General features: G+C 37.4%; 114 protein-coding genes (2 of these 114 running past the window's edge). 93 read left to right on the plus strand and 21 right to left on the minus strand.

The annotated features are described in order from the left end of the window. The 17 genes from IGK27_RS04885 to IGK27_RS04965 all read left to right on the plus strand — a co-directional run. Nucleotides 1-610 carry the 3' portion of an aspartate-semialdehyde dehydrogenase gene (locus IGK27_RS04885; protein WP_002381968.1) on the plus strand. 458 nt of this gene lie to the left of the window's left edge, so 610 of the gene's 1068 nt are visible here — the last part of the coding sequence; its start codon lies beyond the left edge, outside the window; the stop codon is at nucleotides 608-610. 33 nt (nucleotides 611-643) lie between these two features. Beyond that, on the plus strand, nucleotides 644-1516 hold the full coding sequence (gene dapA / locus IGK27_RS04890) for a 4-hydroxy-tetrahydrodipicolinate synthase (protein ID WP_033626336.1): 873 nt from the start codon (nucleotides 644-646) through the stop codon (nucleotides 1514-1516). Between the two features lie 30 nt (nucleotides 1517-1546). Then, nucleotides 1547-3235: a ribonuclease J gene (locus IGK27_RS04895; RefSeq protein ID WP_002357956.1), complete on the plus strand. Its 1689-nt coding sequence runs from the start codon at nucleotides 1547-1549 to the stop codon at nucleotides 3233-3235. A gap of 124 nt (nucleotides 3236-3359) precedes the next feature. Then, the gene (locus IGK27_RS04900; RefSeq protein WP_033626337.1) at nucleotides 3360-4742 is read left to right on the plus strand and encodes a bifunctional metallophosphatase/5'-nucleotidase; all 1383 of its coding nucleotides are present in this window, start codon (nucleotides 3360-3362) and stop codon (nucleotides 4740-4742) included. A 34-nt stretch (nucleotides 4743-4776) separates the two neighbouring features. Further along, entirely contained in the window at nucleotides 4777-5406 is a 630-nt protein-coding gene (locus IGK27_RS04905) for a YutD family protein (protein ID WP_002377795.1), read from the plus strand. 5 nt (nucleotides 5407-5411) lie between these two features. Further along, the gene (locus IGK27_RS04910) at nucleotides 5412-6182 is read left to right on the plus strand and encodes a TIGR01457 family HAD-type hydrolase (protein ID WP_010818339.1); all 771 of its coding nucleotides are present in this window, start codon (nucleotides 5412-5414) and stop codon (nucleotides 6180-6182) included. Next, entirely contained in the window at nucleotides 6170-6823 is a 654-nt protein-coding gene (locus tag IGK27_RS04915) for a TIGR01906 family membrane protein (protein WP_002396099.1), read from the plus strand. The genes IGK27_RS04910 and IGK27_RS04915 overlap by 13 nt, the downstream gene beginning before the upstream one ends. Nucleotides 6824-6949: 126 nt before the next feature. After that, on the plus strand, nucleotides 6950-7519 hold the full coding sequence (locus tag IGK27_RS04920; protein ID WP_002361647.1) for a DUF1836 domain-containing protein: 570 nt from the start codon (nucleotides 6950-6952) through the stop codon (nucleotides 7517-7519). Then, the gene (locus tag IGK27_RS04925; RefSeq protein ID WP_033626338.1) at nucleotides 7512-8372 is read left to right on the plus strand and encodes a DegV family protein; all 861 of its coding nucleotides are present in this window, start codon (nucleotides 7512-7514) and stop codon (nucleotides 8370-8372) included. The genes IGK27_RS04920 and IGK27_RS04925 overlap by 8 nt, the downstream gene beginning before the upstream one ends. Nucleotides 8373-8489: 117 nt before the next feature. Then, nucleotides 8490-9191 carry an MIP/aquaporin family protein gene (locus IGK27_RS04930; RefSeq protein WP_430596433.1) on the plus strand — a complete coding sequence of 234 codons (702 nt, stop codon included), beginning with the start codon at nucleotides 8490-8492 and terminating at the stop codon, nucleotides 9189-9191. A 173-nt stretch (nucleotides 9192-9364) separates the two neighbouring features. Next, a complete protein-coding gene (gene yycF / locus IGK27_RS04935; RefSeq protein ID WP_002357947.1) occupies nucleotides 9365-10069 on the plus strand; it encodes a response regulator YycF in 705 nt (234 codons plus the stop codon). A gap of 6 nt (nucleotides 10070-10075) precedes the next feature. Next, nucleotides 10076-11905: a cell wall metabolism sensor histidine kinase WalK gene (gene walK, locus IGK27_RS04940; protein WP_002357946.1), complete on the plus strand. Its 1830-nt coding sequence runs from the start codon at nucleotides 10076-10078 to the stop codon at nucleotides 11903-11905. Next, a complete protein-coding gene (locus tag IGK27_RS04945; RefSeq protein ID WP_002397184.1) occupies nucleotides 11902-13212 on the plus strand; it encodes a YycH family regulatory protein in 1311 nt (436 codons plus the stop codon). Before walK ends, IGK27_RS04945 begins: the two co-directional genes overlap by 4 nt. After that, the gene (locus tag IGK27_RS04950) at nucleotides 13212-14066 is read left to right on the plus strand and encodes a two-component system regulatory protein YycI (RefSeq protein WP_033626339.1); all 855 of its coding nucleotides are present in this window, start codon (nucleotides 13212-13214) and stop codon (nucleotides 14064-14066) included. The genes IGK27_RS04945 and IGK27_RS04950 overlap by 1 nt, the downstream gene beginning before the upstream one ends. Before the next feature lie 56 nt (nucleotides 14067-14122). Further along, entirely contained in the window at nucleotides 14123-14929 is an 807-nt protein-coding gene (locus tag IGK27_RS04955; protein ID WP_033626340.1) for an MBL fold metallo-hydrolase, read from the plus strand. A gap of 210 nt (nucleotides 14930-15139) precedes the next feature. Then, nucleotides 15140-16054, plus strand: a complete 915-nt coding sequence (locus IGK27_RS04960) for a permease (RefSeq protein WP_002357942.1) — start codon at nucleotides 15140-15142, stop codon at nucleotides 16052-16054. An 18-nt stretch (nucleotides 16055-16072) separates the two neighbouring features. After that, nucleotides 16073-16939 carry a TIGR03943 family putative permease subunit gene (locus tag IGK27_RS04965; RefSeq protein ID WP_033626341.1) on the plus strand — a complete coding sequence of 289 codons (867 nt, stop codon included), beginning with the start codon at nucleotides 16073-16075 and terminating at the stop codon, nucleotides 16937-16939. A 52-nt stretch (nucleotides 16940-16991) separates the two neighbouring features. Here the strand turns inward: IGK27_RS04965 and IGK27_RS04970 are convergent, their stop codons facing one another. Both IGK27_RS04970 and IGK27_RS04975 read right to left on the minus strand, forming a co-directional pair. Beyond that, the gene (locus tag IGK27_RS04970) at nucleotides 16992-17492 is read right to left on the minus strand and encodes a threonine/serine exporter family protein (RefSeq protein WP_002382172.1); all 501 of its coding nucleotides are present in this window, start codon (nucleotides 17490-17492) and stop codon (nucleotides 16992-16994) included. Between the two features lie 5 nt (nucleotides 17493-17497). Then, on the minus strand, nucleotides 17498-18250 hold the full coding sequence (locus IGK27_RS04975; protein WP_002357938.1) for a threonine/serine exporter family protein: 753 nt from the start codon (nucleotides 18248-18250) through the stop codon (nucleotides 17498-17500). Nucleotides 18251-18685: 435 nt separating this feature from the next. Here IGK27_RS04975 and ireB point away from each other — a divergent pair, with 435 nt between their 5' ends. The 4 genes from ireB to IGK27_RS04995 all read left to right on the plus strand — a co-directional run bounded on the left by ireB (nucleotide 18686) and on the right by IGK27_RS04995 (nucleotide 21066). Next, nucleotides 18686-18955, plus strand: a complete 270-nt coding sequence (gene ireB, locus IGK27_RS04980) for a regulatory phosphoprotein IreB (protein ID WP_002357937.1) — start codon at nucleotides 18686-18688, stop codon at nucleotides 18953-18955. Then, the gene (gene ruvX / locus IGK27_RS04985; protein WP_002357936.1) at nucleotides 18952-19374 is read left to right on the plus strand and encodes a Holliday junction resolvase RuvX; all 423 of its coding nucleotides are present in this window, start codon (nucleotides 18952-18954) and stop codon (nucleotides 19372-19374) included. The genes ireB and ruvX overlap by 4 nt, the downstream gene beginning before the upstream one ends. Nucleotides 19375-19411: 37 nt before the next feature. After that, the gene (locus IGK27_RS04990) at nucleotides 19412-19717 is read left to right on the plus strand and encodes a DUF1292 domain-containing protein (protein WP_002357933.1); all 306 of its coding nucleotides are present in this window, start codon (nucleotides 19412-19414) and stop codon (nucleotides 19715-19717) included. A gap of 500 nt (nucleotides 19718-20217) precedes the next feature. Further along, nucleotides 20218-21066: a helix-turn-helix domain-containing protein gene (locus IGK27_RS04995; RefSeq protein WP_002385984.1), complete on the plus strand. Its 849-nt coding sequence runs from the start codon at nucleotides 20218-20220 to the stop codon at nucleotides 21064-21066. A 71-nt stretch (nucleotides 21067-21137) separates the two neighbouring features. Here IGK27_RS04995 and IGK27_RS05000 read toward each other — a convergent pair whose 3' ends face one another. Further along, nucleotides 21138-22307, minus strand: a complete 1170-nt coding sequence (locus IGK27_RS05000) for an NAD(P)-dependent malic enzyme (protein WP_002361648.1) — start codon at nucleotides 22305-22307, stop codon at nucleotides 21138-21140. 31 nt (nucleotides 22308-22338) lie between these two features. Next, nucleotides 22339-23664, minus strand: a complete 1326-nt coding sequence (locus IGK27_RS05005; protein ID WP_002357930.1) for a 2-hydroxycarboxylate transporter family protein — start codon at nucleotides 23662-23664, stop codon at nucleotides 22339-22341. 147 nt (nucleotides 23665-23811) lie between these two features. Between IGK27_RS05005 and IGK27_RS05010 the strand changes: the two genes are divergently transcribed. From IGK27_RS05010 to IGK27_RS05020, 3 genes are all read left to right on the plus strand, one after another. After that, complete coding sequence (locus IGK27_RS05010; protein ID WP_033626343.1) at nucleotides 23812-25362, plus strand: Spo0B domain-containing protein; 1551 nt, start codon at nucleotides 23812-23814, stop codon at nucleotides 25360-25362. Beyond that, on the plus strand, nucleotides 25343-26035 hold the full coding sequence (locus IGK27_RS05015) for a response regulator (protein ID WP_010818343.1): 693 nt from the start codon (nucleotides 25343-25345) through the stop codon (nucleotides 26033-26035). The genes IGK27_RS05010 and IGK27_RS05015 overlap by 20 nt, the downstream gene beginning before the upstream one ends. A 186-nt stretch (nucleotides 26036-26221) precedes the next feature. Next, a complete protein-coding gene (locus IGK27_RS05020) occupies nucleotides 26222-27565 on the plus strand; it encodes an NADH peroxidase (protein WP_010818344.1) in 1344 nt (447 codons plus the stop codon). 52 nt (nucleotides 27566-27617) lie between these two features. Here IGK27_RS05020 and IGK27_RS05025 read toward each other — a convergent pair whose 3' ends face one another. After that, nucleotides 27618-28529, minus strand: coding sequence for an LCP family protein (locus tag IGK27_RS05025; protein WP_002397190.1), 912 nt, complete (start codon nucleotides 28527-28529; stop codon nucleotides 27618-27620). Nucleotides 28530-28806: 277 nt separating this feature from the next. Between IGK27_RS05025 and alsS the strand changes: the two genes are divergently transcribed. The 3 genes from alsS (at nucleotide 28807) to IGK27_RS05040 (ending at nucleotide 32415) form a co-directional block, all read left to right on the plus strand. Further along, nucleotides 28807-30459: an acetolactate synthase AlsS gene (gene alsS, locus IGK27_RS05030; protein ID WP_002357923.1), complete on the plus strand. Its 1653-nt coding sequence runs from the start codon at nucleotides 28807-28809 to the stop codon at nucleotides 30457-30459. Between the two features lie 11 nt (nucleotides 30460-30470). After that, nucleotides 30471-31175, plus strand: coding sequence for an acetolactate decarboxylase (budA, locus tag IGK27_RS05035; protein ID WP_002357922.1), 705 nt, complete (start codon nucleotides 30471-30473; stop codon nucleotides 31173-31175). Nucleotides 31176-31332: 157 nt separating this feature from the next. Beyond that, entirely contained in the window at nucleotides 31333-32415 is a 1083-nt protein-coding gene (locus tag IGK27_RS05040) for a PA2928 family protein (RefSeq protein ID WP_002357921.1), read from the plus strand. A 113-nt stretch (nucleotides 32416-32528) separates the two neighbouring features. Here the strand turns inward: IGK27_RS05040 and IGK27_RS05045 are convergent, their stop codons facing one another. Continuing rightward, nucleotides 32529-33293, minus strand: a complete 765-nt coding sequence (locus tag IGK27_RS05045) for a WxL domain-containing protein (protein ID WP_025189709.1) — start codon at nucleotides 33291-33293, stop codon at nucleotides 32529-32531. Between the two features lie 230 nt (nucleotides 33294-33523). Here IGK27_RS05045 and IGK27_RS05050 point away from each other — a divergent pair, with 230 nt between their 5' ends. The 23 genes from IGK27_RS05050 (at nucleotide 33524) to IGK27_RS05160 (ending at nucleotide 61227) form a co-directional block, all read left to right on the plus strand. Next, the gene (locus tag IGK27_RS05050; protein ID WP_002392180.1) at nucleotides 33524-33904 is read left to right on the plus strand and encodes a hypothetical protein; all 381 of its coding nucleotides are present in this window, start codon (nucleotides 33524-33526) and stop codon (nucleotides 33902-33904) included. Between the two features lie 208 nt (nucleotides 33905-34112). Continuing rightward, on the plus strand, nucleotides 34113-34949 hold the full coding sequence (locus IGK27_RS05055; protein ID WP_002382189.1) for an ABC transporter permease: 837 nt from the start codon (nucleotides 34113-34115) through the stop codon (nucleotides 34947-34949). Beyond that, nucleotides 34942-35721, plus strand: a complete 780-nt coding sequence (locus tag IGK27_RS05060; protein WP_002357916.1) for an ABC transporter permease — start codon at nucleotides 34942-34944, stop codon at nucleotides 35719-35721. The genes IGK27_RS05055 and IGK27_RS05060 overlap by 8 nt, the downstream gene beginning before the upstream one ends. A 38-nt stretch (nucleotides 35722-35759) precedes the next feature. Next, entirely contained in the window at nucleotides 35760-36800 is a 1041-nt protein-coding gene (locus IGK27_RS05065; RefSeq protein WP_002384674.1) for an ABC transporter ATP-binding protein, read from the plus strand. A gap of 26 nt (nucleotides 36801-36826) precedes the next feature. Then, complete coding sequence (locus IGK27_RS05070) at nucleotides 36827-37891, plus strand: ABC transporter substrate-binding protein (RefSeq protein WP_002357914.1); 1065 nt, start codon at nucleotides 36827-36829, stop codon at nucleotides 37889-37891. Then, nucleotides 37867-39651, plus strand: a complete 1785-nt coding sequence (locus IGK27_RS05075; protein ID WP_002409413.1) for an adenine deaminase — start codon at nucleotides 37867-37869, stop codon at nucleotides 39649-39651. The genes IGK27_RS05070 and IGK27_RS05075 overlap by 25 nt, the downstream gene beginning before the upstream one ends. Then, entirely contained in the window at nucleotides 39635-40963 is a 1329-nt protein-coding gene (locus IGK27_RS05080; RefSeq protein WP_010707668.1) for an amidohydrolase, read from the plus strand. Before IGK27_RS05075 ends, IGK27_RS05080 begins: the two co-directional genes overlap by 17 nt. A gap of 184 nt (nucleotides 40964-41147) precedes the next feature. After that, nucleotides 41148-42038, plus strand: coding sequence for a helix-turn-helix domain-containing protein (locus IGK27_RS05085; protein WP_002399965.1), 891 nt, complete (start codon nucleotides 41148-41150; stop codon nucleotides 42036-42038). A gap of 219 nt (nucleotides 42039-42257) precedes the next feature. Beyond that, nucleotides 42258-43193: an FAD:protein FMN transferase gene (locus IGK27_RS05090; protein WP_010706583.1), complete on the plus strand. Its 936-nt coding sequence runs from the start codon at nucleotides 42258-42260 to the stop codon at nucleotides 43191-43193. A 26-nt stretch (nucleotides 43194-43219) separates the two neighbouring features. After that, entirely contained in the window at nucleotides 43220-43828 is a 609-nt protein-coding gene (locus tag IGK27_RS05095; protein ID WP_002357907.1) for an NADPH-dependent FMN reductase, read from the plus strand. An 18-nt stretch (nucleotides 43829-43846) separates the two neighbouring features. Then, complete coding sequence (locus tag IGK27_RS05100) at nucleotides 43847-45103, plus strand: NADPH-dependent oxidoreductase (RefSeq protein WP_010820773.1); 1257 nt, start codon at nucleotides 43847-43849, stop codon at nucleotides 45101-45103. A gap of 411 nt (nucleotides 45104-45514) precedes the next feature. After that, the gene (locus tag IGK27_RS05105) at nucleotides 45515-47005 is read left to right on the plus strand and encodes a helix-turn-helix domain-containing protein (protein ID WP_002380194.1); all 1491 of its coding nucleotides are present in this window, start codon (nucleotides 45515-45517) and stop codon (nucleotides 47003-47005) included. Next, nucleotides 46956-47630, plus strand: coding sequence for an AP2 domain-containing protein (locus IGK27_RS05110; protein ID WP_002386651.1), 675 nt, complete (start codon nucleotides 46956-46958; stop codon nucleotides 47628-47630). Before IGK27_RS05105 ends, IGK27_RS05110 begins: the two co-directional genes overlap by 50 nt. 257 nt (nucleotides 47631-47887) lie before the next feature. Continuing rightward, nucleotides 47888-48778, plus strand: a complete 891-nt coding sequence (locus IGK27_RS05115) for a metallophosphoesterase (RefSeq protein ID WP_002384670.1) — start codon at nucleotides 47888-47890, stop codon at nucleotides 48776-48778. Nucleotides 48779-49069: 291 nt separating this feature from the next. Then, a complete protein-coding gene (locus IGK27_RS05120; protein ID WP_002382199.1) occupies nucleotides 49070-49981 on the plus strand; it encodes an ABC transporter permease in 912 nt (303 codons plus the stop codon). A gap of 14 nt (nucleotides 49982-49995) precedes the next feature. Continuing rightward, the gene (locus IGK27_RS05125; protein ID WP_002357901.1) at nucleotides 49996-50877 is read left to right on the plus strand and encodes a carbohydrate ABC transporter permease; all 882 of its coding nucleotides are present in this window, start codon (nucleotides 49996-49998) and stop codon (nucleotides 50875-50877) included. A 17-nt stretch (nucleotides 50878-50894) separates the two neighbouring features. Beyond that, nucleotides 50895-52493, plus strand: coding sequence for an ABC transporter substrate-binding protein (locus IGK27_RS05130; RefSeq protein ID WP_002357899.1), 1599 nt, complete (start codon nucleotides 50895-50897; stop codon nucleotides 52491-52493). 56 nt (nucleotides 52494-52549) lie between these two features. Continuing rightward, nucleotides 52550-53143 carry a DUF624 domain-containing protein gene (locus tag IGK27_RS05135; protein ID WP_033626346.1) on the plus strand — a complete coding sequence of 198 codons (594 nt, stop codon included), beginning with the start codon at nucleotides 52550-52552 and terminating at the stop codon, nucleotides 53141-53143. Beyond that, nucleotides 53136-54053, plus strand: a complete 918-nt coding sequence (locus IGK27_RS05140; RefSeq protein WP_002385975.1) for an acetylxylan esterase — start codon at nucleotides 53136-53138, stop codon at nucleotides 54051-54053. Before IGK27_RS05135 ends, IGK27_RS05140 begins: the two co-directional genes overlap by 8 nt. Beyond that, nucleotides 54034-54798: an endonuclease/exonuclease/phosphatase family protein gene (locus tag IGK27_RS05145; RefSeq protein WP_430596434.1), complete on the plus strand. Its 765-nt coding sequence runs from the start codon at nucleotides 54034-54036 to the stop codon at nucleotides 54796-54798. The genes IGK27_RS05140 and IGK27_RS05145 overlap by 20 nt, the downstream gene beginning before the upstream one ends. Before the next feature lie 4 nt (nucleotides 54799-54802). Beyond that, on the plus strand, nucleotides 54803-56953 hold the full coding sequence (locus IGK27_RS05150; protein WP_010818353.1) for a glycoside hydrolase family 3 N-terminal domain-containing protein: 2151 nt from the start codon (nucleotides 54803-54805) through the stop codon (nucleotides 56951-56953). Between the two features lie 17 nt (nucleotides 56954-56970). Continuing rightward, nucleotides 56971-60246: a GH36-type glycosyl hydrolase domain-containing protein gene (locus IGK27_RS05155; protein ID WP_033626347.1), complete on the plus strand. Its 3276-nt coding sequence runs from the start codon at nucleotides 56971-56973 to the stop codon at nucleotides 60244-60246. A gap of 15 nt (nucleotides 60247-60261) precedes the next feature. After that, nucleotides 60262-61227 (plus strand): LacI family DNA-binding transcriptional regulator, encoded by a 966-nt coding sequence (locus IGK27_RS05160; protein WP_002360522.1) that lies wholly within the window; start codon nucleotides 60262-60264, stop codon nucleotides 61225-61227. A gap of 32 nt (nucleotides 61228-61259) precedes the next feature. Here IGK27_RS05160 and IGK27_RS05165 read toward each other — a convergent pair whose 3' ends face one another. Both IGK27_RS05165 and IGK27_RS05170 read right to left on the minus strand, forming a co-directional pair. Then, nucleotides 61260-61790, minus strand: coding sequence for a DUF5067 domain-containing protein (locus IGK27_RS05165; protein ID WP_002395822.1), 531 nt, complete (start codon nucleotides 61788-61790; stop codon nucleotides 61260-61262). A gap of 270 nt (nucleotides 61791-62060) precedes the next feature. Further along, the gene (locus IGK27_RS05170; RefSeq protein WP_002366529.1) at nucleotides 62061-62774 is read right to left on the minus strand and encodes a GntR family transcriptional regulator; all 714 of its coding nucleotides are present in this window, start codon (nucleotides 62772-62774) and stop codon (nucleotides 62061-62063) included. Between the two features lie 242 nt (nucleotides 62775-63016). On the opposite strand from IGK27_RS05170, the gene IGK27_RS05175 reads away from it, so the two are divergent. The 3 genes from IGK27_RS05175 to IGK27_RS05185 all read left to right on the plus strand — a co-directional run bounded on the left by IGK27_RS05175 (nucleotide 63017) and on the right by IGK27_RS05185 (nucleotide 66456). Further along, a complete protein-coding gene (locus tag IGK27_RS05175; protein WP_002366531.1) occupies nucleotides 63017-64450 on the plus strand; it encodes a glycoside hydrolase family 1 protein in 1434 nt (477 codons plus the stop codon). A gap of 24 nt (nucleotides 64451-64474) precedes the next feature. Next, nucleotides 64475-65524, plus strand: a complete 1050-nt coding sequence (locus IGK27_RS05180; RefSeq protein ID WP_002386658.1) for an oxidoreductase — start codon at nucleotides 64475-64477, stop codon at nucleotides 65522-65524. 473 nt (nucleotides 65525-65997) lie between these two features. Next, nucleotides 65998-66456 carry a DUF441 domain-containing protein gene (locus IGK27_RS05185; RefSeq protein WP_002363780.1) on the plus strand — a complete coding sequence of 153 codons (459 nt, stop codon included), beginning with the start codon at nucleotides 65998-66000 and terminating at the stop codon, nucleotides 66454-66456. A 38-nt stretch (nucleotides 66457-66494) separates the two neighbouring features. Here IGK27_RS05185 and IGK27_RS05190 read toward each other — a convergent pair whose 3' ends face one another. From IGK27_RS05190 to efbA, 3 genes are all read right to left on the minus strand, one after another. Beyond that, nucleotides 66495-66836, minus strand: coding sequence for an iron-sulfur cluster biosynthesis family protein (locus tag IGK27_RS05190; RefSeq protein ID WP_002391631.1), 342 nt, complete (start codon nucleotides 66834-66836; stop codon nucleotides 66495-66497). 73 nt (nucleotides 66837-66909) lie between these two features. Continuing rightward, nucleotides 66910-67173 (minus strand): hypothetical protein, encoded by a 264-nt coding sequence (locus IGK27_RS05195; protein WP_002381957.1) that lies wholly within the window; start codon nucleotides 67171-67173, stop codon nucleotides 66910-66912. Between the two features lie 155 nt (nucleotides 67174-67328). Next, the gene (gene efbA / locus IGK27_RS05200) at nucleotides 67329-69041 is read right to left on the minus strand and encodes a fibronectin-binding protein EfbA (RefSeq protein WP_016627161.1); all 1713 of its coding nucleotides are present in this window, start codon (nucleotides 69039-69041) and stop codon (nucleotides 67329-67331) included. Between the two features lie 219 nt (nucleotides 69042-69260). Between efbA and IGK27_RS05205 the strand changes: the two genes are divergently transcribed. Beyond that, a complete protein-coding gene (locus IGK27_RS05205; protein WP_025190369.1) occupies nucleotides 69261-69920 on the plus strand; it encodes a hypothetical protein in 660 nt (219 codons plus the stop codon). Nucleotides 69921-70353: 433 nt separating this feature from the next. Here IGK27_RS05205 and IGK27_RS05210 read toward each other — a convergent pair whose 3' ends face one another. Beyond that, nucleotides 70354-70731, minus strand: coding sequence for a hypothetical protein (locus IGK27_RS05210; protein WP_236722040.1), 378 nt, complete (start codon nucleotides 70729-70731; stop codon nucleotides 70354-70356). 88 nt (nucleotides 70732-70819) lie between these two features. Here IGK27_RS05210 and trpX point away from each other — a divergent pair, with 88 nt between their 5' ends. From trpX to IGK27_RS05225, 3 genes are read left to right on the plus strand one after another with little or no spacing between them, the layout of a single operon-like run. Beyond that, nucleotides 70820-71809, plus strand: coding sequence for a tryptophan ABC transporter substrate-binding protein (trpX, locus tag IGK27_RS05215; RefSeq protein ID WP_002391629.1), 990 nt, complete (start codon nucleotides 70820-70822; stop codon nucleotides 71807-71809). 24 nt (nucleotides 71810-71833) lie between these two features. Then, on the plus strand, nucleotides 71834-72721 hold the full coding sequence (locus IGK27_RS05220) for an ABC transporter permease (protein ID WP_002357879.1): 888 nt from the start codon (nucleotides 71834-71836) through the stop codon (nucleotides 72719-72721). Next, nucleotides 72718-73485: an ABC transporter ATP-binding protein gene (locus IGK27_RS05225; RefSeq protein ID WP_002357878.1), complete on the plus strand. Its 768-nt coding sequence runs from the start codon at nucleotides 72718-72720 to the stop codon at nucleotides 73483-73485. The genes IGK27_RS05220 and IGK27_RS05225 overlap by 4 nt, the downstream gene beginning before the upstream one ends. A gap of 32 nt (nucleotides 73486-73517) precedes the next feature. Here the strand turns inward: IGK27_RS05225 and IGK27_RS05230 are convergent, their stop codons facing one another. Together IGK27_RS05230 and IGK27_RS05235 are read right to left on the minus strand one after the other, a co-directional pair. Continuing rightward, entirely contained in the window at nucleotides 73518-73979 is a 462-nt protein-coding gene (locus IGK27_RS05230) for a threonine/serine exporter family protein (protein ID WP_002357877.1), read from the minus strand. A gap of 11 nt (nucleotides 73980-73990) precedes the next feature. Continuing rightward, on the minus strand, nucleotides 73991-74767 hold the full coding sequence (locus tag IGK27_RS05235) for a threonine/serine exporter family protein (RefSeq protein WP_002378231.1): 777 nt from the start codon (nucleotides 74765-74767) through the stop codon (nucleotides 73991-73993). Between the two features lie 231 nt (nucleotides 74768-74998). Here IGK27_RS05235 and IGK27_RS05240 point away from each other — a divergent pair, with 231 nt between their 5' ends. Continuing rightward, complete coding sequence (locus tag IGK27_RS05240) at nucleotides 74999-75205, plus strand: hypothetical protein (RefSeq protein ID WP_002357875.1); 207 nt, start codon at nucleotides 74999-75001, stop codon at nucleotides 75203-75205. 17 nt (nucleotides 75206-75222) lie between these two features. Here the strand turns inward: IGK27_RS05240 and IGK27_RS05245 are convergent, their stop codons facing one another. Continuing rightward, the gene (locus IGK27_RS05245; RefSeq protein WP_025186293.1) at nucleotides 75223-76002 is read right to left on the minus strand and encodes a Cof-type HAD-IIB family hydrolase; all 780 of its coding nucleotides are present in this window, start codon (nucleotides 76000-76002) and stop codon (nucleotides 75223-75225) included. 214 nt (nucleotides 76003-76216) lie between these two features. Here IGK27_RS05245 and IGK27_RS05250 point away from each other — a divergent pair, with 214 nt between their 5' ends. Together IGK27_RS05250 and IGK27_RS05255 are read left to right on the plus strand one after the other, a co-directional pair. Continuing rightward, nucleotides 76217-76936, plus strand: coding sequence for a response regulator transcription factor (locus IGK27_RS05250; protein WP_010709366.1), 720 nt, complete (start codon nucleotides 76217-76219; stop codon nucleotides 76934-76936). Further along, nucleotides 76936-78405, plus strand: coding sequence for a sensor histidine kinase (locus IGK27_RS05255; protein WP_002357872.1), 1470 nt, complete (start codon nucleotides 76936-76938; stop codon nucleotides 78403-78405). Before IGK27_RS05250 ends, IGK27_RS05255 begins: the two co-directional genes overlap by 1 nt. A 38-nt stretch (nucleotides 78406-78443) precedes the next feature. Here the strand turns inward: IGK27_RS05255 and IGK27_RS05260 are convergent, their stop codons facing one another. From IGK27_RS05260 to IGK27_RS05270, 3 genes are all read right to left on the minus strand, one after another. After that, nucleotides 78444-78995: a hypothetical protein gene (locus tag IGK27_RS05260; protein WP_002361678.1), complete on the minus strand. Its 552-nt coding sequence runs from the start codon at nucleotides 78993-78995 to the stop codon at nucleotides 78444-78446. 14 nt (nucleotides 78996-79009) lie between these two features. Continuing rightward, complete coding sequence (locus tag IGK27_RS05265; protein WP_002360505.1) at nucleotides 79010-79711, minus strand: hypothetical protein; 702 nt, start codon at nucleotides 79709-79711, stop codon at nucleotides 79010-79012. Nucleotides 79712-79816: 105 nt separating this feature from the next. Beyond that, nucleotides 79817-81925: an LTA synthase family protein gene (locus tag IGK27_RS05270; RefSeq protein ID WP_002357869.1), complete on the minus strand. Its 2109-nt coding sequence runs from the start codon at nucleotides 81923-81925 to the stop codon at nucleotides 79817-79819. Between the two features lie 257 nt (nucleotides 81926-82182). Here IGK27_RS05270 and IGK27_RS05275 point away from each other — a divergent pair, with 257 nt between their 5' ends. After that, complete coding sequence (locus IGK27_RS05275) at nucleotides 82183-83355, plus strand: class I SAM-dependent rRNA methyltransferase (RefSeq protein WP_033626358.1); 1173 nt, start codon at nucleotides 82183-82185, stop codon at nucleotides 83353-83355. A gap of 66 nt (nucleotides 83356-83421) precedes the next feature. Here IGK27_RS05275 and rnhC read toward each other — a convergent pair whose 3' ends face one another. Further along, a complete protein-coding gene (rnhC, locus tag IGK27_RS05280; RefSeq protein WP_002390139.1) occupies nucleotides 83422-84339 on the minus strand; it encodes a ribonuclease HIII in 918 nt (305 codons plus the stop codon). 218 nt (nucleotides 84340-84557) lie between these two features. Between rnhC and IGK27_RS05285 the strand changes: the two genes are divergently transcribed. From IGK27_RS05285 to IGK27_RS05325, 9 genes are all read left to right on the plus strand, one after another. Next, complete coding sequence (locus tag IGK27_RS05285; RefSeq protein ID WP_002384650.1) at nucleotides 84558-86978, plus strand: cation-translocating P-type ATPase; 2421 nt, start codon at nucleotides 84558-84560, stop codon at nucleotides 86976-86978. Between the two features lie 141 nt (nucleotides 86979-87119). Beyond that, nucleotides 87120-89006, plus strand: coding sequence for an Ig-like domain-containing protein (locus IGK27_RS05290; protein WP_010818356.1), 1887 nt, complete (start codon nucleotides 87120-87122; stop codon nucleotides 89004-89006). A gap of 205 nt (nucleotides 89007-89211) precedes the next feature. After that, nucleotides 89212-89685, plus strand: coding sequence for a ribosome maturation factor RimP (gene rimP, locus IGK27_RS05295; RefSeq protein WP_002357863.1), 474 nt, complete (start codon nucleotides 89212-89214; stop codon nucleotides 89683-89685). Nucleotides 89686-89828: 143 nt separating this feature from the next. Further along, on the plus strand, nucleotides 89829-91028 hold the full coding sequence (gene nusA / locus IGK27_RS05300) for a transcription termination factor NusA (protein ID WP_010818357.1): 1200 nt from the start codon (nucleotides 89829-89831) through the stop codon (nucleotides 91026-91028). 20 nt (nucleotides 91029-91048) lie between these two features. Further along, complete coding sequence (gene rnpM, locus IGK27_RS05305; RefSeq protein ID WP_002363794.1) at nucleotides 91049-91348, plus strand: RNase P modulator RnpM; 300 nt, start codon at nucleotides 91049-91051, stop codon at nucleotides 91346-91348. Continuing rightward, a complete protein-coding gene (locus IGK27_RS05310) occupies nucleotides 91338-91643 on the plus strand; it encodes a YlxQ-related RNA-binding protein (RefSeq protein ID WP_002357860.1) in 306 nt (101 codons plus the stop codon). Before rnpM ends, IGK27_RS05310 begins: the two co-directional genes overlap by 11 nt. Nucleotides 91644-91655: 12 nt before the next feature. Further along, on the plus strand, nucleotides 91656-94052 hold the full coding sequence (infB, locus tag IGK27_RS05315) for a translation initiation factor IF-2 (protein ID WP_002357859.1): 2397 nt from the start codon (nucleotides 91656-91658) through the stop codon (nucleotides 94050-94052). Between the two features lie 24 nt (nucleotides 94053-94076). Next, nucleotides 94077-94427: a 30S ribosome-binding factor RbfA gene (gene rbfA / locus IGK27_RS05320; RefSeq protein WP_002360497.1), complete on the plus strand. Its 351-nt coding sequence runs from the start codon at nucleotides 94077-94079 to the stop codon at nucleotides 94425-94427. Nucleotides 94428-94509: 82 nt separating this feature from the next. Further along, the gene (locus IGK27_RS05325) at nucleotides 94510-94740 is read left to right on the plus strand and encodes a hypothetical protein (protein ID WP_010715121.1); all 231 of its coding nucleotides are present in this window, start codon (nucleotides 94510-94512) and stop codon (nucleotides 94738-94740) included. Between the two features lie 59 nt (nucleotides 94741-94799). Here the strand turns inward: IGK27_RS05325 and IGK27_RS05330 are convergent, their stop codons facing one another. Continuing rightward, nucleotides 94800-95285, minus strand: a complete 486-nt coding sequence (locus IGK27_RS05330; protein WP_002382232.1) for a toxin — start codon at nucleotides 95283-95285, stop codon at nucleotides 94800-94802. Nucleotides 95286-95319: 34 nt separating this feature from the next. Then, the gene (locus IGK27_RS05335) at nucleotides 95320-95802 is read right to left on the minus strand and encodes a helix-turn-helix domain-containing protein (RefSeq protein ID WP_002360496.1); all 483 of its coding nucleotides are present in this window, start codon (nucleotides 95800-95802) and stop codon (nucleotides 95320-95322) included. Between the two features lie 169 nt (nucleotides 95803-95971). On the opposite strand from IGK27_RS05335, the gene IGK27_RS05340 reads away from it, so the two are divergent. From IGK27_RS05340 to IGK27_RS05450, 23 genes are all read left to right on the plus strand, one after another. Then, nucleotides 95972-96154, plus strand: a complete 183-nt coding sequence (locus IGK27_RS05340; RefSeq protein WP_002410734.1) for a hypothetical protein — start codon at nucleotides 95972-95974, stop codon at nucleotides 96152-96154. 45 nt (nucleotides 96155-96199) lie between these two features. Beyond that, complete coding sequence (locus IGK27_RS05345) at nucleotides 96200-96955, plus strand: DnaD domain protein (protein WP_025191725.1); 756 nt, start codon at nucleotides 96200-96202, stop codon at nucleotides 96953-96955. A gap of 18 nt (nucleotides 96956-96973) precedes the next feature. Further along, entirely contained in the window at nucleotides 96974-97816 is an 843-nt protein-coding gene (locus IGK27_RS05350) for an ATP-binding protein (RefSeq protein WP_002365547.1), read from the plus strand. Nucleotides 97817-97882: 66 nt separating this feature from the next. After that, complete coding sequence (locus IGK27_RS05355) at nucleotides 97883-98275, plus strand: hypothetical protein (RefSeq protein WP_002360492.1); 393 nt, start codon at nucleotides 97883-97885, stop codon at nucleotides 98273-98275. A 19-nt stretch (nucleotides 98276-98294) separates the two neighbouring features. Then, nucleotides 98295-98702 (plus strand): RinA family phage transcriptional activator, encoded by a 408-nt coding sequence (locus IGK27_RS05360; RefSeq protein ID WP_002360491.1) that lies wholly within the window; start codon nucleotides 98295-98297, stop codon nucleotides 98700-98702. Between the two features lie 220 nt (nucleotides 98703-98922). Further along, the gene (locus IGK27_RS05365; RefSeq protein ID WP_002382237.1) at nucleotides 98923-99339 is read left to right on the plus strand and encodes a hypothetical protein; all 417 of its coding nucleotides are present in this window, start codon (nucleotides 98923-98925) and stop codon (nucleotides 99337-99339) included. A gap of 12 nt (nucleotides 99340-99351) precedes the next feature. Continuing rightward, nucleotides 99352-99864, plus strand: coding sequence for a phage major tail protein, TP901-1 family (locus tag IGK27_RS05370; protein ID WP_002365550.1), 513 nt, complete (start codon nucleotides 99352-99354; stop codon nucleotides 99862-99864). 32 nt (nucleotides 99865-99896) lie between these two features. Next, on the plus strand, nucleotides 99897-100256 hold the full coding sequence (locus IGK27_RS05375; protein WP_002357848.1) for a tail assembly chaperone: 360 nt from the start codon (nucleotides 99897-99899) through the stop codon (nucleotides 100254-100256). 17 nt (nucleotides 100257-100273) lie between these two features. Continuing rightward, entirely contained in the window at nucleotides 100274-100642 is a 369-nt protein-coding gene (locus IGK27_RS05380) for a hypothetical protein (RefSeq protein WP_002365551.1), read from the plus strand. Then, complete coding sequence (locus IGK27_RS05385) at nucleotides 100632-103565, plus strand: phage tail protein (protein WP_010822746.1); 2934 nt, start codon at nucleotides 100632-100634, stop codon at nucleotides 103563-103565. Before IGK27_RS05380 ends, IGK27_RS05385 begins: the two co-directional genes overlap by 11 nt. Nucleotide 103566: 1 nt before the next feature. Beyond that, the gene (locus IGK27_RS05390) at nucleotides 103567-104493 is read left to right on the plus strand and encodes a distal tail protein Dit (protein WP_002371249.1); all 927 of its coding nucleotides are present in this window, start codon (nucleotides 103567-103569) and stop codon (nucleotides 104491-104493) included. A 12-nt stretch (nucleotides 104494-104505) separates the two neighbouring features. Then, entirely contained in the window at nucleotides 104506-105963 is a 1458-nt protein-coding gene (locus IGK27_RS05395; protein ID WP_033626357.1) for a phage tail protein, read from the plus strand. A gap of 32 nt (nucleotides 105964-105995) precedes the next feature. Then, nucleotides 105996-107765: a hypothetical protein gene (locus IGK27_RS05400; protein WP_033626356.1), complete on the plus strand. Its 1770-nt coding sequence runs from the start codon at nucleotides 105996-105998 to the stop codon at nucleotides 107763-107765. A 23-nt stretch (nucleotides 107766-107788) separates the two neighbouring features. Next, nucleotides 107789-108184: a phage holin family protein gene (locus IGK27_RS05405; RefSeq protein ID WP_002357842.1), complete on the plus strand. Its 396-nt coding sequence runs from the start codon at nucleotides 107789-107791 to the stop codon at nucleotides 108182-108184. 118 nt (nucleotides 108185-108302) lie between these two features. Next, complete coding sequence (locus IGK27_RS05410) at nucleotides 108303-109427, plus strand: SH3 domain-containing protein (protein ID WP_002392536.1); 1125 nt, start codon at nucleotides 108303-108305, stop codon at nucleotides 109425-109427. 152 nt (nucleotides 109428-109579) lie between these two features. Continuing rightward, nucleotides 109580-110500 carry a tRNA pseudouridine(55) synthase TruB gene (gene truB / locus IGK27_RS05415; RefSeq protein ID WP_002357840.1) on the plus strand — a complete coding sequence of 307 codons (921 nt, stop codon included), beginning with the start codon at nucleotides 109580-109582 and terminating at the stop codon, nucleotides 110498-110500. 25 nt (nucleotides 110501-110525) lie between these two features. Beyond that, entirely contained in the window at nucleotides 110526-111476 is a 951-nt protein-coding gene (gene ribF, locus IGK27_RS05420) for a riboflavin biosynthesis protein RibF (RefSeq protein WP_267589412.1), read from the plus strand. After that, on the plus strand, nucleotides 111476-112072 hold the full coding sequence (locus tag IGK27_RS05425; protein WP_033626355.1) for a GNAT family N-acetyltransferase: 597 nt from the start codon (nucleotides 111476-111478) through the stop codon (nucleotides 112070-112072). Before ribF ends, IGK27_RS05425 begins: the two co-directional genes overlap by 1 nt. 149 nt (nucleotides 112073-112221) lie before the next feature. After that, nucleotides 112222-112545 (plus strand): PadR family transcriptional regulator, encoded by a 324-nt coding sequence (locus IGK27_RS05430; RefSeq protein WP_002357837.1) that lies wholly within the window; start codon nucleotides 112222-112224, stop codon nucleotides 112543-112545. 3 nt (nucleotides 112546-112548) lie between these two features. Next, the gene (locus IGK27_RS05435; RefSeq protein ID WP_002357836.1) at nucleotides 112549-112890 is read left to right on the plus strand and encodes a DUF1048 domain-containing protein; all 342 of its coding nucleotides are present in this window, start codon (nucleotides 112549-112551) and stop codon (nucleotides 112888-112890) included. Between the two features lie 25 nt (nucleotides 112891-112915). Next, nucleotides 112916-113176: a DUF2087 domain-containing protein gene (locus IGK27_RS05440; RefSeq protein WP_002360471.1), complete on the plus strand. Its 261-nt coding sequence runs from the start codon at nucleotides 112916-112918 to the stop codon at nucleotides 113174-113176. 158 nt (nucleotides 113177-113334) lie between these two features. Continuing rightward, nucleotides 113335-114510: an FtsW/RodA/SpoVE family cell cycle protein gene (locus tag IGK27_RS05445; protein WP_002357834.1), complete on the plus strand. Its 1176-nt coding sequence runs from the start codon at nucleotides 113335-113337 to the stop codon at nucleotides 114508-114510. Further along, nucleotides 114476-115343, plus strand: the 5' portion of a protein-coding gene (locus IGK27_RS05450) for an FtsW/RodA/SpoVE family cell cycle protein (RefSeq protein ID WP_002357833.1). It continues 281 nt past the right edge of the window; the window shows 868 of its 1149 coding nt (coding positions 1-868); it begins with the start codon at nucleotides 114476-114478; the stop codon falls past the right edge of the window. Before IGK27_RS05445 ends, IGK27_RS05450 begins: the two co-directional genes overlap by 35 nt.

Raw genomic sequence — 115343 nt, forward strand, 5'->3', positions numbered from 1 at the left:
TTCAACGTATCAAGCTGTGAGTGGCGCAGGTATCCGTGCAATTAATGAGCTAAAAGAACAAGCCGAAGATTTTTTAGAGGGAAAACCTGTCAGCGAATGGTCAGCTGAAATTTTACCAGCTGGCAGTGACGAAAAACATTATCCAATTGCTTTTAATGCGTTGCCTCAAATTGATGTTTTTTCAGAAGCAGGGTATACCTACGAAGAATGGAAAATGATGAATGAAACAAAAAAAATCATGGGAGACAACAAGCTAAAAGTCGTTGCCACCTGTGTCCGTATTCCGGTAATTTCAGGACATTCTGAATCTGTTTATATAGAAGTGAAACAAGCAGATGCATCGGTCTCAGCCATCCAAGAATTAATGGCGCAAGCTCCAGGTGTAATTTTGCAAGATGAGCCAAGTGAACAACTATATCCACAAGCGCTAAATAGCGTCAACCAGAAAGAAACATTTGTCGGCCGTATTCGTCAAGACGTTGACGTGAAGAACGGTTTCCATTTATGGATTGTGTCAGACAACCTATTAAAAGGAGCTGCTTGGAACTCGGTCCAAATTGCTGAAACGCTACACGAAATGAATTTGCTTCGTGTACCTGAAAACGACTAGAAGGTTTGTATTGTATACTCGGGAGGGAATAGGATGGATTTAACGAATGCAACAATTATTACGGCAATGGTTACGCCGTTTCAAGAATCGGGAGAAATAGATTTTGATAAACTACCGCAATTGGTAGACTATTTATTGGCCAATCATACAGAAGGCGTTATTTTAGCAGGAACAACTGGTGAATCACCCACGTTAACTCATGAAGAAGAATTACAATTATTCCAGCGAATTATTGAACTGATCGATGGACGTATTCCGATTATTTGTGGTGTAGGTACGAATGATACACGTGACTCAGTCGCTTTTGTGAAAAAGTTAGCGACAATCGCTGGTATCGATGCTGTTTTGGCGGTTGTTCCTTATTATAATAAACCAAATCAAGAAGGTATGTATCAACATTTTAAAACCATCGCAGAAGCAAGTGAACTGCCAATTATTTTGTACAATGTTCCTGGTAGAACGGCTGCATGTCTAGAAGTGGAAACTACTTTGCGCTTAGCACAATTGGAAAAAATTGTGGCAATTAAAGAATGTGCAGGGTTAGATGCAATTACTGAGTTGATTGAAAGAGCGCCAAAAGACTTTCTAGTGTATACTGGAGAAGACGGGTTGGCTTTTGCCACCAAGGCACTTGGCGGACAAGGGGTTATTTCGGTAGCCAGTCATGTCTTCGGTTCGTCAATGTATGAGATGTATCAAGCGCTGGAGCAGGGGAACTTGCCGGAAGCGGCTAAAATTCAACGACAGTTATTACCAAAAATGAACGCCTTGTTTTCAGTGCCTTCGCCGGCACCCGTGAAAGCGGCCTTAAATCATTTAGGTATTCCTGTTGGAAATTTACGTTTACCTCTAGTTGCTTGTACACCAGAAGAAGAGCAAAGAATTATTCGCACGTTAGAGATTTAAAGAACGTGTAATCATAGAGAGGTGAAAAGAGTGAGTACAATAAAAATCGTTCCATTAGGCGGCGTTCGTGAAAATGGAAAAAATATGTACGTTGCTGAAGTGGAAGATGAAATTTTTGTACTGGATTGTGGATTACAATATCCAGAGAACGAACTTTTAGGAATTGACGTTGTCATTCCGGATTTTACGTATTTAGAAGAAAATAGTGAACGAATTGCAGGGGTCTTTTTAACACATGGCCATGCAGATGCAATTGGGGCCTTACCGTATTTGCTTTCAAAAATTCAAGTGCCTGTTTTTGGGACAGAATTAACGATTGAACTAGCAAAACTAAGTGTCAACAGTCATGCGGAAACGAAGAAATTTAAAGATTTCCATGTGATTGACCCGCATACAGAAATTGATTTTGGTCAAGCAACGGTGAGCTTCTTTAAAACAACGCACACCATTCCAGATTCGATTGGCGTTAGCATCAAAACAAAAGAAGGCAACATTGTTTATACTGGTGATTTTAAATTTGATCAAAGTGCGATTGAGATGTATCAAACCGATTATGGCCGCTTGGCTGAAATTGGGAAAGAAGGCGTCTTGGCGTTACTTAGTGATTCATCAAATGCTGAAAACCCAGCCCAAGTTGCATCGGAAGCCCAAATCGCTGATGAAGTGTTCGACACGATTCGCTATTGGGAAGGACGAATCATCGTGGCATGTGTGGCAAGTAATTTGCAACGGGTCCAACAAGTATTGAATGCAGCGGATCGTTCTGGTCGTAAAGTCGTTTTGACAGGCCAAGATTTTGAACGGATTATTCGGACGGCGATGAAATTGGAAAAATTACAATTGCCAAGCGAAGATCTATTAGTGAAACCAAAAGAAATGAAAAAATATGCACCCGAACAGTTATTAATTTTAGAAACAGGCCGGATGGGAGAACCGATTAAGTCACTTCAAAAAATGGCTAATAATACACATGGTGTCGTTCGAATTGAAGAAGGCGATTTAGTTTATATTACGACAACGCCAACAACGGCCATGGAAACAACGGTTGCCAAAACAGAGGATATTGTCTATCGGGCCGGTGCTACGGTGAAGCAAATTTCCGACAATTTACGTGTGTCTGGTCACGCTAATCCGAATGACTTGCAATTGATGCTGAACTTAATGAAACCAAAATATTTCATTCCTGTCCAAGGTGAATACCGCCAGTTAGCTGCGCATGCGGACTTAGCACATGAAATTGGCATGCCTTATAAAGATATCTTTATTACAGGTCGTGGGGACATTCTAGAGTATACAAAAGGTAGAATGTCGGTAGCTGGCAGCACAACGGCCGAAAATATTATGATTGACGGGATTGGTGTCGGCGATATTGGTAATATCGTTTTACGGGATCGTCGTATTCTTTCCGAAGATGGTATTTTTGTGGCTGTCGTTACAATTAATCGCCGAGAAAAACGAATTGTTTCCCCAGCTAAAATTACTTCTAGAGGTTTTGTTTACGTTAAAACAAGTAAAGACCTAATGAAAGAAAGTAGCAATATTGTCACAGAAATTGTTGAAAAGCATTTAGAAAGTGACGATTTTGAATGGAGCAAACTGAAACAAGAAATCCGCGAAAACTTAAGCCGTTATTTATTTGAACAAACCAAACGTCGTCCTGTGATCTTACCAGTTATCATGGAAGCGACGCAACGCAAGCGTCCCAAAAATAACGCATAGTTCGTCCTGATAAAAGCAGGTGATTTTAGGAGAAATTCTTCTAAAGTCATCTGTTCTTTTTTGTAACTTTCTTCTATAAATATGGTACTATTAATCAGAGCGCTGAATAAAGGAGGCGATTTTAGTGGAAGAGATTGTGTTGTTCCATACCAATGATCTTCATTCTCACTTTGAAAATTGGCCCAAAATACGGCGTCTGGTTAAAGCCAAACGTTCGCTGTACCAAAAAGAGGGCAAAACAGTCGTAACCATTGATTTAGGTGACTTTTCAGATCGGTGTCATCCTTTGACCGAAGCAACAGATGGTCGAGCAAATGTAGCTATAATGAATACATTAGCGTATGATCTGGTTACAATTGGAAATAATGAAGGAATCGGCAATTCAAAGAAACAATTAGAGCATTTATATGATCAGGCAACATTTGAAGTGGTCTTAGCTAATTTAGAAGATCCAAAAACCCAAACGTTACCAGGTTTTTGTCAAGCATATAAAATTATGACAACTAAAGAAGGCACAAAGTTAGGGTTTATTGGCTTAACCGCACCATTTCCTTTAACGTATAATCCCAATGGCTGGACAATCAAACAAGTGGAAGCAGTCCTTCCTCAACTGATTACAGAAGTTGCGCCTCAATGTGATGTTCTCATTTTGCTTAGTCACTTGGGGATAGATACTGATTTTATGATTGCGGCGAATTATCCTGAAATTCAAGTGATTTTAGGTTCCCATACACATCATTTATTTAAAGATGGTGAAAAAATTAATCATGTGCAACTAGCAGCTGCTGGCAAATATGGACAGTATATTGGTGAAGTGCATCTGTTTGTGGATGCCGACACGAAGCAAGTCACAAGTTATGCAAAAACCATTGAAACAGCAAGTTTAGAAGAGCAAGCAACTGATGCCAAGGAAATTGCGGGTTACTTAACGGAAGGTCATCGACTATTGCAAGCGCAGCAAATTGCACAAATCCCTGAAACTTTGTCAACGGACTTACGGCAACCGCATGCCTTTATAACTGTTGCCTTGAAGGCGTTAAAAGAAGCGGGGCAGACCGAAGCGGCTGTGTTAAACAACGGGTTATTTTTAGCAGATTTACCAGAAGGAATAATCAATGCAGACCAATTACATGAAGCCTTGCCTCATCCAATGCATTTAATCAAGGTTACCTTGAAAGGGTCAGACATGAGCCGTTTGATTCGTGAAATGGAAAAAAGTCGTCAATTTCTGCGGAAATTTCCGATTCGCGGGATGGGCTTCCGCGGGAAAATTTTTGGCGAATTATGTTATGATGGGATTCGTTTTGAGCGAAATAGCCAGACCGTTTTTTGGCAAGGGAAACCTATTCAGCCAGAGCAGAAATATACGCTGACAACAGTGGATCACTTTCAATTTGTTCCGTTTTTCCCAACGATTGAGTTAGTTGGAGAAGTCGAATTTTTATTTCCAGACGTTTTAAGAACTGTCGTGGCGAACTATCTGCATGCCCACTATCCAATCAAATAAAAACAAGGTATAATAAAAACTAGGTGGTGAAAAAATGACAGACAAAAAGACAACCGAAAAAAAAGAAACAGAAACTGCTGCAACCTTTACAGAAGAACTAACAGCAGTTCTTGAAGAAATAAAAGAAGAACCTGTAAAAGAAAAGAAAAAAGGGGAAATTGTCACCATTGTGAATGAAACAGATATTCAAATTGGTGAAAGAGAGTACCGAATTGTTAAAAATCATCGTGATGCCTTTGATCCTGAACGCTTAGGTGAACGGTTTAGTGAAGTATTAGCGCGTTATGATTATATCGTAGGAGACTGGGGCTATGAACAGTTACGCTTGCGTGGCTTTTTTGATACTTCTAATCGTCGGGCAGCGCCGGATCAACGCATTGATACACTAGAAGACTATTTGTATGAATATTGTAATTTTGGCTGTGCCTATTTTGTAATTGAACGAACAGGGGAACGTAAAGAAAAAACAACGCATCGTCGTCGTCGCCATAAAAAGAATAATCGTTCTAACGCGTTTGTCGAGGAAAAGAGTGCGCCCGCTAATAAAAATAGCAAGCCAGTGATTCGTACGCGAAAAGAAGAAAATAAAAAAACGACTACACCCAAACAGCCTAGTTCCAAAAAATCTGGCAAAGGCTTTACGATTCGTCAACGTGAGGAGTAAACAGAGTGAAAAAAGACTATCAAGGATATTTAATTGATTTAGATGGAACGATTTATTTAGGAAAAGAACCAATTCCAGCCGGAAAACGTTTTGTCGAGCAGTTACAGGAAAAAGATTTGCCTTTTTTATTTGTAACGAATAATACCACTAAATCTCCTGAAACAGTGGCACAACGTTTAGCAAATGAATTTGATATTCATGTCCCAACATCCCTTGTTTATACAGCGACTTTAGCGACGATTGATTACATGAAAGAAACCAATCGAGGCAAGAAAGTCTTTGTCATCGGCGAGGCTGGTTTAATTGACTTAATTTTAGAAGCAGGTTTTGAATGGGATGAAACAAATCCTGATTATGTTGTCGTGGGACTTGATACAGAATTATCTTACGAAAAAGTGGTTTTAGCTACCTTAGCCATTCAAAAAGGGGCGTTGTTTATTGGGACCAATCCAGATAAGAACATTCCGACAGAAAGAGGCTTATTACCTGGTGCAGGTTCAGTTGTGACGTTTGTGGAGACAGCTACTCAAACAAAACCAGTTTATATTGGCAAACCAAAAGCGATTATCATGGAACGAGCGATTGCGCATTTAGGCGTGGAAAAAGAGCAAGTAATTATGGTTGGAGATAATTATGAAACCGATATTCAATCAGGGATTCAAAATGGTATTGATAGCTTGTTAGTTACATCAGGTTTTACCCCTAAGTCCGCTGTTCCAACTTTGCCAACGCCGCCAACCTATGTTGTTGATTCCTTAGATGAATGGACTTTTTGAGTATGATGAGGTCGAAATTGCGTTTAAGGGAAACACTTGGACTCATTTGTTTGTTTTTAACGATTGTGGCTTTAAGTATCACGATCACGATTAATTTTCGTCCATTGTATCTTTTTGATATCCAACACTTAAATATTTTAAAAGACGTAGAGGTTGATCGTGTGACCTTGATTAAAAATTACGATCATTTAATGATGTACTTAAACAATCCTTTTGAAAAAACATTAGTATTTCCTGATTTTCCAATGTCTGATAGCGCGGCTTTTCATTTTTATGAAGTGAAAAAATTGTTTTTATTGTGCTATGGCGTATTACTAGTTACGTTGATGCCTAGTGTCCTTTATTTAAAATATTTGGTAAAAAATCAGCGTTTATGGACATTGATACGGCCATTTCAGTGGGGAATGTTTTTGCCTGTGCTTTTTGGCTTTTTCATGCTGATTGGCTTTGATCAATTTTTTATTGCGTTTCATGGATTATTTTTTAACAACGATGCTTGGTTGTTTAATCCGCTGACTGATCCGATTATCAATGCCTTACCTGAAGCCTACTTTATGCATTGTTTTATCTTGTTTTTTGTTTTATTAGAAGGCCTGTTTTTGATAGGTATTTTAATCGGAAAACGTTCTTTAAAAAAATAAAGAGAGAAAAGTGAACAATTCCAAAATTGCTCGCTTTTCTTTTTTATTCAATCTAGTTTTAAAAACTAGATTGAATAATTGTCAAAAGTATGATATTCTTTTTTAGAAATGGTTAGGAGGGTTTTTATGGACGAGATAGAAAAATCACTACAAGATTGGGGCCAACAATTGGAAAATGTTCATTTGCCAAGATGGCATGAGTTACCAGATATTGAATTATATATGGATCAAGTGATTACTCTGATAGAAAAATACTTATCCCCATTGATTACACTGGAAAAACATACTTTGTTAACGTCCTCAATGGTTAATAATTATGTCAAACACGGGTTAATCCCGGCCCCAGTGAAAAAGCGCTACAATCAAAAGCATTTAGCGTTTTTAATTGCGATTACGTTGTTGAAACAAGTGTTAACATTGCCAGAAATTAAGCAAGGCATTTTATTCCAAGGAGCCACGGTTGGTATTCGTGAAGCGTACAATTTATTTTGTCAAGAACAGGAACGAGCGATTTATGTGATTGCTGCTCAAGCGCAAGAAAAAGAAGTTCAGGCCAAATCACAAGAACCTATGGGGATTGAATATTTGGCTGTAAAAGCAGCGACAATGTCTTTTGCTACTAAAATGTTTAGTGAAAAAGTGATTGAATTGGAACAAGAATACTTAAAAGAAATGGATGAGATGACACATGAATAAAGAAAAGATCGCACTACTGGTTGATTCTGGGACAGATGTTCCAGAGGCATTAGTCAAACAATACGGCATGTATGTCTTGCCCTTACAGATTATTTATCCTGAAAAAACCTATACAGATAAGGTAGATATTACACCAGAAGAAGTGTATCAACGTTTAGAGAAAGAAATCCCTAGTACTTCATTACCTGATGGTGCAACAATCCAAGCTATTTTTGACAAAATTAAAGAAGCGGGTTACGAAAAAGTCTTAGCGGTGACCATTTCTAGTGGTTTAAGTGGAACGTATAATGTAGTTCGCTTGCTTGGAGAACAAACCGAAGGACTAGATGTATTTGTTTTAGATACAAAGAACATTGGTATCGGGGCTGGCATTCAGGCGATACGAGCAGCAGAATTAATTGAAACAGGATTAGGATGGCAAGAATTACAACAAAAATTAACAGAAGAAGTAGCCAACGCAAAAGTATTTTTTAATGTAGCCACTTTAGAATATCTACAAAAAGGTGGACGAATTGGTTTAGTCACTTCTATTTTAGGGAATGCGCTAAAATTAAACCCCATTATTTCTTGTAATGAAGAAGGCATTTACTATACGGTGGCTAAGTCTCGCGGCCGTAAAAAAAGTCTTGATAAAACGTTTGAGTTGGTGACGAACTTTATAGGTGAGGCACCCCGTTTTCGTTTGGCAGTCGCTCACGGTGCGGCAGAGGAAGAAGCAAAAGCAATGATGGAACGCTTGAAAGCAGCTTTTCCACAAGCAGAAGATATTTACTTTGGAACGATTAGTCCGGCATTAGTTGTTCATACAGGACCAGGACTTTTAGGTGTTGGTATACAGTTATTAAATGATTAATTAAATGAAAAATCCCCTCAAATTTTTTTGAGGGGATTTTTCATTTAAGATTTCTCTTTTTCATAGAAATATCATTTTGCTGAAAAAACAACGAAAATTATATTGAAAATTTCACGAATGTGTTACAGTTTGTCTACAAAGGGGGAATTTTTTGTGAAAAAAGCAATAGCAGAATGTTTAGGAACATTTATTCTTGTCTTTTTTGGGACAGGAACAGCCGTTCTAGGAAATGGTATGGAAGGGATTGGAACAACGGGGATTGCCTTAGCATTTGGGTTAACAATCGTTGCTGCTGCCTATAGTATTGGCACAATTTCAGGTGCACATCTAAATCCAGCTGTTTCTATAGGAATGTGGCTTAATAAACGAATAACAACAATGGAACTAATCTACTATGTAGTGGGACAAATTGTTGGCGGCTTGATTGCCTCATTTGCATTATTAAGCATTCTAAAAGGTGCTGGTAAAAGTATTGAGAACTTAGGTCAAAATGGCGTAGGGGAATTAAGTGTTGCTGGTGCATTGACAGTCGAAATTATTTTAACATTTATTTTTGTTTTAGTTGTCATGACAGTTACAAGTGCTAAGAAAGGCAATGCTTCATTAGCAGGAATCGTAATTGGGTTAACACTAACAATGATTCACTTAGTCGGCATTCCTTTGACAGGAACTTCTGTCAACCCAGCTCGTAGCATCGCGCCAGCTGTTTTTGCGGGTGGTTCAGCGTTATCTGAGTTGTGGATTTTTATCGTTGCGCCATTAATTGGTGGATTATTAGCCGCTCTTGTAGCAAAATTCGTCTTAGATACGGAAGAATAGATTAGCGAAAGAAGAATCTTTGATAACAAGCGTCAATTGTTGTCAGAGATTCTTTTTTTGTTATACTAGGAGAACCTAAAGGCGCATTTTTAACCAAAGATGAAAACATCATCAAAATAAGGTATAATAGGAAAGTATCAAATAAGATTAGAAGGAAAAAGAGGTGTCTCTTTGTGAAGAAAATTTTAGTAGTTGATGACGAGAAGCCAATTTCAGAGATCGTTAAATATAATTTGGTTAAAGAAGGATATGAAGTATTTACTGCTTATGATGGAGAAGAAGCACTTGAAAAAGTGGAAGAAGTGGAACCAGACTTAATTATTTTAGACTTAATGCTCCCTAAAATGGATGGCTTAGAAGTCGCGCGAGAAGTGCGCAAAACACATGATATGCCAATCATTATGGTGACTGCCAAAGATTCTGAAATTGATAAGGTTTTAGGATTGGAATTAGGAGCCGATGACTATGTAACGAAACCATTTTCAAATCGTGAATTAGTTGCTCGTGTAAAAGCCAATTTACGGCGAGGTGCAACCAATGCGAAAGAAGCCGAGGTGACAACACAATCTGAATTAACGATTGGTGATTTAACCATTCATCCTGATGCATACATGGTCTCAAAACGGGGTGAAAAAATTGAATTAACCCACCGTGAATTTGAGTTACTTTATTACTTAGCAAAACATATCGGACAAGTGATGACTCGTGAACATTTATTACAAACCGTTTGGGGTTATGATTATTTTGGGGATGTGCGGACAGTGGACGTAACCGTGCGTCGTTTAAGAGAAAAAATTGAAGATAGTCCAAGTCATCCAACGTATTTAGTTACTCGTCGTGGGGTTGGTTATTATCTAAGAAATCCTGAACAGGAGTAATCAGGTATGAAGAAAAAAGTTCACTTTTTTCAATCTGTTAATTTTAAGATTGCGTTATCATTTATTCTGCTGTTACTGATTGCGATTCAAATCATTGGTGGCTATTTCATTCGTGAATTGGAAGCCACTACAATTTCCGATTTTAAAAAAAATATGGATTCCCAAGTTGTCCAATTGTCAAACACGTTAAGTACGCAGATGAGCAACAAAGATCTCGAACGTAGTGACGTTGATGCAAATTTAAAAAAAGCGTTATCTGATTTTTCAAATGCAGATATTTCTGAAGCGAGAATTGTCGATGATAAAGGGATTATTCGGGCAACCAATGATTTAAATCAACAAAATATTATTGGCAAAAAGAATGATTATCGTGATTTAAATGACTTTACGAGTAAAAAATATCAAGCTTTAGATAATGATAAACGCGTGTATGTGAATGTTCAGCCGATTCAATCGCCTACTGGAGAAACAGTGATTGGTGTCCTTTATGTGAAAAGTAATTTAGAAAATAAATACCAAGAAATTACCAACACAGCAAGTATCTTTTTCACTGCTTCTATTATTGCCGCAGCAATCTCGATTATTGTGACCTTACTGATTGCACGATCAATCACGAAGCCGATTGGGGAAATGCGCGAGCAAGCCATTCGAATCGCTCGTGGTGATTACGCTGGAAAAGTAGAAGTCCATGGAAAAGATGAATTAGGCCAATTAGCAGAAACATTTAATCAATTATCAGAACGGATTGAAGAAGCACAAGAAACAATGGAAGCAGAAAGAAATCGTTTAGATAGTGTCTTAACGCATATGACAGATGGTGTCATTGCGACGGATCGCCGCGGAAAGGTGATTACGATTAATGAGATGGCCCTTTCATTATTAAATGTAAAAAATGAAAATGTGATTGGGACCTCGTTATTAGAGTTGTTAGATATTGAAGAAGATTACACATTGCGGAAGCTGTTAGAAGAGCCAGATGAACTGCTGATTGATCGCTCAACGTCTGATCGTGAAGAAGACCAAATGATTATCCGGGTAGACTTTACAATGATTCGTCGGGAATCAGGATTTATTACTGGCTTAGTTTGCGTACTTCATGACGTCACAGAACAGGAAAAAAACGAACGGGAAAGACGGGAATTTGTTTCCAATGTTTCTCATGAGTTGCGAACGCCTTTGACAAGTATGCGTAGTTATATAGAGGCTTTGAGTGAAGGAGCTTGGGAAAACCCTGAGATTGCGCCGAATTTCTTAAAAGTCACGTTAGAAGAAACCGACCGGATGATTCGTATGATTAATGATTTGTTAAATTTATCTCGGATGGACTCTGGGAATACACATCTTCAATTAGAGTATGTGAATTTTAACGAATTGATTAATTTTGTCTTGGATCGCTTTGATATGATGATTGAAAATGAGCAAAAAAATTACAAAATTCGCCGTGAATTTACTAAACGCGATTTATGGGTAGAGTTAGATACAGACAAAGTAATTCAGGTTTTAGACAACATTTTGAACAATGCGATTAAGTATTCGCCAGATGGCGGCGTCATTACCTGCCGACTAGTTGAAACACATAATAATGTCGTCTTTAGTATCTCGGACCAAGGTTTGGGCATCCCTAAAAAAGATCTCGGGAAAGTCTTCGAGCGTTTTTATCGTGTGGATAAAGCCCGTGCACGAGCACAAGGTGGGACTGGTTTAGGTTTAGCAATTTCTAAAGAAGTAATTCGGGCCCATAACGGGAGTATTTGGGTGGAAAGTACAGAAGGTGAAGGATCGACTTTCTATATTTCACTACCATATGAACCTTATGAAGAGGATTGGTGGGAATGATGAAATTATCAGAATGGATTACAAGAATTGGCTTGATTTTGATGGTCATTTTAAGTATATATTTTTCAGTCAATATCTGGCTGAATTCTGCCAAAAAAATACCAGAAATGAAGTCGGGAAGCCAAGTCACAACAGCTGTCAATGAAAAAGCCATTGGCGATGTCTATTTACCTTTGCAATTGATTCGAATAGCCGATGGAAAAGCGATGCAAAGTAATCGTGAAACATTAATTAGTAATGTTCAAAATGATATTAAAATGGCTACGTTTGGTAAATTGACACAAGTTGTGACAAAAAATGCAGAGCAACTTAAGCGCTACAACCAAATGGAACAAGGCATTGAACTTCTTTATCAAGGTCCCTTTTTAATCTCGGACTATGCTTCGATTTATAATCTATCCATTAATTTTACTAACTTTAATGAGTTGACGGACCAGTATTTTACGAAAATTCAATTGGATTTTAACGAAAATAAGATACGTTTTTTAGATTATGACCAAGCCAACGTCTATGAAGCGCCCATGACTGTCAATAAGGCGCGCTTAATGGGAATTATCAATAAAGAGGGATTACAATATCAAGACGTTTCCGAAAATACGCTAACCAAACAAGGGCAATGTTATTTAACCAATGATATGAAGTTGAAAAAGTACAGTTATATTTTAGCTTCGCAACCAGTTACTCGTTTTAGGAATGCTTTTTTCAATGAAACGGAAGATATCCAAACCAATGAAGACAGTCAAGACTTAACCTATACGAGTAAAGAAGAACGATTGTTTGCAGAAGAAAAACTGGGGAAAATCGATTTTAAAGGGACCTTGCCAGAAGAGAATAAACGGGACTCAATCTATAATCAAAGCTTTTCTTATGTAAAACGTTTAGGAACCAATATGGGGAATTTACGTTACTTTGATCGAACGAAAGATAGTGTCAATTATCGGACTTTTGTGGAAGGTTTCCCAGTGTTCAGTAATGATTTAAAAGGCCAAGTGGATATTCGCATCACGAACAACGATGGTGCTGCACCAAGCGTAACCATTAACACAAGTGTGAATACAATCCAAGTACCGATTCCTTCAGAAGAAGAAGTGACGCTGGAAAGCACGGAAAAATTGATTAAGCGTTTAGAAACGGCTGGTGCTAAAAAGGAAAAAATCCAATCGGCTGTTATCGGTTATACGTGGCAGACAATTGAAGAAGTCAAACAAGTCGTTGATTTAAGTCCGGAATGGTATGTCCTTTATAACAACAATTGGTACACTGCAACGGACTTGGTAAAACAATTACCAAGCTTGGAGGTGGGCTAATGGATTTTAAACGAATTGAGTGGATTTTCTTCTTAGCATTTTTAGGATTAAATATCTTTTTATTTGGAATTTATCGGGAAGGTCAACAAGAGGAGAGCAACGTCTTTTCTTCCAGCCAAACAGAATCGATTGAAAGTCGGTTGGAAAAAGATAACATCTCGTATAAAGGGACACTTTCTTCAGAACGATTGGAAGGCTATTATTTAAGTGGCGAACAAACCAATTTTTCTGCTGCTTTAAAAATCCAACGTGAAAAGAATAAAAACTTTTTGAGAAATGGGCTGCAAATTGCGGATAATACTTTAACGAGTGTGCCTAGTAAAAACTATTTTATTGATCCTAAGAAAATTGATAAAGATTTAAGTACCTTTTTAAATGAAAAAAATGCTTTATTATTCGGAGACGAATATCAATACTTACCAGAATTTTCTCATTTAAAAGAGCCGACGGCAGAAATTGTGGCTGCACAATCGTATAAAGGAATTCCTTTTAGAGACGACACGGCAAAATTAAGTATTTTAGCAGATACGTCAGGTGAATTATGGAAAATTAGTAAATATTCGCAAACGCACATTGAAAATATTGAAGAGTTACGGGACAAAACGGATTTATATTCCAATCGTGATGCGATAGACACGCTCTATATGAATAACCGGATTCCTAGTAATTCCAAAATAACATTCATTAAATTGGCCTATTCAAGAATTTATAAAATTCGTGAGAAAAATGTATACGTTCCAGTCTGGTTTGTAGGAATTTCTACTGGTGAAGATTCAGTTGAAATTGAACAGGTGAATGCCGTAAGTAATACCATCATCACAAATAATACTGTGCCAAAGGTGGAAAAACATTAAGGTCCGTTGTATAATGAAACACGTTAATGTTGTAATGTAGAAGGGAAGAGTTTTAAATGGATTCAGAGTTTGCTTTTAATATCAGTGTTCTTGCCAGTGGCAGTACAGGCAATTCCCTTTTTATTGAAACCAACCAAAAGAAAGTATTAGTAGATGCGGGTTTAAGTGGCAAAAAAATCACTTCACTGTTAGCAGAAGTCAATCGTAAACCAGAAGATTTAGATGCGATTTTAGTTACACATGAACATCGGGATCACATTCATGGCGTTGGCGTGTTAGCGCGAAAATATAAGTTAGATGTCTATGCTAATGAAAAAACGTGGCAAGCGATGGATCCCATGATTGGCAAAGTCGATATCGCTCAAAAACATATTTTTGAAATGGGCAAAGTTTTGACCTTGGGAGATATGGACATTGAAAGTTTTGGTGTCTCACATGATGCGATTGCGCCTCAATTTTATCGTTTTCATCGCAATAATCGTTCCTTTGTTGTTCTAACGGATACAGGTTATTGTAGCGATCATATTCGTGGTACGATTGAAAATGCAGATGCTTATTTAGTCGAAAGCAATCATGAAATTGAAATTTTGCGAGCAGGACCTTATCCATGGAGTCTTAAACAACGGATTTTAGGAGATAAAGGCCATCTATCCAATGACGATGGTGCTCTTGTGATGGCGGATGTGTTAGGTGATAAAACAAAACGCATTTATTTAGGCCATCTTAGCAAAGAAAATAATACGAAATTTCATGCGCGAATGGCAATGGAGTCTACTTTGAAGCAAAAGGATTTAGGCGTCGGTGAAGCATTTAAGGTATATGATACAGACCCCGATTCAGCCTCAGAGTTATTTCAAATTTAGAATAATGGTGGTTTATCAGTTTTTGAGCGTGGGGCAAAAATCCAAAGTGATTTTTGTCCCATGCTCATTTTTTGTTCTTTTATCCAGCTGGTTTGACAGAGACATCGGTGATAATACTTTTAAACTCTTAGTTAATTTTTTGACAAATACTTGTGTTTGTCTGGTGTTAGGAGTATAGTTAACTAGATTTTTACTAGTGGGAGGTCTATAATGTTTCAATTTTTACCAAACTCTGTTTTACAGATGAGCACTATTTTTCTTTCGATTATTATCGAAGCATTGCCTTTTGTCATGTTAGGTTGCTTGATTTCAGGCGCTTTACATGTTTTTTTAACACCAGAACGAGTAAAAAAAGTGTTACCTAAAAATAAATTTTTATCAATTTGTGTAGGTAGTTTCCTAGGGTTTTTCTTCCCTTCTTGTGAATGCGGGATTGTACCAATTGTGCATCAATTTGTTAAAAAAGATGTACCAACACATACCGCTTTTGCTTTTATGTTAACGGCACCAATCATTAATCCAATTGTGCTATTCTCAACATACGTAGCCTTTAGTGGCGCAACAAAATTTGTGATTTGGCGAGTTTTAGGCAGTATGATTGTTGCGTGGGTTATCGGCATTTGGTTAGCTTATTTTCGAAAAGAATCAATTTTAACAGAAAAAGAGTTGGCGCAGATTAAAGAAGAGCAGGTTGCTCATACGCATGAACACGTTGATGAAGCTCGTTCATTTTGGAAAAACGGCTGGTCAGCGTTAACCCATAGTATTGATGAATTTTTTGATACGGGTCGTTATTTAATTTTTGGTTCTTTGTTAGCAGCAATCATGCAAACCTATATCCCAACTGGTGCGCTTATGCAATTGGGCCATTCAAAGATTTTAGCGATTCTAGTCATGCTAGTCATCGCTGCCACTCTATCACTTTGTTCAGAAGCAGATGCATTTATTGGTTCTTCTCTTTTGAGTTTATTTGGCACAGGACCAATTGTCGCCTTCTTAGTTTTTGGTCCAATGGTAGATATTAAAAATTTATTGATGATGAAACGTTATTTTAAGATGTCATTCATTGTACAATTTGTTTTGATAGTGGCGCTTGTCGTAACTATTTATGCGGCAGTAGTTTAGAAAGGAGGCCTACAATCGATGATACGATTTATTATTTTAATTGGATATATGGGGTTGATGATGTATCTTCAAATTTCAGGTGAACTGAACCAATATATCAATATTCATTATAATTACTTAGCTGTTTTATCAATGGTTTTAGCTTTTATTATGGCGATTGTCCAATTGATTTTGTGGAACCAAGCAGATCCATCAATGCAAAAAAAACATGAAGACATGCACCAACATGGGGGACATGAACATCATGGCCATCAGCATAATTTGGAAAAACCCAGCCAAAGAGGGCTTGCCTATTTACTACTTTCTTTACCGTTGATTGTTGGCTTATTATTTCCGACAGTTAGTTTAGACACAACAATTGTTGAAGCAAAAGGATTTAACTTTCCAGTAAGTAAAGAATCAGTAGGGGATCCTGATATGCAAACGCAATATTTGAAACCTGATACAAGTATGTATTTCAATAAGACGGATTATGACAAGCAGATGGCAAAAGCCATGAAACAATATGATGGCCAATCTGTGATTTCAATTACGGATGAAAACTATTTGGAAATTATGGAACTAATCTATAATTATCCAAATCAATTTGCAGGGAAAAGGATTTCTTATAAAGGCTTTGTCTATAATTCAAAACGAGAAGAAAGTGTTGACCAGTTTGTCTTCCGTTTTGGGATTATTCATTGTGTCGCTGATTCTGGTGTTTTTGGCTTGTTGGTTCATTTTCCTGAACATACGCAATTTCAAAACAATGATTGGGTAACGATTACCGGAACGGTTGAGTTATCCTATTATCCACCGTTTAAACGGCAAATACCAACTGTTCAAGTGGAGAAAGTCAAAGCAGATCAAGCACCAAAAAATCAATATGTCTATCGTTCCTTTTAAAAAAAAGTTGGTTGCTTCCTTATCAAATGGAAGCAACCAACTTTTTTGCTGTCTATTTTTTAATTTTGTTGCGCTTACGACGAATAAAACCCAAAGATTCTCTTTTTTCCCGAAAGCTGCGGATATTCTGATTGAAAACCTCAGAAGCGACTAAGCCTAACGCAATTGCCCCAGCAATCATTACAGCTTGCACGGTAAAATAGGCGCCTTTTTCATAATTGCCAATTACGATATTCCGAACAGCTTGATAAGCTAAGCCACCAGGTACCAATGGAACAATACCAGGAATATTAAAAATCGTGACAGGCATTTTCAATATTTTTGAGAATAGGTAGCTTACTGCCGCAACACCGACAGCACCGATGAGGGAACCTAATGCTGCATTTCCACTAAAAACTTCAACGATTACCCAATAAAGCATCCAGCTCACACTACCAGTTAGACCACAAGCCACCAGTGATCGTCGAGGAACATTAATAATAATCGCAAACGCCGCAGAAGCTAAAAAACTAAAGATAAATTGTACCAAAACGATTCCTAGCAAGTAAGTCACTCCTTTTAATAGAAAAGTTGAAAGACAAAAGCAATGCCAAAACCAATCATTCCTGAAGTCATTAATGCTTCAGTCCCACGAGAAACACCCGATAAGTAGTGTCCAGCTAGCAAATCGCGAAGAGCATTGGTAATTTGCACACCAGGCACTAAAGGCATGACACAACCAATGATGATTAAATCTTGTGATTGTCCGAGTCCCAATTTGACTGAAAGAATAGCGGCTGCACCAATGAACAGCGAAGCTAAAAATTCAGATAAAAATTTAATCTTGAGAAACTTTAAACTAAAATAATAAAGACTATAGCCGCAACCACCAATCAGAAAAGTCAAGAATAAATCGGACCAGACACCACCAAAAAGAATCATAATTGTAGCGCTGACAACGGCCGCACTAACAATGCGTGCGCTAATTGGAAAATGTCGGTGTTCACTATCAATCACTTTTAGTTTATTCAGTAATTCCTCTAAAGAAAAATCACCAGCCACATAAGCACGAGACAGCTGATTCACACGAGAGATTTTTTCTAAATCAATGCCACGTTTCATTACTTGAACCATACGAATCGTGGAGGTTCCATCTATGCCAACAAATAACCCGGTTTGTGTCACATAGCTAACCATTCGATAGTTGCCAGAAGCAAGCGCAATTCGGCTCATTGTATCTTCAACACGGTACATTTCTGCATCGCTTTCTATCATAATTTTACCAGCTAACAAACAGGTTTCTAAAAGTAAATCCAAATGAGCAGGAGTCATTGAGCAAGCCTCACTTTATGTATTTTCTTCTAGTGTACTACAAACGAACCAAAAAGAGGAAATAAATAACAGCTGCAATCGAAAATTTACATCGTAAACAGATTGTTAGCGAATTGTAACATTAAAAGGCTGATATTATTTAATCATAGATATTTAAAAGTTTTTAAAAGAAAAACGTCGATTTTTTCGCAAAATGAATTGGAGGGAAAGGTGATATTCTGGCGATTTAGCAGAGTTTTATTCTTGTTTTATAAAGTTGTGTATTTGTTTTTATAATTTTAAAATTATCGATGGCTGTCATTTTTTTACGAAGCCTTTATTAATAAAAGACTAAGAAATAACAAAAAAGAGAGAAGGAGAAGAAATTTTGTTTGTAGTTTCGGTTCTTTTCTAGTAAAATGAAATTGTATAAAAGTAGAAGTGAGGTGTAGTAAAATGGGTTTTACAGACGAAACAGTACGCTTTGATTTTGATGATAATCGAAAAAAAGCAATCAGTGAAACGTTAGAAACCGTATATCGGGCATTAGAAGAAAAGGGATACAATCCTATTAACCAAATAGTAGGGTATTTACTTTCTGGGGACCCGGCTTACATTCCTCGTTATCAAGATGCTCGAAACTTAATTCGTCGTCATGAACGTGATGAAATCATGGAAGAATTAACCAAATATTACTTAGCGAACCACGGAATCGATATCAAATGAGGATCATGGGGCTAGATGTAGGTTCACGGACAGTCGGTGTGGCTGTTAGTGATTTATTAGGTTGGACAGCACAAGGCATCGAAATTATTCGCATCAATGAAGAGGAAGAGAACTTCGGCTTTGAGCGATTAGGTGAATTGGTGAAAGAATACGAAGTCACGAAATTTGTCGTAGGTTTACCGAAAAACATGAATAATTCCATCGGTCCTAGAGCTGAAGCATCCATGGCATATGGTGATAAGATTCAAGAATTATTTCAATTACCTGTTGACTATCAAGATGAACGATTAACAACTGTCCAAGCAGAGCGTTTCTTGGTGGAGCAAGCAGATGCTTCAAGAGCCAAAAGAAAAAAAGTCATTGATAAACTAGCGGCAGTAATGATTCTACAAAATTATTTAGATGCACATAGCCGATAATTATCGAGCTTTGAATACATCAAGGGAGAGAAGAAGAATGACAGAACATAACCACGATCATGATCACGAAGGACATGAACACATTACTTTAGTAGACGAACAAGGAAATGAAACATTATACGAGATCTTACTAACTGTTGACGGTCAAGAAGAATTCGGTAAAAATTATGTTTTATTATATCCAGCAGGAATTCCTGAGGATGAAGATGTTGAATTGCAAGCTTACTCATATGTGGAAAACGCAGAAGGTACAGAAGGCGATTTACAGCAAATCGAAACAGACGCTGAATGGGATATGATTGAAGAAGTTTTCAATACATTCATGGCTGAAGAAGAAGAGTAAAACTGTAACGAGAGAAGCGCTACTTCTCCTATTGAGAAGTAGCTTTCTTAATAATAATTGTTATAATGTGCATGTTGTTTCTATCATAAGATACTATCGCTATCATTGAGTGTGGTGAATAAAGAAGAACAGTAATGTCTAGTTTTACAAGATGTTGTAAAAACGTAACATCCTTGTAATGACGTTAATTTGGTAACTATCTAGCATAATTTATAATTTGTGTTATACTAAGTATGAGGTTTTGGAAATACTGTTAATTTTATAATATTAAATAAAAAAATGGCTCCACCTACTGGCATAGGTAGAGCCGTCAGAAATTCAGTTAAACAAACACGTAATTATTGGTGTGGTGCATTGCCACGAACTGAAATTCCAGTTAATAAAGCAAGTAAATCAAACATATATTTCACCTCCTTTATTATGATAGCTTCATTATAACATTATCTGTAAAATGATGGTATGTTTAATACAAAAAAAATAGAAAGATTGGAGTTTTGACTGTGAGAGTAGCGGGAGAAAAAATCAAAACAGCGCGTAAAAAGAAAAAATTATCGCAAGCTGAATTGGCAAAAGGAATTTGTACACAAGCAACAATTAGTAACATTGAAAACAAAAATGTGTGTGACAGTTTAGACATTTTCTCATCTGTATGTCTACGTTTAGACTTACAAGTAGAAGAATGTATCGAAGGTTCTAGTGAGAAAAAACTCGAAAGCTTATTAAATAAAGTAGAAGAATTATGCTTTTACTTTAAGCACGATGAAGCCTATGATTTGTTGAAAGACTATCCAGATGATATCGAAAGTTCAAACAGAATTTTAGAAACAAAATTTTTCTATTATAAAGGAATTACGAGTTTATTAGGTAAGAAAAATAATAGCGAAGCATTGTTCTATTTACATCGTGGTTCTGAAATTAGTCGTGATATTAATATTTATAATATTTTGAGTATGAATGCGATCGGTATTTTATATGAATTAGAAGATGATATTGAAAAAGCAAAAGTTTATTACGATAAATCTTTACAATTGCTAAGCGAATTCAAATTAGATTATCCATTAGAGCAATGCCGTATTTATTATAATACCGCAAAATTCTATTCATTAATTAAAGACTATGCAAAGAGTATTGAATTAAGTGATAAAGGAATCGAAATTAATCGGACGCACAGTTCTATTTACTCTTTAGATTGCTTATTATACGAAAAAGCGTTTAATAAACAAATGCTAGGACTAGATGCTGTTGAAGATTATCGTATTGCGTACTACTTTACACGTTTCTTTGAAAATAAAAAATTACTTACTTATATTGAAAAAGATATGCAAGAGTTTAATATCAGTTTTAAATAATAAATTATTGTTTCAGATTTTAAAAAGAACAACCTAACTCAAGAGGAGTTAGGTTGTTCTTTTTTCTCTTTTTAATTTGTTTCTTTGACAGCGTTACGGACGCTTTCGGCGACGACTTTTGCGACTCCTTCTTGGAATGGATCGGGAATAATATTGGTCGGCGTGAGTTCATTATCGGGAATCAATTTTGCAATACCTTTGGCAGCGGCAATTTGCATTTCAATCGTAATCTTTTTCGCCCGAGCATCTAAGGCACCGCGGAAGATACCAGGGAAGGCCAACACATTATTAATTTGATTCGGAAAGTCACTACGACCAGTTCCGACAATATAAGCGCCTGCCGCTAAAGCTTCATCAGGAAAAATTTCAGGAACTGGGTTAGCCATTGCAAAAATAACTGGCTGCTCATTCATCTGTTGAATCCACTCAGGTTTTAAAACACCTGGTGCCGAAACACCAACAAAGACATCAGCGCCTTCAAGAGCAGTAGCTAAATCACCGGTACGGTGTTCCCGATTGGTTAGCTTCGCAATTTCTGCGTGGTGTGGTGGCAGAGCTGTATCTGTTTCGCTCAGAATCCCTGTACGGTCAACAATGATAATATGTTTTACGCCAGCAGCTAAAAATTTTCTTGTGATCGAAAGACCAGCGGAGCCACCACCGTTGATTACCACATGAATGTCCTCTATTTTCTTGTTGATTAATTTTAAGCTGTTGTACAAAGCCGCTAGAACAACAATCGCTGTCCCGTGTTGATCATCATGGAAAACGGGAATATCTAGTTCATCGATTAAACGCTGTTCAATTTCAAAACAACGAGGAGCGCTGATATCTTCCAAGTTAATTCCCCCAAAGGTTGGAGCCAAAAATTTCACCGTTTGAATAATTTCTTCGGTATCTTGTGTATCTAAAACAAGGGGAATCGAATCCACACCAGCAAAGCGTTTAAACAATGCAGCTTTTCCTTCCATGACAGGCATCGCTGCTTCAGGACCAATGTTACCTAAACCTAAAACTGCTGAACCATCACTGATAACGGCGACGGTGTTTTTCTTTGTTGTTAATTCGTAAGCGCGTTCTTTTTTTTCATGTATGGCAGAAGAAACAGCCGCAACACCTGGTGTGTAGGCAATTCCTAAATCTGCTTTTGTTTCAATCGGAACTTTAGGGCAGACTTCTAATTTTCCCCCAAATTTTTTTGCTTGCTCAATCGCTAATTCTTTTACATCTTTTGTTGACATATCATTTTCCTCCTAAATAATTCACTTATAGTTAAAAAAGCATTCTAAAAATAGCAGTCATTGTTATTACTGTAATGGCACCGCCTAAACGTGTCGCAACTTGTGCAAACGGCATTAAGTTCATTCGATTGGCTGTACTTAAAATAGCCACATCGCCAGTCCCACCCATACCACTCTGACAAGCGGAGACAATGGCAGCCTCAACGGGATTCATATTCATGAAGCGTGAAACGAAAAATCCTGTAGCAATAACAGTGAAAACGACACTAATTACCACAACAAAATATTGCCAGCTAAGCATTCCTACGACATCTTTTAAAGGAATATATAACATACCTAAGCCGACCATTAACGGGAACGTAAAATTGCCAGAGATAAATTTATAAAGCTGTTTTGATCCGCGTTGGGTTTCTTTCGGTACTACGTTTAAGTATTTTAAAAAGGCTGCGACAACAATCATCAAAACAGGACCAGGAAAGCCTGTTAAGTGTTGTAATAAACCGCCTGTAATAAATAAGGTACACGCAATTAAAACACCAGCACCCATTAATTTTACATCAATTGGTGCTTTGTCTTCTTCTAAAGCATCACTTAAATCATCTGAATTGGTAATTTTAATCAACTGACCTTGTCCAGAAAGTTCAGGGCGTTTTTCTCCTAAACGACTAAGTAAACCTGAACACATGATAGCAAAAAAATTACCAATAATGGTTGCGGGAATTAATTGCCCCACTAATTGTTCACTTGGCAACCCAGTAATGGCACTATAACCAAGGGATAAAGGAAGAATACCTTCACCGATTCCACCAGCTAAAACAGGAGTGACGATATAGAAAAGGCTATGTTTCCAACCGAGACCTAACAGTGTTCCAACAAGGGTCCCAACGCCCATTGCTAAAATCATTCCTAATGCCATCGGGACAATCATGCGCATTAAACCTTGGACTAAAATTTTGCGGTTCATTCCAAGGATACTTCCACAAACTAAACAAGCAATATAGAAATAGAGAAAGTTTGCTTGTTTCATTAAAATATCTGTTGAGTCTAAGACATTTTGGTTGAGTAAATTGAAAAAGACCATAATTGATGGTACTAATAAAGATAAAATTGCGGGACCGCCAAAATGTTTCAAAATAGGAATATTTCCACCAATTGTTCCAAGTAACCAACCCATTGTTAAAATTACGGCAAAACCACCTAACATATTGACTGGTAGTTGTTCTAATAGAGCCGTAACAAGAATAATGCTAGCTGTTACAAGATAAACAGGTAACGTAACCGAACCAATCCTCGTTTTGGTTAATTTGTTGCGCCAATCTGTTTCGTTAGCAGCTGTTGCGTGCAATTTCTTTTCCATGCTATTTCCTCCTATAACTTTAATCTATATTCATCATAATGTAAACGTTTTCTATAGAGTAGATTATTTAATTAATTTAACTAAAGAAAAGTTTTTTAACCAAATCTTCCTATGCTATACTTTATTTGAAGAGAAAAGAGGGATGGAATGAAGCGTGGCGGGAAATTATGGTGCTTCTTATCAGTGATTTTTATTGCAACATTAATTATTATGATTACTTTCTTTTACGGAGTAACGACGGTCCAAACAATTAAAGAAGTTCGTAAAAACCAAGAGCAAGCACTTTTAGCCGTCGGGGAACAGTTGGCTATTGAACCGAATGTTATTGAAGCCTTAAAGAATGATCACTATTCAGATAAATTGGAAGCGTATACGGTTCGTTTAGGTGAAATCCATCAGTTGGATTTTATCGTGATTATGAATATGCAGGGGATTCGTTTAACACATCCTGATCGCCAAAAAATAGGTAAGCATTTTGAAGGTGGCGATGAAGTGCGAGCATTAAAAGGGGAGGAACAATTGTCTGTTAGTCAAGGGAGTTTAGGAGAATCATTACGAGGTTTTGTCCCAGTCTATGATCAAGGAAAACAAATTGGGGTTGTGGCAATGGGCATTAAAATGACCTCGCTTTCACAATTGATTGAACGAACAAAAAATGATTACACAGTGAGTGTCCTTTTAAGTGTTGGTTTTGGCTTTATATTAGCCATCGTGGTTTCTTATTATTTGAAAAAACAACTTCACGATTTAGAGCCAAGAGAAATTGCTCGTTTATTAGAAGAGCGAAACGCCATGCTTGAGGAAACGAAAGACGCAATCCTTGTGATTGATACCGATCAAAATATTTTATTAGCAAATATTGAAGCAACTAAAATGTATCATAATATAACAAATAGTGAAGAAAATTTACTAGGAAAGAAACTTTCAGCATTGGTTTTATCTCCTGAAAAATTAATCGTACATTCAAAAACAGAGCAATTCTATCGTCAAAATGGCCAGGATTATTTCGTCTCAATCGCCCCGATTAATGTCCGTAAAAAAACAATTGGGCATGTTATCTTTCTGAAAAATGCGACGGAAACGTTTATTGTCGCAGAGCAGCTTGTCAGCACAACAACATATGCTTCGGCATTACAAAGTCAATCACACGAATTTATGAATAAGATGCATGTCATTTATGGCTTAGTCGATTTAGAAGATTATGAGGCGCTAAAACATTATCTAGCCGATTTATTGAAACCAGAAAAGGAATTTGCACAGCGCTTAGCTATTTTGGTTAGGAATCCTATTCTAGCAGGTTTTTTAAGTGGGGAAAGAATCAAGTTTGCAGAAATTAAAACACAATTAGCTATTGAAATTTATCCAGAAATTCCACCAAATAAACGAGATGAAGATACGCAAAATTTGATTGCTATCTACCGTTATATTCATCGTTTCCTGATGGAGCAAACGTTGCCAGAAGAGATCATTGAAACCATTGATTATCAGCCAGGAAGTTTGACGACGACTTATTCGTTTGCTTATCCAAAAGAACAACTGGAACGCTTTGAACAAGAGTTTTTCACTTCTTATTTGGCAAGATTATTAGAGAATGCGGAAGCGACATTGGCTTGGGAAAACCAACAAAACAATTGGCTTGTCATTCGCATAAATGTTCATTACGAAGGAGCAGAGGAAAATGAACCTATTGATTATTGAAGACGATCCTATGGTTGCATATATACATCAAAAATATCTTGAAAAATTAATTCACCAACCGACTATTTTTACGGCGGCAACAATTGCTGAAGGTCTACAATTAACGAAAGAAAAACAACCAGTACTTGTTTTATTAGACGTTCATTTAAAAGATGGCAATGGCTTGACCTATCTGGCAACAATTAGAGATGAAAAAATTGATACAGAAGTTATCCTGATTACGGCTGCCAACGAGTTGGAAAATGTTAAACGAAGCTTACATTTAGGCGTTTTAGACTATTTAGTTAAACCCTTTTCTTTTGAGCGATTTCAACAAAGTATCGAAAACTATCAGAAAAAAGCTGCTCAATTCACGCTGGAAACGAAGGAGCTTTCGCAAACAAAAGTGGACCAATTGTTTCATTCTTCACAGACAAACGCACGTAAAAATGAACAAGCTCTTCAAAACATGTCCTTAGAAAAAGGACTAACACAAGCAACATTACAATTATTGTTAAAAAAAATAGACGAATTTACCGACTATTTTACGATTCAAGAATTATCAGAAGCGAGTCAGCTTTCACATGTTTCTGTTCGCAAATATGTGTTGTTTCTAGAAAAAAATAACCTTTTAGAAAGTAAAAATAGCTATTTAAAAGTGGGGCGTCCCTATCAATCGTATCGGAGAATTTAGTATTTTTTATTTTTTAGTAAATAAAAAAAGTAATTGAAAAGTGGCGAAATACAGAGGATACTCCTTTTTTATTCTCATTTAAAGCACTTAATTGAGAATGGAAAAGAGGATATTATTTGTTATTTTTTGAGAATATATGATATTCTTTATTATGTAAGAAATAATATTATATGGGAGGAACGAGCGATGAAAGTTATTGTTTTAGGATCATCACATGGAGGTTATGAAGCGGTAGAGGAATTACTAAATCTTCATCCTGATGCAGAAATTCAATGGTATGAGAAAGGTGATTTTATCTCATTCTTGTCTTGTGGCATGCAGTTGTACCTAGAAGGAAAAGTGAAAGATGTTAATTCTGTTCGCTATATGACTGGCGAAAAAATGGAGAGCCGTGGTGTAAATGTCTTTTCTAATACTGAAATTACAGCGATTCAACCAAAAGAACATCAAGTGACAGTGAAAGATTTAGTGTCAGGTGAAGAACGTGTTGAAAATTATGATAAATTAATCATCAGTCCCGGAGCTGTCCCATTTGAATTAGATATTCCAGGTAAAGATTTGGATAATATTTACTTGATGCGTGGTCGTCAATGGGCCATTAAATTAAAACAAAAAACAGTAGATCCAGAAGTCAATAATGTGGTTGTGATTGGTAGTGGTTATATTGGGATTGAAGCTGCCGAAGCATTTGCAAAAGCCGGCAAAAAGGTTACTGTTATTGATATTTTAGATCGTCCATTAGGGGTATATCTAGATAAAGAATTTACAGATGTTTTAACAGAAGAGATGGAAGCTAATAATATTGCCATTGCAACTGGTGAAACAGTTGAACGTTACGAAGGCGACGGTCGTGTGCAAAAAGTCGTTACAGATAAAAATGCGTACGATGCTGATTTGGTCGTTGTAGCGGTTGGTGTCCGTCCAAACACTGCTTGGTTAAAAGGTACCTTGGAATTACATCCGAATGGCCTAATCAAGACGGATGAATACATGCGGACAAGTGAGCCGGATGTATTTGCAGTAGGGGATGCTACGTTAATTAAATACAATCCTGCAGACACAGAAGTAAATATTGCCTTAGCAACGAATGCTCGTAAACAAGGTCGCTTTGCTGTGAAAAACCTAGAGGAACCAGTTAAACCTTTCCCTGGTGTTCAAGGATCTTCTGGCTTGGCCGTCTTTGATTATAAATTTGCTTCAACAGGGATTAACGAAGTCATGGCTCAAAAATTAGGAAAAGAAACAAAAGCGGTGACAGTAGTAGAAGACTACTTGATGGACTTCAATCCAGACAAACAAAAAGCTTGGTTTAAATTAGTGTATGATCCTGAAACAACACAAATTTTAGGCGCTCAATTAATGTCGAAAGCAGATTTAACTGCAAACATTAATGCTATTTCATTAGCGATTCAAGCCAAAATGACGATTGAAGACTTAGCCTATGCGGACTTCTTCTTCCAACCAGCGTTTGACAAACCTTGGAATATTATTAATACAGCGGCTTTAGAAGCGGTGAAACAAGAACGTTAATAGAAGAGAAAATAAAACCCATGAGTATTTATAGTACTCGTGGGTTTTATTTTTATTTTGTATTCAATTGATTTTTCAACTCTTGTTGGACACGAGTTAATTCTTGTTCATCCACACGTTGATAGGAAACACCATCTTGCATAAAACCAGTACCTTGAAGTTGGTCTTGTTTCACTTTACCAAAGGCACTGCGATAATCTAAGGCAATTTTTTTCATGTCATCAAAACTTAAATCTGTCTTCATATTATCAGAAACAGCTGTTAAAATTTGTTGATAGTTGCTCACGCTATTAAGACTTAAGACTTTTTGGACGATGCCTTCAATCACTTTTCTTTGACGTTCTTGGCGGCCGTAGTCACCATTAGGATCTTCGTAACGCATTCTTGAATAGGAGAGTGCTTGTTCACCATCCAATGAAATTTTACCAATCGTAAAATCATATCCGTCTTGAGAAAAAGTCAGATTATTGTTCACTTCGATTCCGCCAACCGCGTTGACTAATTCTTTTAAACCAGCCATATTAATTGAAACATAATGATTAATAGGTATGTTTAAATAGTTTTCAACTGTGTCCATTGCTAAAGATGCCCCGCCAAAAGCATAGGCGTGATTCAATTTATCTTGTTTTCCTTGACCTGGAATATCTACATAGGTATCGCGAGCAAGACTGACTAAGGTTGTTTGCTTGTCACGAGGATTAACTGTTGCAACAATTGTTGTATCCGAACGACCTTGCTCGACACGCCCATCATCGCCTGTATCGATCCCTAATAATAAAACAGAAAAAGGCTCCTTATTGTTTAAATTGACCTGACTTTTTTTAGATCGTTCTACTGTTTCATAGGTTTTATCCATTGATTTAGAAACATCCCAATAAAGTTTTGCTCCCATTCCAACAACTGCAAGAAATAGAACCAAGATAATTCCAAAGATAATGGCAAAAATTTTCTTCCCTTTTGACATATTTTTCCTCCAATAATTTATCACAGGTTGTGATTTTTTTCTTATAGGTTAATCTTACTAATTTTTAGTGAAGAAGTATATAATAATTGTTGAAAGACTATAAAACTTTAAGGTATTTTGCATTATTTTTGCTTAATCTTTTGAAATATCTCAATTCTATTAAAATATGCGAATTAGTATATTACACGTTTTCAAGGTGTTTCATTGTTGATTAATTAGAATTTTAGTGGTATTTTTGTATTTGTAATTAGTACAGATTTTAATCGGAGGTATAACAGTGAGTAAAAAAGGATCAGATATCATAGTAGAAAGTTTAATCAATCACGAAGTGCCCTATATTTTTGGGATTCCCGGTGCAAAAATTGATGGAGTTTTTGATGCATTAGTTGACAAAGGTCCAGAATTAATTTTAGCTCGACATGAACAAAATGCAGCCTTTATGGCACAAGGGATTGGTCGTTTGACGGGAGAGCCTGGCTTAGTTATTGCAACTAGTGGACCTGGTGCCAGCAATTTAGCAACTGGGTTAGTAACTGCGACTGCAGAAGGGGACCCTGTTTTAGCATTGGCTGGACAGGTGAAACGGTCCGATTTGTCAAAATTAACTCACCAAAGCATGAATAATGCTGCATTATTTAGTCCAATAACAAAATTCAGTACAGAAATTCAAGATCCAGAAACATTATCTGAAAATATTGCCAATGCTTACCGTATCGCCAAAACAGCGAAAAAAGGCGCAACATTCTTATCGATCCCACAAGATGTCACAGATAGTCCGGTGACAGGCGAAGCGATTAAGCCTTTGTCGGCTCCGAAACTGGGCCATGCATCAGCAGAAACAATCGCAGCTTTAGCTGAACGAATCAAGCAAGCGAAATTACCTGTTTTACTTTTAGGAATGCGGGCCTCTGCACGAAAAGTTACCGCAGCCATTCGTGAATTGGTTGCTATAACTGGTTTGCCAGTCGTGGAAACGTTCCAAGGAGCAGGCATTATTTCAAAAGAATTAGAAGAACATTTCTTTGGGCGTGTTGGTTTATTTCGAAACCAACCTGGGGACCGTTTGTTAAAAAGAAGTGATTTAGTGATTGCGATTGGTTATGACCCAATTGAATATGAGGCACGTAATTGGAACGCAGAAAAAGATGCGCGCGTTATTGTTATTGATGAAGTTCAAATGGAAATTGATCAATATATGCAACCGGAAGAAGAGCTAATTGGTGATATGTCTAAAAATATTTTGAAATTATCAGAAGCATTTAGTGAACCAATATTAACAGAAGATGCGCAAGATTATTTAGAAACGCTTCAAGAAAAATTAACGATTAAAGAAGTAAAAACAAGTACAATTGAAAATCGATTACATCCATTAGAAATTGTTCAAACGCTTCAAGAAAAAACCACGAATGAAATGACAGTTACTGTTGATGTAGGGAGCCACTACATTTGGATGGCTCGCCACTTTAGAAGTTATGAACCGCGTCATTTATTATTTAGTAACGGTATGCAAACATTAGGTGTCGCTTTGCCTTGGGCAATCTCAGCTGCACTAGTTCGTCCAAATACACAAATTATCTCTGTTTCTGGGGACGGCGGTTTCCTATTTTCAGCGCAAGAATTAGAAACAGCGGTTCGGTTAAAGCAAAATATCGTGCATATTATTTGGAATGATGGTAGTTATGATATGGTTAAATTCCAAGAAGAAATGAAATATAATCGATCCTCTGGCGTAGATTTTGGTCCAGTTGATTTTGTGAAATATGCTGAAGCTTTTGGAGCCAAAGGGGTTCGAGTACATTCACAAGCAGAATTTGCCGCAGCTTTAGAAGAAGGAATGCAAACAGAAGGCCCAGTGATTATTGATGTTCCTGTGGATTATTCAGATAATCAAGAATTAGGTAAAACATTGTTACCAGATCAACTTTATTAGGAGATGGAAAAATGAGCGAACAATATGTTTATCAACATGGTACGCTAGGCGGTTTAATGGAAAGTTTGATGGCAGGAACGGCAGAAATTGGTACGTTACTCACGCAAGGTGATTTTGGAATTGGGACATTAGAAGGCTCAAATGGCGAAATTATTTTATTGGACGGTACATTGTATCATGCAAATCAAACTGGCGAAATTACTATTCTAGAAGGCGAAGAATTAACGCCATATGCCGCAGTTACTCGTTTTCAAGAAGATGGCGCATTCCCTGTATCAACGGAAACCGATGAAAATATTAAAGCACAAATTTTAGAAAAAATTAGTCCTAATTTTTTTGCGGCAATTAAAATTAGCGGTCTTTTTGCGAAGATGCATGTCCGTGTGGCACCTAAACAAGAAAAACCATATCCACCATTTGTAGAAGCAGCACGCAATCAACCTGAATTTACAGCGGAGAATATTCAGGGAACAGTTGTAGGGTTCTTTACACCTAAATTATTTCATGGTGCCTCTGCCGCAGGGTTTCATTTGCACTTTATCAGTGAGGATCACCAATTTGGTGGGCACATTCTTGATTTTGGCATTAAACAAGGGACTGTTTCGTGGATGGAAACAGCAGAATTGCGACAGCATTTTCCAGTTCATGATGCTGATTATCGGAATAAAGAAATTGATATTGCAAAAGCTTTGTCCGCAATTGAAGAAGCGGAATAACTGAATAACAAGGTACATTTCTCTACGCCCATTCAAGTTGACCTAGTTAGTCAACTTGAATGGGCTTATTGCTGTTCGTCGCTTTTTGTTGTTATTTTTCAAAAAAAAATAGTATCCTTTTTATAATAAGCAAATAACAATTGGAAAGGATGGCGTAATGGACACACTTTATAGAAGTTGGCAATTATCTGGTTGGCTCTATCATGATATTTTTGTTATCATTGTAGCAATTATTTTTATAGTAATTAGTGGTATTTTGGTTATTTCCTTAATAAGAAGGCGGAGTACAAGGAGACTGGTTCCCTATGCGTTAATTTTATTGGTTTATCTTGCAGTGGTACATTTTGCTGGTTTAATCTTTTTCGGAATGTTTCGTTCAGTAACGATTGAAGAGAAAAGTGCGACGTTTTATTCTGAAAAAACGAAAGGCTTAACTTCTATAGAGCGAATGATTATTCCAAATGGACGAACGAATGGCATTAGCACCAGTAACTCATTGTTCCAAGTGATTTCTGTTAATAGTCAGACGGGCGAACGAATGTGGAGTAAACGTTTGGGTTGGCGTGATTATTTAATTGGTCAAACAGATCAATATGTGGTTTTGAATAATGCTGATAACGAGGCCATTTACTTACTCGATACAAAAACAGGGAAAAAACAGTTTTCTGAAGCAGATTTAGTGAAGAAATTCCCTGAATTAAAAGACTATTTAAGCTCTGATTTCGTTGATTATCGTTTTATGGATAATCGCTATCTCTATATTTATGGATTAAACAATCGATATTATCAATTAGATTTGAAAAATTGGCAGTTAAAACAAGACCCAACTTTCAAAGAAGTCTTTCAAACACAAGAAGCGCCTAAATGGACGGTAGATTCAAATGAGAGTCAAATTGGTCAAGAGCTGTCATCGGAAGAGCGTACAACAGTGCAAGGAAAACTAGAAGAGCAACTAATAGCACCAGTTTTATTAGGCAAGAAAGATGAAGCAAATTATTATGTTCTGTCATACAAGAAAAGACAAAGTAATCAAGCGATAGTTGGCTTATACAATTGGCAGAAAAAAACATACGAGTGGCAAACACCGTTGCTTTTAACTAAAGAAAATGTACCTATTGAAGCTTTTCAAGTAGAGGATGCGTTATTCATTAAAGTCCCGCGTTATTTATACAAAATTAACCTGAATAATGGTAATCAAGAGTATCAGTTTGATTACCGTTGGGGCCAAGTGATTCGTTAAACGAAAAGTGGTAAAGCATGCTTAGACAAATAGAAGGAGCAAATAGTCCTTATGATATAAAAAAACGCTTAGAAGAGTAGTGATTCCGCTAGTTTTCTAAGCGCTTTTTTATTTTATGCAGGTCCAGAGATTAAATTCCAGATAATCGAACCTGTATATGCGCCAGGAAATAATTGTGAAACAGGGGTTTGGATTGCAAGAGAAATATCGGTCATGCGGCCGCTCCACATTCCTTGTCCTTTTCTATCACCAGCGTTACTCATTAAAGTCGCACCGTTACCGATAATAATTGGGTTGGTCGGGAAGTCGGGTGCAGCAGGATCTTCTGAAAAATCCAGTCCATACATTGTATTTGTCATAAAGAAACGCCTTAACGTTTTGTCATAGCGAGCATAGCCGCCTGTTAATTGAAACGTAATGATGCCTAGTAAAGAATGAGCTTCGTTTCGCATGTGTGGGATTTCAGCAGTGACATGCCAACCACCAGTTAAGGCTCCGCGAACATCCCCCATCCCGAAGTGTCTCATTGTATGAGTATTGCCTTCAGAAGGTCGTATAGGAACTGCCGTTAAATCACCAGAAATCGCTTGGGTTTCAAAAGTAAATTCTTTCGGAATAAAGAGCAAGTCAAAACTAGTGTTAGGATTTTCTAAATCAGGATCAATGGCATCGTCAACCGATTCATCACCAGGCAGCCCTCCAAGTTCTAGTTCAACTGAAACAGGCGTTTTTCCAGAACGGGTGGCAAAAGAAACCGATGGGTCAAAACTAAAGAGACTGAATACTAGCAACAAGGCTGCAAGTGATTGATAAGTGAGTAGATTTTTTTGCTTCAAGAAAGTTCCTCCTTTAGGTGCTGATAATATAAGTATACGCAAAAGGAGCTATTTTTATTTATCAGTAATTTACAGGGAATTCGAAAATATTGAGACAAATAGTTTTTAATATTAGTTGAGAAAGGTGAGTCGACAATTTTTACTTGTTGATTCTGTCTTTTTTGAGCACAATTCGTTATATCAAGCATGCTAAAATATAAAAGAAATCATCAAGTATTACTAATCAAAATGGAGAGGAGGAGAAAACTTTGAGTAAGTGTTTGGGGTTGTTGATGATTTTATTTGTATTATCTGGCTGTTCAGGAAGTAGGAATTCGCAACAGGAAGTCGTTATAGAAAAGTCTGCTAATAATGACAAAGCAAGACAATTTGTTGATCAAAAAAATCCGCATTTAGGAACGCAATTAGAAGCAGAATCTTATACTAAACAGGAAGCGATTGAATTTTTACAAAATGGTTTAGGGATACCAACGAATGACTCGGCGTTTCATTATACGTTTAAGCAGTCAAATAAAGGAAGTTATGTTGTTCAAATTATATCTGAAAAGAATAGTGTCTCAAAAGAGAATGAATTGTTCGGATATTATCAGGTGTATCAAGATGGTATTATAGTGAAAATGATGGAAAAGGATCAAACGTTCCAAGAAAATTAAGTGATAAATAAAAAAGTTGACAAAAAACACAAACAGTCTTGTTTGTGTTTTTTTTGTTTAATGTTCGTGTTTTATTTTTTAATAACCTTTTTCGAAAAAATATACGAACGTTCGGGTTTAAAAACGAACAAAAAGATGAAAATGTGTTGAAATATACGTTTTCCTTGCGTATACTGATGAAGTGAAAAAACGAACGAGGAGTGTACGAATGAACAAGAAAGTTCCTTATTTAATTGTGGCACCGGGGCTAGTACTATTATTATTTTTCTTAATGATTCCATTAATTACTAGCATTTTGCCAACCATTTTTACTGATCATGGCTTGACACTAAATCAGTATGTTACTTTTTTTAAAGATGACTATAATGTTTCAATTTTCTGGCGAACGATAAGAGTTTCGTTAATTGTGACGGGTATTTCAATCGTGTTGGGCATTCCAACGGCATACTTTATTGCTGGAGTTTCCAAAAAATGGCGTGGCTTTTTAATGGCTATGACCTTGTTTCCACTATTAACCAATTCAGTTATTCGAAGTTTTGCTTGGATTAACATTTTAGGAAAAAACGGTGTAGTGAATACGTTGTTATTAAAAACAGGCTTAATTGAGCAACCGCTGAATTTATTGTATACAGAATTTGCAATTATTATCGGTTCAGTGTATTTATTTTTACCGACAATGATTATGACCTTAGTTGGGGTTATGGAAAACATTGAAGGAGAAATGCTAGAAGCGGCTGAGACGCTAGGCGCCAATCCAATGACGGCTTTTCGGAAAATTGTTTTACCTTTATCAATTCCAGGCACCATCGTAGGAAGTATATTAGTGTTTACAGGAACTTTAACGGCTTATACGACGCCACAGCTGTTAGGTGGTAACCAAAAAATGATGATGTCGACCTTCTTATATCAAAAGGCTAATACTTTAGGTGATTGGCAATCGGCGAGTGTTCTTGCATTTATTATGATTTTAACAACATTAATTGTGATGAAAGGCCTAGACATGGTCGCTAAGAAAGTAGATCGGAGAGAAGCAAATCATGCGTAAGCAAAAAGGACTATCTGTTATTGCAATTCTAGTTTTTCTGTTTTTATTTTTACCATTATGTTTGATTGTGGTGACTTCTTTTGGAACAGCCGCAGCGATTCAATTTCCGATTAAAGGATTTACTTTAGATTGGTACGCCAAAGCCTTACAATCGGAAACGTTTATGGACAGTTTTAAGTTAAGCTTGTTGATTGGGGTATTAGCAACTGTTTTAGCATTAATAGTAGGGATTCCGGCTTCCTATGCGCTGGCACGTTATTCCGTTCGCGGGCGCAACTTTATTAAAAGCTTTTTCTTATCCCCAACTGTGATTCCAGGAATTGTGGTCGGGTATACGTTATTTCAATATATTGTTATTAAATTAGGTTTGCCTGTCTTTCAAGGATTATTAATGGGGCATTTTTTAATTAGTTTGCCTTATATTATTCGAGTGGTTGGGTCAAGTATGGAACAACTAGATTATTCAATGGAAGAAGTAGCTTGGACATTAGGTTGTACAAGATTGCGAGCTTTTATTCAAATTGTTTTACCCAATGTGTCTTCAGGAATTTTTGCAGCCTTTATGTTAGCATTTGTCAATTCGTTTAACAATGTTCCTGTATCGATGTTTTTATCAGGTCCCGGTGTGACGATGCTGCCTACTTCTTTATTAAGTTATATGGAATACAATTATGATCCAACTGTTTCAGCAATTTCTGTATTGTTGATGCTACTAACAATGGGCTTAATGTTTTTAATTGAAAAAACGTTGGGACTAGCTTCCATTGCCTAAAACATGGAAGAAGCACGAGATAGAAAGAGGAGAAAATTTTGACTTTTGTGGATTTAAAAGATATTCGCGTCAGCTATGACGGAAAACAAGATATTTTAAAAGATTTAAATATTTCAATGGAAAAAGGAGAATTAGTTTCTTTATTAGGACCGAGTGGTTGTGGTAAAACGACTACGCTAAGAGTGATTGCTGGATTAATTAAGCCAAACGACGGACAGTTTTTCGTTGACCAAGAAGAACTAACAAAGGTTCCTGTCCATAAAAGAAACTTCGGGATGGTTTTTCAAAGCTATGCGTTATTTCCCCATTTAACGATTGCAGAAAATGTCGCTTTTGGGTTGAAATTACGCAAAGAAAGCAAACAAACCATGGACCAAAAAGTCACGGAAATGCTAAAAGTATGTGGTTTAGAAAGCTTGGGCGACCGTTATCCAAAACAATTATCTGGTGGTCAAAGACAGCGGGTTGCGCTAGCACGTGCTCTGATTATTGAACCTAAACTATTACTACTAGATGAACCGTTGAGTAATTTAGATGCAAAATTGCGAGTGGCAATGCGGATTGAAATCAAACGGATTCAACAACAATTAGGCATTACGACAGTTTTTGTCACACATGACCAAGAAGAATGTTTTTCTATTTCAGATAAAGTGGCCATTATGAATAATGGCGTGATTGAACAATATGATTCACCAGAAACGATTTATCGTTTGCCTCGTACTAAGTTTGTCGCTGAATTTATCGGTTTTGAAAACTTTTTCTCTGTCGAAAAAATGGAAGCCGGTCATTATCGGACACAAACAAATCAAATAGTGAAAACGACTAATCCTGAACCAAATGTTACAACGACGGTGGCAACGATTCGTCCAGAGGACATTGAGATTGTTTCAGAAGCTGCTACTAATACTGTCGCAGGTACTGTCGCTGTCCGAACATTTTTAGGGAAAAGCTATCAATATGAAGTGGAAACAGCGTTAGGTACATTGCTGGTTAATGGAACAAGTGAACAGTTATATGAAACAAACGAAACCATTCACTTGGCTTTTCCAGCTGAGAAATTAGTTATTTTAGAAAAATAAAAACCATTTTGGAGGAAGATTTAAAAATGAAAAAACGCGTAATTTTAGGGACATTAGTCGCTGCAACGTTATTAATGACTGCTTGTGGAAACAGCGAAGCAACTACGAAAAGCGAGAGCAAAGGTGGAAGTAATGCTTTAGTCGTTTCAACTTTCGGATTAAGTGAAGATATTGTCAAAAAAGACATTATCGCTCCGTTTGAAAAAGAGAATGAAGCGAAAGTTACCTTAGAAGTAGGCAATAGCGCAGACCGCTTTACGAAATTAAAAAATAATCCCAATGCGGGAATTGATGTCATTGAATTAGCACAAGCAAATGCAGCACAAGGTGGAAAAGAAGGGTTATTTGAAAAAATTACAGAAAAAGAAGTACCTAATTTAAGTCAGTTAACGCCGGGAGCAAAAGAGGTTTTTGAAAGTGGTGCTGGCGTACCAATCGCTGTAAACAGTATCGGGATTGTTTACAACAAAGAAAAATTAGGCAAAGAAATTAAAAACTGGGATGACTTATGGTCAGCTGATTTGAAAGGTAAAATTTCTGTTCCAGACGTTGCCACGACGGCAGGTCCTTTAATGTTATACGTTGCCAGTGAACATGCTGGTCAAGATATTACAAAAGATAACGGGAAGGCCGCTTTTGAAGCGATGAAAGAATTAAAACCAAACGTTGTTAAAACGTATTCAAAATCGTCAGACTTAGCTAATATGTTCCAATCTGGTGAAATTGAAGCAGCTGTGGTTGCTGATTTTGCGGTTGATATTATTCAAGGCGCAGCAGAAAACGTGACGTATGTCGTCCCAGAAAGCGGCACGTATGCCAACTATAATACAGTCAATATTCCTAAAAAAGCACAAAACAAAGAAACCGCCTTTAAATTTGTTAACGCACGGATTAGTGAAGAATCACAAAAGGCCAAAGCGATTTCATTAAATGAAGGACCTACAAATCAACAAGTAACGCTAAGCGAAAAAGAAGCGAAAAATAAAACATATGGTGCCATTGCCGAACGTGCCAAAACAGTCGATTTTAATTTTATTAATAGTCAACTAGCGGATTGGATTGATCAATGGAACCGGACGATGAATCAATAGTTTTAGAAAAGAGGGACAAAATGAACGTCGATGTATTACTAAAAAATGTGTGGCTGTATCAAACAGTCACTCAAACATTCGTTCAACGAAATGTTGCGATTAAAAATGATAAATTTTATTACATTTATGAAGAAGAGAACGTCAATTTGCAGCCCAAAAAAACAATTAATGCCGAGAATCAATGGATGATTCCCGGCTTAATTGATGCACACATGCATATTGAAAGTTCCATGACGACACCTACTATTTTTTCCAAAGCAGTAGTGCGTTACGGTGTGACAACGGTGATTGCCGATGCCCATGAAATGGCTAACGTATTTGGCTTAGAAGGCTTAAAAGCTTTTATGGCCGCTGAAACAGAACTAGATATCTTTCACGCAATTCCTTCCTCGGTTCCTTCGACCACTCCCGAATTAGAAACAACTGGTGGGATTATCGGCTTAGCAGAAGTAGCAGAATTACTCAAAGAGCCAAAAGTGATTTGTTTAGGGGAAGCCATGAATTTTAAAGGGATTTCCTATGAGCCAGATTCTTTAATTCGTCAAATTATCGATTTGTGTCAAAAACAACGACCAACCATGCCTTTAGAAGGCCACTGTCCTAAAATCGAAGATCAAGAGTTAGCAGATTTTCTATATAGTGGTATCACTTCAGATCATACCCATCAATTTCCTAAAACGTTAAAAGAAAAGATTGAAGCGGGCGTCTTTATTCAATTTCAAAATAAATCAATCACTCCTGAAAACATTCAGGTGATAGTAGACAATGACTTCTACAATTATGCAAGTATTATCACGGATGACGTGATGGCTGATGATTTGCTAAAAGGTCATCTAAATGAAAATGTCAAAAAAGCCGTTCAAGCAGGGTTGCCTATCGAAAAAGCCATTTATATGGCAACTTATACGCCGGCCAAACGAATGGGTCTCCATGATCGTGGCGAAATTGCACCTGGTAAAAAAGCTGACTTTTTGTTATTAAATGACTTAGAAAGTTTTGATATTAATACGGTTTATAAATCTGGAAAGGTCGTTTTTGAAAAAGGCGAGCCCTTCCATTATCCAGAAAAAATCGAAGAGTTTCCAGCCACTTATCAACAAACCATCCAATGTAAAAGGTTAACAGAAGAAGATTTACTTTTAAAGGTGGCTACAACAAAAGAAACAGTTCGTTGTAATGTGATTCAAAAACAAGAAATTGGCACATTTACAGAGCGAATTACAAAAGAAATTCCTGTTGAAAATGGATTGTTGCAATGGCAAAAAGCCAACTGTGCCTTATTAATTGTGATGGAACGTTACGGAAAAAATGGTAATATTTCTTTTTCTTTAATGGATCAACCCCTTTCCGAGAAAGGAGCCATTGCGACAACCTGGGCCCATGATCATCATAATTTAATGGTGATGGGTAATACGATTGAGGATATTCTGTTAGCGCAGAATGAATTATTAGCGATGCAAGGCGGCTATTTGGTTGCTTCGGATCAGCAAGTGATGGCAACTTGTCCTTTACCAATTGGTGGGATTTTATCGCAAGCACCGATTGAACAATTAGGCGCTTCTTTACAAAAAGTTCGACAAGCTATGCAAGCGTTAGGCTATCAAAATATGAATGAAATCATGTCCTTTTCCACACTATCATTGCCTGTCTCGCCAGCCATTAAAGTGACAGATTTTGGGATGATGGATACGAAGTCACAACGTTTCTATCCATTAGTTTTTCCAGAGGATGGAGTTCTTTTGCATGAAAACACTCATTAAAAATGTGCATATACTAACAATGGATGAGCAATTTTCAGAAATCAAAGCCGGCTATTTAGTGATTGAAGAAGACACAATTGTGGAATTAGCACCAATGACCACACTTGATGAAAAGCGAATGGCTGCAAATCAAGTAATCGATGGTCAAAATGGAATTTTAATGCCTGGGATGATTAACACCCATACCCATGTAGGCATGATTCCGTTTCGTTCGTTAGGAGACGATGTGCCAGATCGACTCCGGCGTTTTCTTTTTCCATTAGAACAATTCATGACAAAAGAATTAGTAGGATGCAGTAGTGATTATGCAATTGCTGAAATGTTACTGAGTGGTATTACGAGCTTTTGTGATATGTATTATTTTGAAGATGAAATTGCTAAAAGTTGTGAAAAAATGAGTGTTCGTGCTTTGCTCGGAGAGACGATCATTGATATGCCCACTTGTGATAGTCCAGAACCTTCAGGCGGTCTTTTTTACGCGGAAACCTTTATTCGCAAGTGGCAAGGTCATCCGTTGATTACGCCTATGCTTGCGCCGCATGCACCGAATACCAACTCACCAGAAGTGTTAGCAAAAATTATTGAACTTAGTCGGCGATACCAAGTTCCTGTGACCATGCACGTTGCTGAAATGACTTATGAAATGGCTGAGTTTGAAAAAGCCTATCAAAAAACACCAATTGCTTTCTTAGAAGAACTGGGTTATTTGAGCGAGCCGTTTATTTTAGCGCATTGTATTTTGGCAACAGATGAAGATCTTGCGAGTTTAGCTGCGACTAATGGAAAAGCGCGTGTCGCTCATTGTATTGGTGCGAATACTAAATCAGCCAAAGGCGTAGCGCCGATTAAGCAAATGCTTGATCAAGGGATTATTGTCGGTTTAGGCACGGATGGACCTAGTAGTGGGAATACATTAGATTTATTCACCCAAATGCGTATGGTTGCGAATTTTCATAAGACAGCACACCAAGATCGCTCTTTGTTTCCTGCTAAAGAAATTGTTTATCTGGCAACGATGGGGGGCGCTAAAACGTTAGGCTTGGCGGAGCAAGTCGGCTCATTGGAAGTGGGCAAAAAAGCGGATATAACATTAATTGAAACGCAATCAGTTAATATGTTTCCGATTTTTGATGCCTATTCAGCGTTGGTTTATTCAGCAAATGCTAGCAATGTTGAAGCCGTTTGGGTGAACGGTCAACAGTTAGTTGCCAATAAAGAATTACAACAAGCTAATCTCAAAGAAATCAAGGAAAAATTATATCAGGCCATGAATACGTTTGTGAAAGAAGCTAAAAAAAGAGCAGCTCTCTAAACAGAACAAGTAGGACGTATCGGATTGATTAAATAACGCTGGATTGACGTTTAGTGATTCAGGTTCTAATAGAGCGCAGACAAACTTTTAATGAAAGAGTTGTCTGTGTTCTTTTTTGTTATAAACATTTTTCTTTTTCTATATATATTTTTAAGGTAAGTTGTATTATAGTAAGTTTGAGAAGATGAGAATGAGAGGAAAAGCAATGAATATACAACGGTTTATAGAAAAACGCAAAGCACGTGGTTTGTCGCAAAGTGAATTGGCTAAAGGGATTTGTACGCAAGTTACGGTTAGTCGCTTTGAAAAGAATGGTCAAGTCCCAACTTTAAAAATATTGATCCAACTATGTAATCGTTTAGAGCTACCTTTGGGGGAACTCTTCCCGCGCGTAGGGATTAAACAACCTGAAATTCTTGAAAAAATGGAAGAAGCAGAATTCTTCTTGATTACCAGCGAACATGACCAATTGCAAACAATTTTAAAAAATATTCCTTTTGATGAAATCAAAGATTCCCAACTGTTATTAGAATATTATTATTTACAAGGCTTTGTCATGATTTTTCAAAATGCTTCGTTGATGGATTGCTTATTTACCTTTGAAAAACTTCTGTTTGAAGAGCAAAAATACACGAGCGATATTTACCGTTTGTTAGCTTTTACTGGAATTGGCATGGCCTATGCCAAAGAAGGCGAAATTGAGAAAGCCGAATTTTATTTCAATAAGGTCTTCAAGGAAATTTATCTCTATACTATTCAATCAATGGAAGATACTTGGCGAGTATTAAATGTTGTCTTTCACTGTGGTGTTTTTTATGCAGAAAAAGGCGATTTAGAAACAAGTGATGCTTTGTTAGAGTATGCGATTTCCATCTGTTCTGATAATCACGTCACGTATTACTTGGCAAGAGCAGCTTTCCAACTTGCGAAAAATGCCTTAGCTGAAGAAAAGCCGCAAGAGCAAATTTTAGAACTACTACAAGATGCCCGCGCGTATGCAAAAATCAATAAAAATCGCATCTTGTTGGAAGCAATTCAAACATTGAAAGAAACAATTTTATCTAAGGGAAATTAGTTTATATAGAAAATTATATATTTATTTTCAAAATATAATAAAAAAAGCGTTTTTTAAAAGAGTTCAAGACAAGTTACGACCTTAAATGAAAATTTTAAGGTCGTTATTTTATATAAAAAAATATATAAACGACTTGACTGGCATCAAATAAAGGCGTATGATTCATTTGTGAATAAATGTGAAATAAAACACAATCTTTCGTGGAGAGGAAGTCTTGAGGTGCAACAAAGTCAAACTATTTATTTGATGGGCACAGTAATAGATGTATTTGTAGACCATGAAGAATCTGAAAAAATTCTAGAAGAAGTGCATCAACGATTGATCACTTATGAACAACGCTTTAGTGCAAATGATTCAACTTCGGAACTGATGGCTGTCAATCAACAAGCTGGGCAAAAACCAGTCAGCGTTCATCCAGAGTTGTATCAATTAATTGCATTAGGGAAAAAACATAGTTGTGATCCAGCTAGTCATTTGAATGTTACCATTGGCCCGTTAGTTCAAACATGGCGAATCGGTTTTAAAGATGCCCGTGTCCCGTCAGAAGAGGAAATTAAAGCCTGTTTGAAAAAAATTAATCCAGAAAAGATTCACTTAAATCCCTTAAAACAAACGGTTTTTTTGGAAGAAGAAGGAATGAAATTAGATCTGGGGGCTTTAGCAAAAGGCTATATCGCTGATTTACTAATTGCCTATTTGAAAGAAGTCCATGTGACGTCTGCTTTGATTAATCTGGGCGGCAATATTGTGACGTTGGGGCCCTCTACGCATCAAAACAAAAAATGGCGAATTGGTATTCGCAATCCGCAAGAATCCAGAGAAACAATCAGCTTACTTGTCGAAGTGGCTAATCAATCGGTTGTGACGTCGGGCATTTATGAAAGAAGTTTAACCGAAGCTGGGCGAGTCTATCACCATCTGTTGGATCCGACAACCGGTTACCCATTGGAAACTGAAATGGCCAGCCTCACAATTATCTCGGATGCTTCAGTGGATGGTGAGATTTGGACAACGCGTTTATTTGGTTATCCAATTCCAGAAGCGCTTGAAATCCTCAATCAACTAGATGGGATTGAAGGAGTCATCATTACACAAGACCAGCAAATTTTATATAGCAGCGGGTTAGCAGATACTCTTCACATTATCCATTCATAGAACCGAAAAAGAAAGGACAGCTCATTATGAAAAAAATTATCGGCTTAGTAGGAACGAACTCAGAGCAATCAACCAATCGTCAACTTTTGCAATTTATGCAACACTATTTTGCGCAGGAGGCTGATATTGAACTAGTTGAAATTGTTGACTTTCCTATGTTTAACAAGCCAGAAGACAAAGTTTTGCCAGAAATAGTTAAAACGGTTGCTGAAAAAATTGAAGCAGCAGATGGCGTCATTATCAGTACGCCTGAATATGACCATGCGGTGCCGGCTTCTTTGATGAATGCCCTAAGTTGGTTATCTTACGGGATTTTTCCGTTTGTTGATAAACCAGTTATGATTACTGGTGCATCCTATGGCACGTTAGGTTCCTCTAGAGCACAAGCGCATCTGCGTCAAATTTTAGATGCTCCTGAATTGAAAGCACGAATTATGCCAAGCTCTGAATTTCTATTAGCGCATTCCTTACAAGCTTTTGATGAAAACAATGCGTTAAAAGATTCAGAACAAATAGATAAACTAGCTGGTCTGTTTGCAGATTTTTGTGTATTTATTGAAATTACAGAACAGCTGAAACATGCGCATGCGCAAAATAAAAAAGAAGCAGAAAATTTCTCATGGGAAACGATTTAACGAAATGGAGTGAATAAAATGAAATTAATTGGGATCGTCGGATCAAACGCTGATTCTTCTTATAATCGGTTACTACTGCAATATATTGGCAAAGAGTTTTATAAAATGTTCGACTTGGAAATTTTAGAAATTAAAGATATTCCAATGTTTAATCAAAGTAAGGATCAAACGAACAGTGTCTTGATTCAGAATATGAATCGCAAAATTTTACAAGCAGACGGCGTAATTATTGCGACACCCGAACATAACCATACCATTCCTGCCGGTTTGAAAAGTGTGTTAGAATGGTTATCTTTCAAAATTCATCCGCTGGAAAATAAACCAGTAATGATTGTTGGATGCTCTTATTATGATCAAGGAACCTCGCGTGCGCAATTACATCTCCGTCAAATTCTTGATGCACCTGGTGTCAATGCGATCGTGATGCCTGGAAACGAGTTTTTATTAGGGAAAGCGAAAGAAGCATTTGATGAAAACGGCAACTTAATTGCGGAGGGAACACGTCAATTTTTAGAAAGTACATTACAAAAATTCGTGGAATTCATTGATGTGATTTCAAAATTAGAAGGGGCTAAGCCAAAAGACTTACCTGAAGATTTACATGCAAAAGGAACCATTGAAACAACGATCGAAGGGGTTGATATGGCAGCAGATGATTGGGTAGAACAAGCAGCAGAAGCGGTTCAGGCTGTGGAAGGCGACACATACGTAAAATTAGATCGAGGCATTTTAACCGTAGATCAGCTAAATTATTTCTTAAAATCAATGCCAATGGAATTGACTTACGCAGACAGTAATAATCAATTTTTATATTACAATAAAAAAATGGCTGCTGAAGAAATGTTTGCTAAACGGCAACCAGGACAGGTTGGTAATCCATTAGCGAATTGCCATCCACCAAAAGCATTGAAAAATGTAGAATGGGTGATTCAACAATTACGGTCAGGAAAAACAGATGCTATTCGCGTTCATGTTCCAATGCACGGACCAGATACCTATGTAGTGCATAATTATCAAGCGATGTATGATGATAATGGAAATTACGCGGGAATTAATGAGTATATTTTAGACTTTAAACCAATTGTTGATTGGTATTTAAAACAAACTGGGCAAGAATTAGTCGGTGGAAAAAAGGTCGATGCAGTCAGTGGTGCCTCCAAAAAAGAAGCGCCAGAAACGGCAGATAGTGTATCAAGTGCATCAGTCCATGAAGAAGAGTCAGCGACCGACAAGCCAACAGTTGACAGCGTTTCTAGCGCTTCAATTAAAGAGTAAAATAACAGCAAAAAATAGCGGCAACAAGTAGTCATACTGTATTCAGATTAGCAATGCCAAATGAGGACTTTTATTGACAGAAGCTGATACTTAAAAGAGTAAGAACTTTATAGGAAGATAGTATAGAAGACGAACCAAAAGTTTCAATCATTTTTGACGAATAGGCTAGAAAAAAAACAGAAAATTAGTCAAACAAATCAGCTTTTCTTTAAATTTAAAGTAAAAAAATAACAAAAAAAGCCTCCTTGGTGACGCAAGGGGGCTTTTTTTGGTTAAAATAATACTTTTCTATGAAGATTCCTAAATATTGAAAGAATCATTTTTAAATTTGTGGAAAAAATAAGCAAGATTGACACTCACGTCTTGTTAAAAAAATAGATACTTAAGGCGTGATAGTTTGGAGTTGAAAATGTGACTACTTTGTTAGATGAATTATTAGACCAAGAATTCCGAGATAAATTACTTATTTATCAAACTTTTATGAATAGTGAAGGTCCATTATTAAAAGAAGAATTTTATGGATATTTTGATTTATCCACTCAAAAGTTAGAATCGTTGTGCCGTCAAATAAATTATGAATGTACACAGATTTCTTCAAGGAGTCAAATTCTTTTTCCAGCTAAAGGACTGATTAGTGCGCAAAAATTATCGCAAATTGATTATCAAGCCTTAAGAAAATATTATTTTGATCAATCACTAATGGCCAAGTTGCTTCTTGATGTGGGCCTCTATCAAAAGCACACGATTCAAGAATTTTCTCAAATTCATTTTATGAGCAAAAGCAAAATTTATGCCTTCTCGTATAAACTAAATCTGATTTTAGCTAATTGGCATATTAAATTAAAGTCAACAGGCTTGGTTGGAGAAGAGAAAAATATCCGAAGTTTTTGTTTTCAATGCTTGTATTATTTTTATGGAAGTAATCAAGAAAGGCTGCCTAACATTTTGCTGGAAAATAGTCCTGGCATTAAACGATTTATAAACGATTTACAACTGATGTATCAAAGAACGTTTAGTCTTAATCAAAGCGCACAACTATTTATTCTTTTAACGATCCAACGTTTTCGTGTATTTTCTGATCATGTAGTGGACTCTTTTACGGAAGTTCATGTGCCTAGCTGTTTACAGCACGCGTTTGAAAAAATCTATACAAGCGAAACACCTCTTTTTAAAGAGGATTTTGGCAAAGAGACTTCATATATTTTTCTTTTTTTAAGTTTAAATGAATACATTGATAGTCCGATTGTTTTTCCAGATAAGTTAACCATGTTAGACGAATTTATTGATCATATGAATAGTGTTATTCCTTTCTTTGAAAAGCGAATTACGGTGGAAACAAAAGAAAAATTAAAGTTGATTTGTTATCGCTGGGACCGCCTATACTTTTCAGTGGCTGCATTTATTCCCGCCAAGCAGAGCAGTTTCTTTGAAGAGCGGTTTCCTCAAATTCATCGCGCCTTAGATGGTTTTATACAAAAGACAGAGTCGCTGCATCAAAAACGATTTTTAATGTATGAACGCGTGCATCTATATTATGATTTTATGTTTTGTTTGTTAAATGACCGGTCTTTTTGCGCAATTGAAAAAACGATTCATGTATTTGTTGATTTTTCTGGTGGGGAGGATTATAACCGCTTTATTGCAAAAATTATTGCTTCTTTCAATTATATGGATGTCATGATTGATCACAAATTAACCTTAGAAACCGATTTGTATTTGTCCGATTTTTATAGTTCGAAAGTACGGTGTCGTCAATTGACATGGCGTCATTTGCCGGAAACAAAAGATTGGCAAGTATTTGCTGAGGTGGTCAGAGAACTAAGAAAGGGAGAGACTCAGAAAAATGAGCACTATGAGAGAGACCCAATCGAGATGTGGCGAGAACAAGAATACGAAGGATAGTCAATTGAGACAAGCAGGTAACTATAAAGATTTAACTGGCCAAAAGTTTGGTGAGTTGACAGTAGTAGCACCAACGGCAAAAAGAAAAGAAGGGCTGATTGTTTGGGCCTGTCGCTGTTCTTGTGGGAGCTATGCAGAAGCTTCAAGAAGACAACTAATTCGTGGGTATCGAACGAAATGTGCTCACCATCGCTATCAAACAATGTTGAAAAAAAACTATCATGAATTAGTCGTGGTACGGATTGAAAGTATTCAACAGACAATGAAAGCGTATTGTCTGTGTTCGTGCGGACAATCTTGCTGGGTTCGCTGTGAAAATTTGTTGAATGGCCATACCAAAAGTTGCGGTCATCGTAAAAAGAAGGATTACCGACAAAGAGTTGCTGGCGTAATTCCAGGGAAGTTACAAAGTAAACGCCCCAAAAATAATAGCAGTGGACACAAAGGGGTGAGCCAGACCGCTTCTGGGAAATGGCTGGCTTATATCTCTTTGAAAGGCAAGCGCCATAACTTAGGTATCTTTACGAAAAAAAGTGAAGCAATTTTAGCAAGAAAATTAGCAGAACGTCGTCTATTTCAACCAATTTTACAACAAGAAATAGTGACTATAAATAAGGAAGATTAGCAACAGAGAGGATGCGAAAGATGTTAGCAGGCTTATTTTCAGTAACTGGAATGATTTTATTGGGGATTTTATTTTGCTTAATTGGTTATCAAACGTTTCGAAAACATCATCATTAAGAGAAGAATGTTCTAGCTAGATAATTTCATCGACAGATGAAATTATCTAGCTTTTTTTATAAAAAAGCTAAGAAAAGGATAAGAGATTGTGGAAATTCTTTAGGTTGTTTAACAAAGCCTTAATTTCCTTTGTTTTAGATTGTGGTTAAGAAGATTTTTCTCTATACTAAGTCTTCGGAAATCAAAGAAAAGAAAGGAGCGAGTGATGTGGTTAAAAAAATTGGTTTAAGTATAATGCTCTTATTTTTTTTCTTAATTATCGCACTCCCAATCTATGCGTGGAAGATTGAGCCGAATTTAGTTCACGTTAATCAGGTGACTTTGGGAAAGAAAAATCAACGAGAACCATTGAATGTTGTGCAACTTTCGGATATACAAGTTTCAGAATTTTATGAGACGAAGCGGTTAGATAAAGTCATAAAAAAAGTCAATCGTGAAAAACCAGATATTATCGTTTTTACAGGTGATTTATTTGACAATTATGCCAAAAATCCGCAACAAAAAGAACCGATGATTGAAAAGTTAAAACAGTTACAAGCGACAATTGGAAAATATGCAGTTTGGGGAAATCATGATTATGGTGGCGGTGCTTCTGCGGTGTATGATGAAGTCATGGAGGCCAGTGGCTTTACTGTTATGAAAAACCAAGGAGAAACAGTAACCTTAGCAGATGGACGCCGTCTTTTTATTGGTGGTTTAGATGACTCGTTATTAGGAAATCCTTCCGTTTCAGAAACATTATCCTATCGAGAAACGTATGACTATGCGTTATTAATGACCCATGAACCAGATGTCGCGGATGCATTTGTTGGTACGGGTACACAGTTAGTTTTAGCAGGACATAGCCATGGCGGACAAATTTGGATTCCTTTTTATCCAATCACAAATGTTTTAGCAGAAAAGTATACCAGAGGATTGTATCAGTTGGACCAAGAAACGCAACTATATGTTAATACAGGCTTAGGAACGACCGCCATTCATGCCCGTTTTGGGGTGATCCCTGAAATTACACATTTTACTATCTATATTTAAAAAGTCTGGTCGGATTGACCAGACTTTTTTCTGTTATTTAACAGAATTATTTTTAAGAAAAAGATGTTCATATTTTGGTGAAACGTTTCTATAAAATGCTTTAAAATATCTAGAAAAGAGTATTTTTATGGAAAAAGAAGCAGGGAAAATAATTTCTTTATAAATGGTCTATAGCGCTTTTTAATGCTGTTATTTTTAAATAAAACCGTAATGTAAGGGTTTACAACCGTTTGAAGTGAATGTATAATCTGTTTGTAGAAACGTTTCACTAAAAAGAAAGGAACCCTGCTTATGAAAAAACTAAAAAAGTTTTATGATCAGCGGCAATTGCATTGGATGGTACTTCCGGGTGTAGCATTCATGATTGTCTTTAACTACATTCCAATTTATGGAATTATCATTGCTTTTAAAAATTATACGATTGTTGATACGGTTTCTTCTGCACCATGGGTTGGACTTGAAAATTTTCGAATCATTATGGAAGATAGTTTTTTTTGGGAAGCAGTTCGTAATACCTTAGCGATTAGTTTAATGAAACTTTTTTTAGGATTCGCTATTCCGATTATCTTAGCGGTAATGATTTTTGAAATGAGAGATGGACATTTAAAAAAAGTGATTCAGACAATTTCTTATATTCCGCACTTTTTTTCTTGGATCGTTTTAGGCGGGATGTTGATTTCGTGGCTTTCAACAAATGGCTTTATCAACCAAGTCATGATGTCGTTAGGCTTAATGAATCAGGGCGTCAATCATTTGTTAGATCCTGATAAGTATTGGTGGATTGCTGTTCTTTCTGATTTGTGGAAAGAAGTAGGTTGGGGCACGATTCTCTATCTTGCTGGCATGTCTCGCATTGATCCAACGTTTTATGAAGCAGCGAGAATTGATGGTGCTTCAAAATTAACACAAATCCGAACGATTACTTTGCCCTTATTAGCGCCGATTATTTCGTTGAACTTAATTCTAAATGTTAGCGGTTTATTGGGATCGAACTTAGATCAAACGTTGGTTTTAATGAATGCTCAAAACCAAAACAAATCAGAAGTAATTAATTCATTTGTTTATCGTATGGGGCTAACGCAAGGGGACTTTTCTTATGCGACGGCAGTTGGTTTAGGGATTTCTGTTATTTCAATTGTTTTATTAGTCATTACAGATCGCATTACTAGAAAAATGAACAATGGTCGGTCGGTTATTTTATAAAGGAGGCAACAGCTGTGATTAAAAGAAAATCAAAAGAAAACAAATGGTTTTACTTTTTCAATACGTTAATTCTTGTGTTGTTTTCTTTATTAATTATCGTGCCAATTTGGAATATTTTAGTTTCCTCAGTTTCGTCAAGTTCGGGTTTAGCCGGTAAAGGCTTGGTTTTATGGCCGAAAGGATTTACGCTAGAAAATTATCGGAAAGTTTTTTCGGATAGTAGCATTCCGCGAGCGTTTTTGATTTCTGTTTTAAAAACAGTCATCGGTGCGTCGACGCATACACTGTTCTGTGCGATTGTCGCCTATGGACTTAGTAAATCTAGACTAGTCGGGCGTAACATTTATACAACGATGGGTGTTATTACAATGTACTTTGGTGGGGGCATGATTCCCACGTATCTTTTGATTAAGTCATTAGGACTCTTAGATACCTTCTGGGTATATATCATTCCAGCTTTATTTAGCTATTATGATGTAGTTATCTTAATGAACTTTTTCCGAGAAATTCCACCATCTTTAGAAGAATCCGCCAAAATAGACGGCGCCAGTGAGTTTCAAATTTTTTATAAAATCTTTTTACCTTTAACAAAACCGGCATTAGCCACCATCATTTTATTTAATGGGGTTGGTCAATGGAATGACTTTATGACCACGAAATTATATATTACCAAAGAATATCTGTATCCATTGCAGATGAAAATTTATGAAATTATTGTTCAATCCAACTTGAGTACCATGACAGAGAGCGGCAGTACAGATATGGTGGTGCAGGCAACGACACGTGGTGTTCAGCTGGCAACAATTGTCATTACAACGATACCAATTTTAATCATTTATCCATTACTACAAAAACACTTTATCGGCGGTATGATGGCCGGTGCAGTAAAAGAATAAAGAAAGTAGGGAACAATATGAAAAAAGTTTTAGGCGGTTTATTGGTGGCAACGGCGGTCGTTAGTTTAGCGGCATGTAGCGGTGGGGAAAAGAAAGCTAGCTCAGATGTCTCAATTAAGGATCGGTATGAATTAGATGAAAAGACGCCTGCTTGGAAGTTAGATAAGAAGAAAGAACCGACCAAGATTAAATGGTATATTAACTCAGATTGGACGGCATTGCCTTTTGGAAAAGACGTGACCACTGCGCAGATTAAAAAAGACTTAAATGTGGATATTGAATTTATTTCCGGCGATGATTCAAAATTAAATGCCATGATTTCAAGTGGAGATATGCCTGATATTGTGACATTAACTGAAAAAACTGGACAAGCAGCATTGAAAGCAGATTCTTGGGCCTATTCTTTAAACGATTTAGCTAAAAAATATGACCCCTATTTAATGAAAGTTGTTAACCAAGATACGTTTAAATGGTATGCCTTAGAGGATGGAAAAACATATGGTTACCCTAATTACTCTAATACAAAAGCGGATTATGAAAGTGGAAATATCCCAGTAAATGATAATTTTGTTATTCGTGAAGATGTCTATAATGCATTAGGCAAGCCAGACGTTTCAACACCAGAAAATTTTGAAAAAGTCATGCAACAGATTAAAGAAAAATATCCTGAGATGACCCCAATGGGCTTCACCACAGTGGGCGATGGTGCAGGACCATTTTTAGACAAATTACAAGACTTCTTAGGTGTTCCTTTAGAGGATAAAAATGGTAAATACTATGATCGAAATTTAGATAAAGAATATTTAGAATGGTTAAAAACATTTAATGATGTTTACCGAGCAGGCAATATTAGTGATGATAGCTTCACAGATGATGGGGCAACGTTTGATGAAAAAGTGAAACAAGGAAATTATGCAACCATGCTCGTTGCTGGAACCAGTGGTCAAGGTGGGAACTTCACAGAATTTATGAAAAAATCTGGCACACGTTATATAGCCATTGATGGACCAAGTAGCACTTCTGGCCGAAAACCAACATTAAATCAAACCGGCATTTCAGGTTGGTTAAGTAATTACATTACGAAAGATGCGAAAGATCCAGCGAAAGTCACTCAACTATTCACATATTTAATTGATGAACCGGGACAAATTTTAACAAAATATGGCGTTGAAGGAGTTACTTATGCGTACAATGATCAAGGAAAAATTGATTATTTACCAGAAGTGAAAAAATTAGAACAAACAGACAATGATGCCTACAACAAAAAATATGGCATTAGTCGTTTCCTATACTTTAACAACGACCGTGTCAATAAACTAAAAGTGCCAATGGAAAGTGCTTTAACGCAAATGCAAGAATGGGGCAAAGGAAAATTAGTCCCACATTTCGTAATTGAAAATATTAATCCAGATGCAGGAACGCCGGAAGCTCGGGCGAATGAAGCGATTGAAACCAAACTAAATACAACCGTTATTTCAATGATTCGTGCGAAAGATGATAAAGCCTTTGACAAATCTTTAGAAGACTACAAAGCATTCTTAAAATCAAATAAATGGGATGCAATTGAAAAAATAAAATCTGAGAAAATGGCGGAAAACAGAGACAAACTTAAGTAAGAGAGGAGGAGAGAAAAGCGGATAAAGCAACGAGAAATCCGCTTTTCTCTTTTAATATGAATAAGCTATTTGCATATGAAGGTTGGTATTATCGGATTTTTTCTTTTATTGCCAACTTGATCATTATTAATTTTCTCTTTTTAATTACCTGTATAACAGGCATCTTTAGCGGTGTCGGCTTAATTGCGTTTTATCGAACGATCTATCGTTTGTATCGTGAAAAAGATATTCCTGTTTTGCGAACGTTTTGGACAGCATTAAAAAATAACATCATGCGAGGTTTTATTTTAACAGGTGTCTTGTTCGTTGCTTTTTTACTGGGCGGTATTGTCGTAACAAGTTTATTTAAAATAGCCACTAGTTTAGGTTTCTTAGCTATTTTTCTATTAAGTTTTGTTGCATTATTTTTGACGAGTTTTCTTTTTCTCTTTTCCGTTTTTAATTGGTCCGTTAAAAAGACACTAGGTGAGACGGTTTATGTGGTCTTAAGTAATAGTGCAAATGCGATTATTTTGTTTATTTTACCTCTTTTAACGTTTGTTTTTTTCTATAAGCTTAATTTGTTTTTATATATTGCGTTAGGATTCGGGACAACGGCTTTTCTTCAAGTTGCGTTTTTTCAGAAAGTGTTAGGTGTGGAACATGAATGAGTATTTTGAGTTTTGGGAAAAGACTAAGGAAGAACTTCAAAAAATACCGCTAGATATCCATCGGCGGGTCATTGACTATCCATTGGAAAATGTTCAAGTGGAACAGGTCGACTTTTTAAGTTTCCTAGGTGAGCGCATCTTTGGCTATTTGTTACTTCCTAAAACGGCGGGGAAACAGCCAATAGTGATTGACTGTTTAGGCTATATGAATCATATTCAAGAACCTTGGCAATTTGCTCATTGGACACAAATTGGTTGTGCTTGTTTTGTCATTGATAATCGAGGTCAAGGGGGATTAACCAAAGATCGCGTGCCATATCAAACAATTTGGCATGAAGCACCAATGGGACGAGGATTTCTAGACAAAGAAGATTGGTACCAACGCCGCTTGTTTGCCGACCATTTACGTAGCGTAGAAGTGGTGCGGACCTTTACTGAAATTAATCAGGACCAAATCATTCTTCGTGGTGGTTCCCAAGGGGGTGGCGTAGTGTTAATGGTGAACAGTTTAGTCGACTTCCCGATTTTAGCTACTTTTGCAGATGTTCCAAGTCATTCTTGTTTAGAAAATCGAGTAGCAGAAGGAACGGGTTCGTATCAAATTATTCATCAGTACTTACAAGAGCATCCTCAAGCGCATGAAAAAATTGCCGCGGTTCTTCCTTATTTTGATAGTCGCCACTTTGTTTCGCAAATTAAAAATCCAGTCTTTGCTTCTGTTGGGAGTCACGATCCGATATGTCCAATGAAAGATTTTTTCCCTTCTTATCATCAGATAAAGGCAAGAAAAGCAGTCAGAGTGTATTGGAAAAAAGGCCATGGTGGCGGTGAAACAACTCAGATCCGTCGTGAAATGCGTCAAATTCAACAACTATTGCAGGAGGTTAAAAATGAAAATAGCTACGTATAATGTCCGGGTAGATACAGAGTATGACCAAGATTGGCAATGGTTTTTTCGTAAAGAGGCTGTTTGTCAGTTAATCAATTTTCATGATTGGAGCCTTTGTTGTATTCAAGAAGTACGACCGAATCAAGTCAGGGATTTAAAGGCGTATACAACATTCACCTGTCTTTCTGCGGAAAGAGAAGGGGATGGTCAAGGAGAAGGACTAGCGATTCTCTATAACGAACAAAAAGTTCAGACTATTGATACAGGGTATTTTTGGTTATCTGAAACACCTCAGCAGCCAAGTATCCATCCTGAAGCTGGCTGTCCAAGAATTGCTTTGTGGGGACTATTTAAGGAAACGACTCAAAATACGCCTTTTTTAGTCATCAATGTTCATTTGGATCATATTTCAGCTCATGCTCGTTTAGCAGGAATGACCGTTATCTTAGAGGAGTTACATGACAAAATTGCACAGTATCCAACTTTATTAATGGGCGATTTTAATGCAGAGTCGGGGGAAGCGGTGCATCAACTTGTTCAAAAAAAATTTCAAGATAGCAAAAATTTAGCTACTCATTATGGCCCAAGAGGAACATTTCAAAATTTTACTTACACAAAACCTTGGGCGGAATTAGAAGAAATTGATTATATTTATGTAAAAGGTTGGCAAGTACAGCAAACCGCAAGTTTAACAGATAGTATCGATGGACGTTTTCCCTCCGACCATTTTCCTTTAGAAGCAGAAGTATGTATTGAAGAAAGGTGAGAGTATGAAAGAAAATCAACTGATTCAATTAGTCGAAGAAATGACAATTGATGAGAAAATTAATCAATTATTACAATTAGCAGCAGCGTTTTATTCAGATAAAGCAGAAGAAAAGACCGGCCCTATGTCAGAGCTAGGACTAAGTCAAGAAACGATTGATACGGCGGGGACAACACTAGGTGTTTCCGGTGCAAACGAAGCAAAACGTGTTCAAAAAGAATATATGCAAAATCATCGATTAAATATTCCAACACTTTTAATGGCGGATATTATTCATGGTTTCAGAACCATCTTTCCGATTCCTTTGGCTTTAGGAAGCACTTGGGATGAAGCAGCGGTTGAAAAAATGGCGGAGATTTCAGCAAAAGAAGCTGCTGTTTCAGGATTACATGTAACCTTTTCACCAATGGTTGATTTAGTGCGCGATCCACGTTGGGGACGTGTCATGGAGTCAACAGGTGAAGATCCATTACTCAACAGCCGCTTAGCTGCTGCAATGGTTAGAGGTTACCAAGGAGAAAATTTAAAAGAAGACAATTGGCGAGTAGCCGCGTGCGTGAAGCACTTTGCGGCATATGGTGGTGCCTTAGCTGGTCGGGATTATAATACGGTAGATATGTCTGAACGGCAGCTAAGAGAAATGTATTTACCTGGCTATAAAGCTGGATTAGATGCGGGTGCAAAACTTGTCATGACGTCCTTTAATACAGTGGATGGGATTCCTGCTACAGGCAACCAATGGCTGTTTAGAGACGTATTACGAAATGAATTTGGGTTTGAAGGAGTTGTGATTTCAGACTGGGGAGCGATTAAAGAATTAATTCCTCATGGCGTTGCCAAAGATGAAAAAGAGGCAGCAGAATTGGCTATCAAAGCTGGTGTAGATATTGAAATGATGACCACGTGTTATCCAGATTATTTAAAAGAATTACTTGAAGAAGGCCGGATTGCTGAAACACTTATTGATGAAGCAGTTATGCGAATTTTAAAACTAAAAAATGAGCTAGGCTTATTTGAAAATCCCTATCGTGGTGCGGATGAACAAGCGGAAGCAGAAGTGATTTTAAGCAAAGAACATCGAGAAATAGCTAAAAAGATTGCTCAAAAATCAATGGTTCTTTTAAAAAATGAAAATATTTTGCCTTTTACACCGCAAGAAAAAATCGCGCTTGTCGGCCCAGGGGCCCAATCACAAGATATTTTAGGGGCCTGGTCATGGCAAGGAAAGAAAGAAGAAACCATTTCCCTCGTGGCTGGGGCCCAAAAATTAACCACAAATCTTCTAGTTGCCCAAGAACCCTTTGATTACTTTGAACCGACCGCGGCGGCCATTGAAGAGGCTTTAACGTTAGCTAGTCAAGCAGATAAAGTAGTAGTGGCACTAGGCGAAACAGATTGGATGAGTGGGGAAGCTGCCAGTCGCAGTGATATTCGTCTACCCGAAAAACAATTAGCGGTAGTTGCACAAATTATTGAGAAAAATCCCAATGTTGTTGTCACGGTCTACAGTGGCCGGCCCTTAGATTTGCAAGGGATAGATGTTGCAAAAGGAATTGTGCAAGCTTGGCAACCTGGAACAGAAGGGGGCAATGCGCTAGCAGAAATTTTGTGGGGACAGTACAATCCAAGTGGTCGCTTAAGTATGTCGTTTCCAGAAACGGTTGGTCAAGTGCCAATTTTTTACAATGTCGACAATACTGGGCGTCCTTATGAGTCAGCACCAGAAGAAAAATATGTTTCTAAATATTTAGATGTCTCTAATTACGCTAAATATCCCTTTGGATTTGGCTTAAGTTATAGTCATTTCTCTTATCAACCAATTCAACTAAGTGCATTAACATTTACCAAAGAACAACCAGTCACGGTCTCTGTTTTAGTAAGAAATGACAGTCCAATCGCTGGAGAGGAAACCGTGCAATTTTATGTACGTGATTTGGTGGGACAAGTGGTTCGCCCAATTAAAGAGTTAAAAGATTTTCAAAAAGTTTGGCTGGAACCAAAGGAAGAAAAAGAAGTTCAGTTTCTTCTTTCAGAGGATATGGTGCGCTATGTTCATTCAGACAATCAGGTAACCAGTGATGCAGGTGAATTTATCGTAATGATTGGTGGAAATAGTCGCGATGTACAAACCGCAACAGTCACGTTAAATGAATAAGATGGGAAGGATAAGTTATGCAGATAAAGAAGCTTAAGCAAGCAGACACAGTTGCTACATTTCTAGAGACAGGTGATTTAAAAGAATTGAATAGCTATGGCATGATGATTAATCAATTAGAAGGTAATCCTTTAGACGGCAGTATGAACCAACTCTATTTGCGGATAATTACAGGGGACACAATTAATTATCGACCAATGATTGGTTCCAACAGTCAAAGTGATTTTTATCTTTCAGATAATCAATTGACATGGCGGGGTGAATTTGAAGCGGTTCGTTACCAGGTTGACTTTCGTTTGGGGCCAAGCAATCAATGGTTCTGGCGGGTTAATGTCACTGGAACTGGCTTAGTAGATATTGTTTATGGTCAAGATATTGGCTTAGCGACAAAAGGAGCCGTTCAGTCAAATGAAGCGTATGTGTCGCAGTATCTTGATCATCACATTTGGCAAGAGGGCGAAGATCTTGTTGTTTTATCAAGACAAAATCAACCGCAAAATGAGAAGTTTCCAGCCCTTATTCAAGGGAGTTTTCAAAAATTAGCAGGCTACTCAACGGACGGCTATCAATTTTTCGGACGTTCATTTAAACAAACAAACACACCAGAAGCATTGGGGAAAAGATATTTAGCAAATGAAGTCTATCAATATGAATTTGCTTACACCGCTTTACAAACGGAAGCCGTCCAATTAACGAATGAAAGTAAGGAATTTGTTTTTTATGGTGCGGTAACAGAAACACATCCGCAAGCATTAGCTGAACCTTTTTTATCGAAAGAAGACTTACAAGCTATTTATGAAACTGTGACATTCGATTCACTAGAAGAAACACAGGACTATCCTACGAAACTTTTAGGAGAACCTATCACAGGAAATCCATTAACAGAAGAAGAGTTGGCTGCACTTTATCCCCTTCAGACACAAATTGAAAAAGTAGCAGGTCAGACGTATTCCTTTTTCACGGAAAATTACCATCATGTTGTTCTTCAAGAAAAAGAAATTGCCATGGAAAGAGCGCATGGCCACATTTTATTAAGTGGTAAAGGCTTAACGGTTGACGAACCTTTGCTTAGTACGACAGTGTATATGTATGGCATTTTCAATTCACAAGTAGTTTTAGGAAATACGACCATGAACAAATTAATGAGTAATAGCCGAAACGCTTTAAACGTTATGAAACGCTCTGGTCAACGAATCTACATTTTAGAGAATGGCTTATGGCGCTTACTAACAATGCCTTCTGCTTTTGAAATGGGGTTGAACTCTGCTACGTGGTATTATAAGTTGCCAAAGGATACAATTCGTGTACGCACCTTCACTTCGCCTGATTCAAGAGTGATTCAATTGGAAGTGACCAGTCAAAAGGATGCATATATGTGGGCTGTTTCTAACCATTTGTTATTAGGACCGGAAGAAGTACCAACCTATCAATTAGAACAAACTGGCAAAACGCTTCGAGTGACGGGAAATCATTCTGCCACAGAAAATTATTACCCAGAACTAACCTATGCATTGACAGTTGATAAATCATTTCAAGTAACCGATAGCACATTATTTGGTGGAGCTGAAGCAGAATTATTAGTCTTGGCAATCGAAAAGACCCAAAAATTTTCACTACTTATTACGGGCAGTATAGAGGACCAATCATTAGTCAATACACCATTAGATTTTGAAAAAGCAGAAAGTCAATATTTGGCATTCATTAATGGCTTGTTACATCATTTTGAGTTAACACACACAGACTCAAGTGTGCAGCAAATGAATCAATTAACTCGTTGGTATACTCATAATATGCTCGTTCATTATTTGTCGCCACATGGCTTAGAACAGTATGGTGGAGCAGCTTGGGGCACACGAGATGTGTCGCAAGGACCGACAGAATTTTTCTTTGCGACGCAACAGCCTAAGATCGTGGCCTCCATTATTCAGCATCTATTTGAAAATCAATTTGAGGACGATGGCAACTGGCCGCAATGGTTTATGTTTGACCGATACGAAGAACAAAAAGCCAGTGAAAGCCATGGCGATATTATCGTCTGGCCATTGAAAGTAGTGACTGATTATTTGGAACAAACCGCAGATTATTCAATCTTAGCTACGGAAATCCCTTATACAAGTCGCAAAGATAATCACAAAACAAAAGAAACAGCATCTTTATTTGAACATTTGAAAAAAGAAATAAATTATATTGAACAACATTTTTTACCAGAAACTTTTCTATCTTGTTATGGCGACGGCGATTGGGATGACACGTTACAACCTTATGATAATCGTCTTAAAGAGCAAATGGCTAGTAGTTGGACCGTTGCCTTAACGTATCAAGTGTTGAAAAAATTTGCGGCTTTAATTACGGAAATCGATGCTACTTATAGTCAGCACTTAGCAATTTTAGTCGCAGGAATAAAGAACGATTTTCAAAAATATATGTTGGCAGATGAAACGATTCCAGGGTTTATTTATATGGAAACGCCAGAAACTTTTGAACAAATGATTCACCCAAATGACCAAAAAACAGGGATTCAATATCGATTATTGCCAATGACTCGTAGTATGTTAGCTGAATTATTAACACCGGAACAAGTAAGTCATCATTTAGAAATTATTGAAAAAGAATTAACGTTTCCTGATGGCGTGCGCTTAATGAACAAACCAGCGAACTATCGAGGCGGTGTGAGCACTAATTTTAAACGAGCAGAACAAGCGGCTAATTTTGGTCGCGAAATTGGCTTACAGTATGTTCATGCGCACATTCGCTATACAGAAGCGATGGCGAAAATTGGTCAGCGAGACAAAACCTGGCAAGCATTAATGCAAATCAATCCAGTTCAATTAAAAGAAGTGGTTCACAATGCAGAGTTACGTCAAGCCAATGCCTATTTTAGTAGTTCCGATGGCGATTTTAAAACAAGGTATGAATCACAAGAAAATTTTGGTAAACTAAAAGATGGAAGTATTGGGGTAAAAGGTGGTTGGCGAATTTATTCAAGCGGGCCGGGAATTTATTTAAATCAATTAATTACAGCTGTTTTAGGGATTCGGCAAAAGGCCCAAAGTGTGGTTTTTGATCCCATGTTACCAGAAAAATTGTCTGGTTTAACACTAACTTACCAATTGTTTGATAAACCTGTCACATATAAATTTTATCCAAATCAGTCAGCGAAAATAGTTATCGATGGTCAAGAAGTTCCGTTTAAGTTTGAAGAAAACCCTTATCGAGAAGGGGGAATAGAAGTTCAAAAAGACGAGGTGCTTTCATTATTAAATGAAGCAAGTGTTATTGAAATTTACCATTAGAAAGGAGAGTAGTCCATGGTAGGAATTAAAGATATTGCAAAAAAAGCAGGCGTATCAATCTCGACCGTTTCTTACGCATTGAATGGTAGTTCAAAGGTAACTGAAGAAACACGAACGCGCATCCAAGCAATTGCTGAAGAGCTAAACTATGTTCCTAACATGGCCGCTCGCACATTAAAACGTCGTCAAACCAATATTATTGGTGTCTATTTGGCCGATTATGGCGGTAGTTTTTATGGTGAATTGTTGGAGGGAATTAAGAAAGGCTTAGCACTGTTTGATTATGAGATGATTGTCTGCAGCGGTAAAAAGTCACATCTTTTCATTCCTGAAAAAATGGTGGATGGGGCAATTATTTTAGATTGGACATTTCCAACAAAAGAAATTGAAAAGTTTGCTGAACGAGGCCATTCGATCGTTGTCCTTGATCGAACCACTGAGCATAGGAATATCCGGCAAGTTCTCTTGGATAATCGTGGCGGTGCCACGCAGGCAATTGAGCAATTTGTCAATGTGGGTTCAAAAAAAGTTCTTCTGCTTTCTGGACCAGAAAAAGGTTATGATAGCCAAGAACGATTGGCTGTTAGTACACGAGAATTAACTCGTTTTGGGATACCTTATGAAATTATCCAAGGCGATTTTACCGAACCTTCTGGTTATGCGGCTGCTAAAAAAATTTTGAGTCAACCACAGACAGAACCAGTCGATGTTTTTGCTTTTAATGATGAAATGGCGATCGGTGTCTATAAATATGTTGCAGAAACAAATTACCAAATGGGGAAAGACATTCGGATTATTGGTTTTGATAATTCTGAACTAGGTGCGTTTGTGCAACCGCGATTAGCAACAATTGCCTATTCTAAACATCGATGGGGCATGGTGGCTGCAGAGAAAATTATTCATTTAATGCGGGGAGAACCTGCTGAGAGCGAACACATTTACACACGTTTTATAGAAGGAGAATCTTTTCCGTCTGAATAATAAATAAAAAGTTTGGTCCAATGCTAGCTAAGCTAGCGGACCAAACTTTTTTCTGTAATGGTAATTTCTTCTGATGCAATGGGTTCATCCAGACTGAGAAGGCGATCTCTAAATTTAAAATGGACCGGCTTATTCTCATTAATAAATTCATACGGGTAAGCGCCTTGGATTGTTTCACCAGGATTGATTTCATCTGCTAAACGATCTAATTTGTCTTGGAAAGGTGAATCTGTTAAGACTGCATATTGTAAATTTTGGGCTTTTCCGTGGACAGTTTGACTAACTTCCATAAAACTTTGAATCATTAGCTGAATATTTTGTGTTTTTTCGGTTGTATTGGTTAATTCAAACAGGACATAAAACATTGGTTTGCCTTGATAATCTTTTCCTTTATGCAAGGCAGTTAAGGCTAAACGCCCATCTGGAACCAACAATGTTCGATTTTCATACGTCCCAATACTTGTCGCCAACACTTCATCAGGTGCGGGCGCACTTTGACTTGCTGGGTTGCCACTTACAGTTGAACAAGCACTTAATAAGGTACTTAGAACGAGTAAGCTCATTAAAATGTAGGGTTTCCTCATATAAAGTCCTCACTTTGGTTGATTGACTATGTAAAAAACAAATTGCTTGTATCTATATAAAAAAGAGTGCTACAAGCAATATTTTAATCGTAGTTCTAGTAAATAGCAATACTTTTATCAAAATTCATGTTTGGAAATATAATTTGAAAAATATTTTTAACTAGCAGAAAAACATTTCTAACAAAAAGTATTGGCTCAAAGTAAAGAGATCGTTTTGTTAGAAATGAGAAATGGCAACATAAAAGTTTTCTATTTTTCTGCAATTAAGACAGTTTCAAAAGTGAATTCACTAGGAATATGATTCGCAATTGAGTATTCAAAAATATGTCCATTGCCTAGGTAAGCAATTTGTTCTGCACGCATCAGGAAATCATTATCGGTTAAGTTTAAATATTTTTTTTCCAACGCAGAAGGACGGATCCCAGAAATGCTGACCCGCGCACTTTGAATTTTTTGATGCAATTGTTCCGAAATATATTGATAAATGGAGACTTTCAATTCTTTCATTGTCAAGTTCGGAATTAGGGCAACGGGCATCCAAGTATATTCAATAATTGAGGGCACATCTTCGATAATCCGTAAGCGAATAATTTTGTAGACTAACTCTTCTTCTGTAATACTTAATTTTTCAGTCACCCAAGGCTCAGGTACTTCTGTTGCAAAGCCTAAAACCACGGATTCAACTTTTCCATCGTAGGTTGAGTAAGTGCCGGTTAACGGAGAAAATTTAGTAATGGTTCGATTTTGAAAGTCTTGAACAAAGCTGCCCGAGCCACGTCGTCTGACAACATAACCTTCTTGCACAAGCAAATGTAAGGCTTTTGTAATGGTTAGTTCGCTGACTTGATATTTTTCTGCAAGAAGACGACCTTGGGGTAACTTTTGATTAATTGGATAAACACCTGCTTCAATATCCTGTTTTATAGCTGCATAAATTTCTTTATAACGTGTATTTGTCCGCATCAGAGTCCTCCTTTATCACCAGTATTTCTCTCATTATACCATGAATTTAACGTGTTAAAACTATATATTTATTTTTACCGTAACCACTTAATAATCAAGTGCTTAAATAAAAGTAGTTGACTTATTCTTTTTAAAACTATATAGTTTTAAAAGTAAACAGAAGAACTTATTGATCTGATTGGTACTTTTTGTGAAAACCTTTTACAATAAAAGGGCAGCACAGAAAAGAGGGAGGAATGACAATGGAACATCACCAACTAAAAGCATTTCCGCAAGATTTTTTATGGGGCTCAGCTTCGGCAGCTTATCAAGTAGAAGGTGCTTGGAATGAAGACGGCAAAGGCGCATCTGTTTGGGATGAATTTGTTCGGCTACCAGGAAAAACGTTCAAAGAGACAACTGGCGATTTAGCCGTCGATCATTATCATCGTTTCAAAGAAGATGTGGCTTTAATGAAACAACAAGGTTTAAAAGCATATCGTTTCTCGATTGCATGGACACGAATTTTACCTGAAGGGCGTGGTCAAGTAAATCAAGCGGGACTGAAATTTTATTCAGATTTAATTGATGAGTTATTAGCGGCAGGAATTGAACCAATGGTAACTTTGTATCATTGGGATTTGCCAGCTGTTTTGCAAAAAGAATATGGTGGCTGGGAATCAAGAAAAATTATTGATGATTTTGTGGCCTATGCGAAAATTTTATTTGACGCTTTCCGTGGCAAAGTTCGCTATTGGATTAGTTTAAATGAACAAAATGTGTTTACTTCGTTAGGTTATCAATTAGCCGTGCATCCTCCCGGCGTAACAGATAATAAACGGATGTATGAGGCCAATCATATTGCTAATTTAGCCAATGCAGCAGTGATTAATGCGTTTCATGAATTAGAAATGCCTGGCAAAATTGGCCCTAGCTTTGCTTATACGCCTGTTTATGCCGTTGATGCGCATCCTGCCAATGTTTTGGCGGCAGAAAATGCAGAAGATTTGTTGTCGCATTTTTGGTTAGATGTCTATCTTTGGGGAGAATACCCAATTGCCGCATTAAATTACTTACAGGAGCAAGGTGTGGCCCCAACGATAAAAGAGGGCGATTTAGCGTTACTACGTTCAGCCAAACCTGATTTTCTAGGTATTAATTATTATCGGACGGATACGGTTGCTGCTAATCCATTAGATGGCGTCGGAATAGGGAAGATGAATACAACGGGTGAAAAGGGTTCTGAAACGGAATCTGGGGTACCGGGTTTATTTAAAAAAGTAAATAATCCATATGTTGAACGGACGAACTGGGATTGGGCCATTGACCCGCAAGGTTTGAGAATTGCCTTACGACGATTAGCTAGTCGCTATCAAGTCCCTATTTTAATTACTGAAAATGGGTTAGGCGAATATGATACCTTAACAGAAGATAAACAAATTCATGATACGTATCGCATTGATTATTTGCGAAGCCATATCCAAGCGATTCAAGAGGCGATTACGGATGGTGTTTCAGTTATTGGTTATTGTACATGGAGTTACACCGATTTACTGTCGTGGCTCAACGGCTATCAAAAGCGTTATGGTTTTGTCTATGTGGATCAAGATGAAACACAAAAAGGTTCCTTAGAAAGAATCCCGAAAGACAGTTATTATTGGTATCAAAAAGTCATTGAAACAAATGGACTTATCTAATTATAAGAAAAGAGTGTGGAAAATATGACAGTAAAAATGGGGTTTATTGGATTTGGTAAAAGTGCCAATCGTTACCATTTACCTTACGTAATGATTCGAGAAACACTAGAAGTGAAAACGATTTTCGATTTACATGTTAATGAAAAAGCAGCAGCGCCCTTTAAAGAAAAAGGCGTAAATTTTACCGCTGACCTTAATGAATTATTGACGGATCCAGAAATTGAATTGATCACAATCTGTACACCTGCGCATACACATTATGATTTAGCCAAACAAGCCATTTTAGCTGGTAAATCAGTGATTGTGGAAAAACCATTTTGTGATACGTTAGAACATGCAGAGGAATTATTTGCTTTAGGGCAAGAAAAAGGGGTAGTAGTGATGCCTTATCAAAATCGACGTTTCGACGGCGATTACCTAGCGATGAAGCAAGTAGTAGAGCAAGGCTTTTTAGGAGAAATCAATGAAGTGGAAACACATATTGATTATTATCGACCAGGAAGTATCACGGAACAAGGACCTAAAGAAAATGGTTCGTTTTACGGACTAGGCATTCATTTAATGGATCGCATGATTGCTCTTTTCGGGCGTCCAGATCAAGTCACTTATGATATTCGTAATAATGAAGTGAGCGAGGCAGTCGATAATTATTTTGACGTTGATTTACATTATGGTTCAAAATTAAAAGTAAAAGTTAAAACGAATCATTCTGTCGCTAGTCCGTATCCACGTTTTATTGTTCATGGCAGCAATGGCTCGTTCATCAAATATGGCGAAGATCAACAAGAAAATGATTTAAAAGCCGGAATCATGCCGGATGCACCAGGCTTTGGAGAAGATTCACCAATGTATTATGGAGAAGTGACCTACCGTAATGGCAATGGCGACTGGATTAAAAAACAAATTAAAACGCCTGTAGGTGATTACGGTCGTTATTATGATGCCGTCTATGAAACGTTGAAAAATGGCGCACCGCAACTAGTAACTAAAGAGCAAGCATTAACTAACATCGAAATTTTAGAAGCAGGTTTTCTTAACCCAAGTCCAAGTGTTTATCATTTGAAAGAAAACTAAAGCGTATTTAAATGACTTGAAAAGCGCCTGCCCTACAGTCCAGACAACTGTGGGGCAGGCGCTTTTATTTATAAAGAATTGTGAATTTTAATATAAGAAACGTATATTGTTAGTAAAAATAAAAAAAGGAAAGACATCTTAGTAGCACTACTTCCCCAAGAATTGCTACTAAAATGTCTTTTGTGATGCTCGCTCAATTGAAGAGCCTTAAATAGGATATCGAATATCCAGTATAAATGCAAGTAAACTACTTTATAGTTAATATTAGTATACTTCATAAAATAATTTTTCAAAGAGAAAAAGGCTTGTTATGAGAAAAAATTAATTTTTAACTCGTTTTTTCTAAGCAAGATTCGGGTGAAAAAGACAATAATTACTGAAGCTGAATGGTAATTAAAGAGGTTCTTTGCTAAAATAGGAAAGACAAGAAAGTTTGGTTAACGAAAGAACCAAATCAGAAAGGAGGACAACCAGTGGAGAGTTGGCTTTTTTTACTACTGATTGCCTTGATTGCGTTTGTTGCAAAAAATCAAAGTTTATTAATTGCGTCAGTTGTTGTGCTTGCTTTAAAAGCTTTACCAAATAGTGCGAAAATCATGTCGTGGTTGTCAGATAAAGGCATTAATTTAGGCGTCACAATTATTTCAATTACCATTTTAGTCCCGATTGCTACAGGACAAATTGGCTTAAAGGATTTAATCCAATCATTCAAAACACCGATGGGATGGCTGGGGATATTTTGTGGAATTCTGGTGGCTGTTTTATCCTCAAAAGGAGTAGGTTTAATTAATCAATCGCCTGAGATTACGGTGGCCTTAGTTTTTGGAACGATTCTTGGCGTCGTTTTTTTAAAAGGAATTGCAGCTGGTCCGATTATTGCATCGGGGATGATGTACGTAATCATTACTACCTTTCAAGCCTTTCAACACTAAAAAAGCAAACAAAACGCGTAAACGTTTTGTTTGCTTTTTTAGTGTTGATAAATGTCCACATTACTATCTAATATGCCACTTTCATTTTTTAAAGTAATGGTTCCCGCATTCGGATGAATCACTAGCTGTAAATGCCCTGTTAAAAACATTTGGTCATACGTCGAAGTATAGACGTGAAAAGAATCATTAGCAATTGTTTCGGTATAAGGCGCTTCCGCTTGATCAACAGGAACGATAATGAAACGATCGCCAATCATACAACAACCTTCTGCGGAAGAATAAGGATTAGAGCCGTCATTTGCTACCAACAAGAAGGTGTTCGTTTCAGTTAAGAAAGGGGCTAAACGTTGTTTTACTTCTTCAGAAATAGTCAGAGACATTTGCCTCACTCCTTTAAATAGTATGTAAAAGGAAGAGGGTAGCTTGTTGCTATGCCGCTCTTCAAAGGTTTTATTATTTGCTTGTTTCTTTACTGCTTTTTTTGAAAAGAGCAATAGAAAAGGCGACAACTAAGACAACTGTTGCAGCTAAAACAAATGGATTTTTTGTTGCTGATGTGAACCCTAGGACTGTTGAACCAATCGCACCTACGTAAGATAAAATAATCGCTGCTTTCTTTGGTGTTGAAAGTTCTGTAAAGCTATCGCGGAAGGCGACACCTAAACCTAAAGCGCCAATAAAGGCAAACATCCCAAAAATAATGTGTAAAAAGACCATGAATTTCACCTCCAACAGTCAGTATAGAGAGAAATGGCTAGTTTGTAAACTAATTGAGCTTACTTGTGTTATTTATCACTTGATAAATGTCTTTGCCAATGCAAAAAAACAACGTACGATCAATCGGCAGTACGTTGTTTTTTAGTTTAATATAATTAGGAAGCAGAAGCCTTATTTTGCTGGATTTTTTTGATCGATTCTTCTGTTGGCGTCACATATAACGTTCGTTGGTTTTCATAAATCACATAACCTGGTTTTGCTCCATTGGGTTTATGCACATGTTTTACTTGGACATAGTCAACAGGCACTTGTGAAGAAAGTCGATATTTTGAAAAATAAGCTGCTAGAAGTGCGGCTTCAGTAAGGGTTTCTTCGCTAGGATGTGCGTCACGAATAATTACATGAGATCCAGGAATATCTTTGGCATGGAGCCAATAATCAGTTTTTTTAGCGGTTCGTAAAGTCAATTGATCATTTTGCAAATTATTTTTTCCAACGAGAATAGGTGTGCCATCTGTGGCATAAAAAAGATCGGGTTGGCTTTTTTTCGGCTGTTTTTGTTTTTTATTTTTTTTTCGTTTTAAATAGCCTTGCTCAATCAGTTCTTCACGAATCACTTCAATGTCCATTGGTGTCGCAATTTCAAGTTGTGCCACAACTGACTCTAAATAAGAAATTTCTTGTTGTGTTTGCTGAATTTGTGTCTTAACAACTCGGACAGCATTTTTCAATTTTTGGTATTTTTGAAAATATTTTTGTGCATTTTGATTAGGTGAAAGTGCAGGATTTAGCGAGATACGCAACGGTGCATTTTCTTCATAATAATTTGGTAATTCCACCTCGGTGGCTCCTTTTGGGACTTGTGCCATGAAGGTTGTTAATAGTTCTCCGTCGCGACGGTAATTTTCAGCGTTTTCTGTATCGGCTAAGGTTTGCTGTAATTTTTTAAGTTTCTTTTGATTTCTTTTTAGTTCATTTTCAATCTTGCGAATTAGTTCGCCGCCTTGTTGTTTGACACGGTCTTTCTCTGCTTTACCAGAATAAAAGGCATCTAGTAATTCACTGAGTGTCGCATACGTTGTTTGTTCACCAACTAATGATTGATAAGGAATGGGCGTAAAATATTCCTTTTTTTCAGTGACGGTTAATGTCGGTACAACAGCTTCAGTGACTGAGGACCAAAATTCCGTCCAGATGGCCATTTTTTCATTTGGTTGTGCAAGTAAACGGGCACTTAATTCGTCTGCTGTATCTTTGCCTAGACCTTGGAAATGCTGTTGTAAATAGCGTCCGTTTAATTCAGGAGCTGTAGAAAGAAGCGCAAAGACTTCTTCTTTTGAGGCCGTGAGCGGATTAAGTCCCAGTGGTTTTGGTGGTTCAATATAAGTTGCTCCAGGAAGCAACGAACGATAACTATTTTGGCTCATTCCAATGTGTTTTATCGCATCTAAGATTTTTCCAGAAGATTGGTTAACTAAAACGATTGTACTGTGACGTCCCATTAATTCAACAATCAAAACAATATTTTGTAAGTCACCTAGTTCATCTCTTTTTGAAAAGGTGAAGTGAATCACGCGATCATTTTCTATTTGTTGAATCGTTTCTAAAATGGCACCGTCCAGAAATTTTCGTAACATCATCACAAAATTAGGAGGTGTTTCTGGATTGCTATAGGTAATTGTAGACAGTTGTATGCGCGCATAACTAGGATGTGCTGATAATAATAATTTATGGTTTTTACCTTTCGCACGAATGACTAAAACGACTTCGTTTTCATAAGGTTGATGGATTTTTGAAATCCGACCACTTACGAGTGTTTCTGTCAACTCATGAACCATGCTATGAGTAAATACGCCATCAAATGACATAATAAATCCCTCGTTTCTTTCCGACTAATAGCTTTATTATAGCGGAGTTTTTGAATTTAAGAAAGAAGCTTGTTAAAAAGGAGTTGGGTTTTTCTTAGAAAGCTGGGGAAGTTTGCTGGTTTTTTTAGTAATTAAAGCGCAAGGGTAGGCAAGAAAGAAAATGATTAGTATAATAGATAAGAACTAAAAGCGAGGAGCGATTAGAAGTTGAATAATTTTATGGAAGAACTAAAAGAGGCACTTTATGAATTAAGACAAAGAAAACTGTTAATGATTACCGCTATTGTAGCATTAGTATTAATAATTGGCTCAATCATTTTTATTCCAACGATGCAAAAAAATATTCGAGCTGCTCAAGTTGAATCGTTAGTCGCAGGACCCATCAAATCAGAGAAAGTCAGTGTCTTAGATTACAAAACAGCAGACAAGAAAATCCAAGAAACAGGAGCCATGTCAGTCATGTTTGCTAAACCATCTGGCAAGCAATACGATCAAATGGTGAAGCTGTTTAATTCAGATAAAATGAATGAATTTCATCGTTCGCTGTATATCTATCCGTTAATTTATAATGCTGGCAAAGCACAAGAGCAATACAATGTTAGCGGTGATGAGATTACGCTTGTTTTCTTTGAAAACGGTAAAGAAAAGACGCGGACAGTTGTCGAAAAATCTATGGATTTAAAAACACAATTAATACCAGAATTAAATCGATTACCAATGGCTGGCGTTTTGAAAGACCAGCAAAAGGCGGCGCAAGAAGCTGAAAAAGAAGCAGCAAAGACCGCTGAAACACAGACGACGACCAGCACGACTGGCGTTGCCCAATCTACTGAAACGACGACAGAAAGCACTGCTACAGTACCAGAAACTGGTGAATAATAGCTAGCTATGTTAAACTTAGATTGTAGAAAGTTTTAAGGAATTAGAAAGAGGGGATTTTCGATGGCATTAGTAATTTCAATGACGATTTTAGTAAGTTTATGGCTGATTCAATCGCAAAAACAAGCAGTTAAAGTTCCCGTTAGAATTGAAAGAAACCGAAACAATTAAGTGGTAAATATGCTGAAATAAAGAAAAACGAGCCTCTCATAAGAGTGGCTCGTTTTTTAGAAGTAAAAGAAATGCAAGAAAATAAAAACTTTTTCTTGACGAACAAAATCAATATAGTGTAGACTACCTTTAACAACATAACTAGGAGGGAAAATACATGACACAATTATCTAACGTAAAAGAAATGCACCAATCATGGCAAAACTGGCGTAGATAGTTGTATGTATGATTCTTTCATAGATACAACTTTAGAAGACTTATTCTAAAAAGTGTATCTATGCTGGTTATATTCAAGAAGAAAAAACGACCACATAGAGGACCCATCTATGTGGTTTTTGTTTTGCATAAAAACAACGACCACTCCTAAACACTTAGGATAAGTCGTTGTTTTTTTGCTACGAATCACTACGATTGGCACAAAGTGACAGAGTAGATGCAGGCTGCGCATACTCGCCGCAGTTTGGCCTTTAAGAGTGATGAGTAGTACAAGGTGAGGGAAGAGAACGTTGTCCCATTCGTAAAAAAGTGCTCCTGCGATTCTCACCAAAGTTGCAATCCTCGTCGCAGCTAAATCCTGACATTTGTAAAAAAGTGTTCCTTGGATTTTGACTAAGCAGAGGATTACGAATCTCAGTTTCACTTTCAACGGAAGAAATGCCCTATAGATAATGGTTTTATTATTAAAAAGAAAAAGTTGCCAAACAAAAGGGCAGTTAGGAGAATGCAAAATGAAAAATAAACGTTTAACGTTTGTCGTGTCTTTATTAGCTATTTATTTAATTGGTGCTTTTTTTGTGAATCAAAAAGTGACAAATTCAAAGAAAGAAACAGTTACTGTAGGGGTTTTGCAGTTTGTCAGTCACCCCGCATTGGACGAAATTTATAAAGGTGTCGAAGAAGGGTTAAAGGAAAATGGCTATGACAAAGGCAAAAACTTAGAAATTATTTTTCAAAATGGTCAAGCCGACCAGAGTAAGTTAGCAATCATGAGTCAACAATTAGTACAAAAAAAGGCAGACGTTTTAATTGGCATCGCCACGCCAGCTGCGCAAGCGTTAGCCAACACTACCCAAGAAATCCCAATCATTTTAGGCGCCATTACGGACCCTGTTAGCGCAGGATTGGTGAAAGACAATCAAAAGCCAGGCGGTAACATCACGGGTGTTAGTGATCAATCACCTTTGTCAGCCCAGATGGATTTACTAAAAGAATTGATACCAGCTGCCAAAAAAATAGGTATTCTCTATGCTTCCTCAGAAGAAAACTCTCGATACCAAGTAGCTGAAGCGCAGAAAGCAGCTGAAGCCAAAGGATTGACAGTGAAAACATATGCTGTGCCATCAAGTAATGAAATTGCACAAACGGTTCAAGTGATGACTAAGGAAACAGATGTGATTTATATACCAACTGATAATACGATTGCTAATGCCATGCAAACGGTAGTCGGAGAAGCAAATCGAACCAAGACGCCGATTATTCCTTCGGTGGATACAATGGTAGAACAAGGCGGTTTAGCAACAGTAGGGATTAATCAACATGCGTTGGGGGTACAAGCCGGCAAAATGGCAGCAGAGGTTCTGTCTGGAAAAAGTCAACCAGCAACTACACCCATTTATACCTTTAATACAGGCGACACAATTATCAATGAAAAACAAGCTCAAAAGTTAGGAATTACGATTCCCGCAGAGTTAGCAAAAAAATCGAAATTGATTAACTAATTATCAAAGAAAGTAGGAGAAGCGATGATTGTTTCAGCAATTGGACAAGGAATGTTATGGGCCTTGTTAGGACTAGGTATTTTTATGACTTATCGTATTTTAAATTTTCCAGATATGACCACAGAAGGTTCATTTCCGTTAGGAGGGGCGGTTTGTGTAACTGCCATTACAACAGGGGTTTCACCATTTGTAGCGACTCTTTTAGGGGTCGGAGCAGGAATGCTTGCCGGTTTAGTGACTGGTTTACTATTTACAAAAGGAAAAATTCCAATTATTTTAGCAGGAATTTTAGTGATGTCTGGTTTAAATTCCGTGATTTTATTTGTGATGAAATCGCCAAATAAGTCTTTATTAAACCAACCGAAGATTCAAGATGTTTTTCAAAAAATGGCCTTACCAGATTATTATGATACTATTTTTTTAGGGATTAGTGTTTTGGCTGTGGTAATGATTTTACTGTTATTTTTCTTTAACACTAGTTTAGGACAAGCCTATATTGCGACAGGTGACAATGAAGAAATGGCTCGCTCGATTGGCATTCAAACGGATCGCATGAAAATTTTAGGATTGGTTTTATCGAATGGCTTGATTGGCTTATCTGGCGCTTTGATTGCCCAAAATGATGGATATGCGGATGTAAGTAAAGGAACCGGCGTCATTGTGATTGGCTTGGCTTCACTCATTATTGGTGAAGTACTGTTTGGAGAATTAACGTTTGGTGAACGGTTGATGGCGATTGTTGTAGGGAGTATTATTTATCAACTATTGATTTTATTAGTGATTAAATTAGGCTTTGATACGACGTATTTGAAAATCTTCTCAGCAGTGATTTTAGCAATCTGTTTAATGATCCCACAATTGAAAAAAGCATTACGACTACACGGCTTTTCTGATAAGGGGGAAACGAAATGAAACCAGTTGTTGAATTAAAAAATGCGACAAAAATCATTGATAATGGGATGAATGAAAAAAAAGTGATTTTGGATCATGTGAACTTAGCCATTTATCCTGGGGACTTCATTACTGTTTTAGGTGGAAATGGCGCAGGCAAGAGTACGCTATTCAATAGTTTAGCAGGAACTTTGACACTAACAGAAGGACAATTTTTAATTGAAGGAGTCAATCGCACCAATCTTTCTGAAGTCAAACGGGCCAAATCTCTAGCGCGTGTTTTTCAAGATCCTAAAATGGGGACAGCACCAAGAATGACTGTGGCAGAAAATTTATTGCTTGCCATGAAACGCGGACAAAAACGTCCCTTAACATTACGGAAGATAAATGAGCAACGCGCCTTGTTTACAAAAATCTGCCAAGAAGTTGGCAATGGCTTGGAAAATCATCTGGATACACCGACAGGTAACCTTTCTGGCGGTCAACGCCAAGCCTTAAGTTTATTAATGGCCACTATCACAAAACCAGAATTATTACTTTTAGATGAGCATACTGCTGCCTTAGATCCCAAAACATCCAAGCAGTTGATGCACTTAACGGAACAACGGATTGAAGAAGGGAACTTAACTTGTTTAATGATTACCCATCGAATGGAAGATGCTTTACGATATGGCAATCGTTTAATTGTTTTACAAAAAGGTAAAATTGTTCAAGATTTAAACGCTGCTGAAAAAGCACAATTAACGCTACAAGATTTGTTGCTGTTCTTTGAAGAAGTAGAATAAAAAACAAGCTCGTTTTCTGAGCTTGTTTTTTTTTATTTTTTGACCAATCGGAAGAGTCGCTTGGGGAAAAAACGTTTGACAATTCGTTCCAGTAGCGAGGTCACCATAAAGCCCGCTGCGATAGCTGCAGCAGTAAAGACAACTTTTAAAATCAACTGCAAACCGTCATCAATATTTCCTAACAAAATGCTCCGAACCGCTTGATAGGCAGGGCCTCCTGGCACTAAAGGAACCAAACTTGGAATATAAAAAATAATCATCGGCATTTTTTTGTAACGGGAAAAAAAGATACTAGCGATTCCTAACCCGACCGTTCCTAAAAAGTTTGCAAAGGTTTGACTAGCATCAAAAGTTTGCGTTAAGACATAATAAATCATCCAGCCTGTCATGCCAGTAATGCCACAAGCCACCAGTGCTTTACGAGGAATGTTCGTAATAATACCAAACGTCACAGTCGCTAAAAAACTAAAGAGAAGATGAAAAATTAGTTCCATTTGAACACTCCTTACATAAATAATTTAAAAATCAAGGCAATTCCCAGGCCAACAGACCCAGCAATAAAAATAGCTTCTGTCCCTCGCGCCGTCCCGCTGATGAGGTGGCCCGCTAAAATGTCGCGAAAAGAGTTCGTAATCGCCACACCTGGAACTAACGGCATTACCGCACCAATAATAATATTATCGATGTTGACCGCTAAGTGAAAATGCACAGCCAAATAGGCCAACAAACCAATGACAAAAGCGGCTGCGAATGAATCGAGGTAAGGAACTTGGAATAACTTTTGGGTAAAAAGATAACTGGCATACCCAATCACGCCAACAAAAAAAGTTGCAATAAAATCTTGCCAAGTGCCACCAAAAATGTACATTAACGTACAACTAACAATCCCGGCTGCTAACAAGCGTAACGAAATTGAAAAAGTGGGGGTATCTGTTTCTAATAGAGTTAAGCGCTGATAAAGCTCTGGTAGAGTAATCTCTTTTTGCGCAAATTCTCTTGATAATTGATTGACAAGGCTAACTTTTTCCAAATTAATCGAGCGCTGGGGGATGTTTTCTAATTGCGTATAATTACTGGAACGAAAACCCACGAAAATCCCTGTAGCCGTCGTGTAACAAACGCTCTCTGGCTCGCCAGCATTTGCTGCAATCCGAGTAATTGTATCTTCGGTTCTATATACTTCAGATCCGCTTTCCAGCATAATTTTTCCAGCTAAAATGCAAGTATCAATAATTAATTGTTTTCTTTTTTCGCTATTAACCAAAGGAATGGCTCCTTTCATTTCGAGTTCACTTTTAGTGTATCATTTTTTTTAAGAACTGTACGCAATTTAAAACAGAGATAGAAAAAAAGTGTGATTTTTTACAAAAATGAAACGAATCTTAAGAATAAATGAAAACAAATAAGGAATTAGTAAAAATTATGGGTTAGTTGTAAGAATCTAGGATCTTTCCTTGCATTTTAGTAGGAAACATCCTATCCTAAACATAGAAAAACAAAGGGGTCAATAAAAATGGACAACCAATGGTTACTCTACGGAATTAGCAGTGTTGTATTAATTATTTTAATCAGAAGAACAATCCTATCAGGAAACATCGTATTAAGTTGTTTGTTGGGAGCGATTTTGCTGATTCAAGTAGTGGGAGTAGCTCTCTGTGCACAGCAGAAAAAGAAAAATGAACATACAAAAGAACTACCTTCTTCTAAAGTACATCAATAGAAGAAGGTAGTTTTCTCTTATAGTAAATCAAATTTTTTCAAGCCATTAACAATGCCATTCTCAGTATTTTTAGTTGAAATAAAGGTGGCTTTTTCTTTTAGTTCTTCCCGCGCATTACCCATGGCAATTCCATAATCACAGGCCTCAAACAGCGCCAAATCATTGATGCCATCACCAAAGGCATAAGTGGGAATGCCGTTTAATCCCAAAGTGTTAAAAAGATTTTTGACACCAGAGCCTTTAGAGACCCCTTTACGAACAATATCTATTGAAAAAGGACCATTGCGATAAAAGGTCAATTCAGGAAACCGCTCATAGTAATATTCATCATCATCGCCATGTTGACTTAAGACCAACATCATGTTGACGGCATCATTCTCATAACCTGTGGGATCAATTTCGGGAACAGCTGAATGAATATAATCATAGGCTTGTTTCACTGTGCCAGTATGCCCTGTACAAAAAATACGGCGCTCATTGTAAAAAGCCAATTCATGACCACGCTGTTTGACATGTTCATGCAGTGAAACACATTCCTCTGTTGTAAATTCATCTGAATAAATCGTTTTTCCTTCATAATGAATAAATTGCCCGTTCATTACAATCGCAGAATCAATGCCACTGGCTTTCATAATTGGCTGAATCTCACACAAGGTCCGTCCTGTCGCAATTAAAGGTAAAATTTGATTGTCTTTCAAGGTCGCCACTGCTGCGGTAATCTCAGGAGTTATTTGCGATGTTCCATCTAACAAAGTTCCATCTAAATCAAAAAAAGTAATAGCTTTCATTTTATCCATACCCTAACATCCTCTCTACGCTTGTTATTTTAACAAACTTTTCTGAAAAGACAATGGGTTCACTTCGTTTTCTTTAAAAGAGCAGGAAAAAAAGTGATTTTTGATGGTTCTGTAAAGGATTTTTGAAGAAATATAGAATCGGTTGGTACAAATTCAATTTTAGAGTATACTACAATAGAGCAGTTTTATGAAAAGTGAATAAGGAGTGAATGAAATGAATATATTAATGATTGAAGACAATGAATCCGTCTCAGAAATGATGCAAATGTTTTTCTTAAATGAAGGGTGGGAAGCTACCTTTAAAGATGATGGCAAAGAAGGATTGACGACTTTTCTTGCTTCGCCAGAAAAATGGGACATGATTACGTTAGACTTAAACTTACCTAGTATGGATGGGATGGCTGTTTGTCGTGAAATTCGCAAAGTTTCAGCCAATGTTCCCATTATTATGTTGACCGCTCGTGATTCTGAAAGTGACCAAGTAATTGGCCTTGAAATGGGTGCGGATGATTATGTGACAAAACCATTTAGTCCATTAACTTTGATTGCACGGATGAAAGCTCTACATCGTCGTGCCGAGGTGGCAGAGGCTGCGCATGATACGTCTGAGAATACAGATGAAACATTTGATGTGATTACGGATCATTTTAAAATGAATACGAAAACACGAGAAACATATTTAGATAATCAATTAATTGAAGGCTTAACACCTAAAGAATTTGATTTGCTATACACTTTAGCAAAAAAACCACGCCAAGTCTTTTCACGCGAACAACTACTAGAATTGGTTTGGGACTATCAATACTTTGGCGATGAACGGACAGTTGATGCCCATATCAAAAAATTACGACAAAAAATTGAAAAAGTAGGTCCTCAAGTCATCCAAACGGTTTGGGGCGTAGGGTATAAATTCGACGATTCAGGTGTTGCTTAATGAAGTATTTGTATCAACAATTACTTGCTTTTATAGGTGTGATCGCTCTGATTATTCTCATTGTCGGAACGTCTTTCACACAATTGACCAAGCGCACAATGCAAGAAAATAACTATGAACAGCTATATGGTTATGCAGAATCGGCTTTAGAAACACGTGACTTTTTTATTAATGTCGCAGGCGTTTCGGATCGAGATGTTTTATCCTATTCATTTCAGTTGACTGAGCGTGTACTCCAGAAGCAAGATGTGCAATTTGTGTTTATTAACAAGGACCGCGAAGTGCAGTACCCACCAGTTGATAGCACAAAAAAATTAGACTTTTCCTTAATCGATAAAAATTGGGATCAAATCATGAAAGGCAATCGTGTTTATGCAACAGAAAACATTGATATTTACGGGGCCCGAAATACTTCGTCCTATGTAATGTTACCGGTGTATGCATCAAATCAGTCTTCTGATAAAAAAGTGATTATTGGTTCACTAGTTATTACACAACCTGCCAAAAACGTTGACCGAAGTGTTCAGTCCGTGACACAAAACTTGATTAAAGGCTTTATTTTTTCTGGTGTGATTGCCTTGTTACTAAGCTATCTATTTGCGACTTTCCAAGTGAAACGAATAAATCGGATGCGTAAAGCCACCAAAGAAATTACTAGTGGAAATTTTGATATTCAATTACCGGTTCATGACAAAGATGAATTTGATGACCTAGCAGAAGATTTTAATAAAATGGCCGCGTCTTTAAAAGAATCACAAGAAGAAATCAATCGGCAAGAAGAGCGCCGTCGTCAATTTATGGCGGATGCCTCTCATGAAATGCGGACGCCTTTAACAACTATTAATGGCTTGTTAGAGGGATTGCAGTATAATGCTATTCCTGAAAATCAAAAAGAGAATGCGATTAAACTGATGCAAAATGAGACCGCTCGCTTGATTCGCTTAGTCAATGAAAATCTTGATTATGAAAAAATTCGGACCAACCAGATTCAAATTGTTGTGAAGAAGTTCAACGGAACAGAAGCTTTAGAAAATATTGTGACTCAACTAACGGCCAAAGCTGAAGCCGCCGGTAATCAATTGTATTTAGACACCACCGAACCAATTGATGTGTATGCCGATTATGATCGTTTCGTTCAAGTGGTTGTCAATATTGTTCAAAATGCGATCCAATTTACTGAAAATGGCGAAATTCATATTGCTTTAGAAAAAGGCTATTTAGAAACCATTGTCCGTATTTCTGATACAGGAATCGGCATGACGGAAGAGCAAATTCTGAATATCTGGGATCGTTATTACAAAGTAGATCCATCCCGTAAAAATACGAAATATGGAGAATCAGGATTAGGCTTACCAATCGTTCAACAATTGGTCCGTTTGCATAAAGGAAAAATTAATGTTGAGAGTGAACTTGGTAAAGGCACCACGTTTATTATTTCATTTCCTGATGTTGAAATTACTGAAAACTAAAGAAAACGTCTGGTCACAATCAGTGCCAGACGTTTTCTTTAGTTTAATAACGCATGTAGAGACAGGGGGTGCACATAGGGACTATCAATAATTTGTGGATCTTTTGTCAGAAATAGCAAGCGCTTGTTTCTTTTTTGAACTGCTATTTTTAATTGAGGTAAAATTTCTTGACGTTGTCCAATCGTTAATGAAGAAAAGATGTCATCAATCACTAACGTACTTGTTTTTGAAAGCAAAAGTTGTATTATGCGCATTTTAATTTTTTCAAAAGTCGTAAAAGAAGTAAAGGAACGACCAAGTAAGGCAGGTTCTAATTGGAACACCTGGAAAGCTTCGGCTAGAACTACTTTTCGATCCCGTTCTTTGATCGTACTAGCGATAAATAAATTTTCTTCTAATGGCAAGTAGGGCAAAAAGGTTTCACTAGAAGAAAGCCTAGTAATGGTTAATTGGTTTGTTTGGAAAAAATCGGCCAATGCGAGTTCTTGTTCTGGAGCAGAATAAATGATTCCATAAACTTCTCGCAAAGCTAACGCGTCGAATGAGGATTTTTTTTCGGTTATTTTTTTGAATGATGGTGTGACATTCATAGAAAATCCCTCCCTTATTTCTTATGTGTACGTAAATAAATCAACGTGAAAGGAGTCCCGCAAACAAGAGGAATGCCAAGCAAGATTAAGCAGTTAACAAAGCAATTACGGATTGTATAAAGTGACTGCATACTTTTAAAATCAAAAGAAAACGCTTGGATCGTTTGAATCCCTAAATGCTGGATATTTGTAATCGTGACATCCTGGTCGGTACTTTTAGCTAAAAATGCTGGAGTTTCCAAATGAGACCACTGTAAAATAGCATCACGAGCAGCCCAAAGAACAGTATTATACGTTTCTTGAAACATTAAAGTGAAAAGTAAAAAACTGAAAATTCCTAATAGAGCCGGTAAACATAACTCTAGTAAGAGCTGTTTGGTGACATACATATTTGAAAAGTGCATGTGATACCATGTATGTATTTCTTCCTTTTTTATGCGTAATGTCACATACATCAACAGAAGAAAAGTAACACCAAAGAAAATGACACTACCTAGATAGAGGTGCCAATAGTATTGGATCAGTTGGTAATGGTAACTAGTTTGTTTTTCAATATCGACAAAGTCTGGCATCGTTCGTAAAAACTCTTTTTCAAAATCAATTAAGTTAAACAGCCCAGTCAATAAGAAAGAGAACAGGAAGAAGAAGAGTGCGGTGATTAACGTGATTTTTTTATGATAAAAACTACTAGCTGTAGCGTAACGGACACTTCTCATCAACTTTCACCTCTCTAAACTATCTTTAGTATAGTGAAATAATATGAATTAATTATGAAAAAGTAGCAAAAAAGCTTGAGCAAATTGCTCAAGCTTTTTGAAGATTTATTTACCCGTTTTTTGATAGCCTTGATAACTGTCAGTGTGATATTCATCAACGGTTGATTTATTATTGTTTTTACTGTAAACACTCGTTGATTTTTCACCTTTTTCTTTTTCAATTGCTTCCAGTTGTTGCAATTGGTTCTTGTAATCATAGTCTTCTGGGTTAACTGGTTTTAAGCCGCTATTGGTATAGAAACGAAGCAAGTCACCGTTAGTAATTTGGTCAGACGTTTCTAATTGTTTCGTCGCTTTGGCTTTTAAATCAGCGACTTCTTTCTTAACTTCTTCGGTTGGCTCTGTAATTAAAGTGCCTGTTTTAGTATCGTAAATGCTAGAACCTAAAATAGTATATTTAGGTGTTACAACATTGCCGTTGCGGAAAGCAACGATTTGATTGTGTTGTTTAGAGAATAAATCTTGGCCTAACTGAATGTAGTTTTTCGTATCGACACCAAGCAAGTGTAGAAGGGTTGGTAAGGCATCAACTTGGCCGCCATACGTATGGTTCACACCGCCATTTTCTTGACCAGGAACGTGAATCATATAAGGAACACGTTGCATATTGGCGTTGTCAAAATCGTTCCAATCTGCTTTGGTTTTACCTACTAACTCTGCTAAGTTTTGGTTTCTTGAATTAGAAACCCCATAGTGATCGCCATAAAGAACAATGACTGAGTTTTCATAGAGACCTGAAGATTTCAAGTAGTTAAAGAATTCTTCGACCGCTTTATCTAAATAATTCGCTGTTGCAAAGTAACCATTAATTGTTTCGTCAGAGGTTTTTGCAATTGGGAATCCTGCTTCATCGTTTGTAAATTGAGAATAAGGATAATGATTGGACACAGCAATAAATTTAGAATAGAACGGTTGTTGTAAATGTTCTAAATATTGAACGGATTGATTAAAGAATGGTTTATCGTGTAACCCATATTGGAATGAGTTATCTGAATTAACATCATAATAACTAGCATCAAAGAAATAGTCATAGCCTAAACGTTTATAGGTTTCATTTCGATTCCAGAAGTTACCGGCATTTCCGTGGAAAGCAGCGCTAGTGTAACCTTGCGTTTGTTTTAAAATATCGGGTGCTGCTTCAAACGTATTTTTGCCACCAACTTGTGTAAAGAGTGAACCTTGGTCTAAACCAAATAGTGAATTTTCAAGTAACGTTTCGGCATCACTTGTTTTTCCTTGACCAACTTGGTGGAAGAAGTTATCAAAGCTAAAGGTACTTTTACTATTGTAAAGACTATTGATAAATGGTGTGACTTCGTGTTCTACGCCATTTTCATCTTTTAATTTGTAATTAACTAAAAATTGTTGGAAACTTTCTAAATGGATATAAATTACATTTTTGCCTTTTGCAATACCAAACTTACTATCATCGGGTGCCGCATATTGTTGTTTCACGTAATCTTCAACTTGTTTCATATCGTTAGCACTGGCTTCGGCACGGACTTGGTTTGTTTGGTAAGTCGTAATGCCATCGTACACGGTAAAGGCATTTAAGCCTAAGAATTTCACGATATAGTCACGAGAGAATTGACGTCCTAATAATTGGGGACGTTCTGTTTCAGCCATAAATAGATTGAATAAGAAAAAGACAACAGAAAGGAGTGTGACAGAGACTGCTACACGTGCGCGGACTGGACGCGCATCTGTTTTAATTTTTTTCGTTAATAATAATACGCCAATAATAATGAAGTCTAAGAAATAAATGACGTCATAAGGTCTAAAGAGACGTAAGGCACTTTCGCCAAGACCGCTAGCTACTTTGCCAGCACCAAGCATCGTATTAACTGTGATGAAGTCAGTAAATTCTCGATAATACACGACATTTGAGAAGAGCAGTAAACTCATCAAGAAGTAAATAATCATCATTGTAATATAAGAAGCTTTTTTACGGCGAACATACAAAGCGATGGCTAATAAAAAGACCGTTGTGGCAATTGGATTAATTAAGAGTATGAAGTACTCGTTAATATTTTCCAAACGTAAATGGAAATCAACGGCGTACGCAAAGAGGTTTTTTAGCCACAGTAAGATGGCGATTAGCGAGAATAACCCCAGTCGCGTGTTCAAAATATTTGTTTTAAATAATTTTTTCAAAATAAACGTCCTTTCTAAACGATGATTCTATAAAAGTAAAATTAGGTAAATTTCGTATTTTACAATATCGCTTTAATTTTACTCTTTCACAAATTTTATGTCAATTCTTACCGAAGTGAGGAATGGTGATGTTAAAGAAAACTTACTATTTCCTTAAACTTTTTAGTTCGTTAAATGACGTGAAGCTTGAATCCTTTAAAGACAGATGGGCCTTTTTTTGCTATACTAGATAGGACTTTGAAAAGTAGGTGTACAGAATGAAACTTCAAGTAACTAAAAAAGCAGAACATAAATTTAAAAAAGGATATCCTTTAATTCAGAAAGAAGATTTGCAACAAGTGCCAGCGCCGTTGCCAACAGATTGGCTTACTTTGATTGATAGTAAAGGCCAGCGTTTAGCCGAAGGATATTTAGGCGAACAAAATAAAGGAATTGGTTGGTTGCTGTCATGGCATGGACCAATTAATCAATCTTTTTTTCAACAACTCTTTGAAATAAGTCGTGAGAAGCGGACGTCTTTTGAAAAGGATTCGCTGACAACCGCTTATCGATTATTTAATGGAGAAGGGGATGGCATTGGGGGAGTGATCATCGATCGCTATGCAGATTACGCCGTTTTTTCATGGTATAATGAAACCCTTTATCAGAAAAAAGCCGAACTTTTGACGGCGTTTCGCACAGTTTACCCTGACATTATTGGTGCCTACGAAAAGATTCGCTTTTCCACAAAAGATTTACCAGAATCACAGTTTTTGTATGGCGAACAAGCACCCAAGCCATTACTTGTCACTGAAAATGGCGTTCAATTTGCTACCTATTTAAACGAAGGATTAATGACAGGCATCTTTTTAGATCAAAAAGAAGTTCGTGGTCGATTAGTAGATGGTTTTGCAGTAGGTAAAACAGTCTTAAATATGTTTAGTTATACAGGTGCTTTTTCAGTAGCTGCCGCTATGGGAGGTGCCGTGGCCACCACTAGTGTGGATTTAGCTAAACGAAGCTTACCGAAAACGACTGAGCAATTTGAAGTCAATCATTTAAATCTTGCCCCGCAAAAGATTATTGTTATGGATGTTTTTGACTATTTTAAATATGCTTCACGTAAAGGCTTGAGTTATGACATGATCATTTTGGATCCGCCAAGTTTTGCTCGCAACAAAAAGAAAGTTTTTTCCGTTGCTAAAAATTATGGGGAGCTAGTGAAAGATTCTATTGATATTTTAACGGATAAGGGAACGCTTATTGCCTCAACCAATGCGGCAAATTTATCCTTAGCCAAATATCAAAAAATGGTGATTACTGCCTTGCAAGAGAAAAATGTCCGTTACAAGATTACGGACACGTATCAATTACCGGCAGACTTTCAAGTGAATCCTAATTTTCCAGAAGGTAATTACTTAAAAGTCCTGTTTATCGAAATTGAAAAATAATTTTTTACACCAAGCAAAAGTCCCAGCGCCGCTAATCGGCATTGGGACTTTTGCTTGGTTTTTATTTTATAGTAACTTTTGGGCTTTTTGGGTGTTTGCAAAATGCAGCTTCGCGTAGTTCGCTAATAAGTCTAGGCCGCCTTTTTTCAAAATACGGGCGGCTACTTGGTCTGATTTGCTGCCGGCACCAGAGGGCACAGAGAAACCCAATTCTGCAGATTCTTTGTCTAACTCTTCTAAAAAAGCAGCGCGGCTAATAATAGAGGCGGCAGCAACAGCAACATGATACTGCTCTCCTTTAGTGACGAAGAACAATTTTTCAGTGACTTGATTTTTTTCATTACGAACATATTTCCGATAATTATTTTCAGGGGTGAATTGGTCAATCAAAATCCCTTCTGGCTTTGTGGGAGCCAACTCTTGTAGCAACAGATAAATCGCTTGGTTATGCAAAGCGACTTTCATGTGTACAGCATTGTAGTTTGGTTGGATCTCATTGTATTTTTTTGGTTCAACGATTAATAACTTGTAAGGAATCAGTTCTTTAATGACATGTGACAATTGAATAATTTGTGGGTCGGTTAATTCTTTGGAATCACGAACACCCAATGCTTTTAGTTTGCTAATCATGCTTTTGTCAACATAGGCAGCACAGACAGTTACTGGACCAAAATAGCTACCATTACCGACTTCATCGGAACCTATCACAGACCAGTTGCCAAAATCAGCAGGCAGCGTTGTAGTCTGGGGGGACACTTTTTTCTGTGGTGTGGTACTAGTTCCTTCCCAACGAGCGGCCTCTTTTTCAGCTTGAGGTCCCTGAAACATGACTTTACCTGATTGATAAGCAGTGATGGTAGTGGTGCCAACCTTGGCCACAAAGACAGTATAAGGGACCGTTTTATTTAAACGATTGGGTTGATAAACAGTGGTCATCTCTGCTAATGTTTTTTTACTAACTTTAATTACGTGATTCTGTGCCATCAATTGTTCCTCATTTCTTGATATTTCTTCTTTACTATAGTAAAGGAAAAACAAGTAAATGAAAAGGTTTTGCGTTAGCTTGTTCCTGAAAATGACAATGTTTAGGAAATGTATAATTTTTTTCTATAGTTGGGCGCTAGTTGTTATCTAAATTTTTATTCAGTGCTATACTGTGGGAGAGAAGGAGACGATGAAAGAGTCGATTAGAACAAGGGGTGATGTGTTTGAGAAGAAAAAAAGAAATGCAAGAAAATGAACCAATAGCAGTGACTGCTAACGCGGAACGCTATTATCCAGAAGATAAACAAGGCTTGACGGCCGCACAAGTTGAAGAAAGACAGCGAAAAGGCTTAGTCAATGCCGCCGTCGATACAGAATTTATCACAACGAAACAGATTGTTATTAATAACGTATTTACGTATTTCAACTTAATTTTTGTGGTACTAGGTGTGTTATTAATGCTGGTACAATCTTATAAAAATATGACCTTTTTGCCAGTAGTAATCATTAATACGGTCATTGGAATTTACCAAGAAATTAAGTCGAAGAAAGTATTAGATAGCTTAAATATTCTAAATGCTACAAAAGTAACCGTTGTGAGGGATGGCCAAGAACAAGAAATTTCGCCAGATGAACTGGTTTTGGACGATGTGGTGCTCTTTAAATCGGGTGAACAGATTTCTGGGGATGCAATTGTCTTATCTGGTGAAGTCCGTGTGAATGAATCCTTGTTAACTGGGGAATCTGATGAGATTACCAAAGTAGCAGATAGCCAACTTTTGTCAGGTAGCTTTATTGTGTCAGGTTCTTGTTATGCAAGAATTGATAAAATTGGCGCTGAGGCCTATGTTCATCAATTAACGCTTGAAGCGAAGTCAATTAAAAAAGGGGAACAATCAGAGATGGTCGGTTCCATTAACCGTTTGGTGAAATGGGTAGGGATTATTATTATCCCGATCGGCTGTGTTCTATTTTTCCAAAGTTATTTCATCAACCATCAAGGGCTTCATGACAGCATTGTCTCCATGGAAGCTGCCTTGATTGGGATGATTCCAGAAGGGTTGTACCTTTTAACAACCGTTGCATTAGCTGCCAGCACAATGCGCTTAGCGAAGCGCGGCGTTTTATTGCACAACATGAAAAGTATCGAATCCTTAGCACGTGTCGATGTGTTATGTGTAGATAAAACAGGAACAATTACTGAAAACACGATGGAAGTCCAAGAGTTGGTTCCTGTGGTGAGTATCGAAAATGATGGTACAGACTTAACCAATGTCGAAAAATTAATTGGCGATTTTTGCCGAACAATGTCAGCTGACAACGATACGATGAAAGCGATGAAAGAATTTTTTGTTACTAATAATCAGAGGGAAGCCGTTAGCTATACCTCGTTTTCGTCTGTCGAAAAATTTAGTAGCGTGACTTTCCCGGAAGCGACGTATATTCTTGGGGCGCCAGAGATGATTTTGAGAGACAATTATGAAATGTATCAATCTGAAGTGGAACATTATACAAGTCAAGGCTATCGCTTATTGGTGTTCGGAAAGTATTTAGGAGAATTTCAGGAAACGTTGGCAGCAGAGGTTCAACCTCTAGGCTACATTCTTCTTTGGAATCCGATTCGTAAAGAAGCCAAAGCAACTTTTGAATATTTCGCTGAACAAAATGTGGCTATTAAGGTCATTTCTGGCGATAATCCTTTAACAGTATCCAATGTAGCACAAGCGGCAGGCATTATTGGTGCTGAAAATTATGTGGACGCGCGAACATTAACTACAATGGAAGCCCAGACAGAAGCTTTAGAAAAATACACCGTTTTTGGTCGTGTCACGCCAGAACAAAAGAAACAATTTGTATTATTGTTGAAAAAATTAGATCATACAGTGGCGATGACAGGGGATGGAGTCAATGATATTTTAGCCATGAAAGAAGCAGATTGTAGTATTGCCATGGCTTCAGGAAATCAAGCTACAGCACAAGCCTCGCAAGTTGTGTTGTTGGATTCTGATTTTTCAACGATGCCGGAGGTTGTCTTTGAAGGCCGCCAAGTAGTTAATAACATTGAACGCTCTTCAAGTTTATTCCTTGTAAAAAATATTTTCTCCTTGCTGATGTCTGTCTTTGCTATGATTTTTGCCGTGACATATCCTTTACAACCGACACAAGTCACATTGATTAGTTTATTTACAATTGGGATTCCTTCGACATTTCTAGCTTTGGAACCAAATCATCGTCGCATTGAAGGGAAATTTCTTTTCAATGTGTTATCAAAAGCAATTCCTGGTGGGTTAACGGATATGTTAGTAGTCGGTGCCTTACTAATTTGTGGTGATATTCTTGCACTTCAAAAAACGGACATTTCAACGACTGCAACATTGTTGCTAGTTTCAGTCGGCTTTATGGTTCTTTATAAAATTAGTTCACCAATGAATCGTTACCGCAAGCGCGTAATGATTGGCTGTTTAATCGGAATGGTTATTACAAGTATTTCCATGAAAAACTTGTTCTCGTTAACTTCGGTATCGCCAACAGCCTTGTTACTTTTAGCCATTCTTTTCTTTGCAGCAGACTCAACTTTCCAACATTTATCAACCATTTCTGAAAAAGTTCAATTATGGTTTTATAAGAAAAGACATTAGGAGCAAAACACCGAGCCAAAATTATTTTGGTTAGGTGTTTTTTGTTTTTTATCGTTGGGAAAAATAAAAACACTTGCACCTAGTTAATCCTTGATAGTATAAACCTAACCAATTATTTTAGATAGGAAGGATTGAATAAAAATGAAAAAAAGAAGTTTTGTCTATTGGGGAATGTTTTTCATTCTTTTGTCGACGCTGATAACGCCTTTTCTGAAACTTGAAACAGGATATGCGCAAACGGAACCAACTAGTACCAGTGAAACCAATCAAATTTCTGCTACGCCAAATGTAGTGCCGCGTAAACAAGTGGGCAACATTGTGACAGCGATTCAACTAACGGACAAAGAGGGAAACCCACTTGGGACCATTAATCAATATACAGACATCTACCTCCGAATTGAGTTCAACTTACCGGATAATACCGTTAATAGTGGGGATACGAGTGTGATTACTTTGCCCGAAGAGCTACGTCTCGAGAAAAATATGACCTTTAATGTAGTAGATGATACAGGTGCTGTGGTTGCAATTGCACAGACCGATGTAGCAAATAAAACGGTCACGTTAACGTATACAGATTACGTAGAAAACCATGCCAATATTAGTGGGTCTTTATATTTTACAAGTTTGATTGATTTCGAAAATGTGGAAAATGAATCCAAGATTCCTATTTACGTCACGGTTGAAGGGGAAAAAATATTTGCTGGCGATCTTGATTACCAAGGTGAAGGCGATGATGTTAACGAAAAATTTAGCAAGTATTCGTGGTTTATCGAAGACGATCCAACCGAAATTTACAATGTACTACGGATTAATCCAACAGGGCAAACGTATACTGATTTAGAAGTGGAAGATGTGCTAAAAACAGAAAGTTTAAGTTATATGAAAGACACTATGAAAATTGAACGAGGACAATGGACACTGGATGGAAATGCTATTTGGCAATTCACGCCAGAGGAAGATATAACTGGTCAGTTGGCTGTCCAGTATGGTCCTGATGACCGTAATTTTTCGGTGCATTTTGGCAATATTGGGACTAACGAATATCGTATCACCTATAAAACCAAAATCGATCATCTTCCCGAAAAAGGTGAAACCTTCACAAATTATGCAAAATTAACAGAAAATCAAACGGTGGTGGAAGAAGTCGAAGTGAGTCGTGTCTCACAAACGGGTGGTGGAGAAGCTAATGGTGAACAATATGTTGTTGAAATTCATAAAGAAGATGAAGCAGGCCAGCGTTTAGCAGGTGCAGAGTTTAAACTCATTCGTAACTCAACCAATCAAACAGTGGCCAAAATCACAACAGATCAAAACGGAACAGCGGTTGTTAAAGGCTTGTTAAAAGATAACTATACTTTAGAAGAAACCAAAGCACCTACCGGTTACCAGCTTTCGCAAAACAAGATTTCAATAACACCTGAAGACTTTGGTAAAAACTTAGTTGCACTGAAAACTGTTGTGAATCATAAGATTTCATATCAACCAGTCGCTGCCTCATTTTTAGCTGGAAAAGTTCTTTTAGGAAAACCACTGAAGGATGCTGAATTTGAATTTGAATTGTTAGATGAGAAAGGCACAGTACTAGAAACGGTTAGTAACGATACTTTAGGGAAAATTCAATTTTCACCATTAACCTTTGAAACTCCTGGAAACTATCAATACACCATTCGGGAAGTAAACACGCAACAGACAGGTGTTTCCTACGATACGCACAACCTTCAAGTTCAAGTAACCGTCGAGGCGCTTTTAGGAAATCTTGTAGCAACTACTCAGTATGATGGAGGTCAAGTATTTACTAATCACTATACGCCAGAAAAACCTATAGAAAGTACCACACCACCAACGAGTGGGACAACAGATACTACCACGAATTCAACCACAGAAACTACTTCAATAACCATTGAAAAACAGGCGATTCGTAATAAGGAATTGCCAAAAACAGGAGAAACAAAAGAAAACGCGTTTCTTTTCTTAGGTAGCCTTCTTTTGATCCAAGGATTATTTATCTATTTTAAAACGAAAAAATAATCGCTTAGATAGTTTCAGTAATCGAGACAAAATGTGCAAATTTCGAGAGATTTAGCTTGTTCATTTGAGTTTGGAGTGGTTCTGTGCTATACTATCTTTAGCGTAATGATACTAGTTGGGAGTGAGCGGATTTCTGCTCACTCTTTTTGATGGAAAAGTCATCAGGACACGGTTCGTTACATCAATCTCGAAGGAGGCGAAAATTTTGAGTAGTGCTGTGGAAACTGTAACAAAGTTAGTCACACCAATCTTAGAAGAACAAAATTTTGAACTTGTGGAAGTAGAGTTTGTTAAGGAAGGAAAAAATTGGTTTTTACGAGTATTTATCGATAAAGAAGGTGGCATTGATATTGAGGAATGTGCCTTTGTCAGCGAAAAATTAAGTGAAAAACTAGATGCAATGGATCCAGATCCAATTCCGCAAGCGTACTTTCTGGAAGTTTCTTCTCCGGGAGCAGAACGTCCGTTAAAGAAAGAAAGCGATTATGAACAAGCGGTAGGTAAGTACATTCATATTTCTCTTTATCAAGCAGTTGATGGAGAAAAACAGATTGAGGGTACCTTAGTCCATCTTGATTCAGAACAATTAACATTAAGTGTAAAAATTAAAACCAGAGTGAAGGAAATGACTTTTGAACGTAAAAATATCGCAAAAGCTCGTTTAGCCATTCAATTTTAATCAACAGACTCGAATGTAAAAAAGGGTCCACTAAAAGTTTTACTTTTAGCTAGGCCTGTGACAAGTTTTAACGAGAAGTTTTTCCCTTGGAAGAAGAACCACTCGTTCAGCTTTAACGAATCCATAGGAGGAAAAGAAAAACAATGAGCAAAGAAATGTTAAATGCATTAGACGTATTAGAAGCTGAAAAAGGGATTCCTAAAGATACGGTGATTGAAGCGTTACAAGCAGCTTTAGTTTCTGCATATAAAAGACATTATGGACAAGCAAGCAACGTCGAAGTTGAATTTGAACCAAAAAAAGGCAATATTCACGTGTATGCTGTCAAAGAAGTAACAGAAGAAGTATTTGATTCACAATTGGAAGTTTCATTAAAAGATGCCGTTGCATTAAATGGGGCATATGAAATCGGCGACAAAATTCGTTTTGAAGTTACGCCAAAAGACTTTGGCCGCATTGCTGCCCAAACAGCAAAGCAAGTAATTTTACAACGTGTCCGTGAAGCAGAAAGAACAATTATTTATAATGAATTTAGCGAATACGAAAATGACATCATGCAAGGAATTGTTGAACGTCAAGATCGTCGTTATATCTATGTAAACTTAGGTAAAATCGAAGCAGTCTTATCAAAACAAGATCAAATGCCAAATGAATTTTACCAACCGCATGATCGGATTAAAGTTTACGTATCACGTGTTGAAAACACATCAAAAGGCCCACAAGTTTTTGTAAGCCGTAGTCATCCAGATTTACTAAAACGTCTTTTTGAACAAGAAATTCCAGAAGTTTATGATGGAATTGTTGAAATCGTAAGCGTCGCTCGTGAAGCTGGTGATCGTTCAAAAGTAGCCGTTCGTTCAACAGATCCTAATATTGATCCAGTGGGTACCTGTGTTGGTCCAAAAGGCCAACGTGTCCAAGCGATTGTGAATGAATTAAAAGGCGAAAATATGGATATTGTGGAATGGAACGAAGATCCAGCTATTTATATTAGTAATGCCTTGAATCCAGCTCAAGTATTAGATGTTATTTTTGATCCAGAAAATAGCAAAGCATGTACAGTTGTTGTACCTGATTATCAATTGTCATTAGCAATTGGTAAACGTGGTCAAAATGCGCGCTTAGCTGCTAAATTAACGGGCCATAAAATTGATATCAAATCAGAATCTGATATGGCTGAATTTTATGAACAACAAGCCAATCAAGAAGTTGCCGAAGTGGAAGAAGAAATGGATGAAGCAATTATCCATTCAGATATGACGGCAGATGATTACGAAAACTTGGCTGCTGAAGAAGCAGTTGTTGAAGCAGAAATTACAGAAGAATTACCTGAACAAGAATAACGTTTTTGGAGGGTGAAAAAATGAAAAAGAGAAAAATTCCAATGCGTAAATCGGTTGTTTCAGGCGAAATGAAACCGAAAAAAGAATTAGTCAGAATTACTCGCTCCAAAGAAGGCGAAGTGGCCTTAGATCCAACTGGTAAATTACCAGGACGTGGCGCTTACGTTGATTTGGATCCTGCGGAAGTCCAAAAAGCTTGGGATAAAAAAATTCTTGATCGTGTCTTAGAAACAAAATTAAGTGATGAATTTTATCAAGAACTATTGGATTATGTAACACATCAAAAAGCCCGCAAAGAGTTGTTTGGCGATGGAAAATAAAACCAAAATTTTGAACCTTTTAGGTTTAGCAATGCGCGCCGGTAAATTAGTCACAGGCGAGGAATTAACCCTTAAAGATATTCGTGCAAACAAAGCGAAATTTGTGTTTGTTGCGCAAGATGCCAGTGAGAATACTAGAAAGAAAATCAAGGACAAAAGTTCTTATTATAATGTTCCTGTTAGCGAACTGTTCAGTCAATTCGAGCTCAGCCAAGCGATTGGGCGACCACGAATGGTTATCGGAGTAACTGATGCAGGATTTGCCACCAAAATCAAGGAATTACTAAAAGGTTAGGAAGGTGATTGCATGGGAAAAAAAAGAATTTATGAACTAGCAAAAGAAATGAATAAAGCAAGCAAAGACGTTGTCGATAAAGCGCATCAATTAGGTATGGATGTTAAAAACCATATGGGCGCAATTAGTTCCGAGCAAGAAACAAAGCTTCGTCAAGCATTCGGAGGAGGAAGTACCGTAAATACTCAATCAAAAGCAACAAACAACCAAAAGCAACAAACAACACAAAATAAACCAGCCAATAAGAAACCAATGAACAATAAACCTGGTGAACAAAGAAATAACCAAAATCGTCCAAACAATCAATCAACGAATGGACAACAAAGAAACAACAACAACCAAAATCGTCACGGCCAAAGCAACACACAAAACCGTAGCAATCAAACAAATACAAACAATCAAAACCGCAATACCCAAAACAATAACGGTTCTACAACGAATCAAAATCGGACCAGCCAAAATAACAATGGCGGGAACAACCAAAACCGTGGCGGCCAAAACCGTAACAACAATTTTGGTGGCGGTCAAAATCGTAATAACCGGAATAACTTTAATAACCAAAACCGCAATCGTTTCAACAAAAAAGGGAAAAAAGGCAAACATCAACAAGAATCAGCGAAGCCAGCAGTACCAGCACGTAAATTCCGTGAATTACCAGATGTTTTAGAATATACAGAAGGTATGAACGTGGCGGATATTGCGAAAAAAATCCACCGCGAACCAGCGGAAATCATCAAAAAATTATTTATGATGGGTGTCATGGTTAACCAAAACCAAGCCTTAGATAAAGATACAATTGAATTATTAGCTGTGGACTATGGCATGGAACCGCAAGAAAAAGTCCAAGTTGATATTGCGGACATTGATAAATTCTTCGAACCAGAAGCAGTTGTTGAAGAAAACTTAACTACACGTCCCCCTGTTGTCACAATCATGGGACACGTAGACCACGGGAAAACAACATTATTAGATACATTGCGCCATTCTCGTGTGACTTCAGGTGAAGCAGGCGGTATCACGCAGCATATTGGTGCCTATCAGTTAGATATTGATGGCAAACCAATTACGTTCTTAGATACACCAGGACATGCGGCCTTTACTAGTATGCGCGCGCGTGGTGCCAGCATCACTGATATTACCATCTTAGTTGTTGCAGCGGACGATGGAGTAATGCCACAAACAATCGAGGCGATTAACCATGCCAAAGCGGCAAAAGTGCCGATTATTGTAGCAGTTAACAAAATTGATAAGCCTGGTGCGAACCCTGATCATGTGAAACAAGAATTAAGTGAACATGAATTAATTCCTGAAGAATGGGGTGGAGATACGATTTTCGTCAATATTTCAGCGAAATTCAATCAAAACATTGATGAGCTATTGGAAAATATTTTATTGATTGCTGAAGTAGAAGACTTAAAAGCTGATCCAACGCAAAAAGCAATTGGAACAGTGATTGAAGCGCGCTTAGATAAAGGTAAAGGTCCGGTTGCGACATTACTCGTTCAACAAGGAACTTTACATGTTGGTGATCCAATCGTTGTTGGTAATACTTACGGACGTGTTCGTGTGATGACCAATGACATGGGCCGCCGTGATAAAGAAGCAGGACCCGCAACTCCTGTAGAAATTACCGGATTAAATGATGTTCCTCAAGCGGGTGATCGTTTTGTGGTCTTTGAAGATGAAAAAACAGCACGTCAAGCAGGGGAAGAACGGGCTAAACGTGCGTTGCTTGAACAACGTTCAGCAAGTAGCCGTGTGACATTGGATAACTTATTTGAAAGTCTAAAAGAAGGCGAATTAAAAGAAGTTAATATCATTGTCAAAGCAGACGTACAAGGATCTGCCGAAGCCGTTTCAGCAAGTTTACAAAAAATTGATGTAGAAGGCGTTCGTGTGAAAATTGTTCACGCGGCAGTTGGGGCCATCAATGAAAGCGACGTAACTTTAGCTGCAGCAAGTAATGCGATTATTATCGGCTTTAACGTTCGCCCAACACCACAAGCGAAACAACAAGCAGAACAAGAAGAAGTTGATATTCGTTTACACCGTATTATCTATAAAGCCCTAGAAGAAATCGAAACAGCGATGAAAGGGTTATTAGATCCAGAATTTGAAGAAAAAATTACGGGTCAAATGACGGTTCGTGAATTGTACAAAGTATCTAAAGTTGGCACAATCGCTGGCTGTTATGTTACAGAAGGCTTTATTCGCCGCGATAGTGGCGTGCGTGTCATTCGTGATGGTATTGTTATTTATGAAGGTAAATTAGCAAGCTTGAAACGCTTTAAAGATGATGTGAAAGAAGTCAAACTTGGTTTTGAATGTGGCGCTATGATTGAAAACTTCAATGATTTACGTGTAGATGATGCGATTGAAGGCTTCATTATGGAAGAAATCAAACAATAATTTTAGTAATTGGAGGAAGACACTATGGCAAATTATCGTGACCGTCGTGTAGGTCAAGAAATCATGCGTGAAGTGAATGATATCTTGAACAAACGCATCAGAGATCCACGCGTCCAAGGCATCACTATTACAGATGTTCGTGTGACCGGTGATTTACAACAAGCAACGATTTATTACAGCTTGTTATCTGATTTAGCTTCCGAACAACAAAAAGCTCAACAAGGCTTAGACAAAGCCAAAGGACTGATTCGTAAAGAATTAGGACAACGGTTAACCTTGTATAAAACACCAGAGTTGATTTTTGAAAGAGACGAATCTGTCCAATACGGAAATCACATTGATGAGTTGATTCGTAAGTTGAATCAAGGTGAATAATTAAAAAGAAAAAGCACACCAGACGAATGGTGTGCTTTTTCTTTTCATGATTTCTTGATAAAATAGTCATGGAGGTGCAAAGATGAAAAGAATTGTTGTTTTCTATAAAAATGGAGATCGTTATTTAAAAGAAATGGGTTCAGGCAAGAGTTCCCTGTACTTTTTTCTTTTCTTCTTTGTACTACATAGTATGCGGGAACATATTATTCAGTTCATCGGATTTTGGCCGTCATTTATATTCGTCCTTATACTTGTCCCCAATCTTATGCTTGGCGTTGGACATATTAACCATTGGTACAAAAACCGCTCTTGAATTTTCCAGAATACTTTTAAGCATGGAACAAAATCCTTATTGATTTTGTTCCATGCTTTTTAAGTTAACCCAGTATTTAATACCATCACAGAATAATCCCTAAATTCAAAAATCCGTCCTTTATAAAGATAAGTGGCGCCATACTTTTGTCGATAGTACGTAATCACATTTTTTAATGTTTCAACATCGATTTCCAAAAATTCAGCACAAGAATAATGGTTGCTTAAGCCAGCTTCAGAGCAACGAATTAAATCGTCTAATGTAACTAATTGCTCTAAGGCCACATTGCGGGCTTTCAACTCTTGCTTCCGATTTTCTGTACAATTTTGATTTAAAATAGTGCCAACGGATGTTTGATAATGCCCGTATTCCTCGGCTAAAATGTTCTTCTTTTGACGGGTACTCAATGTTTTTTCAATATAAATTTTGCCATTTCGATACAACCCATAACAACCTGTTTGATTGTATAAATCAATTTCTAAAACCGTCACATCCTTTTGAATGGAACTGACGAGTTTTTCATAATCATTCACTTTACCATTCACCTGCCATTACTTAATAAAAAGAGTAGATGGGAAGTTAATCCTCTTTTTTGTCAGAAGAAATCGATTGTTGATATTTGGCATCAATTTCATCCAAGTAATCGTGAATTTTCTCGATTTCTTCTTTTGAAAATATCTTTTCTGGATCCCCAGCGTGGGCAGCCAGTGTCATTTCGTCACGGCGAGGGAATGAGAGAATTTCTGCTTGCGTTTGTTGTTCGTGTAATTGTTGTTCGGCAAATTGATAAACGATGGCTTGTCGTTGGGGTTCTAATTTTTTATAAATGCGGTCGATAGTTGAGGCATTTTTTTCCATGGGAACTTCTTGTCCCATCAACCAGGCCTCATTAATGTCTAATGCATCTGCAATGCGATAAACTTTGTCTTGTTTTGCTTCGTAACGACCAGCTAGCCAATCGCTGATCGAAGATTTACCGATGCCAGTTTTTTTCGCTAAATCACTAGGTTTGATGTTCTTGGCTGTTAAAGCCTCTTTTAAACGGACAGCAAAAATGTTCATATTTCCGAACCTCCTATTGCCTCAAAGTATACTATACCTGTTTAGAGAAGGCAAGTAACAATCGCAATTAAATTTAGCAGTTCATAAAACCGAACTTATGAGTTGACAGTGAAAATATTTGATGCTAAGATAGAGCCATTCAAATGTTCGGTTAACTGAACAAATTTTTTTGAACGCTTTGTTCGGAAAACCGTATTTTTCTAGAAAGGGTGAAGAAATGAGTCAGAACTATAAAAAAACGTTGTCGGATATGTTACTTTTAGCAATTATTTTATTAATAAGCAGTGTCTCAATAAAAATTGGGGCCATCGTGATTGGTATGATTGGCCTCATGGAATTACTAACAGAGTAACAATAATTTAGTCAAAAGGAGAGAAGCGGATTGGCAGAACGACGCATGTTTGCAAAAACGATTATTGATAGTGATGCGTTTTTAGATATGCCCTTATCAAGTCAGGCTCTGTATTTTCATTTAGCGATGCGTGCCGATGATGATGGATTTATCAATAATCCCAAAAAATTGCAGCGAATGGTCGGTTGTGGGGAAGACGATCTAAAATTGTTGATGGTTAAAAAATTTATTCTAGTATTTGAAAGTGGTGTGATCGTTATCAAACATTGGAAAATTCATAATTATATTCGCAGTGATCGTTACAAACCAACCTTGTATCAAGAAGAGAAAAATCAGATTGTTGAAAAAAATAGCAAAGCTTATACGTTTAAAGCAGAATCGTCTGTCGGTGGTCAACCAGCTGACTACCAACGGTTACCACAGGAAAGCATAGTCCAGTCTAAGTTAGGTCAGAGTCAAGGTAGTAGTTCAGAAAACGATTGTTTAAAGATGATTTATCATTTTTATGAGGAAAACGGCTTTGGTACACTGGCCTCAAAAACAAGCCAAGATTTTAAGTATTGGTTGCAAGATTTTATACAAAAAGGGGCTAGCCAAGAGGAAGCATGCCAATTAATCTTGCATGCTTTAGGAATTGCAGTCGATCGAAATAAACGGAATTACGGCTATGTAAATGCTATTTTGAAAAGTTGGGAGCAACAAAATTATTTATCCGTACATGAAGTTCTGGTAAATGATAAAAAACAAGTGTTGGAGCATACGCCGCAAATGACAGAAGAATATCAAGAGTTAGGTTTTTAAAGAAAGGAGGAAATCAGTATGCATGCGACAGATCAAACTTTTCAAATACTATTGAGTCAATTGTTAGAAAAAGTTGAAGACCGTTGTCCTGAATGTGGCAGTGAACAATATGTTTGGCAACAAAAAAATAAAGATGGCACAGAACGTTGTGCCCCAACTTGTTGGTCGTGTGGGTATAAAATGCTAAAAAAACATGAACAAGAAGCCACTCAACAACGTTCTCAAGAGAGTTTTATGGCACGTACACAAAAATTTTTTCATCAAGGGTCCTTAATTGCTGATGATGCGCTACGGCAATGTCGCTTAACCAATTACCAAACCACTGAATTAGAAACAAGACAAGCAAAAGAACGGGCCTTAGCAGCAGTTTCAGCGATTGTTGAAGAAAAGCCAATTCACGTTATTTTTTCAGGGAAACCTGGTGTCGGTAAAAGTCATTTGGCTATCAGTATTTTAGTTGAAGTCTTAGAACGCTCTGCATATCAAAAGTATTGTTTATTTGTCAGCTACTCTGAGTTATTAGAAAAACTAAAAATGTCCATGAATGAATCGGCCAAAAGCCAAGCAAAGGCTCAAGCGTATATTACTAGAATGAAAAAAGCAGATGTTTTGGTCTTAGATGATTTAGGTGCTGAATTAGGAATTAAAAATAAAGTTAGTACGGATTTTAACAATGACATCTTAAACCGAATTTTAGAAGCTAGACAGAATAAAGCAACTATTTTTACTACTAATTTTTCTGGAAAACAACTGGTGGAGGCCTATGGAACACGCATTATTTCTCGTCTAATGAAGCACGCCAGTGGCTATGTTTTCCAATATAAAGACACAACAGACAAACGAATGAGGAGTGTGAAATAAATATGTTAACAATTATTATTGGGTTTATCTTTTGGACAATGACACTAATGTTAGGTTATCTAATTGGTGAAAGAGAAGGCCGTAAACATGAGTAATTTAACAAAACGTAAAAAAGATTTATTTGAAATGAAAAGCGTTGTATTTAAAGATATTTCAAAGCAACAAAGCGAAAAAGCACAAAAAAGAAAACGACTCTTACAACTAATGAATCAATATCCCGATTGGGCAAGTCAAAAAAATAAACTTATTATGCAGGAAATTCAAGAATTAGGACAAGCAATCGGTAATTGGTCGATGGATCAATCAAGACCCATCCAATCCATCAAGGCCGCATCGTTTACAAAAAGCGAGTATCTCTATTTAATTTGGCTCGGTTATTCAGATGAAGCGATTCGTCACGGCTTAGACATGTCGAAAGAGTGTTATTTTATTTATCGATTAACACTTTTAAATGAATAAAAGTAAAGGAGATTAACCAATGCGTACGTCAACATTTAATTATATCAAAGATATTTTAGCAGACTTTTATAAAACAGATGAGTATATCCGTCAACGGGAAGAAGAATTACGGCACCCTTATCAAGAAGCAGATTTAAATGCTGGTATTAGAGGACAAGGACTTCACTCTGTAGTGACCGAACGAATGGCGATTACGATAGCTATGGATCGTCGTCTGTGGAACTTAGAGAGAAATCGAGACATTATCAAAAATTGTTTAGCCGAAGCGGATGAACAAACGCGCGTGATTATTGAAGAACTATATATGAAAAAACGGCCCTCTTTAACATTAATTGGACTTGCCCAGCAATTATTTATTAGTAAAAGCCAAGCCTATAAATTAAGAAATCATTTCTTTGAAGCGGTGGCGGATGAACTAGGGATGTAAACATGGAAAAAGCGTGGAATTTTTTCAGGTGTCAACATGGTAAATTAATAGTGTCGAAAGAGATAGATAAACGTGAGGCAACCAAAAAATGAAGACACGGAATTCTATAATTTTGACTGCTTTCTTGTGTCAGCTATGAAGGAGCAGAAAATGCCGGCTACTTTCAAAATCCTTCATTTTGACTAGAAGAGAGCCAATTTGTTAACCAATCCTGAATTTTTTGAATGGAAAGGTGGCGCTAAAAATGAATGAAGCGGAACAAGAGTTATATGAAGCCCTTGTTGCAATATGCCAGACGTCAGGATTTTTGTTGCTAGAGGAACTGCCGACAGATTTACCAGATCAGCCATTTGTTTACTTAGGTGATAGTAAAGAATTACCTAAGCCAACTAAATCAGCTATTTTGGGTGAAATTGAATTAATAATGCATGTTTATGGTGCGTTATCTGAACGACAACAAATTTCTACAATTAAAGGAACGATTTTACGGCAGGCAACCAGTAACTTAAAACGAACGGCTCATTTTAATTGGGGTATCAAACATCAAGAAGTCAAAGCACAAATGGTAAAAGATACCAAACAAATGAAAAAAACAATTTGGCATGCTGTACTACCATTACACATGCAATTTTACTAGGAGGAATTATCAATGGGAGAAGTTATGCAAGGAAAAGACCGTATTTTATTAGTTCGTCGCTTGGATGAAGCAGCGACAAAGAAAGCAATGAAACCCTTATTTCAAATTGAACATGAATGGGAATTCTCACGTGAATCGAGCGGTACGCAAACAAAAGATGGCGTTGCGAATGCTGTATCTGGTTTAGAAGTTACGTTATCGTTAAGCGGTTTAGCCTCTCGAGATGATGAAAATTTATACATGAAAGACGCAGTCGAAGATGGCATCTTAATGGAATTTTGGGATGTTGATTTAAAAGGTGAAAAAAATGCGGAAGGTAAATATCCAGCAATTTATGCCCAAGGTTATGTAAATTCATGGAGTTTACCAGCCAATGTAGAAGAATTAGTAGAAATTGAAACAGAAGCCTCTATTAATGGCAAACCACAAGATGGTTTTGCAACAGTAGAAGCAGATATTATTGCAGAAGCACAATATGCGTTCCAAGATACCGTTCCAGATAAAGCACCACAACCTGGCGAATAATCAAAAAGTGTTGAATTTTAGGAGGATAAAAAATGAATTTAGAGATTAACGGAAAAACAATTGAAGTGAAATTTACGATTGGCGCGATTCGCGAATTAGATAAACGTTACCAAATTGAAAATGGCGCTGCCAAATTCGGCATGGGCATCAGTTCAGCAATGATTTATTTACGCCAATACAATCCAGTAATCTTAGTTGACATCATGGAAGCTTTACAAAGTGGGCAATTAAAAATAGGTAAGTCGGAAATTGAAGCATGGTTAATGACCCAAGATGTCAAAAAACTTTCAGATGATTTGCTTAAAGAAATGGGAAAGCAACCTCTTACAAAACCAATGATCGATCAGTTCAGCAAAGAAGCGAAGAAAGCAGAAGCGCAAGCGACCAACTAATTAAAACGAGCGATGACGTGTATCACGACATCGCTCTTTCTGCTTTTCGCTACTTAGGCTGTCATTCATTTGAAGAAGTGGATCGGATGACCATGTCTGAATTTGAATTACGAATGATTGCTTTTAATTTAGCAGAAGTAGATGAAGAGCGGAAAAGGCACGAGCTTGCCTACTTAAATGTTAAAGCGCAAGCGACAAACAAAAAAGGAAAACCCGTTTTTGAAAGCTTTAAAAGTTTTTATGATTATGAAAAACGAGTTGCTGAAGTTCTGGCAGCTAACCAGCCACAACGAACAAAATTAAATGAGCGGAAAAAAACGCAACTTGCCACTGTGGCAGAGCGTCTACGCCGCTATCGAGAAGGGAGGAGAGTAGATGGAGAATGACAAAGAAAAAACGCCGTTATCGGAGGCAAAGAAAAGCCTTGCAGGCGTCCAACAAGCATTAAAAAGTATGAGCGGTGAGTATGCCTTATTAAGTGGATATTTAGGGAAAATTAGTGCGGGTGTCAATCAGTCAGCCACGGTCATGAACACATTTAAAACCGTCATGCAACAATCTGGAGAAACAGTGAAAAAAACAGGAGACGAAACAGCAAAGGCAGCAGATCAAATGAACACAGCGTTAACAGATTCTGCTGAACAAGCCGGTGAAGCAGCTAAAAAAGCGGGGAAAGAAACCTCTGATGGCTTTACTAATGCACAAAATAATATGCTGAGCTTTGGGACGGCCATGACTAGTGCCGTTTCCTTACCTATGCTGAACGTTTTAAAAACAGCTATGGGCGTCGGTGCTGGGGTCAGTGGCGAATTTCAAGGAATGCAAGGACTGATTATGGCCAGTGCAGGAGGGATTTCTGATTCATTGCAAGGCGAGTTGCAAGGGGCATTGACTCAGATGAATCAATCATTTGAAGCGGCAGCACAAGTGATTCAAAGCGTGATGGCTCCAGGAATGGAAATTTTGGTTCAAGTGGTTATCACAGTCGTCAAAGGCATTACAGCTTTGGTGAATTTATTTATCAAATTACCAAAACCCGTCCAAGTTTTTATTGTTGCCATTATGGGCATTTTAGCCGCCATTGGGCCCATGTTGATTATGGTAACGATGGCTCAGCAAAAATTTCAACAGTTTAGTGCTGGTTTGGCTCTTGTACAAGGAAACATTGGGAAGTTAGGTGGTGGCTTATCAAAACTAAGTGCTAGTTTTAGTGCCTTAGGTGGAGGACCATTAATTTTAATTGTAGCAGCCGTTTTAGCAGCGGTAGCAGCGTTTATTTATTTCTATAAAACCAATGAAACATTTAGAAATAGTATCAATAGCTTAGCTAGTGCCATTCAAGGAGCTGTTTCAGCGGCGTTTGGCAAATTGGTAGGATTGCTACAACAGATCCAGCCGGCCTTTCAGCAAGTAATGGCAGTTTTTAAACAATTTTTTGCAGTAGGCTTAGAGAAAATGGCGACTATTTTTTCAACAATTGGTCGTGTGCTAGCAGGCGTTTTTGCCAGCGGTTTGCAATTAGGTAGTAACTTATTAGGGCAATTTGGTGGCACCTTTGACAAAGCTGGTTTAGCGGTTGGTCTTTTGGTAAAAGTTCTGACAAAGGTTGCACTGGCTGCATTAGGAATTTCTGGGCCGTTTGGTCTAATTATTTCCTTGATTGTTTCATTCGTGACGGCCTGGATGAAAACCGGTGATTTGAGTGCGGGTGGTATTACCCAAGTCTTTGATAATTTAGGTAACACGATTACATCTGTTACAACAATGCTTGCGGCTAATCTACCGAAAGTTATACAACTTTTTACAACAGTCTTAACCAGTATTCTCGGGAAAATAACAGAAGCTATTCCAAGCATCGTCACCGCGTTATCTAGTTTAATTACGTTAATTGTTGGTGCGATTGTTGCCAATTTGCCAGTCTTAATTGAAGCGGCAACACAAATTATTACTACGTTGATTCAGGGGATTACAACAGTCTTACCAATGTTGATAGAAGTTGGTTTGAGCTTATTAATGACTTTAGTTAATGCGATTGTCACCGCCTTGCCAACAATTACAACTGCAGCGATTAATATCATCACTACATTAGTGACAGCTTTTGTCACAGCGTTACCAATGCTAGTTACTGCAGGTGTTTCAATTATCACAGCCTTAGTCAATGCATTTGTTACGATGTTACCGTTGATTTTGACTGCTGGTTTACAAATTTTGATGGCATTAATCACTGGGATTATGACGATTTTACCTCAGTTAATTCAATCAGCGCTGACGATTATTCTAGCGTTAGTGACAGCGTTGATAGGTGCCTTACCACAGATTATCAGCGCAGGTGTCAAATTGTTAATGGCGTTAATTCAAGGAATTATTTCGATTTTACCAACCTTAGTTGCGGCAGCTATTACCTTAATTTTGACATTGGTAAATGCCTTAATTGGTGCCTTGCCACAAATCATCAGCGCAGGCGTCAAATTGCTAATGGCTTTGATCCAAGGGATTATTTCAATTTTACCGCAACTGGTTACTGCAGCAATTACGCTAATTACCGCTTTAATGGGTGCGTTAATCAATGCGTTGCCACAGTTGTTAAGTGCTGGGATTCAACTGATTCAAGCCTTAATTAATGGTGTACTCAGTCTATTGGGTGCCTTGCTGTCCGCAGCAGGAACATTAATCTCACAAATGATCACGAAGATTGGTTCTTATTTTGGTCAACTGTTAGCTTCGGGCGGACAGTTAGTTGAAAATATCAAAAATGGGGTTACCAATGCAGCCGATCAGGTAAAAAATGCCATTGGTTCTGTAATTGAAGGTGCTTGGCAAGCAATCCAAGGTTGGTTTTCAAAATTCACCGATGCCGGTGCGAATATTGTCGGCATGATTGCTGATGGAATTACAGGCGCAATAGGAAAAGCCAAAGAAGCAATCGATGGGGTCGTCAGTAAAATTCGTAACTTTTTACCATTTTCACCAGCAAAAGAAGGTCCCTTATCTGATTTGCATAAATTGAATTTCGGCGGCACGATTGCCACGGGGATTTATGCAGGCGAAACAGCCGTTAGTAGAGCAATGGCTTCTATTTTAGATTTACCGCTGTTAAATGATTTTGCCTTGGACTTAGCTGGTCGAGGAAACTTCACGGCAACGATTGACCATCGTTTAGAAAATGATGCATACAATCGACCATTATTTGTGACAGTAGAGTCAACGTTAGATGGAAAAGTTGTCGCAGCAACTACGGCGCCTTATTTAGCAACAGAGTTACAACGACAACAAGTGAAACAAAATAACCGCTTAGGAAGGAGAGGATAACATGTATAAATTTGTTGATACCAATCAAGCAACTCATTCAACGCCTCTTCCTTCAGAAGCGTTGAATTTTAACGGCCAATTTTTAGAAAAAGTCATCCCTGGCTATCAAACATTATCAGTTTCAGGACGAGAATTAGTTCCAAGCGAAATTGAAAGCTATCAATTAGGGATTCGTGATGGTAAACGTCACGTTTATGCGCGAATTCCAGAACGAGAATTAACAGTCAAATATCGCCTTTCAGCTGTGAATAATGAAGCATTTCGAGATGCATTTAATCATTTAAACGTTGCTTTGTTTACGGAAAAAGACGTTTCTATTTGGTTTAACGATGAACCGGAAATGCTGTGGTTTGGCAGTAAGTCTTCAGTGAGTGATGTACCCGAAGGTGTTAACCAAGTAACAGGCACCTTTACTTTATTGCTTTCTGATCCGTATAAATACACACGGAGTGATGCGACTAGTGTGATGTGGGGTTCGCCAACCATTACATTTCAAGCGAATTACTTAATGGGGAATACAGGCTCAGGTGCAGTTGATTTTCCAATTTTAATTGAAGGCGGGGCTTATTGGGGATCAACCATGATTACCTTTCAAAATCGGGCTTACACGATGGGGGATTTAGGCAAAGAAGTTCAGCCAATTGAAATTTATCCTACGGTCGAAGGATTAAAAGTCAAACCGACCATTATTTTAACAGGAACCGGACGTGGTGTTTGGATTAAAACACGGAACGATACAATTAACTTAGGAGACTTTGATCGTTCGGAAATTATTATCGATACTGAAAATTTTTATCTGACAAAAAATGGTGCACCGATGATTCGACCAATGAACGATTTTTATCTATATCCTAATGAACCGCTGTATATTCAAGCCAAAGATAGCGACTTCCGCTTGACGATTCGCTATCCTAACCGATTTGTGTAGGAGGGTGATTAAATGTTAATGGCGCTGGATTTGAAAAGAACATATACGGCAATCTTGGATAATGCCTATCAAGTCAGTTATGAAAAAATAGAGAACAAAATTGGCAGTTTAGATTTTACCATGCCACTAGATGATCCTAAAAATGAATTTATTGCAGAAATGCAATGGGTGGAACTGACCGACAATGAGAATGAATATATTGGTTTATATCGCGTGATGCCAACCACAATTAAGAAAGATGCGAACAATAATCAAATTCATTACTCTGCCACAGAAGCATTATGTACCTTAGGTGATACTGTCCTTTTTGGTTGTCACGAAATTAAAAACAAAACAACGAAAGAGGCCATTCAATTTTTATTGAATAAACAAAAAACAAAGCATTGGGTCCTAAAAAAATGTGATTTTTCAAGGAAATTAACCTATAAATGGGAAAATGAAAATGGGTTAGTTGAGCCTTTATTTAGCATCCCAGCCGATTTCGAAGAGGAATATCTTTGGCAATGGAATACAGAGGTCTATCCTTTTGAACTTTCATTAGTCAAACCGCCAACAGAACCAGTTGCGCGAATTCAAGAAGGTTACAACATGCAAGGATTTGAAATAGAACGTAATCCCAAGATGCTAATCAATCGGATTTATCCATTAGGTTCAGGCGAAGGTGTTAACAAAGTCAATATTCGCTCGGTCAATCAAGGGGTTCCGTATTTAGAGAACAAGGCCGCAATTGACCGCTATGGTTTATTGGAGTCAATTTGGGTGGAACAGCGTTTTTCTGATCCCAAGGCATTAAAGGAAAATGCTTTGCGAATGTTAGAAGAATGGACCAAGCCACAAGTTTCTTGGGTAGTGACTGCAGCTGATTTAATTAAATTAACAGATCAACCTTTGGCAATCGATCGTTTGCGGTTGGGCACGGTTATCATGATTAATACGAATGAATTTGGGAGTGTCAACCTTCGTATTAAAAAAGAAAGCAAAAAAGATGTCTTTGGTGCCCCCCAAGACATTCAGCTAGAGTTGGGAAACCTGCAAGAAACAATTCATAGTACCATGACAGCTTTCAGTCGGAAACAAGAGATTAACGAAACTTACGCACAAGGGGCGACGACACTTTTAAATCGTTCAATACAAGGAGAACTTAGCAAGACACAGCCAGTGGAGCTGAATTTATACTTTGACGAGGACATTCTTTATATAAACACCGCAGAATTAACGTTCAAGGCAACTGCTAAAGGACCTTCGCATTCTGTAACGAACATTGATTTGGTAGTGGATGGCAAAAAATTACCCCAACTATCATCGCAACAACAACGGCTAAACATTTTGAGTTATTTACGAAAAACAACAGATGGAAAAATCGAACGCGGCAATCACACGCTTCAATTTTTCTCTCATCAGCCACTATGGTTGGATGCTTCGGTCATCTGTCGTGTGTATATTCAATCCCAATTGGGTGGCCAGTTTTAATAAAATAATGAAAACTAGAGGAGTGTGACGAAATGTCAGTAGAACATATTGAAGAATTAGATACCCTGAATCAAGGTCGCCTTAAAATCAATGCAATCTTGGATCAGTCGAATGCATCAGCTGAGAAAGTAGATGCTTACCAAGTCCAGTTAACGAATGGAATTTCTGAAGCAAAAAACATCGCAGATGAAGCTGGTAAAGAAGCCGTACAAATTGCCACCGATGCAGGCAATCAAGCAAATGAAACAGCCGACCAAGCGATGAACAATGCCAAAACAGCAATTACGATTGCAGGAAATGCAGTTTCAACGGCAAATAATAATAAACAAGAATTTGATACTTTGCGAAATGATTTCGATCAATTAGTAGCAGAAGCGGGTGATAGTAATCCAGAAATTGTCCAAGCACGCACAGATACACAAGGCATCAAACAAGCTACCTTAGCGAATCGTCTTCAAATTGATTTGAATGACCGTATGACAAAAGCAGACGGTATTTCTTTATTGGCTAAGCCAACCACTGTCAAATTGAAGTTAGACTTTAACGGTAAAACGGCCGGCAATACAGCCACCAATGCAAACAGTTATTCCACTGATTTTACGGCTAAAATTCTTAAGAAGCCAACAGACGTTTGGGAGGAAGTTTCCCAAGCGGACTACAATAAAATGGCCAGCCGTGATGATGAGGGTGTGAAAACAGGTTCCACCCAAAGCGGTGTAATTCCACAACAGTTAGCGGCCTTCAATCTCGTTGAAGCCGCAAAAAAATTAATTCCACAAATGTTTGAAACATTCACAACTGACGAGTCGGTGGCATTTATTCGCCAGAACGTTCAATTTTTTACGATTAATCAACGTGTGAAAGCCGCTGCGCCCAATAATCAAACGATTAAAATCGCTACGTATTTACCAACTACGGATAATTGGGTAACTCAAATCCAAGAATCAGCAAAAGAGTTCGGCGATTTTTCAATTCAAATCAATGATCAGAATTTTATCACAGATGAAGGTTTCATTTATTTAATGAGCTATACAGATTCATCAAATGGGGTAACGCCAGCCAGCGTAGAAGTTGATTACGTGGGGCTTCATATTGGGCTGTCTGTTGATGCCCAAGCGGTTTTAGCGAAGAGTGGTTTTGTTCAAGCAGAGCAACTCAATACCCATATGGAAAATCAAGATAACCCGCACCAAGTAACCGCTGAACAAGTGGGGCTAGGCAATGTAGAAAATTATGGCTTCGCATCAGACAGCGAAGCAGTCGCGGGAACTTTAACGAGTAAATATATGCACCCGAAAAACGTTGCGGAAGCGATTAAAGGTCAAGCTGTGACACAAACAGGTGATCAAGAGATTGCTGGGGTGAAGAATTTTGTGACTATGCCAACCGTCAATGGTGTGCCTTTGGAATCCTCTAGAATGGCCATTTATGAAGCTAGTGGAGTCGGTGAAGTCGAGGCAAAATATCAGGCGGCCTTTAATAAGGATAATATGAAATTTGTATTAATCAGGGTGGGAAATCGTGTCGATGCATTTGTAAGATGTAATTTGAGTGATCCAACGAAATTGAATACCCACATGCCTAAAATATTTAATATACCAACTGGGTACAAAATGTCCTCAAAAATAAGTGCTAGTGTCTGGAATATTCCGCTGTCAGTTGCACCTGCCGCTTTTCCGTATCCTAATTGTAATGCACTATATGAAATCGGGAATCAAGGGATAATTTTTGCCTCAAGCAGAGCTGGAAATATTTACCTCCAAGGAAGTTGGTACACGGACGATCCGTTTCCGACAAAATAACAAGCTAGTTTAGGAGACTTTTTATGGAACGTTATCTCAACACAATAACAATGCTTTTAAGCATTTTCGGTGGGATTGTCGTACGTTTATTAGGTGGATTAGATCAATTGTTGGATGTCTTCCTCTTTTTAATTATTGTCGATTTCATCACAGGTTGGATTAAGGCAATCGCCACAAAAGAATTGTCCAGTCGGATTGGTATGCTCGGAATTGCGAAAAAAGTGACGATGTTATTTGTGGTTGCCGTAGCGGTTCGTGTTGAAAAAGTTGTGGGGAACAATTTGCCAATTCGGGAAATGGTTCTGATTTTTTACATTGCGAACGAAGGACTTTCTTTTTTTGAAAACATTGCGACCTTTATTCCTATGCCGAAAAAGTTAAAAGAGTTATTTATTCAGTTAAAAAATAAAGATGATTAAGTAGAAGTGGTCGGGACAAACGTAGAACTTTCGGCTGATTGCCGAAGAAATTACTTCTGTCCCGCCATTTATCTGCAGGTTTAAGCCATGAAAGGGAAGTTATTTTGACTTTCCTTTCATGGCTTTTTTTAGAAAGGAGTATGCTATGTTTAAAAAATTAATGATTCAACTTGCTTTAGTGATTGGCTTAAGTTTAACGATTCCGATGACGGCTTGCGCTTACATCATCGAAGCGGATCCGATCAACTTTACTTATTTTCCAGGCTCTGCAAGCAATGAATTAATTGTTTTACATGAATCTGGAAACGAGCGGAACCTAGGACCACACAGTTTAGACAATGAAGTAGCCTATATGAAACGAAATTGGTCAAATGCTTATGTCTCATATTTTGTCGGATCTGGTGGACGAGTGAAACAATTAGCTCCTGCTGGCCAAATTCAATATGGCGCAGGTTCTTTAGCTAACCAAAAAGCCTATGCGCAAATCGAATTGGCTCGCACGAATAATGCGGCGACGTTTAAAAAAGATTATGCTGCCTATGTTAATTTGGCCCGTGATTTGGCTCAGAACATTGGTGCTGATTTTTCGCTGGACGATGGAACAGGTTATGGAATAGTCACTCATGATTGGATTACAAAAAATTGGTGGGGAGATCATACAGATCCTTATGGTTATTTAGCGCGTTGGGGGATTAGTAAAGCGCAGTTGGCACAAGATTTACAAACGGGCGTTTCTGAAACAGGTGAGACTGTCATTGTTCAGCCGGGTAAACCTAATGCACCAAAATATCAAGTAGGACAAGCAATTCGTTTCACTTCAATCTATCCAACACCAGATGCTTTAATCAATGAACATCTATTAGCAGAGGCACTTTGGACACAGGTAGGAACAATTACAGCGAAATTACCAGACCGACAAAACCTTTACCGTATTGAAAATAGCGGACACTTGTTAGGTTATGTGAACGACGGCGACATTGCTGAACTTTGGCACCCGCAAACGAAGAAATCATTTTTAATTGGTGTGGACGAAGGCATTGTTTTAAGAGCAGGACAACCTAGTTTGTCAGCACCCATTTATGGTATTTGGCCCAAAAATACTCGCTTTTATTACGATGCGTTTTATATTGCAGATGGGTATGTTTTTATTGGTGGGACAGATACGTCAGGCGCGAGAATTTATTTGCCAATCGGACCAAACGATGGCAACGCACAGAATACATGGGGATCATTTACTAGCTAAAAAAAGCCACAAACTCTGCTTTTATCAGAGTTTGTGGCTTTTTTGCATTTAGCAGAGATTTTGCCAAAGGGAATAAGCAACGGAGACTGCGAAGCTAGGTACTTTTATGCTATAATGACAAAGTTAGTATTATCGGAACTGGAGGAACTATAATGGACGGCATTTTACCGTTATGGAAAGAACGTGGCATGACAAGTCATGACTGCGTATTTAAATTGAGAAAAATTTTACATACCAAAAAAATTGGTCATGGTGGTACGCTAGATCCAGATGTCGAAGGGGTCTTACCCATCTGCGTTGGCAAAGGAACGAAAGTGATCGAATACATGGTAGATTCTGGCAAAACCTATGAAGGTGAAATTACACTTGGATTTGCTACGACAACCGAAGATGTTAGTGGCGAAATTGTTGAAAAAAAACCAGTTACAACACCTCTGTCAACTGAACAAATTGATCAAGCAATGGCCGAAATGACAGGTGAAATCACACAAATACCACCGATGTTTTCTGCGGTGAAAGTCAATGGTAAACGTTTATATGAATATGCCCGGAACGGGGAAGAAGTTGAACGGCCCCAGCGAAAAGCTATGATTTATTCATTTGAACGTACTAGTGAACCAATTTTTAATGAATCTGCTCAAACACAAAGTTGGCGGTTTAAAGTGGTCTGTGGCAAAGGAACCTATGTGCGGACATTATCCGTGGATACTGGCAAAAAATTAGGCTATCCTGCCCATATGTCGGATTTAACGAGAACGGCAAGTGGCGGTTTGCAAGCTGCGCAATGCTTAACGTTAGAAGAAGTAGCCAAACAAATGGCTGCTGAAACAATTGATCAATGCCTGTTGCCTATTGAGACAGCAGTAGAACAATTCCCACGAATTGATTTATCAGATGAATTGTATCAAAAAGTAAAAAATGGCATGCGTTTGCACAAAAAAGAACTAGGAATAAAGGCAATGCCAGAATCCTTAGTTGCCTTATTTTACCAAAATCAAGTGGTTAGTTTATACATGCCACACCCAACGCATGATAAATTATTGAAACCAAGTAAAGTTCTACGGAACAATTAAATAAAAAAGAAGGAAGTTTTTGCACATGCAAGTTATTCAACTACATCATCCCTATGAACCCAATCAAATTCCTAATGAAGAAGTCGTGATGGTCCTAGGCTTTTTTGACGGTGTTCACAAAGGCCACCAAAAAGTAATTGAAACAGGCAAAAAGATTGCAGAGGAAAAAGGCTTGAAGTTAGCTGTGATGACCTTCAACCAACACCCATCAATCGTTTTTCAAAAAGTTTTACCAGAAAATATGAAATATTTAACTAGCTTGGAACAAAAAGAACGCCTAATGGCCAACTTGGGCGTTGATATTTTATATATTGTCGAATTTACTTCAGCGTTTGCTCAATTAAAACCGCAAGATTTTGTCGATCAGTATATCGTTAATTTAAATAGTGCAGTGGCAGTCTCTGGGTTTGATTATACGTATGGTCCTAAAGAAATCGCTGGAGTCAAACAGTTACCAACTTATGCGCAAGGCCGTTTTGAAGTGGTGACAGTACCAAAAGAAGAAATGACTGGTGCCAAAATTAGCTCAACAAGAATTCGCGAAAAAATGGAAGCCGGCGAAATGGAGGAGGTCACGGAGTTGTTAGGATATATTTATGAAACAGAAGGAACAGTTGTCCATGGCGATGCTCGTGGCCGTTTATTGGGTTTCCCGACCGCTAATGTCAAAGTGAAAAGCACCGTGCGCTTACCAAGAATTGGCGTCTATGCTGTGCAAATCGAAGTTGGTGGCAAATGGTATGTCGGCATGGGCTCAATTGGTCATAATGACACCTTTGGAAAAGGACGCGATTTAACCGTGGAAGTCTATATTTTGGACTTCCATCAAGACATCTATGGTGAGCAAGTGGTGGTTCGTTGGAATCATTATTTACGTGACCAAGTGAAATTCAATGGGGCTGAAGCCTTGATCGACCAATTAAAACAAGATGAACGAGATACGGCTGACTATTTCCGACAATCTGAGGACAAATAATGAAGATTCGTCAAGAAAAACCTGCAGAGTATCAAGCTGTAGAGCGTTTAACGTATCAAGCGTTCAAGGAATTAAACTTGACCGAAAACTGGCGTCCCACAGAGCATTTTATCGTGCATTTATTAAGAGAAAGTGCCGACTTTATTCCGGAGTTGTCCTTAGTTTCAGAAACTGATCAAGGAAAATTAACGGGTCATATTATGTCTTCAAAAGCCAAACTACGATTACCTGATCATACAGAAAAGGCTGTTTTGACCGTTGGGCCGCTAAGTGTCCATCCAGAAGCACAGAACACGGGCGTAGGCTTAGCGTTAATTAAGCATTCTGTGCAGAAGGCCAAAGAATTAGGCGTCGGCGGATTGATTATCCTGGGCCATCCAACTTACTATACGAAGTTCGGTTTTGTTCCAGCGACTACTTTTCAGATTACGTTACCGGAAAAAGAAACATCAGAAGCATTATTGGCTTTGGAATTACTGCCAGGTTATTTTGGCACAAGTGGTGGGGAGTGGCATTTTTCAACATGCTTTGCTTATCCAGAAACACACCCTGCAGAATTAGAAGCCTTTGAAGCAGAACTCGGAATAAATGAATAAAGAATAATAAGACGCGACAACTACTAGTTAAGTACTGGTGGTTGTCGCGTCTTTACTACTTTTTATTACAAAGTAGTTGACAGAACCGGTACTCAGTATTATTATGTAGTGGTACATAGTACTAAAGAGTAGTTTAGGGAGGAAAAGCAGTGAAGCAGACAGAGTTGCTAAAAGGCATTTTAGAAGGTTTAGTTTTAGCCATCATCCAAAGGAAAGAAACATATGGTTATGAAATTACAAAAATTTTAAATGACCAAGGGTTTACTGAAATTGTTGAAGGAACCGTTTATACGATTTTACTGCGTTTAGAAAAAAATCAATGGGTTATAGCTGAAAAAAAGCCTTCAGAAAAAGGACCAATGCGGAAGTTCTATCGCTTAACCTCATCAGGAGAAGCAGAACTCGCTGATTTTTGGCAGCGTTGGACGTTGCTTTCAAAACAAGTAAACAAGATGAAAAAAATGGAGGGATAGAGCATGTCAAATTTTAAAGCGTTGATCAAAAAAGTTGTGGGGGATAAAAAAGAGTACAAAGAATATAAACGACGGATTGCAGCATTACCAGCAGAGTATCGACAAGTATTTCAAGAAATTGAAAAATATGCATGGCATTTTTCAGATCATAGCGGAGCCAATATGTTCAATGCGTTGACTGATTTACTTGATTTGTTTGAAGAAGGAGCTGCTAACGGAACACCTATCAAAAATATTACGGGAGAAAAAGTAGGTGATTTTGCTGAAACAATTGTCAATGAAGTCGCTGGCAAATGGACCGATAAACAGAAAGAAAAACTGAATCATCAATTTTCTAAACAATAGTCAAAACAAAAAAAAGAGAATAAACATGGTTGAAAATTTTTTTAAAGAAGGAAAGTTGCTGGTTATTCCCAAGAAAAATGCGAAAAAAGTCCAAGTGTTTCAACGTGTGGCCAACCAATTTGAATTTGGGAAAGAATATACGGAAAAAGAAGTCAATCAGCGACTTAGAGAAATCTATGAAGATTATGCACTTTTGAGACGGTATTTAGTAGATTATCAGTATTTAGAAAGAGATAAGTTTGGAAAAATTTATCAGAAATGTGAGCAACACACAAAAATTATATAAATGGCTTTTTTTAAAAGTAGCGAAACTAGGTGAAATGAACCAAGTCTAGCTACTTTTTGTTATGTAAGCTTAGTAATAGTTCTATAAAAAACTCTCTATTTGTTTTCTAACTCAGACTGGTAAGATTGATTTAATTAGAAAAAGATAGAGGTGAGAGAATGAATCTACGTACTTTAGGTCTAACAAAAATTCTTTTGACCTTTATTATATTAAGTATTATTGGCGCGTTAATGATTTATAGCGCCAGTAGCTATGACTTGTTGATGCAAGGCGTGAAGCCCACTGCTGTGTTTATTAAACAAGGCATTATTATGTGTCTCAGCTGGGTGCTAATGTTCGTGATTTACAAAGTTCGACTAGAAGTGTTATTTAATAAGAAAATTGCGATTGGACTGCTTTTAGTTTCGGTACTATTACTGCTAATGGTTCGACTACCTTTTTTTGGTGTAGCAGCGAATGGCGCACAACGTTGGATTTCTCTCTTTGGAATCCAATTTCAGCCATCAGAACTTTGTAATTTTGCGATTATTTATTACTTGAGCTGTTATTTAGGTGAAAAAGAAAATGGCTTGACAACGAAGCAGTTAAGGAAACAATGGCTGTTTGTTTTGGTCGTTGCATTTTTAGTTTTGATTCAACCCAAAGTTGGCGGGGCCATTCTTATTTTAGTTATTGGCAGTGTCTTAATTTTCTCAGCAAGTATTCATGCAAAATTTAGTGTAATTGCTGCGGGGATTGTCGTTGCTAGCGCGGCGCTTCTTTCTAAAATAATTATTTTTCTAGGCGATCACCGCTACTTACCACATTTTTTTGCGCATGTGTATGACCGCTTAGTTGTTTTGAAAAATCCGTTTTTATCCTTTCATGATCGCGGATTTCAGCCTTCAATGGCCTATTTAGCGATGTATAACGGTGGGTTTTGGGGCACTGGACTAGCCAATGGTATGGTAAAAAAAGGTGGCTTGCCAGAAGGTCAAACCGATTTTATCTTTGCGGTGATTGTGGAAGAACTTGGTTTGATTGGCGGCTTACTATTGCTATTTCTTTTGTTATTTTTAGCGGCCTCGATTTTGCGGAGTAGTTGTGTAATAAAAAATCATTGTTACGGCTTGTTTTTGTTAGGGGTCGGGACCTTGATTTTAGCTCAAACGGCGATTAACATTGGTGGCGTTTTGGGTTTGATTCCAATGACGGGAATTCCTTTACCGTTTGTTAGTTACGGTGGGACAAGTTATTTAATCTTTTCAGTGGCATTAGGAATCGTCATTAAAATTATTGCAAACGAAAGGCGGCAGTTAAATGGTCAATACAAAAAAATTCAACTTACATCTTAATTATGATTTATTATTGCCCATTTTTTTACTCACACTTTTATCTTCTGGTGTGCAATATTGGATTGCCGTTAATGAAGGAAAAGATGGAACTGTGCCAGCATTAAAACAACTTTTCTTTATTTTTGTTGGCTATGCAGGCATGTTTTTAGCTAGTCGGCTGTCACAGAAATTTATTTGGAAAGTAGCTCCTTTTTTCTATGGGTTTTCATTAATCTTAATGAGTGCTTTGTATTTTTCCTATGACAAAGGAATGTATTTATTGACGGGCACAAAGCGCTGGTTAGATTTAGGGTTTATTAAATTTCAGCCATCAGAAATTGCGAAAATTGCGTTTATTTTAATGTTGGCAAAAATTATTGTCCAACATGAGCAACAAGACTGGTCTGATAAATGGCGTTCAGACAAGCAACTTCTAAAAAAAATCGTTGCGGTTAGTGTCCCTGTTTTTTTCTTGATGGCGGTACAAAAAGATTTTGGGACATCCCTTGTTTTCGTAACGATTATTCTATCTCTTTTAGTTATTTCGGGAATTGATCGCAAAATTTTAATCATTATTTTCAGTGCTTTAGCAACGTTAGGCGTGGTCTTGATTCTGTTAGTCTTTACAGAGTGGGGGCACAAAGTACTCTTCTTTTTACATTTTAAACAATATCAATTGGATCGAATTTTAGCATGGATTCATCCCTATGATTATGTCGATAAAATCTCCTATCAACAAGTACAAGGCTTATTGGCAATTGGTTCGGGTGGTTTATTTGGCAAGGGTGTGCATGGGATTGAAGTGTATGTTCCTGTTCGTGAGTCTGATATGGTTTTTACTTTTATCGGGGAAG

The sequence above is a fragment of the Enterococcus sp. DIV0236 genome (genome assembly GCF_050558525.1).
Lineage (GTDB): Bacteria > Bacillota > Bacilli > Lactobacillales > Enterococcaceae > Enterococcus > Enterococcus faecalis.

Excerpts from the sequence above, each read along its gene's own strand:
- IGK27_RS05285 (WP_002384650.1), top strand. The coding sequence starts at position 84,558 with ATGTGTTTGAGAAGAAAAAAAGAAATGCAAGAAAATGAACCAATAGCA.
- truB (WP_002357840.1), top strand. The coding sequence starts at position 109,580 with ATGGACGGCATTTTACCGTTATGGAAAGAACGTGGCATGACAAGTCAT.
- IGK27_RS05335 (WP_002360496.1), bottom strand. The coding sequence starts at position 95,802 with ATGAACATTTTTGCTGTCCGTTTAAAAGAGGCTTTAACAGCCAAGAAC.
- IGK27_RS05345 (WP_025191725.1), top strand. The coding sequence starts at position 96,200 with ATGTTTGCAAAAACGATTATTGATAGTGATGCGTTTTTAGATATGCCC.
- IGK27_RS05225 (WP_002357878.1), top strand. The coding sequence starts at position 72,718 with ATGAAACCAGTTGTTGAATTAAAAAATGCGACAAAAATCATTGATAAT.
- IGK27_RS05310 (WP_002357860.1), top strand. The coding sequence starts at position 91,338 with ATGGAAAATAAAACCAAAATTTTGAACCTTTTAGGTTTAGCAATGCGC.
- IGK27_RS05160 (WP_002360522.1), top strand. The coding sequence starts at position 60,262 with ATGGTAGGAATTAAAGATATTGCAAAAAAAGCAGGCGTATCAATCTCG.
- ireB (WP_002357937.1), top strand. The coding sequence starts at position 18,686 with ATGGGTTTTACAGACGAAACAGTACGCTTTGATTTTGATGATAATCGA.
- IGK27_RS04990 (WP_002357933.1), top strand. The coding sequence starts at position 19,412 with ATGACAGAACATAACCACGATCATGATCACGAAGGACATGAACACATT.
- IGK27_RS05020 (WP_010818344.1), top strand. The coding sequence starts at position 26,222 with ATGAAAGTTATTGTTTTAGGATCATCACATGGAGGTTATGAAGCGGTA.
- IGK27_RS05130 (WP_002357899.1), top strand. The coding sequence starts at position 50,895 with ATGAAAAAAGTTTTAGGCGGTTTATTGGTGGCAACGGCGGTCGTTAGT.
- dapA (WP_033626336.1), top strand. The coding sequence starts at position 644 with ATGGATTTAACGAATGCAACAATTATTACGGCAATGGTTACGCCGTTT.
- IGK27_RS04960 (WP_002357942.1), top strand. The coding sequence starts at position 15,140 with ATGTTTCAATTTTTACCAAACTCTGTTTTACAGATGAGCACTATTTTT.
- IGK27_RS05055 (WP_002382189.1), top strand. The coding sequence starts at position 34,113 with ATGAACAAGAAAGTTCCTTATTTAATTGTGGCACCGGGGCTAGTACTA.
- ruvX (WP_002357936.1), top strand. The coding sequence starts at position 18,952 with ATGAGGATCATGGGGCTAGATGTAGGTTCACGGACAGTCGGTGTGGCT.
- IGK27_RS05375 (WP_002357848.1), top strand. The coding sequence starts at position 99,897 with ATGAATTTAGAGATTAACGGAAAAACAATTGAAGTGAAATTTACGATT.
- IGK27_RS04945 (WP_002397184.1), top strand. The coding sequence starts at position 11,902 with ATGATGAAATTATCAGAATGGATTACAAGAATTGGCTTGATTTTGATG.
- IGK27_RS05245 (WP_025186293.1), bottom strand. The coding sequence starts at position 76,002 with ATGGATAAAATGAAAGCTATTACTTTTTTTGATTTAGATGGAACTTTG.
- IGK27_RS05190 (WP_002391631.1), bottom strand. The coding sequence starts at position 66,836 with ATGTCTCTGACTATTTCTGAAGAAGTAAAACAACGTTTAGCCCCTTTC.
- IGK27_RS05025 (WP_002397190.1), bottom strand. The coding sequence starts at position 28,529 with ATGTCAAAAGGGAAGAAAATTTTTGCCATTATCTTTGGAATTATCTTG.
- IGK27_RS05370 (WP_002365550.1), top strand. The coding sequence starts at position 99,352 with ATGGGAGAAGTTATGCAAGGAAAAGACCGTATTTTATTAGTTCGTCGC.
- IGK27_RS05325 (WP_010715121.1), top strand. The coding sequence starts at position 94,510 with ATGAAAAGAATTGTTGTTTTCTATAAAAATGGAGATCGTTATTTAAAA.
- IGK27_RS05435 (WP_002357836.1), top strand. The coding sequence starts at position 112,549 with ATGTCAAATTTTAAAGCGTTGATCAAAAAAGTTGTGGGGGATAAAAAA.
- IGK27_RS05445 (WP_002357834.1), top strand. The coding sequence starts at position 113,335 with ATGAATCTACGTACTTTAGGTCTAACAAAAATTCTTTTGACCTTTATT.
- IGK27_RS04925 (WP_033626338.1), top strand. The coding sequence starts at position 7,512 with ATGAATAAAGAAAAGATCGCACTACTGGTTGATTCTGGGACAGATGTT.
- IGK27_RS04965 (WP_033626341.1), top strand. The coding sequence starts at position 16,073 with ATGATACGATTTATTATTTTAATTGGATATATGGGGTTGATGATGTAT.
- IGK27_RS05400 (WP_033626356.1), top strand. The coding sequence starts at position 105,996 with ATGTCAGTAGAACATATTGAAGAATTAGATACCCTGAATCAAGGTCGC.
- IGK27_RS05405 (WP_002357842.1), top strand. The coding sequence starts at position 107,789 with ATGGAACGTTATCTCAACACAATAACAATGCTTTTAAGCATTTTCGGT.
- IGK27_RS05000 (WP_002361648.1), bottom strand. The coding sequence starts at position 22,307 with ATGTCAACAAAAGATGTAAAAGAATTAGCGATTGAGCAAGCAAAAAAA.
- IGK27_RS05165 (WP_002395822.1), bottom strand. The coding sequence starts at position 61,790 with ATGAGCTTACTCGTTCTAAGTACCTTATTAAGTGCTTGTTCAACTGTA.
- IGK27_RS05010 (WP_033626343.1), top strand. The coding sequence starts at position 23,812 with ATGAAGCGTGGCGGGAAATTATGGTGCTTCTTATCAGTGATTTTTATT.
- IGK27_RS05085 (WP_002399965.1), top strand. The coding sequence starts at position 41,148 with ATGAGAATGAGAGGAAAAGCAATGAATATACAACGGTTTATAGAAAAA.
- rbfA (WP_002360497.1), top strand. The coding sequence starts at position 94,077 with ATGGCAAATTATCGTGACCGTCGTGTAGGTCAAGAAATCATGCGTGAA.
- IGK27_RS05140 (WP_002385975.1), top strand. The coding sequence starts at position 53,136 with ATGAATGAGTATTTTGAGTTTTGGGAAAAGACTAAGGAAGAACTTCAA.
- IGK27_RS05275 (WP_033626358.1), top strand. The coding sequence starts at position 82,183 with ATGAAACTTCAAGTAACTAAAAAAGCAGAACATAAATTTAAAAAAGGA.
- IGK27_RS05145 (WP_430596434.1), top strand. The coding sequence starts at position 54,034 with ATGAAAATAGCTACGTATAATGTCCGGGTAGATACAGAGTATGACCAA.
- IGK27_RS05360 (WP_002360491.1), top strand. The coding sequence starts at position 98,295 with ATGCGTACGTCAACATTTAATTATATCAAAGATATTTTAGCAGACTTT.
- IGK27_RS05005 (WP_002357930.1), bottom strand. The coding sequence starts at position 23,664 with ATGGAAAAGAAATTGCACGCAACAGCTGCTAACGAAACAGATTGGCGC.
- IGK27_RS04905 (WP_002377795.1), top strand. The coding sequence starts at position 4,777 with ATGACAGACAAAAAGACAACCGAAAAAAAAGAAACAGAAACTGCTGCA.
- IGK27_RS05265 (WP_002360505.1), bottom strand. The coding sequence starts at position 79,711 with ATGAGAAGTGTCCGTTACGCTACAGCTAGTAGTTTTTATCATAAAAAA.
- IGK27_RS05040 (WP_002357921.1), top strand. The coding sequence starts at position 31,333 with ATGGACACACTTTATAGAAGTTGGCAATTATCTGGTTGGCTCTATCAT.
- IGK27_RS05395 (WP_033626357.1), top strand. The coding sequence starts at position 104,506 with ATGTTAATGGCGCTGGATTTGAAAAGAACATATACGGCAATCTTGGAT.
- IGK27_RS05075 (WP_002409413.1), top strand. The coding sequence starts at position 37,867 with ATGGAACCGGACGATGAATCAATAGTTTTAGAAAAGAGGGACAAAATG.
- IGK27_RS04920 (WP_002361647.1), top strand. The coding sequence starts at position 6,950 with ATGGACGAGATAGAAAAATCACTACAAGATTGGGGCCAACAATTGGAA.
- IGK27_RS05255 (WP_002357872.1), top strand. The coding sequence starts at position 76,936 with ATGAAGTATTTGTATCAACAATTACTTGCTTTTATAGGTGTGATCGCT.
- IGK27_RS05180 (WP_002386658.1), top strand. The coding sequence starts at position 64,475 with ATGACAGTAAAAATGGGGTTTATTGGATTTGGTAAAAGTGCCAATCGT.
- IGK27_RS05240 (WP_002357875.1), top strand. The coding sequence starts at position 74,999 with ATGGACAACCAATGGTTACTCTACGGAATTAGCAGTGTTGTATTAATT.
- IGK27_RS05260 (WP_002361678.1), bottom strand. The coding sequence starts at position 78,995 with ATGAATGTCACACCATCATTCAAAAAAATAACCGAAAAAAAATCCTCA.
- IGK27_RS05060 (WP_002357916.1), top strand. The coding sequence starts at position 34,942 with ATGCGTAAGCAAAAAGGACTATCTGTTATTGCAATTCTAGTTTTTCTG.
- IGK27_RS05175 (WP_002366531.1), top strand. The coding sequence starts at position 63,017 with ATGGAACATCACCAACTAAAAGCATTTCCGCAAGATTTTTTATGGGGC.
- efbA (WP_016627161.1), bottom strand. The coding sequence starts at position 69,041 with ATGTCATTTGATGGCGTATTTACTCATAGCATGGTTCATGAGTTGACA.
- IGK27_RS05080 (WP_010707668.1), top strand. The coding sequence starts at position 39,635 with ATGAAAACACTCATTAAAAATGTGCATATACTAACAATGGATGAGCAA.
- IGK27_RS05440 (WP_002360471.1), top strand. The coding sequence starts at position 112,916 with ATGGTTGAAAATTTTTTTAAAGAAGGAAAGTTGCTGGTTATTCCCAAG.
- IGK27_RS05195 (WP_002381957.1), bottom strand. The coding sequence starts at position 67,173 with ATGGTCTTTTTACACATTATTTTTGGGATGTTTGCCTTTATTGGCGCT.
- IGK27_RS04955 (WP_033626340.1), top strand. The coding sequence starts at position 14,123 with ATGGATTCAGAGTTTGCTTTTAATATCAGTGTTCTTGCCAGTGGCAGT.
- budA (WP_002357922.1), top strand. The coding sequence starts at position 30,471 with ATGAGCGAACAATATGTTTATCAACATGGTACGCTAGGCGGTTTAATG.
- IGK27_RS05050 (WP_002392180.1), top strand. The coding sequence starts at position 33,524 with ATGATTTTATTTGTATTATCTGGCTGTTCAGGAAGTAGGAATTCGCAA.
- walK (WP_002357946.1), top strand. The coding sequence starts at position 10,076 with ATGAAGAAAAAAGTTCACTTTTTTCAATCTGTTAATTTTAAGATTGCG.
- IGK27_RS05205 (WP_025190369.1), top strand. The coding sequence starts at position 69,261 with ATGGAAGAACTAAAAGAGGCACTTTATGAATTAAGACAAAGAAAACTG.
- IGK27_RS05290 (WP_010818356.1), top strand. The coding sequence starts at position 87,120 with ATGAAAAAAAGAAGTTTTGTCTATTGGGGAATGTTTTTCATTCTTTTG.
- IGK27_RS04930 (WP_430596433.1), top strand. The coding sequence starts at position 8,490 with ATGTGTTACAGTTTGTCTACAAAGGGGGAATTTTTTGTGAAAAAAGCA.
- IGK27_RS05170 (WP_002366529.1), bottom strand. The coding sequence starts at position 62,774 with ATGCGGACAAATACACGTTATAAAGAAATTTATGCAGCTATAAAACAG.
- ribF (WP_267589412.1), top strand. The coding sequence starts at position 110,526 with ATGCAAGTTATTCAACTACATCATCCCTATGAACCCAATCAAATTCCT.
- IGK27_RS05220 (WP_002357879.1), top strand. The coding sequence starts at position 71,834 with ATGATTGTTTCAGCAATTGGACAAGGAATGTTATGGGCCTTGTTAGGA.
- IGK27_RS05150 (WP_010818353.1), top strand. The coding sequence starts at position 54,803 with ATGAAAGAAAATCAACTGATTCAATTAGTCGAAGAAATGACAATTGAT.
- IGK27_RS05070 (WP_002357914.1), top strand. The coding sequence starts at position 36,827 with ATGAAAAAACGCGTAATTTTAGGGACATTAGTCGCTGCAACGTTATTA.
- infB (WP_002357859.1), top strand. The coding sequence starts at position 91,656 with ATGGGAAAAAAAAGAATTTATGAACTAGCAAAAGAAATGAATAAAGCA.
- trpX (WP_002391629.1), top strand. The coding sequence starts at position 70,820 with ATGAAAAATAAACGTTTAACGTTTGTCGTGTCTTTATTAGCTATTTAT.
- IGK27_RS05425 (WP_033626355.1), top strand. The coding sequence starts at position 111,476 with ATGAAGATTCGTCAAGAAAAACCTGCAGAGTATCAAGCTGTAGAGCGT.
- IGK27_RS04915 (WP_002396099.1), top strand. The coding sequence starts at position 6,170 with ATGGACTTTTTGAGTATGATGAGGTCGAAATTGCGTTTAAGGGAAACA.
- IGK27_RS05015 (WP_010818343.1), top strand. The coding sequence starts at position 25,343 with ATGAACCTATTGATTATTGAAGACGATCCTATGGTTGCATATATACAT.
- IGK27_RS04975 (WP_002357938.1), bottom strand. The coding sequence starts at position 18,250 with ATGACTCCTGCTCATTTGGATTTACTTTTAGAAACCTGTTTGTTAGCT.
- IGK27_RS05095 (WP_002357907.1), top strand. The coding sequence starts at position 43,220 with ATGAAAAAAATTATCGGCTTAGTAGGAACGAACTCAGAGCAATCAACC.
- IGK27_RS05155 (WP_033626347.1), top strand. The coding sequence starts at position 56,971 with ATGCAGATAAAGAAGCTTAAGCAAGCAGACACAGTTGCTACATTTCTA.
- IGK27_RS05110 (WP_002386651.1), top strand. The coding sequence starts at position 46,956 with ATGAGAGAGACCCAATCGAGATGTGGCGAGAACAAGAATACGAAGGAT.
- IGK27_RS05120 (WP_002382199.1), top strand. The coding sequence starts at position 49,070 with ATGAAAAAACTAAAAAAGTTTTATGATCAGCGGCAATTGCATTGGATG.
- IGK27_RS05390 (WP_002371249.1), top strand. The coding sequence starts at position 103,567 with ATGTATAAATTTGTTGATACCAATCAAGCAACTCATTCAACGCCTCTT.
- IGK27_RS05410 (WP_002392536.1), top strand. The coding sequence starts at position 108,303 with ATGGCTTTTTTTAGAAAGGAGTATGCTATGTTTAAAAAATTAATGATT.
- rnpM (WP_002363794.1), top strand. The coding sequence starts at position 91,049 with ATGAAAAAGAGAAAAATTCCAATGCGTAAATCGGTTGTTTCAGGCGAA.
- IGK27_RS05135 (WP_033626346.1), top strand. The coding sequence starts at position 52,550 with ATGAATAAGCTATTTGCATATGAAGGTTGGTATTATCGGATTTTTTCT.
- IGK27_RS05385 (WP_010822746.1), top strand. The coding sequence starts at position 100,632 with ATGGAGAATGACAAAGAAAAAACGCCGTTATCGGAGGCAAAGAAAAGC.
- nusA (WP_010818357.1), top strand. The coding sequence starts at position 89,829 with ATGAGCAAAGAAATGTTAAATGCATTAGACGTATTAGAAGCTGAAAAA.
- IGK27_RS05100 (WP_010820773.1), top strand. The coding sequence starts at position 43,847 with ATGAAATTAATTGGGATCGTCGGATCAAACGCTGATTCTTCTTATAAT.
- IGK27_RS05350 (WP_002365547.1), top strand. The coding sequence starts at position 96,974 with ATGCATGCGACAGATCAAACTTTTCAAATACTATTGAGTCAATTGTTA.
- IGK27_RS05230 (WP_002357877.1), bottom strand. The coding sequence starts at position 73,979 with ATGGAACTAATTTTTCATCTTCTCTTTAGTTTTTTAGCGACTGTGACG.
- rnhC (WP_002390139.1), bottom strand. The coding sequence starts at position 84,339 with ATGGCACAGAATCACGTAATTAAAGTTAGTAAAAAAACATTAGCAGAG.
- IGK27_RS05235 (WP_002378231.1), bottom strand. The coding sequence starts at position 74,767 with ATGAAAGGAGCCATTCCTTTGGTTAATAGCGAAAAAAGAAAACAATTA.
- IGK27_RS05250 (WP_010709366.1), top strand. The coding sequence starts at position 76,217 with ATGAATATATTAATGATTGAAGACAATGAATCCGTCTCAGAAATGATG.
- IGK27_RS04950 (WP_033626339.1), top strand. The coding sequence starts at position 13,212 with ATGGATTTTAAACGAATTGAGTGGATTTTCTTCTTAGCATTTTTAGGA.